A 115,343-nucleotide genomic window follows, 5' to 3' on the forward strand; every position below is an offset into this window, starting at 1 on the left:
ACGCGGTTTTTGCGTTGTGCCGATGGCGTAGCTAACCGCAGGACCATGCTAGCCCGAGCACGTTTCGACTATATTGCAGATAAGCGCCTGGGTTTGGCGATGGCGCCTTAGCCAAGCAAGCGCAGGCACCCCCCTAGTTTAGCGTGCATTTCCACCATTCATCAAAGCCACCAAAAAGGACCCGCTTCCAAACCGGAGCAGGTCCTTTTTGATGGCTCGCCTGAATCAGACCAGTAAATATCCGTTAGGTCAGCCACTGATAGCATGACTCACACCACGGAACCGTGGTCTTCTCAGGTTCACCGCTTAGCACTTAGTTTTCCCGCAACGTCTTCACCACCCACCGCTGCGAATAGCCGTACTGGCGGGCTAATTGACGGGTGTTTTGCCCGTCATAGCGCTCGCGGACGCGTTTGGCTGCCCGGGTGCGTTCGTACAAGTGGGTCGGAATCGTCAGTTGCATCCCCCGATAGTTTTCAAATAATGTCAGCATCGCATCCGTCCCAATCAGCTCACTGAGATCCGCATAAAATGGATTGAGCGCTGCTTCGTCGACCGTTGGTTTTATCATGATTAAAGTCCCCATTTCTGCAGGGGGCGGTTGTGACCCCTTGCTTTATTGTTGGCTTTAGCTTACCCTCGAAGGTAGACGTATCTTGTCTAGTTAGTTCTTTTACTTGTAAAAAGTTCGCCCGAACCGCAACCGGTTTAACCGGCACTTGTGCTAGACAAGTGTCATCCTTGGAGGGATTCCCATGAACGCCGCTTACCGACAACTTTACCTTTTTCAACAACTCTTATCCGATCACCTACTCGTCAAGCAACAGCTGGCTGACCAGTTTGGTGTCGATCCGCGCGCCATCCAGCGCGATTTTCATCAATTAAAAACGTTCATTGCCGATCAACACCTGCCCTACCAGTTACGCTACCGGCGTAAACTTGGCGGCTACCAACTGGTGGCGCACGCCGACAGCATTTCTAAGCCGCTAATCTTAACGATCGTCAAGATTTTACTGGCGAGTCGGGCACTCACGCAAGCGGAGATGGCGACCACGATTAACGGGCTGTTGCGGTTGGTGCCACAACGCGACCAGCGCGACATTCAGCCGATTATTAGTAACGAGCGCCTCTACTACCAACCAGTTCACCACGGTCAGCCGCTACTCCAACGAATTTGGGAACTGAGCCAGCTCATTCCGCGGCAAATGGCGATTACCATCAACTACCATAATCGCCACCACGTCGTTGAGGACCGCACGATTCTCCCCCAAGCGGTTATTTTTTCAGAGTATTACTTCTACTTAGTGGCCTACACGCCGCGCTATCAGGCGGTGCGCTACTATCGCATCGACCGCATCAGCGACTACCACCGTTCCCCGGAAAAAATTACCCGGAACCGCGCCCAACGCGTCGAAGAAGGCCACCTGCGCCACTATTTGCAATACATGCAACCGGGCGACCAGGTGGCCTTACAGTTTGAATTCTTTGGGATTATTGAAGCGGCCTTGGACCGCTTTCCAACGGCCAAGGTGTTAAAACGCTACCCCGACGGTCACGTGCTGATTGAAGCTGAAACCATCGATACCGGCGCTCAAATGTGGCTTTTAAGTCAAGGACCGCTCGTGAAAGTCGTTGCGCCCGCCAGCTTAGTGGCTAAAATCCAAGCGAGCCTGCGGGCTAGTCTCGACCGCTATCACTAACGGCACTTGCGGTTGCGGGCACTTTTACCCGTTGATGTCGGAGATACCATCCCTGGCCCCCAGCATACAACAGGGCCGTCAGCCCCATCGTTAGCGGGGTCGCGCCAACCGTGTCGGCCACTAGCGGCCACTGTTTGAGGGCCAGGTAACTGGCCACCCCGAGCCCCCACGTACCGACGGCGATCCAGTTGATGCCGTGCTGGTACCAATACCGGCCCCCGACCTGATTGAACGCGGCGAGTTGGTAGTGGCGCCGATTTAGCCAGAAATAATCAACGAGAAAAATAGCAATTTCCGGGCCCAGTAGCATGCCAATCATGTCGAGGAAGCCTTCAAAAACGGTCAAAAAGCTGGCAAAGTACAATGGTAAGAACGTGACGACCGTGGCCACCAACGTTACGAGCCAGAGGCTGACCCGTAATGAACAGCGGTGCCACAAGTTAGTGAGCGCCGCACCGGCCGACATCAAGTTCACGGCGTTGGCGGTGGTACTCGTCAAAACAATCACGAGTAACGCCAGCACCCCGAGGCCGAGCTTCGCCGCAATCGTGCTGGGATCCGAGTTATTCGGATCAAACTGATTCAGCGTCACCGCCGTTCCAATCGTGGCTACCAGTCCAATGAGCGCAAACCAGAATAGGCCGACGTTGGCCCCTAAAAAGGAGGCGGTGGTAGCCGCCGATTTTTTGGCCGTAAAGCGGCTAAAGTCCGCCGCGGCCGTCACCCAGGCCAGGTTAAATGCCGCTAACGTATCGGCCGCCATCCCGGATGACATTTTAAGTTGAGTCGGCGGTTGCCAGGCCAGCAGCGCCTGCCACGATACTAACCGGAAAACGGCAATACTTTCCCAAATCACGAAAATAATCACCAAGCCAATCCCCAGCCGCTCAATCCAGCGAATCGAGCGTTCACCGAGGGAAATGCTGACGAGGTGCAGCACGCTCATAATTAAGATTCCCAATACCAAACCACGCTGGCCGCCGGGTTGCCCGTAACGTGGCCAACCTAACAGGCCACTTAACAGGTAACTGATCGACGTTGCCGCAATGAAGGTGTTAACGGCCGCCCAACCGATAAATTGAATCAAGTTGATCAGCGATGGTAGCCGGCTGCCCCGAACGCCGAACGACGCCCGCGTCAACACCATCGCTGGTAACCCGGTCCGGTAACCCATGTAACTGGCTAACGCCAAAAGCACGTAGGCGCAAACCCCAACAATTAGGAGCGTCTTAGAGGCGGTCAACAGCCCACAGGCCGCGATGACGCCGCCGATGTACCAAGTCCCGTTATTCGCGTTAGCCCCCACCCAGGTCGCAAATAAATCCCAGTTCGTCATGTGTCGCCGCTCCCGCGGAATTGGTCGCAAGTGCGCGGGTAGCTGGGCCGTACCGGTCGATTCTGCGTCCCCACTCGTTTTGACGGCTCGCGTTTGTGCCGTTTTATCCATCATCCGTACCACCCTTTCAAGCCCACCACCGCATGAAAAAAGCGGCGGATTTCAACAAAGAGACCGCCGCATTAATCAGTGCGTAAGTGCGCATTAATTTAATTATTAAAAGGTATTCTACGGAGATTTTGAGTAGTCGTCAACTACGCGGTGAACTTGTAATCGGTTCACTTAGTGTTCCAATCGGCTTTATAATATTTTCGTTAACCAACCGGACGCTGACGGTAACTCATGCGGGCCACTACCCGCTTCGCAACGCGCTTAAATAACATCACGCTGAAATAGGCCACGATCACCAGCCACGGGAAAATCCGGGCCGTCGCCACCCAAAACATCAACTGAACCTGTCCCGATAACAATTGCGCCGCCGTTGCCATAATCGCGGTTAAAATAATGGTAAATAAAATATCCTGAAACAAGGCCGACGAACGAACGGTGAATAAGTGATTCACCCAGCGACAAAAACGCGGAATTGGTAAGCAGGTTGTGGAAAACAACGCCACTAACCCGGTGGTCACAATCAAAAAGACCGTACTGTGGAAAACTAATGGTGCCCCCAATAGTACGGGTGTGACGATACTCATGACGGTCGCCATTCCGAACGCCACGATGGTCTTCGCCACCCAAAATGAAACTGATTTAAATTCAGCCATCATCATTTCCTCCAAAGTCATCATAATTAAGTGCTGGCGCGCGCCGCTAGCACTTGCTCATTAATAAACGATAAGTTGGTCACTAAAAAGCCGGCCCCCACCAGCTTTTTAGACGCCAATTACCCGTGTTAGCATGCTAACTAACTTTGTCTTCGACACTTTAACTTTATAATAACTAGGTTAATTGTCAACCTAGTTTGAAGGTTAATTCACAATCCTTAGTTAATTCTAATTAATCAAAACTTGCCGGCCGTAAAAAAAAACGCCGTTCATTCCGAACGACGTTTTTCATTAATTCATCCTTTATAAATGTTTACCGGGCCGTGACCGTCGCCACTTCTTGGTCATGACTAACTTGTCCACTGGTGGATAAGTCAATCTTTTTAGCGTGGGTTGCCGCGTTATCCACAGCCACCTTTACCCGGGTCTTTTCAATTTCGGGTTGGTCCACAAAGGCCAGTGGCGTTTCGGGCGTCACTTCATCGCCTTCGTGTACGTAGAATGCGGGTTCCGCATCCGTTTCGCCTAAATGTAACGTAATCTGCAGTTTACCACTCGTCAAGTGAATGGCACGTTGCTCCGGTGCCAACGCACTAATCTTGCCGCTCACCGGACTGTAAACGTGGTGGCGTTCCGGTACAATCGTGAAACCCGTGTCGTGTTCAGCCAATTGCCCATCTACTGGTGCGTATAACTTAACCTTTTTACCAAATGAAAATAGTCCCATGATCAAAACCTCCTATAATTGTCCGTTAGCGCTAGCAGTAACGACCTTTCAACGTTGTTCACGTTGAACTTCCTTAACTGACTTCATGGTAACGGCTCGAACGGGTTTCAGGTCAAGGGGAAAGTTCAAAAAAGTTTAAATAATTTAAAACGGTCATCAATGGCGTTGGTTTGTATGAATTAAGACGCCGCACTAATTAATGCGGGTCTATGATATTTGGCGTTGATTTGCTATGAAGGCTGCCAATTGAATTTTCAATCAATTCGTTGTGACTAGCAAAATAGCAAGCAAGATTAAGTTAAGTTTAGTAACCATTTTGCGGAATCAGCTTCATTAATTTAGCCTTATTAAAGCATCCCGTGAATCTCAGTATAAAAGTCAGTCTAGCCAGTAGCGGGTGTAACCATGGCTCAACTGCGAAATTATTCTTAGTCGGAAGTGGGTTGCTTCCGACTTAGAATAAGGCTCGAATTTGAGATTGCTCAGTGATTTGCTGAGTGAGCTCAAATCGATGCCCGCAGTGTTCCAGCCACCCGGTTACACCCGCTGCTGGCGGCAACCTCAACACCAATTGGTATAGAGCCATTAATATTGCTATACCGTCATCCTCCAGGTATCCAAACTAAAAAAACACCCCGTCTGCAGACGGAGTGTTAAAACCAACTATCTAGGGTTAGTCAGTGTTTAGTTTGGTCATCCAGATGATCGTATTAACGATGCTAAAGTTAACCGCGCGTCGCGTCCGAGCGATTCATCGTCTAATCACCTGCCCTGACCAAATATGATCAGTTATTTAAAGCTTGTAATGAATTTATTTATCGTTAAGCAACGCTCTGGCTGCTTGTAAAACCTTTTCGCCGTTCATCATGCCGTAATCCGACATGTTAATGATGTCCATCGGAATCCCAACTTTGTCGGTCTTCTTTTTAACGTCATTGGCCATGTAACGCACCTGGGGTCCGAGCATCAAAACGTCCGGATGCGGGTCCGCCGCGAGTTGATGGTCGATATCCGCTGAAGACGTGGCAAAGATTTTATAATCTAAACCGTCCGCTTCAGCAGCCTTTTGCATTTTTGACACGAGTAATGACGTGGACATCCCTGCTGAACAAGCCAGCATAATAATTTTTTCAGCCATAATCAATTAACCTCCTGCTTACATCTTGTCAGTTGCAGCGTTGCCAGCAGCGGCTTCAGCAGCAGCCTTTTCGTCTTCTTGCTTCGTTAAGATGGCATCGTACTTCTTAGCGAATGGGAAGTAGATCGCCGTTGACATAACCAAGGTAATGGTTTGCCAAATGGCCATCTTCCAACCACCAATCAGGAAGCCGGAAATAATCGCTGGTGTCGTCCACGGCGCGGCAAACCCGTTCAGTGGTGGCACAATCCCGAAGCGAATAACCAAGTAAGTTGATAAGGCAACGATAACTGGCGTCAAGAAGAATGGAATTGCTAAGAATGGGTTCATAACAATTGGTAACCCGAACAGGAATGGTTCGTTAATGTTGAACAATGCTGGGATAAATTCAACTTTCCCAATCGTCTTAAATTGAACCGACTTCGCAGCAAATAAGGTAAAGATAACCAACCCAATGGTAATCCCAGAACCAGTCAAGTTAATGAAGTTGTTGTAAAATTCGTTCGTAACAATGTGCGCGCCTTGTTCAACCGTCAATTTGCCGGCTTTATAAAGGTTGGCGTTGTCGAACGTGTTTGGAATTAATAACCCACTGGTGATGGCACCCATGATTAAACCACCATGGACCCCAAAGAACCAGAAGAATGGTACTAAGAACGCGATTACGAGCGCCCCACCAAGTGAATCGGATAACCCTTGCAGTGGCGTTTGAAGAACTTTGTAAATAAATTGCAACATGTCAGTGCTACCAAATGAAGCAAAGGCCGCGTAAATTAACATTGCGACGATTAAGATCACACCGGCTGGAATCATCGCCGTAAATTGGTTCGCAACACTAGCTGGAACTTGTTCTGGTAACGTAATCTTCCAACCTTTGCGAATCATTGCGGAGTATGACCAACCAACTAAAATCCCAACGATGATGGCGGCGATCATCCCTTGACCACCTAACCAGGTAATGTTAATAACCCCAGTTACTGGCGCCTGAACAAAACTTTGAAGGGCGGACGGTAACTTATCAATGTTCGCTGAAACTTGAGAACCAGACATGACCACTTGACCAGCGGCGTTGGTGATCCCAGAACCAGCTTTGCCCATTGCGGCAACCAATGGATTGGCAATGTTCAAAGTTTGAAGTAAGAGGAAGACGGCCATTGACGTTAACCCGGCTGGGAGCGCCTCATAACCTTCATTCCGAACGTAAACGTACGCAATCCCAACGGCTGCCCAGAGTGATAGGACCCCGAACGTCACCGTGTAAGCTTGGTTGAAGAATGCCGACCAACCGGATGCTTTCATGGCATCGGCAACCGACGCAATCGGAATGTTCGATAAGATTAAGAATACCGACCCAATAATGATAAATGGTAACGCGTAAACCATCCCATCTTGTAGGGCTTTAACCGGCTTCGTGTTAACGAACTTCATAATTGGTGGCAAAATTTTGTTGTTAATGAAATTACTAAAAGCATTTCCGCTATTGCTATTTTCCATTACAATTCATCTCCATTTTTTGCTAATACCCCTTGCAGCCAATAATAAGACTTCTTGGGAACCCGTTTTAGATCCTTCAGATCATGGTTGCTACGGTTAACGTAAACGACACCGTAACGTTTTTCCATATCCGCGTGTGAACTTGGAATATCAATCAGTCCCCAACCAAGGTAACCTAAGACCTTAGCGCCATCGATAAACATTGCATCCTTCATTGCTTGGATGTGTTCACGGTGGTAACTGATGCGGGCGTCATCTTGAATTGGATGTTCGCCATCCCAGTGTTCCTTTAAACCAATCCCATTTTCAATCGGGAAAACGGGAACTTGGTACTGATCATAAAGTTTCGTGATCAAATTACGGAAGCCGAGTGGATCAATTGTCCAATCCCAGGCGCTGGCAGGCAGGAAGCGGTTAGTCTCAAACGAATAATTGAGATAGCGGTTCGGAACGGCATCCGCAGGAACCTTGTCCCCGTTGATCACCGTCGAACGATAATAACTAAAGGCTAAAAAATCCGCTTTCATTTTGGCGATTGTTTCTAAATCACCGGCCTGTAAATCAAAGTCAATTCCGTTCTGTTCAACGTAGTGCATGACTTCTGGTGAATAATGACCGTGGACGTAGGCTTCGTTCAAGTTATTGTTTAAGAACTCATCACTCTTGCGCGCCAACATCACGTCAATTGGTTTCGCCGTTTCTGGATAAACTGGTGTGTAAGCCAACATTCCACCGATTTGAACGTCGGTATAGTGACTGTGCACATAATTATCCAAGCGGGCGTGCGCCAACATCGTGTGGTGAAAAATCCGGTACAAGTCATTAATACTCTTGTCACCATGCGTGTAACCAGAAATGTTGAAGACCTCATCGGTAAAGTACAGGTTGTGCTCGTTAAACACGATCCAATACTTCACACGATCAGCGAAGTGGTCAATCATCTTTTCCCCAAAACGGACAAACGCATCTACCGTGTGTCGCGACATGAACCCGTTTTCATTTTCAGCTAACGCTAACGGCATGTCGAAATGGTACAGGCAGATCATCGGGGTAATGCCCCGGGCTAACATCGCGTCGACCAAGCGGTCATAAAACGCGATTCCCTTCGGATTAAAATCACCATCGCCATCGGGAACGACCCGCGACCACGAAATTTGAATGCGGTACATATTCATATGCAACGCCTGCATAATGTCGAGATCTTCTTCGTAGCGGTGGTACTCGTCGATGGCATCGTGCCAATCCGAAGTATTAGCGGTCGCCGGACGAACGTCGTAAACCGAACGTCCCTTGCCGTCTTCGTTCCAAGCACCTTCAGTTTGCATGCTGGAGACTGAGTTTCCCCAGAAAAAATCTTTAGGCATTTGTCGCGCCATTTTCATCATCAACCTCCTTACTTTTTCGGAAAGCGTTTTCCTCACCAAAAATATTAGCCCATCCCAGCCCCAAAATCAATACTTTTTTTGTAAAAATATATACATTTGTTAATTTCAAGGCTGACATTTCATAGTGTGTTACATCAAAAATGCGATAACGACGGCGTTTTCTGCAGTTAAACACCTTTACAAAAGCTTTACTTTTACTGATGACGTTCGTTTAAGTGCCGCAATAATTGACCAACTAAGCTTAATTGGAATTAGAATTTTAGCGAAGTTTGCGCCGGTTGACAATTTTAATGCTCATTTAAATTAACCTACGCAAAACGCCCCCGGCAATTCACCAGAATGAGGTGAGTAACCAGGGACGTTGCGGCACTTACTTGGCCGCCGTTGACGCAAGCAATTGATTTAATTGTTTGTATTGCTGTAACATCCAACTTTGGTAACTAGTTTTAGCCGGCATGGTTTCGGTCACATCCAAAACTGGGACGTTCGCTTGCTGCGCCCGCTTAACCATCGTTTTAACGATTGGATCGCTGACCTGCTTATTTTGAACGAACAACGCGACTTTATGATTCGCTATGCCAGTTTGCATTTGTTGAATTACCTTAGGCGCCGGGTCAGTCCCCTTTTCAACCGCCCGCTCAAAGTTCGCGTTGGCAACGGTCAGCCCAACTGCCGTCAGCGAATAGTCAAAGACGGGCTCACTCACGTACACTTGCTTCGTTGGCAGCTTGGCAACTCGTTGCTTAATGGCGGTTAATTCTTGCGTGACCGGCTTCAATTTCGCTACGTAGCGTTTTGCGTTCGCTTTAAACGTAGCTGCGTTTTCCGGTTGTTGCTTAGCGAAGGTCTTCGCTAAGTAGGTCGCCGTCTGCTGCATCGTCTTGGGCCGGTACCAAAGGTGGGCGTTAGCACCGGTCTTTTTGCCGAGAACGTCTTCTCCAACCCGTACAAAGGTCGCTTGATTCGTTGACTTAACTAACTTATTCATCCAATGATCATAACCGAGGCCGTTCGCCACCACAACGTCAGCTTGACCAACTTGCTTAGCAATCGCCGTGGTTGGCTCGTAGTCGTGCGGATCCACGCTGGGTTGCGTAATGACGGACTTAACTTGAACGTGCTCTCCACCAACGGCCTTGGCAACCTCCCCATAAAAGTTAGTTGTCGAAACCACTTGTAGTTTGTCATTTCCCGCTGATTGCTGTTTCTGACACCCCATCAGGAAACTGATGCTGACGATTGCCACCAAGCTGGCGATTGATCGAACCCATTTTTTTGACACGGTAAACCCTCCAAAAGAATTAAATAGTAATTATTACGTTTTAAAGCATACCAATTCAAAGTGTAAATGTAAATAGTAATTTTTACTATTTACTAAAAAGTGCTAAAAAAGCGCCAGCCACTACGGGCTAGCGCTTCGGGTGTTACTGGTGACAGCTTGCAACGTTCAAGCTTGGCACTCAAACGGCAGGGTTGTTTAAACATCTTGGCTAATTCTTATTATAGTAACTAGCCGCCGGAATTGTCGCCCGCTGACGTCTAAAATCCGCTTCCGGGAGCGGTTGACGGCCATTTTTTTGATAAGTGACTTAATTAATCAACGGTTACTCTGCTAATAGTTGACAAAGCTAACGATTATGTCAAACTAAACTAGTATTATCAATTGGAGGCTTGTAACCATGACAAATCCACGCATCACCCGGTCCTTAATTGTAATGGTGTTCGGAACGTTCTTCGGGATTCTCTGTTCCACCCTGATGAACACCGCCCTCCCACAATTAATGACCGTTTTTAACGTTACCGAAGCACAGGTCCAGTGGGTCACCAACGGTTACATGCTGGTCAACGCACTGATGATTCCGGTCAGTGCCTTCCTGATCAAACGCTTTTCGTTTCGCCACCTATTTCTGATCGCAACGACCATTTTCTTACTTGGGACGACCCTCGGCGCGACTGGAACCTACTTTATCGTGGTCATCATCGCCCGGATGATTCAAGCCATCGGCGCTGGGATGATGATGCCGCTCGTTAACGTTCTCGCCATCCGCTACGCCCAACCGGAAAAGAAGGGCGCCATTATGGGAATTATCGGCTTAGCCTTTAACTTTTCTCCCATTATTGGGCCAACGATTTCAGGAATTATTTTGGACTACCTTTCGTGGCGCTACCTTTTCATTATCATTATTCCATTGATTGCGCTCACGCTACTGGCTGCCTGGTTCATATTACCAAACATCGCCCATAACGAACTCCCCAGCTTTGACTTGCGGGGCCTGATCATCATCAGCATCGGCTTATGGTCGCTACTAATGGGATTATCTAGCATTTCCGCCGCCCACTTCTGGTCGTGGCGGGTCGCCGGGCTGATTGCGGTTGGCCTAATTTTTACCATTATTTTTATTGGTTCCCAACGCAACCACACCGATCCGTTGATCAACCTACACGTCTTCCGCCACAAACAGTTCGTCGTAGCGACCACCATTAACACGCTGATCACGGCCACCATGTACGGCAATACCATTTTACTGCCATTATTAATTCAAACGATTCAGCACCGCAGCGCGCTCGTTTCCGGGCTAGTCGTTTTGCCCGGCGCACTCCTAACGGGGACCCTTTCACGGCTAAGTGGCCGCTTATACGACCGCCTCGACGTTCGCTGGCTCGTGTATACCGGTCTGACGATTGACTGCCTGGGCACGCTCCTGCAAGCGCTGATTGGGACCAACAGCACACCGGTGGTCCTCGCAATTTTCCAAACCGTCCGCCAGTTCGGCTTAGTCACCATGTTAATCCCCCTGCAAACGCACGCCTTGGGGCTCTTACCATACGACATTGTGCCCGACGGCGTGGCAACCTTCAACACGATTCGGCAAGTGGCGGCCTCGTTCGGGACGGCGCTGATCGTGGCGGTCGTCGCCAACGTCAACCAGCACTGGACGCAACAAGCCGGCTTTTACGGCATCACCGCTGGCTTTTTAGTCTGCCTCAGTTTACTGCTAGTCGCCCTAGTCGTGGCGAAGGCGTTAACCAAGCAGAAGCCAACGACATCACAGTCATGAGTAAGCGTTTCTGTACCAATCGATGTTGATATATATGCCGCCAGCAGCGGGTGAAACTGATTCTGCTGAACGTCTATTAAATTAAGTACAACTTTCTTACCCACATATTCTGGTTAACATGCTGAATTTTTAACAAATCAACTGATCTCTTTGTTAGCAGATTAAACCCGCATATCACAGAACCGAATAAGCGCCCCCAGCGACCATTGTGGTTGCTGGGGGCGCTCGTTTTCTGCTGTGTGGCCGAAACGTGTTCCAGGCCAACTGACGCCTGCGCCTACTACGCTAAAGCCACAGTGCCCCAAACCGGCACCATGTCCTTAGCTAGGTAGTGCTCAGCATCAACCCGTTGGTCCTCCACACTCTGCCTTACAGTCGAAACGTGTTCGGCTAGGCTGGTCCTGCGGTTAGCTACGTCACCGGCACCATGCACAAACTCGCCCCCTGCTATATAGCCGAAACGTGCTCAACCCAGCTGACCTCTGCGCTTGCTACGCTAAGGCGCCATCGCCAAGCCCAGGCGATAAACACTTCTCTGCCTTATGGCCGAAACGTGTTCGGCCAGGCTGGTCCTGCGGTTAGCTACGTCACCGGCACTATGCAAAGTTCGCATACCACCGGTGGCTAGGCTAATCCTCAGACCAACCCGCCTGGCCTCGCACTCTTCAAAAATTTCTTCATCTCCCTACGACTCCCAAACATCCGCGCCACCTTTGCCTGCTCCAACTGACGCGCATCCATTCCCTGGTACTGCATCTCTCGCTGCAACTTGCGATAACTCGCCAAACGCTCCGGCGATAGCTCGCCCGCTTCCACGGCCTTCCGCACCGCACAGCCCGGTTCCGTCTCATGCTGACAATCCCGGAAATGGCACTTCGCCGCCAACGTCGCAATATCCACAAAACTGCGGTCCAAATCACCCGCAACCAGTTGCAATTCACGCATCCCCGGGGTATCGATCACGACCGCCCCCGCCGGTAACCGCAACAACTGTCGGTGCGTCGTCGCGTGGCGTCCATGGGCATCCGCACTGCGAATCGTCTTCGTCGTCATCACTTCGGCACCCATTAACCGGTTAATTAAGGTCGATTTACCGACTCCCGACGACCCAATAAACGCGACCGACTGGCCCGCCTTTAAGTACGGCGTTAATTCCGATAAGCCGGTACCCATTTCAGCTGAACAGCTGATGACTGGCACCCCAATCGTAACGGGTTCCAATTCAGCTAACTGTTCAGCTAAATTGTTCGTGACGTCCGCCTTGGTTAGCACCACGACCGGCTGCGCACCACTTTCCCAGACCATCGTGAGGTAGCGTTCAATTCGCCTTACATTAAAGTTGGCGTTCAGCGACATACAAATAAACACGGTGTTCAAGTTGGCCGCAATCAATTGGCCCTGACCATCACCGACAGCCGCACCGCGGACAAGCACGCTCTGACGCGGTAAAATCGTCTGAATTTGGGCCTGATCACTATCCGTCGCCGTCAGTAGGACCCAGTCACCAACCGTTGGAAAATCCACGTTACCGCTGGCCTGATGGCGTTGGTGCCCACTAACCATTGCCGTCAATTCACCAGTGGCCGTGATGACTTGGTAAAATTCGCGGTGCTGGGCCGTGACCCGGGCAAGCGTCATCGTGGGTTGTTGGTCGGCAGTGGCCTTTAAAGTTGGGGTTAAACCATAATTATTTAAATTAATTGTCATTATTTTATAAATTCCTCTCAGGCGCACCCCCCACCTAGTGATTGACCAAAAAAGCGCAAAAAAAGACGCCGTCAAATGACCGCGTCGCCGAGTTGGCGGGTCGCGGATGTCAATCATATTCAACTAGGTATTGGGGTACACAAAACTAGCGCGAGCCGTAGCTCACTTCAGTAATTGTCAATAACCTAGCCGATGACCGACATCCAGCAACCCTCCTTCACATAAGTTACAGTTACAATAGCATGGTTCAAAAATTTAGTCAATTAAAAAAATCAACGCACCGCGTTCCCGTAGTTATTAGTAACCCCCTAAGAAAGGACGTGTTATCTTGATTACTACCTGGTTTCCTGATGATCCGCTGTACAACCGCTACTACCCAGACAATCCCGCCTACCGGCACTACTTTGAATTTGAATGGGGCGTTCCTTCCCATGACGACGCCCAACTCTTCGAAATGCTCAGTTTAAGTGGCTTTGCGGCCGGGCTCAACTGGCGTAGTGTCCTGAATAAGCGCGCCGCGTTTCGGCGCGCATTCGCTAACTGGCAACTTGAACGGATCATTGACTTAGACGTTACTTCACTCCAAAACGACCCCACCATCATCCGCAACCACCGTAAAATCCAAGCCGTCCGCCACAACGCCCAACTCGTGCTTGCGATTCAACGGCACCAAACTTTCGACCAGTACCTCTGGCAGCAAATCGGTTACCAGCAACACCGCCTGATTGTTAGCCGTTACGCGGACCTGCCACGAACCAGTACGGTCGGTGATCAACTCGCAGCCACCCTTAAGCAAGCCGGCTTTCAATTTGTTGGCCCGGTCACGGTCCACGCCTGGCTCGTAACCGTTGGCCTGATTCACGCCCGCCCCGACCAACGGGGACTAGTCCGGCCGCGACCCGGAAAAACTAATTTGCCTACCTAAATTGAACAATTAAGGTCATTATTTAGTGAATTTAAGCTAAAACTAATGAATTACCTATCGCTATTCGAAATTTAATCGACTATACTGGAAATAACGTTTACCGGCCTGATCAGTTGATCAGTGGTAAACGTTATTTCATCGCGAAAGGTGGTTCAACCATGACCTGGTCCGAGTGGAAAATTCCACCATTTATTACCAGTGTATTTTTTGTCCTTGGCGTTTTAACGCTTTTTTGGGTCTCAATCAACTGGATTTTGACCGCGATTCGAACGCACCACCTTAAAATTAAAGATACGACCGTTAATACTTGGTACGGCTTCATTTATATGATTGTCTTTGCCTTCAGTATGCAGGCGTTAATTGCCGGCTCTCCCGAATCTTGGATTTTCATGAACTTTCAGTTAATTGCCGTTACGTTCTGCGGCTACTTCCTAAACATTCACGTGAAGTACTATTACTTAATTCTAATCGACGTTGCTTTCATGCTTTTCAACGGGTCGTACGGGTCCTGGCAATCATGGCTCCACGGCCTGACCCTGTTAGGATTCTTCCTGACACTTGGCTGGCTTCGCGAAAATTTAGCGGACCATCCGTGGCAGTTTCGGGCACTCGTCTACCACGTTACTTGCGTTGGCTTTGGGAGTGTTTTATGGCTACTAATGAAGCTCAAGTTCACCCTCGACTGGCCCACTTACTGGCAAGAACTGGGCTATCTCGCCATTTTTGAGGTTCTGCTTTACATTTACGCTAGCATGCTCGCAAATAACACCCAGTTGGAAAATCAGTTAGTTGCCTTTGCGAACCGTGACGCCCTCACGAGTACGGGAAACTATGCCGCGTATACGACTGAAATCAATTATCGTTTTCAAACGAGCAGCAAAAACAGCTTGAAGCTTTCAATGATGATGTTTGATATCGACCATTTTAAACGTTTCAACGATACTTACGGCCACTTAGCGGGCGACGAAATTTTAAAACACGTCGTCAGTATTGCCCAAGCGGTGTTGGACGTCAACGACCCCGGTGCTAAATTATTTCGGACCGGTGGTGAGGAATTCAACATTGTTTTCCCTAACTACGATTTGCACGATACGATGCCAATCGTGACCCAAATCTTTAGTGCCGTTAACCACCTTGAGGTTCCGTTTAACGAGCAGCGTTTGCAGATTTCAATTTCAGTGGGGGTCTCGTCCCTTTCGAGTGCGGATAAGACCGCGACGGATTTTTACAAGCGGGTCGACCAAAACCTATACTATTCTAAGGAACACGGTCGAATGCAGATAACGGCGAAATAGAATGCAAAGAGTGTGAGGACTAGCGCTTTGGTCTGAGGATTAGCCTAGCCACCGGTAGTATGCGAACTGTGCATGGTGCCGGTGGCGTAGCTAACCGCAGGACCATGCTAGTCCGAGCACGTTTCGACTGTATCGCAGAAAAGCGCCCGGTTTTGGCATTGTGTCCTTAGCGTAGCAAGCGCAGATACCAGTCGGCCCGAACACGTTTCGACTACCTCGCAGGTATTGAGCACTGCCTAGCTAAGGCGTTATCGCCTGGGTTTGGCGATGGTGTCTTAGCGTAGCAGGCGCAGATACCAGTCGGTCCAAAACGTTTCATTTAAATGTAAAAATAAGGCTGTGACACGCGTCACAGCCTTGTTTTGTGATACTTATCATTCTAACTCTAACTGCACAGTCAGCGGAATCGGCTCCTGATTCATCAGTGCTTGTAACCGCGAAAACAGCATTAAGATCCAACCAAACGAAATCGCAAAGGCCTGAATTTCAAAGGCCGTCAGCGACGGAAAGTTAAACCAGCGAAAGCCGAAGTTCAACACCAGTAAAACCGCGCCAACGCCGTAGGATAGCCAGACAAAGTCCTTCGTCACACCGGGAAGTAGCCAGCGAATTCCAATAATTAACACGATTAAAATTGTCACCAAAGCGCCAGCGACCAAATCGTGGAGTAAATGAAATTGATTATTATTCGGGAACGCCCCAACGGCTCCCAGGTCAATCGCGAGCAGCGTTAACAGCCCTCTCAAACTAGAAGTCCGCCACGTCCGCGTATAGATTTGACTCAGGGAAACGAAGATGTAATCAATCAGCACGACCATTAGCAACGCCGAAAAGATTAGGGTCAGGTTAAACTGCCAAGCGTTGCGGGCACTTTCCGTCCCAAGAAAGCTCAGGTTATGTTGCCACCAGCGACGTTGGCCGTTAGCAGCCATTGAGATGACGCAGCCACTCACGATGACGACCGTTAACACCGTCGAAAGCATCCGGCCACTAATCGTGAGTGCCGCTCCAATCATGAAGGCGTCGGCAAAGTAGGTAAACAACGCAACTAGCAAAAACGACGTGACCCGGTCAAAAACCACCTTCGGAAAGAGTAGTTCTAGGACCCAGAAAGCCCCCACGAGCGCGAACGCTAAAATTAAAACGAACGCGATCGTAATCACCGGAAAGTTCCGCCAATAAATATGCTTTGAAAAGCGCTTATCGGGGTCCTGGCGCGTCTTCAAGAAAAAACCGATAAATAAAATTGCCCCGGTCAACAAACCGGTCACAATTGACAGACTGGCAATCGATTGGCTACCGGTCAAGCCCACCGGCGCCACGCCCTGCCGCCACCAATATCCGTAGCTGGCAAGCCCAGCTAGTAACGCAATGATCAATGGCCAAATAACGAGGTAGAGTTGGCGTTGAGCCGGTGGCGTTTGCCCCGGCTTAGCCAATACCAACTCACCATTCCGAACTCGAACCTGGACCTGTTCATCTGGTTGAATCCCTGCGCGTACAAACGCCGACGCGGGAATCGTTACCCGTACTCGTTTTTCCTGCCCTGCCATGCTCTTCTTTCCCCACTTCGTTATTAGTCAAATACCATTTGGTTGCGGTATAGTTCCGCATAAAAGCCATTTTCGTTCAATAATTGGGCGTGATTACCCTGTTCAATAATCGCGCCATCTTTCAATACCACAATCTTATCCGCATTCAGGATGGTCTTCAAGCGATGTGCAATCACAAAGCTAGTCCGCCCCTGAATAACGTTGTCCATCGCCGCTTGAATATTCGCTTCCGTAACCGTATCAACGTTGGACGTCGCTTCGTCTAAAATCAACAGGCGCGGATTCGTTAAAATTGTCCGGGCAATCGACATCAATTGCTTTTGTCCCGCTGAGAAGATGCTCTGTTCGTCGGAAACTTCGGTCTCGTAACCCGCTGGCAGACTGACGATAAAGTCGTGAATGTTAGCCTGCTTGGCGGCCGCAATCACCCGTTCCATTCTGGCGGTTGGGTCACCATAACGAATATTGTCAGCGATTGTCCCCGTAAAGAGTTGCGGCTCCTGGAGCACAATGCCGACGTTTTTGCGGAGCGCCTGCAAATCAAAGCGCCGAATGTCAGTCCCGTCAAACGTAATCCGACCGCTATCGACATCGTAAAAGCGGTTGAGTAAGTTCATTACGGTGGTTTTCCCCGAACCGGTAGGACCAACGAGGGCGACCATTTCGCCGGGGTGCACGTCGATGGTGATGCCGTGCAAAATTTCCTTGTCCGGGACGTAACTAAAGCGGACGTTATCAATTTTCAGGCCGGAATCAATCCCCTGAAGCGCAAGCCCATCGGTGGGGTTGACCTCGTCGGGTTGCCGGCGGACCTCATCGACCCGGCGCGCACCGGTGATGGCTAGCTGAATCATGCTGTACAAACTCGTCAAGGACATGATTGGTTGGTAATACTGTTGCGCGTAGTTGACGAACACGACCACGAGCGCTAACGCCGCGCCAGTACTCATTTGGCCATTTAACGCGAGCCACGAGCCAAAGAAGATCACGATGGCGGTGTTGAGCAGCGACATTCCCTGCATCAGGGGGTTCAAAATCCCAGACCAAATTTGACCGCTCAAAGCCGATTGCCGGACCTTCGCGTTATAGGCGTGGAACCCTTTCAGCGAATCCTGTTGCAAGCCGTTAGTAATCAAAATCTTTTGCCCGGTAATCTGTTCGTTGATGTACCCGTTCAGGCGGCCAATGTCGTCTTGTTGGCGGTTGACGGCTACGCCAGCTTTACGCATGACGAGCGCCGCGACAATCAGCGCAACCGGGGTTGATGCCATTGTGACCCAGGCCATCGTAACGTTTTGATTAAACATCACGATCAGTAGGCCCACAAACTGGGCGACGGCGAGTAAAATTTCAAGCAAGGCCTGATTCATCGCGTTAAAAATATTGTCTAAATCTGACGTGAAGCGCGCCAAAATATCCCCGTCACTGTGGGTATCAAAGTATTGTACCCGCATCCGTTGCATTTTCCGGAACAGGCCGACCCGCATCGTCCCCGTTGAATAGGCGGTCACCCGCGCTAAAATCAAACTAGAGATAAAAATCGAAGCCGCGTCCCCGGCGTACAACAGGACGTAAATGACCAACGTATGGTTAAAACTGCCCAGGCTGGCCTGCCCGCGGGTCGCGGGATTGGTCCATTGTTGTAAATACTGGGTCAATTCTTCAACCGCCCGCCCCAAGTAGGTCGGGGCAATGACGATGCACCACGTTGAAAAGGCAATTAAGATAACGCTAATGGCAAATCCCCGCCAGTAACGCTTCAAGTAGTGCCAGTAGTACTTACCGGCAATTTTTAAATCGCTCATTTGAGCCCCTCCTCACGTGCTTTTTGTGTTTGGTAAATGGCCTGATAAATAGCACTGGATTGCAGAAGGGTTTGGTGCGTCCCCTGACCAGCGATGCGACCGTTATCCAGCACTAGAATTTGGTCGGCACGAATGATCGATGCAATTTTTTCAGCAATCACGATGGTCGTCGTCCGTTTGAGCTCGCGATCCAGCGCTTCTTGAACTAGTTTTTCGGAACGGGCATCCAATGCCGAAGTCGCGTCATCCAAAATCAAAATTTCTGGATTCGCAATCACCCCACGGGTAATCGCCAACCGTTGCTTTTGACCACCCGAAAAGTTTTGTGAGCGTTCTTCAACCGGCGCATCGTAAGTTTGTGGTAAGCGCTCGATAAACTCAGCCGACTGCGCCACGTTGGCCGCCCACTGCATTTGGCGCACCTGGGCATCCGGCTTAACTTGCCGCAAGTTACCGGCAATCGTCCCCGAAAACAACGTCGAGCGTTGTAGGACGTAGGCCACGGTCGCCCGTAACGTCTTTTCGGGCAAGTCGCGAACGTCGACCCCGCCAATTTTAATTTGGCCGGCGTCGGGATCATACAAGCGGGCGATCAACTGGGCAAGGGTCGTCTTACCAGACCCCGTCGCCCCAACGATGCCGAGCATTGAACCGGCGGGCACCGTAAAGCTCACGTCGCGTAAGGTGGGGCGGTCGTCACCCGGATACGTGAAGGTCACGTGTTCAAAGCTAATCTCGCCGCTCACGTGGTCGGTACCGTCCGGAACGTACTGCATACTTGGTTCGGTGGCGAGCACTTCGTCAATCCGGCCAATCGAAATAAAGGCCCGCGCGGCAAAGGTCATCAAAAAGCCCCCGTTAATCACGGCGTATAAAATTTGCATTAAGTACGAAATAAAACTCGTAATCGCAGCCAAGTAGCCCGGATGGGTCGTAATACTTTGCCCAACTAAATAAACCGCGACCCCCACGGCTAAGTTAGCCGTCAGGAAGAAAATTGGCATTAAGATCGCAAACCAGTAACCAATTTTAGCGGTCACCGCCGTCAATTCGTCCGATTTTTCGGAGAATTTACGAATTTCGTTTGGCTCTTGAACGAACGATTTAACGACCCGAATCCCCATTAGGTTTTCACGGGCCACCGTGTTGACGTTTTCAATATCTTGCTGGGTCTGACCGAAGTAAACCGTCATTCGGCGCATCGCAAAGACTGCCGCCGCCACGATCAAGAGCATCATTACGATGATGACCCACCACTGTTCGGGCATGGTCACGACCGCTAAAATAAACGCCCCGATGAACAGGAGCGGAATCCGCGTAATTTGTTGAAAACTGGCCATCACAATTTGTTGAACTTGGTTAATGTCGTTAGTCATTCGGACGACCAGGTTGGACGCCGAAAATTTCTCAACGTCGGCAAACGCCAGCGTTTGAACCTTCGCGTACAGGTCGGCCCGCAAGTCGGTAGCGACTCCCAGCGCGACCTTGGCAGAATAAATCGTATTCACGACCCCGCCAATAATACCTAGCACGGCTAACCCGAGCAGCAGCATCCCCTGATAGAGTACCGTCGTTTGGTCATTTTTAATGATTGCGTTCATAATCACTTGTAGCAAGCGGGGTTGCCACAACGTTGCAAAAACGAGCACAATCACGGATAGCAAAGCTAACCAGACGTCGCGCCGATACCGTTTAAAATATGGGATCAATCGTTTCATTGAATATCCCCTCCTTAGTCGTCTGATATCCAGATTACCTGATATTAATTATTTGAACAATCTAAATATTAAAAATTTTTAATTTATTTTAAAATGAGTAATATTCACGCATTATCAGGAATTTTACTGAACCAGGTTAAGTTTAGCACGTTCCCGCCATTTGCGACCGGACAAACCACCCGTTTCCGGGAAAATAACCGCGGAGACGCAAAAAACCATGGGTGCGGTTAACGCGATTTTTTCGCAACCACACTCATGGTTTTCTCACTTTATTTTATTGAACGTGCCGCTCACGTACTTGGTACCAGATGATTCCGGCAACCCCAAAGAGTAACGGACCCACTAGCATCCAAATCGTGCTGGACACTTTGCCAGTTTCCAAAATTGGTTGAATCAAGGTGAAGACGTTGGCGCCTAACACGACGATGAACACAACCCAGCTGATCAACTTCGTCCAGCCAAGTGACTTGTAAACCTCAAACGGTTTGGCAATCTGCGTATTTTCCTTAAACTTCGGAAAGGCGTACAGCAAGAACAAGTACGGTAAGGTCATCGAAACGTTGGCCATCAACGTCAAAATGTTATAAAACGCTGACGGGTCGGTGGTTGCAAACGACGCCACCAAAATAATCACGATAACGATTGCACACTGAACGCCCATCGCGTAACTCGGCATGCCGTTTTTGTTTAATTTCGTAAACTTCTTCGGCCAGAGTTCCTTAGGCGTCCCCAGAATCAAAGTCTTCAATGGTGAATACGTCAGCGTAAAGAACGCCCCGGTATAGGCTAAGAACATGCCCAGCCCGGTGTAGCGCGCAAACCACAGTCCAAGCGTATTGCTAGCCGCGGCACCCAGGCCGAGTGCTTGCCCTAAAACAAGCCCCAGGTTGCGCATCATGACATAACTAATGTTCCCCATGTTAGTGGCGGGGTTCGATAAAACGGCTTGCCAGTTCGTACTGATCCCCCAGCAAAAGATTCCCAAGCCGTAGCCAATCGTAATCACAATTGCGGAAATAATAATCCCGCGGGGAAAGTTCTTTTCCGGGTTCTTGGTCTTATCGACCATCCCGCCAAGGACTTCCAAGCCCCCGTAAGCAAAAATGGCAAAAACCGCAAACCCCAGTAAGCCGACGGGGTGTTGATAACTTGGGTTCGGTGACGTCATTAAGTGGGTTAGCGGTTGGGCAAACTCCCCGTGATTTAACGCCAAGATCACTCCAGAAACAACTAACAAAATGGCGGTTAAACTCGTGACCGCTAAGCCCCCTAAACTGGTGACCCGGACAATCCCCTTCATCCCTTTAATGGAAACAAAGGTGACTAAGACCATCCATAAACAGGATAAAATCCCAATGACCTGCGTCGCGTTCAGCCCCATCATCGCAAACTTTTGCGTTTGATCACTCCCAAAGAAAGTGGTCGTAAACGGAATCCAAACCTTCGCGGACGTCGAAACCAACCAAATAATATAGGACGCAAACCACATAAAGGTCCCAACAAACGCAAACTTCGCGTTCACACTGACCTCTAACCACTTGTACATCCCACTACTATCCGACTTAATGGCCGCCCCATACTCCGCCATCATTAGCGCAAACGGAATAAAGAATAGAATTGCTGCAATTAAATAGAATAAAATGGATGAATAGCCCATTAAATAAAATGCAATTGTTCCGTTCGCAAAACCAAAGACGGTGGTAAAGATCATCATGACAAGCGCCATTAATGTAATTTTATCATTATTTTTTGCCATCGCGGTTCCCCTCATTCCTTTACTTACCGTTTTACCGGTAGTCTAATATCCAATTTTAAGATTAGAGGAATCGGCCAATAACTTCCTTTAGTTTCGGTAACAATCTTATAATTTTTCCATGTGATATTTTTTTAATTAATTAAATTAAGCGCATTCATGTTGACAAATCAACATTTCATTACGTTAATTGCCGCTTTGATGATAATTGTTCTCATAAAACTTCCGCCAGCAGGGGGCAGCGACCGGCCGGCTGGAACGTGGTGGGCATCGATTTGAGCTCACGGGAAAACCACCCGCAATCTCAAATTCGAGCCTTATTCTAAGTCGGAAGCAGCCCACTTCCGACCAAGAATAATTTCACCACTGAGCCATAGTCGCAGCCCCCTGCTGGCTAGATACGACGATCCTATTTTTAATTGGTACTAACCTAATTAATTACGCGACTATGTTACAGACGCTAATATTTAGCCATTGCGGATTCTGATGCTTCCTAACCCCCTAATGAATAGCTCATCACGAACAGCGCCCTATCAAGTCAACATACCGTTGAGCACTACGCTTACAGCATAATTTCCAATCCAATCTCTTCGATTCCTACGGCTAGCACGTTCCCGTATTAATTTCAGGCTCCTAAATCATAATCATGCCAGCTCACAATCCACAAAAAGTCCCCAAAGCCTGATCCAGCACGCCGGACCCGCCTTGGGGACTTACCTCATTCAAATTAGTTATTTGGTTGGTAATCTTCATCAATGATCAAAACTGGCTTGATGGTCTTCCCACTAACCGAGTCCGCATTCGCTTGATTAATTTCATCAAACTTGTAGAACTTTTCGGTCTTTTCAAATGGGAACATCCCGTGTTGATAAAAGTCGATTAACCGCGGAACGTCCACTTGTGGAATTGAATCCCCCATGTTGACCCCGATGACCTTCTTGTCATCCACACACAGGTCGTTCCACGAACTGATCGTAATATTTTTAGCCGTAACCGCAATCAACGCAGCCGTCCCACCTTGAGCCAACGCGTGGATCGCAGAAACCATGACTGGTTCGACCCCGGTCGTATCAACGGTAAAGTCGACACCATAGCCGTTCGTCAATTTCTTGATGGCTGCGACCGGATCTTCGGTCTTACTGTTAATGGTGTGGGTCGCGCCTAATTCCTTCGCTAATTCCAGCCGGGAATCCACGATATCCACGGCAATGACTTCAGTACAGCCAGAAATCTTCCCAGCCATCATCGCAGCTAAACCAACCGCACCAGTCCCAAAGACGGCAATCGTTTGGCCTGGGCGCGGTTGAAGCGTATTTAACACCGTCCCACTCCCCGTAACGTAGCCACAACCAAGCGGTCCTAAGCGCCGCAAATCCAAATCCTTCGGCACTTTAACGGCGTTCCGTTGGTCAACGACCGTGTGGGTTGTGAAGGAAGATTGGTCGAACATGTCACTGACGTGGTTGCCATTTTCAGTGAAGTGGTCCGAACCATCTGGCCGGGTGCCACTCAAGTTGTAATCCGCGTAGTTCCGGCACTTAGTTGGCATTCCCTTCAAACAGTTGTCACAAGTGCCGTCCGCATAAAAGGACATGACGATGTGGTCGCCCACCTTAAAATTAGTTACTTCCGCACCGACTTTTTCAACGATTCCGGAGCCTTCGTGACCCAGAATAACGGGGTAACCGAGTGAGGCATCCCCTTTGCGAATCGCTTCGTCGGAGTGGCAAATCCCAGTCGCAACCATTTTAACTTGCAAATCGGTTGGGCCCATATCAGCTAATTCAATATCATCTTTAATCACAAACGGATCGTTAACTTTATCAACGACAGCAGCTTTAATTTTCATCATAAATCCCTCATTTCAACGTTTATTTAGTATGTAAACCGCTTACAGTTCACATTGTGACACAGCACACAAAGTGATTCAAGGGGTGCGCCGGGTAACCGGTTTCCGGTTAAATCCTTACGCTAACAAGGGATGCCGGTTTTTGTCCTGTAAATTTGTTACTAATTGTCTGTAAAATTGACCGTACTTTTTTCATTGCATGGCAAGAATTGAACATTACAGAACAGTAAAAAGCTGGGTTTGCGCGTAATGCGTAACCCAGCTTCAATTTATAATTACTACCAGTCCGCTTTATGCCAACTTCGGCCGGCTCGTAATTTTAGCCTTATTCAACAAGACGGAACTCGTCACAACCGACAAGGAACTGAACGCCATGGCTAGCCCGGCTAATTCTGGGCTGAGGCTCAACCCAATTGAGAAGAAGACCCCGGCCGCTACCGGAATTCCCAGGACGTTATAGATGAAGGCCCAGAACAAGTTCAACTTAATCCGGTTAAACGTCTTGCGACTCAACGCTAAGGCACGATCCACGTCGCGGAGGTCGTTCTTAACGAGCACGATTCCCCCAGCATCAATCGCAACGTCGGTCCCAGAACCCATCGCGATTCCCACGTCTGCAACCGTCAAGGCCGGTGCGTCGTTGATCCCATCACCAACAAACGCAACCTTACCATCAGCCTGCAACGCTTGAACGTGATCGGCCTTATCGCCAGGTAGCACGTCGGCAATGACTTCGTCGATGCCAACTTGATTCGCAATCGCTTGGGCGACCCGCTCGTTATCACCGGTTAACATGACGGTCTTTAAACCGCGGGCCTTTAAGTCGGCAATCGCTTGCTTGGAAGTCGCTTTCGGTTCGTCTTGAATGGCAATTAATCCGATAACTTCTTGATCAACCCCCACGTAAACCACCGTTTTAGCGGCCGCTTGGAGGTCGGCGGCTTGTTGTTGTAACGCTGGACTAACCGTTAAGTCGGCGGCCAATTTTTGGTTCCCAACGAGGGCGTGTTGCCCAGCCACCGTTGCTTCGACTCCCTTACCTTCAATGGCGTGGAAATCCGTTACGGGGCCCGCTTCAATTTGGTCCGCCTGCGCCCGCTTTAAAATGGCGGTCGCCAAGGGGTGTTCGGAAGATTCTTCTAGGCCAGCGGCAACCGCTAAGACCCGGGATTGGTTCCCAACCACGTCCGTTACCCGCGGTTGACCGACCGTGATCGTCCCGGTTTTATCAAAGACGACCGTTTTAACGTCATTAACGGCTTCTAGGACTTCACCGTTCTTAATTAAAATACCCATCTTGGCACCCCGGCCCGTTCCAACCATTAAAGCGGTAGGAGTCGCTAACCCAAGGGCACACGGACAAGCAATCACAACGACCGCTACCGCGAAAATCAGGGCTTGTGCTAAACTGGCACTCAGGAAAACGTACCAAACTAAGAAGGTGGCAATCGCCAACATCATCACGACCGGCACAAAGATGTCGGAGACCTTATCCGTCAGTTTTTGGATTGGAGCGTGACTGTTTTGCGCCTTCTTCACTAGTTCCACAATTTGGGCCAACATGGTGTCGCCACCGACTTTGCTGGCCTTGAATACGAAGGTGCCGTCACTGTTAATGGTTGCGCCAATCACCGCGTCACTGGTCTTTTTTGCCACCGGCATACTTTCCCCGGTCACCATGGATTCATCGACCGTGGAATGTCCTTCCACGATCACCCCGTCGACCGGGATTTTTTGACCAGGCTTTACCCGGACTAAATCGCCCGCGACCACTTCGTCGATCGGCAACTGGACGTACTGCCCGTCACGATAAACTTCTGCGTGCTTGGCTTGCAAGTTGACTAATTTTTCAACCGCGTTGGAGGCGTTGTTACGCATCCGTTCTTCGAAAACCTGGCCTAACAAAACGAAGGTCGTTACGAAAGCCGCACTTTCGAAGAAGACCGCTTGGTTGGTCACCATCGCGTAAATACTATACAGGTAGGCCGTGGCCGTCCCAACGGCGACCAGCGTATCCATATTAGAATGGTGCTTTTTAAAGGAAGCCCAGGCACTTTGAACGAACGGTCCCGCGGAGATCACCATAATAATCGTGGTTAAAACTAACTGCGTCCAGGCGCCCCCTGGCAACATCCAGCCGAATGGCATTAGCAGCATGTTTGCCAACATCGGCAAGGATAGGATTAATGAAATCCAAAACCGCTTGCTAATACTCATTTGATCACGACCTTTCCGTGGAACATGTCCATGCCACAACTATAGGTAAACGTCCCCGCTTGATCAGTTGGAATTGAGATCGTTTGGGGCTGGTTCAGTGGTAAAGCGCGCTTAAACGCTAATTCATCGGATTGCACCACGTCCAAGCAACCGGCCGCGTTCGTCCGGTTAAAGGTTAATTCGGCCGGAACCCCCCGTTTCAAAGTTACTTCAGCTGGTGAATAGCCACCGTTTACGTCAATGTTTACTTGCTGGTTTGTCATAATTAAAGTTCCTCCTACTTAATCGTTAATTTGCCGTGAAACATATCCATGCCGCAAGCCCATTGGTATTCGCCAGCCTTGCTGGTATCAATGCGAATCGCTTGCTTTTGATCCTTCGGTAACGCCTGATTAATCCCAAAATCGCTAAACACAACGCGATCCAAACAGCTCGATGCGTCCTTACGGGTAAAGTTTAAAACCGCCGGGACGCCCTTTTTCAAGACGACGTTTTCTGGTGAGTAGCCCCCATTAACTTCGATGTTGATTTGTTGTTCGGCACCAACGCTGTCCGCGCTGACCGCTTCAACGTTATGTTTACCAAAGAACCACCACGCAATTAACCCAATGATTGCTAACCCAATAATTAACACAATAATTTTAACCATCTCAAATTCCTCCAGCCTTATTCGTTTCGTTTACATCTGTAATCAACAAATACATCTTACCGCCATCGTTTACACTTGTCAACGATAAGTGCAAAAAAAATAATCGGTCCAACCCGATTACGTGCGGTGCAACTTATTCAACTGGGACGGCCTTTAAACTAATAGCCGCCCCGTTATTACTGAGGTACAGCGCGTTATGATCAAAGTCGCGCCCTAATTTACGTTCCGCGATTAATTGTTCGTAGTCCGCGCCGAATAACGTTTGCGCGCATTGCTGAAAAACGGCTTCGGCGTGCGCCTTTTCGCGAACAGCGTGCGTTTCGATTTCACCATTAATTCGAATAAGATTAATGATCCAAATATTTACCATCGTTTTCAATGTCTTCCTCCATCATTCCGTTACCATGAGCTACGCCGGTTGCCATCAAGGGCGTTAACTAGTCACCCTGTAAAAAAGTGAGTGAACTAAGCATACTGCATTTCCCCCTAAATAAAAACGGTTATGTTTAAATATTTTGTCATAATTTGCGAAATTTGCAACTCATTTTACTCAAATTTCGTCATTTTTTGTCATCAGCCAATTAAAAAAAGGAATTTGAACCGCAACCGATTCAAATTCCTAATTAAGGCTATTGTTGTTTCTGTTCTTCTAGTTCACGTTCTAGCGCTTTGATTTTCCGTTGCTTGCGGTAAATGTACCACGCTAAGAGTAATAGGAGGAGTAAGATTAGCAAGCCAATCCCGATCCAGAGCCACCAGTTGACCTGATGATCAATGACCGCGTTTTGATTCAACTTTTGCGCTTGCTTACCCGTAATGACGAAGTTTTTCGTGAATTCCCAGTGCTGCTTCTTGGAGTCTACGGTTAGTTTCGCCGTGTACTTACCCGGCTTTAAGGCTTCGTTACCCACTTTAAGTGGGAGCTGGTAAACCGAATTCGGCGCCATCTGCCCGTTTTGCTTTTTCTCTTGATACAGGACCTTGTGACCACCCCGGTGATAAATCTTCACGTTTGTTTGTACCTTATTAAGAAAGGCCGCGGTGCGGTTTTGAAGCGCTAACGTGATTTCATTATAGCCGTTTTGCTGGCTGCCCTTAACGGTTCCCAGCGTGAGGTGGTTCTTCTTTAAGTCGTGACTACCGTGGAGGACGGTTGCCACCGTGTACGAGTACTGGTTTTTAACGGCCGCTTCCTGTTTGGTTTGCGTCTGATCGGTTTTTTTCAAAAAGGTCAGGCCCCCGACAACGACCCCCGGGTACTGCTTAGCGGGCATCTTAATCTTAAAATTGACCAGGCGGTTTTCGCCCTTTTTAAGCTTAAGCGTCGGTTGCTTCGTCGTTACCAAATCGGCAAAGTCCGCCGGTAAGTTAATACTCTTATTTTCTTCAAGGGGCTTGTATTCAACGGCGCCATTAATGTTGGTAGTGGCCCGCACCTGCGAAACGTGAACGGTGATGGCGTGCCCACTCGTGTTTTTTACCACGACGCCCACGGTTTGTTCCTGCTTCGGGTCGAGCTTTAAATCAAAGTAGGGCACCGACTGATCAACTTGATTCTTAGGTAGCTGCGGTGCGACCGTGAAGCCGACCGTGTTGGCCGACGCCTGCGTCGTGACCAGCAACCCCAAAAGGCTAATTAATAGAACCAATCCCGTTCGAATCCATTGTTTGATCATGCCGATGTCCTCCTCAAAATTTATTCGTTAGCTGGCGTTGCTGCTAATTCCCAAGTTAAAGTTGTTGAATAGTCCGTGGCAACCCGGGCTGATTTAGTTGGAACGTTTAGGCGACTACCGATGATGCTAGCCGTCGAAGTCCCGTTCCCCTTACCGTTGTCTGCACTCATTAAGACTTGGGACGGTCCGTTTTGCACGGTACCATCGCTCCCCTTCGTCCCCGGTGTTAATGCCAACTCGTCGGTAACCGTTGGTGCTAAATCACCAATTGAAGATGATTCATCACCAAGAAAATCACTTTGTAACGTAATGACTGCATTTTCAAGTTCCTGGCCGTCGCCCGTGTGGAACTGTTGTCCCTGAGCCACACTCAAACTCCAGCCAGTTGGGTTTCCCCGTAAGTCTTGAACCGCAACCTTGGCTTTGCCATTCGTATTGTTGTAAACACCAGCATCGCTCTTACTGATTTGGTGACTATCAAACTCCAGGTCTGCACTTTCAATCGCGGTATTACCATTATCAATGTTGATATCCCCACCCGTAAAAGCGACGTGGCCGTTAGAAGTTTGTGGGTCGTCGGCAGCGCTTGCATTAATCGCCGCACCTGCAAGCAATGATACCGAAAGCATTAATCCTAAAAGTGTTTTTTTCATGGTGAGTTCCCCTTTTCTTTTTATGTCGTTCACATTGTTGTCAAGCCGTTCGCTAACCGTCTTAACCAACCGTGCTCAGCTGAAATTCACGATCAATTATCACCTATCCCATTATTCTGATGGGATAAGTTTATCTGGTCAGCAGTAACCTGAAATCATTTCCTACTGGGAAGTGATTAATCAGGTTAGTTAACCTCTTGCACTATAAACATACACAATCATATCTTATGATGCAATTACCTGCACTCGCTTTTTTATAAAATAAATTATTATTCGATTCGTTTTCTCGTAAAAAACGCGCGGAGACGCCTTTTCTAGTTAAGCTGAACTGGTCAGTTTAATTGGTTGGCGTCAGTTCGACCGTCCAAGTCAACGTCGCTTGATAGTTATCGGCCATGGCGCTTCCACCAGGTACTTCTAGGTACAGTCCTTCCCCGGTGCCATCGCCCCAGTTTGCCGCCACGTCGACAGTGGCTTTCGGATCAGTTGTTTTCGTAATAATTGGCGTTGAAGCCTGCGTAATCACAGTCTGAGTCCCGGTCGCCGACTGATACTGTAAATTTGACCGGAGCGGTTGCCCGGACTTTTCCCCCGTGAACGGGGTCGACAGTTGGGCGGATAGTTGCCAGCTTCCACTGCCATAATTGGTTACTTCCAACTTACCAGTCTTGGTTTGTAATGGATAAGTCTGGTTAAAGGCCGAAATTGGGTTGGAGCCAAAATCGAGTCCCTGTAAAGTGGCATCTAATTCCAGGGCCCCCGCATACACGTAGGTAACCGTAATAACCTGATTAGCTACGTAGGTCCCCTTGGCGTTATCCGGCGTCTTAATCAGCGTGAAATGCGGTACCGTGGCTGCACTGGTGGTGTAGCTGGTTCCATCCGTTCCCGTCATGACTTGCTGATCCGCAATCTCATTATTGGCCTGATCAACGTACTTGACGAGCACCTGCGCGCCCTTCGACCAGTAGTAATCGCCGGCCATGGTAGCGCCGTCGTACTTAGCCATCAGGTCAGTGGAGCTGTATTGGTCCGCCTTGCCGGGAGTATACCAATAGCCGTTGTAGGTGCCGTCGTTCGGAACTGAAGGAATCCCGGTACTGGCAATTCTGGAATTAGCACCCAACTTAAGGTGGCTGAGATCGGTCGTACCAGCAAGCATCGACTTAATATTAGCATCAACTGGCACCTGCCAATTTGATAGATCTAGATATGTTAAATCATTACAATTCATAAACATGAAAAACAAAACAGTCGCACTACTCATATCCCAGTTACTAACGTCCAAATTGCCCAAATGATTACAATTATTGAACATCCCACTAGAATCTCGAACAGAGCTCATATCTGCCTGAGCAAAGTCTAATGAAGTCAAAGCTGCATCCATCCAAAACATATTTTGAACACTAACAATACCTGAAAAATTAATATAATTAGAATTGGTAATTGTTGATACCGACCGTAAATCTGCAAACAAAAAGGCGTAGCTAGATCCCGCTGGAGCAGTAATTTGTCCATTAATGACAATTTTTTGAATCGTTGGTAAAGCAAGCCATGGTGACTGTCCACCTTTATCATTCTGATAATAATTTAATGAGTTTTCAAAAGAACCGCCACTCAACGTTAACGTCCGGTTTTCATATGTCCAATGAACTGTCCCTAAAGTACCAGAAGTATCCGTCGCTTTAATTTCTGTATCTGCAGTGGTGACACTGCTCTCAGTCGCCGCCAACGCCCGACTCATCCGTGTCCGCGCCGGCTTAGTACTCGAACTAGTCTCCGTAGCCTTACTACTCTCCTGACTGCTACTTGAGCTTGTCTCTGCCGATGGCTCCGCCGAAGAATGACTTGCCGCCGAACTAGTGCTCGTTGCTAAGTCCGTTGCTTCAGAAACCTGGTTAAGGTCACTGCTGGCCTTCACCGCCGATGATGACGTGACCGTTGCTGGCTCGGTTGCGGCCATCACGGCTGGCACCGTTCCGCCCATCAAATATCCGCCTAATACGATGCTCAGTCCCACGCTGACTACCTTCAACCATTGCCGCATCATTGTCACCTCCACTATTATTCGACCTGTACGTTATTAATTAATCATCTTAACCTTATGTATAAGTGCTATTATTTTAACAATAATGCTTAACACCGTCAACCATTAGACCCTAGTTAGCAATGAATTCCGTACAAAAGCAAACAAGCGGCTATGACTTATGTCACAACCGCTTGTGCGTTTCCGAATGTTAATAGGCTCTGTATCAACCAGTGTTGATTTATATTTTATAGTTCTGTGATATATGGTGTTGATCTGCTAAGAAGGCTACCAATTCAATTTTCAATCAGTTTGTCGTAACTATCAAAATAAGCAAGATTACGTTAAATTTAATTTAGTAATCGTTCCGCGGAATCGTCTTCATTAATTGATATTTATTAAAATGTTGATTTAACAAGATTCCTATTGACAAGATGCAGAAAAGTAACCCGTGGAACTTAGTATAAAAACCAGTCTAGCCAGTAGCGGGTGTAACCATGGCTCAACTGCGAAATTATTCTTGGCCGGAAGTGGGGTTCTTGCGGCTTAGAATAAGGCTCGAATTTGAGATTGCGGGGCGGACTTTCCCCGTGAGCTCAAATCGATGCCCGCAGTGTTCCAGCCAACCGGTTACACCCGCTGCTGGCGGCAATTTCAACACCAATTGGTACAGCGCCTGTTAATAGTCGAAACGTGCACCAAAAGTCGGTTAGCTGGCTCCGATTACCAGCTAACCGACTTTTGGCACACTCTCCACATCTGCTTAATTATCTTTACTTTGATGGCACCAGCACCAACCGCTGGCCGTGATCTTGGCCCTGTTCAAGTTGGGCGTGACAGGCCGCAGCCGCCTCAAACGGCTGGACACTGACCTGGTCGTCAAGTAATAAACCAGCCGCAAAGGCGTGGTTCAACCACTGCGCCGCCGTTGCGAGTTGGTCTTGCGTTGCGTGGCTAATCACAAAACCACTGATTCGCTGTTGCCGGGTGTAAAACTGGCGTACCGGGAACGTAAACTGGTTCGTCTTCGGCGCCGTAATCAGCGTCACCTGACCCCCTTGCTTTAATAAGCCCAGGTTGGTCGCTAAAGCAACCTTCCCTGACGTATCAATAATGTGGTCAAAGCGCTGGTCAGCCAACTGAAAGTGACTTTCAAAACCAGCCGCGTAATTGACCGTCTGCGTACTTCCCAATGCTTGGCAGCGCTCAAAATCTCGCGGTGCCGACGTGGTGACCACAGTCAAGCCGCGTTGGTGTCCCAATTGAATCAGTTTGCGGCCGACGTTGCCGGCCGCCCCTTCGATTAACAGCCGTTGGCCCGCTTGCGCTTGCATTACTGATTGTAAAACGATGGTAGCGGTCGCCGCAGAATGCACCGAAGCCACTAATTGAATTGGGTCAATTCCCGCTGGTAGCGGGTAAGCCCGCTCAGCGGGAACCACGACGTATTCCGCGGTCGCGCCCATCCGGCCGTCATAGCCTAATGAGTTGGCCCACACGGCGTCCCCAACTTGCCAGCTTTGAACGTGCTCACCAACCGCAACCACCGTTCCAACCAAATCACGGCCAGCAACGTGCGGCGTGGCGAGGTTCGTTCGAAAGCCCCCGCTACGAATGAAGGTGTCCACGTGGTTGACTGCGACCGCTTTCACTTTGACCAGGACTTCGTCAGCCGCCGGTTCGGGGCGGTCAATGGTTGCGACGTGCAAAACGTCCGGTGCACCGAACTGGTCAAAAACCACCGCTCGCATTGGCGCTAGCACGTGGCACCGTCCGCAGTCGTCCCGCGCTTAAAGGCTGCCAAAACTTCCGCCCCGTCCGCAATTTGGACGGCATTATCAAGCATGTGGGCGTTATCTTTAATCGCGATGCGCCCCTGCCGATAATCCATCTGAATTCCATCATTAAAGAACATCAGATCATACGCCGAAGTCCACAGGTGCAAGCCCTGATTATTTTCAACTTGAACGGGGTAATCAGCATCCGGATGCGCCAAAAAGATTAACGTAAACTTCGTCCCAATTGAGCAGGCGCCCCCGTGTAAGGAGTACTTGCCGCCACCATCATCCGTTACCAGCACAAACTCCTTACCCAGTAACTGCTTTTGCCGTAGCTGTTGCATTAACGCGTCACTAATTGTCATTTTTGCCATGTTAATTCCTCCCATTTCAATTGACTTACCGTCATTCTAGCATAGTCGTCAAGTCCACTGGTCGCATGGGCTTGCGGTTAACGTATCCGCTTCTCCATTCAGAACTGCCACGGCCGGCGACCCACTACTATTATTTTAGTTAAATTTCCCAACGCACCCGCGCTTATGAAAGCCTTTTCCCATTGCGTGTATAAGCAGGAAAGTTGGTGGTCAGTTGTCGAATGCGCTATACCCAAGACGTAGTAGAAGGACGGTTCCTTTGCGCTATGAGAGGAAGCGGATTTAGATGCGTTTAGAGAAACTACAACAAATTCAGACCATTTCACAACATTATTTAAAAAAGCCCGGCATTCGGAGCTGGGCCGCAACGTTAATTATTCTGGCGGGCAGCGCTGGCCTCGGAACAACTTTGTACAGCCAGCCGGCCCACGCAAGCACGACCAGTACCGTCACGCAGACGGTGACTGCGCCGACCAGCGGTACTAGTACGACGATGACGAGTGCGGCGCTCTCAGGTGCGACCAGTGCCGCCACGACGGCAACGACGAGTTCGACCGCGGTACCAGCAACCACGAGTACTAGCACCACCTCGACGGGAAGTACGGCTCCAACGAGTACAACTACTTCAACTGCCAGCATGGCACCAACCAGTAGTGCCACAACGGCGACGACTTCAACTGCCAGCACCGCACCAACGAGTTCCGCAGCGGCTACTTCGACAACGAGTAGCGTGACCACGTCAAGCACCATTACGATTACGAACCCAACTTCAACTGGAAGTACTGCTACGAGTAGTAGTGCCGCTACGACAACGAGCAGCACGGGTTCAACTTCAACGGCTAGCTCCGCTGCCGGTAGTGCCACTAGTGCCGGCTCCACGGCGACCAGCGGTGCAACGACCGGGACAACCACGACACCAATTAGTGCGCTACCTAACAGTACGGTCGTCACCTTTGGCGATAGTGGCATTGAAAGTGCGGTTCAAACCGGATTAGGAATCACCACGCCAGTTACGCTGGGCGATATCCGCAATTACTCAGGCAGTCTACCACTCGCCATTGGGACGGATAACACGCCGTTACAATTAACCGGGACGTTGGATGGGATGCAGTACCTGCAATGCTTACCAACGACCAAGACCATTAGTTTGGTCATTCAATCTGCGGCTAAATCAATTGATTTTACGCCCCTAATTCCCGACCGTTTCAGTAATTTGTCGATTATGGATCGTTACCTTGGTAGTCTTGATTTAAGTCCGTTGACCCAAATTAGTCCAACGACCATTACGGAACTACAATTAGTTGGTTCCAGCAGTGTCGGTGGTGATACAGAATACCAAACCAATCCTTACGGGATGACGAATACGCAACTCGCCCAATTAGGGCCGTGGTTAACGGCAATCGATGCTACCGGGCACGCGAATAGTTATAACTTTGACGACAACTCGTTAACTAACTTCGGCCCGCTGAAAAACTTCACCAAGCCAACTTACATTGTCGCAATTGGGCAACGAGTCAACTTAAACGTGGCACCAACGAACTTTATCATTGGACAACCGGGCCAATTCTTCGCAACGCCAATCGTTGATGTTCAGGGTAATACCATTTCAAATAAATACGCTACGACCCTCAACGGGGCAACCGCTAACGCAACCGCGCCCACTGATTCACCATTGACAATGATCTATCCTGGCGTCTATGAAATTCCAACCGCTTACCCATCATCAACCGACCCCGACTGGTTCGAGTACGGCTTTCACGGTATGTACCCGTATACGGGCAATCCCGCGGACTTTCTGAACATCAACTACGTCAACGGGACCACGTTCCGCTACGACGTGCGGGTTTACCAACCCGCAACTTGGGCAAAAGCGCCGGTCGTTTACTTAAATTACGTTGACGCAGCAAGCGGGTTAGCAATCGCACCTAAAACGGCCATGACGGGCACAAGTGTTAATGAAGCCTTCGATTTTACGAACGACATTAAGTCGCCTTCGGATGCGTACGTCTTCAACCCATCCGAGAGTAGTGCGTTAACTGGGACTTATTTACAAGATCCCCAGAATCTAACGCTGAGTTTTGATCGGCGGGCGACCAACACCGTGACCATCAACTATCTTGATGAATCCGGTAACCAGATTGCGCCTTCAAAGACGTTAACCGGCTACGTTGGCGACGCTTATTCCGCTTATCCGCTGACAATCACTGGCTACACTTACGACCAATCAACGGTCGGCAGTGCACCAGCCATTGGGACTTATGGGAGTACGCCATTAACAATTACCGACGTGTATAATCCAATTAGTTTGGAACGGAACGTTGTCTATTACGATGATATTACCCAAACAACTTTACGGACGGATCACCTCTCTGGAACGTATGCTGGAACGACGACTTACTCGCCAACGTCAATTATTGCGGGCTACGTGGCTAAGGGTTACTTGCTCGTTTCAAACGATTTTCCAACGGCCGACCAAGTCTTTACGGACTTGACGACCCCCGAAACGTACACCATTCATTTGATGCACCAGCTTGAAACGCTCACGCCAACGTCTACCGATTTACCGAGCGGCGTCCAACTTACCCGCAACGTTACGGCCACCATTCAATACGAAACAACTAATGGTACCACGGTGGCGCCTTCGCAAGTTGAAACTGTCGCGTTCACCCGCGATGCCGAACGCGACCTCGTCACAGGCGCTATCACTTATGGCGCTTGGGTTCCGGTCAACGGTACTAGCTTTGCAAGCTTAACGGCGCCAACCATCAGCGGTTATTCGGCCTCATTAACGAGTACCGAACCCGTAACGGGCGTGACGGCCAATACACCCGACAGTACGGTTACGGTTCGCTACGCACCGCTTCCAACTACTGGCAAGGTCACCGTTAACTACGTGCTCGCCGGAACAACGATTGCGGTGCATCCCGCAACGGAGCTAAGTGGCACGACCGCAACGGATTATCAGGCGGTCGCACCAACGATTGCGGGTTATACGCTGGTTCCCGAAACAACCCCCGTTTTAACGGGTCAATATACGGCGCAACCGCAAACCGTAACGTTTAGCTACCTACCGATACCAACGAGCACCGGCGCGACGCAGGCGGATACGCCAAGTGACGCCGCAGGCAGTTCGATTCCGACCGGCTCGGCCGCGACCGAACCCGTGGTAACGCCAACTGCTTCCAGTACGTTACCAGCTCCCTTAGCCGGGACACATACACTGACTGGTTCAACGGCTACGCCCGCACCAGCATCAACTTCCGTAACACTTAGTAGGACCAGCACGTCCGGCGCAGCTAGCGTTACTGGTCACGCGACGGTCAGCGCTGGCGGTCAGCAAATCAGTGCTAGTGCAACGGCCAGCACAACGGGTGCAACTAGTGCAACTAGCTCATCGAGCCTAACTGGTTCGACTGAGGCACCGGCAACACCGATCAGTGCCACCGTAACGGGTACACCGACCCCACTACGCGCACCAAAGTCCAGTTCAACACCAGCGACGACTAGTCACCAGTTGCCACAGACCAACACCAATCAGTCCGCCGAACACGCAACGACCCTCCTCGGGCTATTAATGCTCGCGTTCACGACCCTGCTTGGTTGGGGTAAGCGCTGGTTACCTGGCCGGCATTCATAACTTAAACAACACGCCGTCCGAGTTATCCACAGGGGATAACTTAGACGGCGTGCTTTTTTATCCACAGGAAGGCGGTTGAACCCCTTTTTCCCTGAGGATTAACTTATGACCATGGTAATTCTAAACTTAAATGAGCGTTCAAGTCGGCCTGCTGCGCTCGTTGGGCCTTGCGCTCCGCTTGGCGCTGTGGATAACCAGCCGCTAGATACTGATACTCCGGCGTGTCCGCCACCAATGCGGGCAGGGCGTGTTCGTGATCAGTCACCACAAAGGTCGCAAAACAAGTCAGTCCTAAGAACCGCTCCCCAGTTTTTAAATGCTCCCCGATAATTTTAGTGAACACCTCGATTGACCGCCGCCCGACACCGGTTACGACCGATTCCGTACACATTGAATCTTGCAATCGAAACGGCGCGATAAAGGTCACGCGGTCCAGCGATGCAGTGACCGTCTCAATCCGCGCAATCCGGGACGCCGCAATTGACGCGTTATTATCAATCGTGGCAAGAATTTCACCACCAAATACCGTTTCGTGCTCGTTTAAATCGGTTGCCAGTACGCGGTGATTACTAATTGACAGCGTCTTTGATATTGAATAGTTGGACATGAGTCCACCTCCGTACAATTAACTTTAGGCTAATTATACGCGCTACCACTTATTACACGCAATCGCGGGTTGACTGGTAGCGGTTGCGGCGACTTTTAACGACGCTTATACTTAAGTCATAAGGGGGACTTTTGACATGCAATTATCAGAACAAGCAAACCAGTTACTGACCGCCCTCAAGACGGCCTATCAAGATCCACAAATTCAAGCCGACGTAGAACTAAATGGCCTGCTCGTCAAAAACTCACAGGAATTACTAAAAACGGGTAACTATCACCAGGTTGCAGCTGACCTTAACCGCAATCTCCAATTCTATGGAATGAAGCACATTAACGACGCGCCGCAAGCGCTCAACCCGCTTTATCAAGCGACAATTAACGCTACCCACGGCCGGGCTTACCAAAAGGTTCCGACGGGGTTTCATTAGTAGTCAGTTCGTTATGTGACATAATTTACAATTACTTTTATAAACAATTTTTATATTCGGTTGTTATGATAAGTAATGTAAGATATTTATATTATTTGTTGTCACGTCATTAATTAACAATCTTACATTGGGCTGCCGGGACTCATCACCGGTGGCTTTTTTGATTTCTATACTTATTCTCAAACTAAGTCTGTATGCATGTTTTCTTTAGCGTATAATAATAGCTGTTTGTTTTCATTGTTATATATAGCGAATCCAAGACTTCAGGAGGAATTTTTTCATGCACTCGAAGCAACAGTCACAACAGCTAGTACATAAGGGATTAATTGTTATTTTAATGATTATCTTAGCCATTTTATCAACTTATCCAGCTTTTACTAATCAATTTTTTAATATCAATCACGATGGTGACATCCATTTAGCACGGATGGAATCCATTTATCAAGCTCTAAAGGTTGGCCACTACCCGAGCCTTATCAATCTTATTGGATTTCACAATCACGGAATCGCAATGAATGCGATGTACCCTTGGTTAACACTCCTCATTTATGTACTTCCAAGACTCGTTCTGGGTAATCCAATGCTCAGTTTAGCTGTAGGTTTCGTCATTATGAATTTATTAACTATTTTTAATACCTATTTATTAGCCAAACAACTTACTCGTCAGAAATGGATTATTTGGTTTAGTGTTATTATGTATCAGTTCAACACCTACCACTTTACCTTGATGTATAGCCGTATTGCGCTAGGTGAAGCATTTGGCTATACATTTTTACCATTAGTCATGCTTGGACTAATTAAAATCTGGCAACATTCCAATCAAGGTTTTTTATACCTAGCTCTCGGTATGAGCCTTGTAGCTAATTCTCACGTGTTATCTTTAGTCATGTATACCATTCTTATTATAGTATTTGAACTTATTAGATTAATCCAGCATCACTTTACATGGTTCGAATTTCGACAAATTATTTACAGTGGGTTAGTAGCAGTTTTACTGAGTGCCTACTCTCTTTATAATATTATTATTTGGACAGCTCACAATAAAATGCTTTCCCCAACTCCCATGCTCGCAAGCCTAGATCCGCTTTACGGATTTCAAAAGATGCTTTCAAATGACATCTCCGAATCCGCAACAGGAGCTCATATGGGAATTGCAATTACTGTAATCATGATGTTTTTAGTATTTCGTCTTGTTAATAATGCAGACGGCACTTGGAAAAAATGGATTATAGGAGCGTTGTCGATTCTTATCATCAGTCAAAATTGGTTTCCCTGGTTACTAGTAGCCAACACTCCAATCAATTTAATACAGTTTACAATGCGCTTATTAACAATTGTCTCCTTGCTAATCGTAATAGGTACCTGCTTATTTCTCAACCAAAGTCCCAAGATTTCAAAAACAGCTATTAATGCACTTATTATTTTCATCATTTTCATTGGTGTAACTAGTATTACTAAACTTCACCAAAAAATTGATCACGATGTTTCAATAGCTCAAGAACAGCTTACAAAAGGTGAAAAGACAAAGTCTCAGGCTCATAAAATGGATTTGCGCCAACTCCATACTTCTAATTATAATGAAAATGTAAATGCAATTCCTGCACTAGACTATCATCTTGTAAAGAATAGTATGCAAAAACATTATAAATTAAACGCCCAAAATTTTGATAGTTTTAGAACTGCAACCGCAATAAATCGTTCAAATGTGACTTACGATGGTACAGCGGAACAAAATATTAAAACCCTAAAAGTAGATGACCAGCATGTAATCTTCAAAACGACAGTAAAACATAATACCAAAACATTACTACCTTTAGTAGGATATCATCATATTAATTATAATATTTCGCTTAACAATCACCCTGTTAATTATCAACTCATAAACGGACAACTACAAATTAAAGCCTCAGATAAAAATAGTCAGATTAAAGTTTCGATAGCATCAATCCCACGTAACGGTGTTTTATTAACAGTTACACTATTTCTAAACTTATTGATTTTAATTATAATCGTCGAAAAGTGGATACAGGCACACTTCTTAATCTAATATTGTTAATTATAAAAAAACTATGAATTTAATCTATTCATAGTTTTTTAATACCGGTAGACACCCGAAAATTATGCCGCAACCCCGTCCAAATATGCCGATCAGCAAAACCAATCAACGGTCCATTAAACAGAACACAAACGACAGTGCCAACGTTAAACGAGTACAGTTGCTGGGTTAATAAAAACGTCACCGCAATAATTGCGATGGGAACTAAAAAGTTAATAATTTGTGCGCGCACTACCCGGCCATCAAAGTATAAGAAACGCAAAATGTTGGTCGTATCATCATTGGGATGCATCACGAGGTTTGCCCGCTGATACAATGAAATAGCACAACAAAACGTGACCACTCCAAGGAGACAGACCATCACCTTAGGAATTAACGGTAATTGGGGTACCCCTAACCAAGTAAAAAAGGCCAGAAACGCGTTCACACAGTAACTGAAACTCGAAATGAAGACAAGCTCGCCAACGAAGCGCCACAGGTCCCAATGCCGAATTAACAGTTGATTGACAACGGCAGTGATTGTTCCCACGATAAACATCGGCCAACCAACGCTGGTGTGAAAAAGCTGGGCAAGGTTAACTTCCGAGGCGGTCCAGGGGCTGGTCCCCATATTCGTTGCGACCGTCAACCCATTCCCGAGGGCGTTAATCACGAGTCCCAGCAAAAGTGCTAGCACCCGGGTCAACATTGAATTGTTTGTTGCTGTTGTAACTGGTGATTGCTGCAAAATTAGTCTCCTTTCGTATTAGCATCCATTTGAAGCCGAAGAATCGCAATAAATTGGCCCTCCTGAAGCTCATAATCCACCCGCATATTGGACGTTACTAATTGTTCAATGCTGCTTAATCCGTAGCCCAGATGGCCCCGTTTCGTCGTAAAGCGTCCCTTCTTAATCACGTTTAAATCAACGGTATCCTTCGGCGGAATTTGGTTTTGGACTTTAAAGATAATGGCTTGCGGCGCCTGCTTTTCAATTGTTAAAGCAACTTGCTTGTCCGCACGTTCCGCGGCGTCAATGGCATTGTCCAGTAAATTACCAAGAATCCGGACCAACCGAACTTGCGAAACATCCGGTAAATTAATCGTTTCAATAATTGAGACGGATAGCTGCACGCCCCGCCCCGCTGCTAAGTGGTGCTTCGCGTAAATCATCCCACTAACGACTGGGGATTCAAGGTGGCGCAAAACGTCTAATTCCGTGTTAGCGCCTAACGCTTGGCCGCCCGGTAAGACCTCTTCGTTAAAGTAGCGCTCTAACTCCGCATAGTCCTTTTCTTTTAGGAGGGCGGCTAAGCTGAGCAACACGTTTTGATAGTCGTGTTTGAACAGGTGTAATTCTTGATTTCGTTGCCGTAGTAATTCGTTATAAACTGACATTTGCTTGAGTAATTGATCATCATTTAAATGGCTATTTTTGTTATTGATTAAATAAATACCGACAATTCCGAAGGTGACGCTGGAAATAATGGCCATGAAACTTTGATAGACAACCGATTGCTCCATGATAAAGGCGTAAACAATCGTGTAAATTGCAAATAATAACAGCACTAATAAATAGTCGCTCGGTTCAACCCGCGCTCGTTGCAAAAAATCAGCAGCTGAAACCCGTACTAACCAGTGGTGCGCCCACATACTCAGTAAAATCACCGCTGGTAAAGTTAGCAATACTGCTAAAAATAGATTAATATCGGCGTTACTTTGGAGGCCCACCGCTTGCCGTAACAGCATCGGCGCATCCGATTGCATTAAGTACCGGGTTAACACCCCCATAATACCGCCTAACAACCGTTTAAACGCGTTTAAAAAAATTGCAATCGGCATCATTAAAATCCACTTCGTATATAGCATTCGGCTACTCATCACGGTCGTGACCACCACCATGGGAATGATGGTGAAGATGGCGAGTGGTAAGTGCGGCAGATAGGCAATTGACCATTCGTCCAGTATTGCGCATAAAATGAAGAGCAGGGTCCAAATCACCCCGATCCGCCACGTTAAATATTCGCGAAACGCAATCATGAAGAAAAGCATCTCATAGGCGCCAGACATTAAAGCTAGCGCCAATAATACGGTTGCCATACTAGTTCCTCCCCGCTTGATTAAGTTAGTTACGTTTGTTGCTAATCCAATTAATTAGCCATGACCGCAACTATTCATTGGTTAATACTCACAATTATTATCATAGCACCCTCATGCAATTCTTAATAAGTAAAATTAAGTAACTAACATTCAAAACGCTCCAATAAATGCAACGAAGTCGCTGAGCGCAGTGCTCAACGACTTCTATTTCACTTCTGTTTAGTTGGCGTCTTCGCTGCCGCCTTAACGGCATCGTTAATCACCTGTGCATATAATTCGTCACCCGCTTTACGGCCACTAAAATGCACCCCGTCAGTCCCAGCAAAGATTGCCGGGTGCTTAGCCGCCGCCCGTTCCCAATCCGCAATGGTTATAAATGGATATTTAGCAGGGAGCTTCCGTTCAAGCACTGCTAATTTTGATGAGTTCCAGTCCGGTGCCGCCTTAGCATTATACGGCGTCATCAAAATCAACCGGTGCCCTGGTTCGAGGTCGTTCACGATTTTCATGAGTTGCTTTTCATAATCCGCTAACGCGTTGGTCCCAACACTGATGACCACCGTTTCTCGTAGAATTCCCTGGTCTTGTTGCGTCTTCATAACGTCGTAGGCAAGGTTCATGGTCCGATTACCTTCCGCATCAACGCTACTATTTGCCACATGGTCCCCCAAGTATTCTCGGGTCCCTAACGTCACACTATCACCAATCACCGAAACTCCCTTAGGTCGTTGATTTTTAGCCGCTTGCGCCTTTTGTTCCTTTTTCCTAGTGGCAGCCAAGACAACGTCACGCGTTGTCGCAACTTTATCCACATCTTGATAAATGCCACTAATCCACAGGTTTTGTTCCAAGCTCGACAACTTCGGCGCCGTGATTGCCGAATAACCAGTCAAACTAGCTAGGACAACTCCAACCGTTACCACTGGCAATCGCAACTGCTGCCAACGCCACTCGTAATTGAAAACATGGGCCGCTTTCCCCGCAATTACGGGCTCCAACACGTAGTACGACAAAGCCGAGAGCGCAATCGATAAGATGGTGGTCAGTAACGCGGCCGCCCAGTTAGCCATTAACCGCGAGAAAATCACGTACAGTGGCCAGTGGAATAGGTAAACACTGTAACTGACATCAGCTAAAAACCCCATCCAGAAGGGCTCGGGAGTGTTGGGCGTGCGTTCGTGTAGCCAACGCGCCCCGTAGATCATAGCGCCGGCTAAACTGGTCGCCAATAACAACCCACCACGATAAGTTAGTAGGTGGTCAAATTTCATAAAATACCCTAAACTAACTAAACCAATCAACGCCACGCTCATCAAACTGATGGCCAGAATCGGCTTCCCGTGTTTAGTCAGCCAGGCAAATTTCGGTAGCTGATGGCGAATGCCGCTGCAAACGCCCAGGATACTCCCCACAAAGAACGGAAAACTATGCGTCAAACTATTAAAGTAAACGGGCGAAAACTCTTGTAAGTCGCCCGCACCAATGAACATCGCGAGAAAACTACCCAGCGCAAACACTGCCGCCAGACCACCGAGCATTAACCGAAAGCGGTTGAACGCTTGGTTGGGCTGAAAGCGCCGGCTAATCTTAGCAAGTAGCCACGCAAGGGCCCCCCACACTAGGTAAAAGTGCATTTCAACCGCAAGCGACCAAGTGTGGACAAACAAATGCGGAATAAACTTGTTCTCATAGCTCCCGCCAGTGGCAATTTCGAAGTAGTTGGTTGTAAACCCCAACGCCGCCGCAATTTGGCGCCCAATGTCCGTCCGCAAGTCGGCACTCACTAAAAAGGTCAGTGGAATAACGAGCAGGACCGCTAAAAAGAGCGGGGGCACAATCCGATAAAACCGCCGGCGGTAAAATGCCCGTAACTTAAATTGATTGGAGCGCGCAAATTCGTCAATCATTAACGCGGTAATTAAAAACCCCGAAAACGTAAAGAAAATGTCCACGCCAATGAAGCCACCCGTAAATTTCTTTTGAAAGAAGTGGTACGTCAACACTAACACTAGCCCAGTAATGCGGACTAAACTAAACCATTTAATTCGCATAGCTACTCCTCATTCGTCAACGTACTCCCAAAGTACGTTTGCTTGCCGTCCCGCAGGGTTACCTTCCCCTGCGGTTCACCGTCAACAAATTTAGCCTTTAACTGCCAACCGGCATGCGAAGTAAACGTCCCCTGGCCATTGAACCGGCCGGCTTCAAAGGCGCCCTGATACTGATCCTGATTATCAAGTTTAAGGGTTCCCTGGCCCGCAAACTTGTGTTTTTCTACCCGACCCGTATAGTTTAGCCGTCCTTTATCTAACTGGACCGTCTGACGCTCATTGACTACTGGTCGTAAGCTAATTACGGCAAATAATATAATTAATAGGATGCTCCCAATTTCAAAGCCGATCCGTCCCCGATTGGTTGTCATTGCTATCCCTCATTTAAAGTTGACTGCGGGAACCACCCGCTGTATCGATAATTATGTAACGCGTACTGTACATTTAACTGTATCAATCTAATGCTTAGCACTCGCTTTTTAAAAATTAAGTTTGCTAACACTCAAATCATCCAGTTTGCACAGTATACCAGTGGGACCGCTGCCTGAGCGGTCCACACTTTATATAAAATTAATTATATCAGAAACAAACTTGTTCCGGTATAACCATTAATAGTACAAAAAAGGAAGGGCGACCAGCGGCAACCACTTCCTAAATTTCATTCTAATTTTTGCTTCCATTTCCGAAAAATAGCGATGAATCACTGACAAAGTTACCTACCCATAGTAAGAACAGCTGTAGCTAGCATTTTAAATTAAGTATAATAATTACAAAAGGACGTTGCTAATCGGAATAGTATTCCCTACTAACAATGCCCTTATATCTATCAAAACTAATTCATACCCAGATCATGCTTAATCTTAGTCGTTGAAATTCCTTCTGTTCGTGGTAAGTATACGACTTCGCAATAATCTTTAAGGAAATCAAATTTACCTTTCCAATCATCACCCATAACAAAAATATCGATATTGTTATCAACAACATCACTAATCTTCTGATCCCAATTTTTTTCTGGAATTACCTCATCAACGTACCGGATTGCTTCTAAAATGTACTTACGATCTTCATAGCAGGTATAAGCCTTCTTACCCTTAATCGCATTAAATTCATCAGTTGATACACAAACCGTTAAATGGTCACCCAAAGCTTTGGCACGCTTTAGTAGACGGATGTGGCCTTTGTGTAATAAATCAAATGTTCCATAGGTAATTACTTTTTTCATAATATCTCCTAGATTACGGTGTTATTCAATACCACTGAATTTTACCACAATTTTAGTTAACGTCAATTCTAAATTTAAGCACTTACAATAACTCAACTAATTATCCTCAAACCATCGAGTTTGACGCACGCAGGTATACCAACAGTTAAAAATATTCATTGTTTTTTATAAATCAGCAAGTATTAATCTAAAAAATCACCCTAATCCTAACGATTTTCAATTTCATGCTATAATTAGTCACGTTTGTATACAACGGTACCATTGTATTACTGGTTTACAACGAGCAGTCTACCAGTAACCATCAGTGGTCTTGTGGGATAACAGTCTCTATTGTGCTATCCACTACCGACTATAAAATGTTATGAGGTTTAATAATGACACTGAAAGAGCTAGTTAGTTTGGGTTATCGCAAACTATTTAACATTATCGCAACGCTGCGTCCCGTAAAAAAGCACTTAGTTCTATTTGAGGCCTTTAGCGGCAAGGTTCCCATGGATAATCCACTTTATATTTATTTAGCACTTAAAAAAGCCCACCCGGAATGGCAGCTAATTTGGGGCGTTAAGCGCCGCTTTCTCAAAGAAGCTAAAGAAAAGTATCCAGAATTCAACTTTATTGCGCGCTTTTCACTTGACTGGTTACGGGTCGCGCCCGTCGCTGAATATTGGGTCCTTAACGCCCGCATGCCCTACTGGTTAAAAAAAAATAAGGGTACTACTTTTATTCAGACCTGGCATGGTACACCACTTAAGCGTTTAGGATTAGATATTCCAAACGTTTCCATGCCGGGAACTAATACTCATAATTATTACAAAAATTTTACTACTGATAGTCATCGATGGGATTATTTAATTGCACCTAATCAATTCTCAAAGACCATCTTTAAACACGCCTTTGACTTTAAGAACCATTTTTTAGACTACGGTTATCCTCGTAATGATCGGCTCGTCCACGACCGTAATAATCTTTCCGAAATTAATCGGTTGAAAAAAAAGATTATTGGCCGAACGACCGGCCGTGTCATTTTATATGCGCCAACTTGGCGTGATGATTTCTTTATCCGCAAAGGAATGTACAAAATGTCACTTCCTTTTAGTCTTCAAAAAATCATTAATCAACTAGGTTCTAATGATACACTGATTATTCGTCCCCACTATCTTGTAGCCGAATCGATTGATATTAGCGGTTTTGAACACAACGTCCACTTATGCGTTGATGAAGATATTAACGATTTATACTTAATTAGTGATCTACTAATTACTGATTACTCATCCGTAATGTTCGATTTTGCTATTTTAAATCGACCCATGCTGTTTTATCCCTATGATCTTAATCATTACCAAGGTGATATTCGTGGATTTTACTTTGACTATAATGAAGTTCCGGGACCAATCGTAACTTCTGAAACTGACTTCATGGAAAAACTTAACCAATTTTTAATAAACGGACATTATCCTGAGTACTCGGCTAAAATGGCCTCTTTCAGAGCTAAATTTACAGATTGGGAGCATGGTACAGCTAGTCAGCAAGTCGTTAAGTTAATTGAAACGCTTAGTACCAAATAGTCATTCAATTACGAGTATATGGCTTTGAGACTAGCCAACATTGCTATTGAGGTTCCAATTACTCAGTGACACTGAATAATTGGAGCTTTCGTATTATTTAAACCGTTCTAACTCTCAAATAGCTTAAATCTTTAAAGCCTTATATTGATTACGACTACTGATATTTTACTAACAATGCTTTATCATATATTTGCGTAGTTCGCTTACTAAATTTAATACAAAAGAATTACTTTAATACTTCTACAGCAAAATAATATTCGTACCTAAACTTAAACTATACTCATTTGCTTTGAACGATTTCATAACCCTAAGTATAATGAAAGTATTCTAAATCCAATTATCAGTATCAATTGTTTATTAAGTGAATTTTTGTAAAGACTTCAATAGCGAAATTTAAAACTACCAGGTAGGTGTTTAAGACAATTATGACTAATAAATTACTGACGATCGTTGTCACTTGCTATAACATTCAAAACGAAATTGCCGAGTGCCTAGACTCAATCGTCGGGACTAACTTTCCTAAAGAACAACTTGACGTACTAATCATTGATGATCATTCTACTGACCATACAGTAACAATTCTAGATGATTACGTTGCTCACTATGACTACATGCGCGTTCTTCACAAACCAGACAACGAAGGGATCAGCGCAGCCCGTAATTCCGGAATTAAGATGGCGCTGGGACGATATTTAGCCTTCGTTGATGGTGATGACTTAGTAACCGTAAATGCATACAGTAAGCTCGTTTACTTAGCACAATCAAACAACTCCGACGTTGTAATGGGCTTTGTTCGTCGTTTTGATTCATTGCGCGATCGAGGATCATATTTACACAAATTTGCCATTACTGGTAACTATACAAACACTACTTTAGATGCACATCCTGAGTTTCTTTATGACACAACGGTGTGGAATAAAGTTTATCGGCTATCCTTTTTACGGGACAATCAATTAAACTTCATTAACAACATCATTTACGAAGATATTCCATTTACTACTGCCGTCCACTTGGCTTCACGTAAAACAACTGTCACTACCAGTGTCGTTTATAAATGGCGTTGGCGTGAATCTGGAAACTCGATTACACAAAGCCGTGATGCACTTAATAATTATCACAGTCGTTTAAACGCTCTCAATACGATTCATCAATATCTACTTGATGCTGGTTACAGTGATAATTCAGCCTTAATGGAGGCACTCCGCGTCAAAATTTTAAAACTTGATATTCCAATTTATATTGAAAATATCGCGGATGCTAATGAAGACTATATCTATAAATTACAGGAATTAACATTCCAGTTCCTAACTGACCCTAAGTGGCATCTTTTAGAAGAAAAATATCTAAAATCGCTTCCTCTAAAAACGCAAGTTCAGTATTGGGCCATCATGCAGGGAAATTTTGAATTGCTGAAAAAGTATTCCTATCAAAAGAATTTTGGCCAGTTTAAGCGCCAACATGGTCACTATACCTTTTCTGCTCCAGGTGTTCCACATTCAGTATTGAAAAAACTATACTTCAAAGATAACGTCTTACCAGTTCGTCAAAAATTGACGGGCCTAAAATTCCATCAGGACACGGAAACGGTCACAGGAAGTGGCATGTTTAGAATCAGTACCGTTCCGTTAAAGAAAAAAATCGGATCAAGCGCTAATAAGGATGAAACTTTAACGGCCACCCTTATTAATCTGGCTAATCAAAAACAGATACCAATTACTTTTCACCGGGTAACCACGCCCACTTATAAGCGGTTACTGAAATCTCGCTCTAGCTGGACCAACGCTCGCTATACGTTTAGCTTTAACGTAGCAGAAGCTCTAGCGCAACTTGGTTCAGGCGATTGGAACATCCAAATTACCGATGATTTAGCTCATACGTATCAAGTAACTAGTTACTTAGGAGCACCCAAAAAGGCTTCCAAACAGAAAATTAGCCATCTTGAAGGTCAAGATTATATTTTAAAAACAAACTACGATCCCTCTTGGAACTTAACTTTTAACGTAAACGACCTGGCCGAAGAAACAGATCAAGCTGAACTTTTCCTAGCTAATCCTAGACTTGAACAAAACAATCTGATTTTCGACACTAATATGTCATCCAGTGAGAAAGCAATCATCCAAATTAACCAATTAGGTAGTATTGCTGGTGTTTTAGATACAGCTAGCCAAAATATCCGCTTCCCAATTCAGACATTAACTAGCAGTGAACTCAACCTATCACCTGAGCCACTGAACCATTTAGATCGCGTTTTGAATGGTTTTCCACAGAACCTATTTGGCCACTTCATGAAAGTTGTCATTTTGGATGCTGCAACCAATAGTTCCATTGATTATCAGCGCGGTGAAACTAATATTGTTAACACATTAACGGCCGGCAATTCACGCCTAGTAGTTAGTTCTACCGGCGTTTCAACTTATTGGATTACTAAGGACTATCCAGCAGTCAAATTAGCTTTACCTGAATCTTCCGTCACCGATGGTAATTTGCGAATTCAGCTTACGTCCGAAAACACTAATTTAATGAACTGGTTATCAACGCCTTTAGATAAGTCAAAATTGGAACTTATCAGTACGAACAAAGAGCATCGTTATTCGTTTACGTTTGCTAAATTAGGACTCACACAACTTGATAATCAATCATTACTTGTCAAGATTCCACTGCTAAACGCACAGCAATTACAAATTCTATCTGGAACTTATCAATTTAAATTTTACGTTTTCCAGCCAGAAAAAAGCGATGCAGAAATTTTTGTTGGTGAAGCCGCAGCGGCGTTTACGCCCGAAAATCAGCTTTCAACCAAACTTTCTTCCTTAGCAATTAGTACTGGAAACGCGAATATCTATTGGAAAGTAAATTCCAATAACTATCCTGAATTACGAATCACGCAGCCTTTTTCAGGTTTCTTTAACCGTTCAAAAGGTCGACGAGCTATTAGTTATTCCGTAATGTATCCGTTAATGCGCTGGTTACCATTACGTAAAACCATGATGTTTGATGCTTATTGGGCATCAAAATTCGATAGTAACGAAAAGTCCATGTATGAGTATCTTGATAAACAACACCCTGAAGTGAAAGCAATTTGGACATTTACTAACGATCAGACGCCAATTACTGGAAACGGTATTGCTGTTCGTAAAAACACTTTAAAATACTGGTATTATTTGGCAACTTCTAAGTATCTTATTCAAAATACAAACTTGCCTAACCAATATTTAAAACGCCGTGGTCAAATCGAAGTTGAAACGCTTCATGGAACATTCTTAAAATACATGGGGTTTGATGAACCTTATTTCAGAACGGCATCTGCTCGAATTCAAAATAATTTTGCCCGGCGAATTCGACGCTGGGATTACATGATTGTGCCTTCAAAGTACATGGCTGAAACCGCAAGTAGCGCTTTTGATTATCATCAAAAATTATTGCCAACAAACTTTCCGCGGAACGACGCTCTTATTAGGTATCGCCAGGACACCAAGTATCAGACCCAATTAAAAAAACGGCTCAACATTCCAATCGATAAGAAAGTCATTCTGTATGCACCTACTTACCGTGGTACTGGTGCCTTTGACTTTCAATTAGATATTGAACGGCTACGAGCAACGCTGTCTGACGAATACGTTCTATTAATCCGACTTCATTATTTAGTTGCTAACACGAATAGTTTTAGCGCTTACGGATCGTTCGTTTACGATATGAGTGATTATCCTGACATCAACGACCTATATTTAGTTAGTGACGTCTTAATTACTGACTATTCTTCTGTCATGTTTGATTACGCCCTATTACAACGACCGATGATTTTCTATGCTTATGATAAAGATTGGTATCTTGATCCAAAAAATCGAGGCGTATATCTAGATTATGAGCGTGAAATGCCTGGTCCGATTTGTACTACGACCGATAACCTAATTAGCTGTTTACAAAATTATGCTGATTTAAACACAAAATATGCAGCTAAAATTGATACGTTTAATGCTAAGTTTAATGATTACGCTACTCAACATGGTGACGCAAGTGCAACAACTATCGAACAGATTTTAAGTACCAAAGCTGCCGACCTGGATCAGATTCCTGATAAAGGGGTTATTTGGAAAAAGTTCTGGCATTTGTTTATGATTCGCGACTTTCAGTCTCGCTTTCTTAATTATCTTGGCCGTAAACTACCTAAACGCAATATTATTATGTTTGAAAGTTTCTTTGGTCATCAATATTCCGATAACCCGAAAGCTATTTACGAGTACATCAAAGCACACTATCCAAAGTACAAGCTTTATTGGAATGTAAATAAAGATAATGTAGCCTTCTTTAAAGAGCATCATATTCCGTATATTACCCGGTTTGGGTATCGGGGTATTTTCAAACAAGCTCAGGCCAAATATTGGATCACAAACGTTCGGCGGCCATTCCGTTGGAAAGTCCCACAGGGCACCACACTACTACAAACTTGGCACGGAACACCGCTAAAAACCATTGGGACGGATGTGAATTTAGTGACCATGCCAGGTAATAACGTCGTTAAATATCATCGCCAAATCGTTAAAGATTCCCGACGCTGGGATTATTTACTGGCACCTAATCAATATTCCGCCGATATCATGGTTCGCGCATTCCGTAAAAATGCTAACCAAATGATGCTAACTGGTTACCCACGGAACGATATTCTTGTAAACTATACGCCTGAATTAGTCCAGCGTATTAAGTCTAACCTTGAAATCGAAAATTATCGTCACGTTGTACTATACGCACCCACTTGGCGTGATAATGAGTATGTTAAGGATAGCGAGTTCACTGCTAAACTTCATTTAGATTTAGATTTACTTCAACAGAAATTTGGTAATGATACTGTCTTTTTAATTCGAACCCATTACATGATTGCTAATTCACTCGATTTATCAGGTTACGATAACGTACTGAACGTCAGTGATTATGGCGATATTAACGAATTATATCTAATCAGTGACGTTCTAATTACCGATTACTCTTCCGTTATGTTTGATTATGCTGTCCTTAAGCGACCGATGATTTTCTTTACCTACGATTTGGACGATTATGCTAACGAAATTCGTGGCTTTTACTTTGACTTCCAGAGTCAAGTTCCAGGAGATATTGTCAAAACCAACGCTGAAGTAGTCACTGCTTTAGCAAACATTTTTAATGGCGACTGGCATCCAAATGAAAAATATCAACGTTTTGTCGATACTTACTGCCAATGGATGGATGGTCAAGCTACTAAACGAGTCGTAGAAGGCTTGTTTAATACAGATTTGACTTACCATTACTTCGCGCCTACTGAATTAAAGTTACCAGAAACCAGTACAATTAAACCTGGTGCTTCAATGTGGAAGCAGAACAAAGATTTTCGTAATCGTCATGACGTTTCGTTTATGGGTAATTATGATCCCACACAAAATCAGCAACAACCAACTGGGATGTTTAAAATTGAACAAATCATGCAATTAGAATCCTTGGGGACCCATGCACTCCTTGGAATGAAATATGCAAAAGTAAGTTCAATCAAAAATACTAATGCCCCAACTATTTGGGTTGCATTAGATGACCTCAATATTATTTCAATTTAATAATTACAGAAAAAGCTGGAAATGTTTTATTTTTCCAGCTTTTTTATCAGATATTTATGAATGACTTTGATAAGTATCAATTAAAACAACGAGCTACTGAAATATAACATGTTGTTGCTATTAATCAGGAATGGTATTCTGGTTACTGGCTATAAGGCTATTACTTAATAAGTTCAAAAGTAAATCACACTATGTTAAGGAAGAAAATAGAAATGAAAAAACATTATAAAAATCTACTCAATATATCATTTATTTCACTACTGATACTCATGCCAATAATCTTGCTGTTTCCTTTAATACATACTGGAACACTTTCATATAAACTCGATACTTGGTTTCATTTAATGCGAATTTACGAAATGCGCCAATCAATTCTTTCCGGAAGTCTATTAGGAACCCTAGGAAACATCTACACATTTGGTGGTGCTGGGCAAATTATAAACGGAATGTACCCGTCATTAGTTTTAAGAGTATTAGTAGCAATTACCTCTTGGCTTAGTCCCATCATGCAAGTTTATGCGATTATTTTACTAATTCTTATCGTAAGTAGCTTATCAAATTATTTTGTTTTTAAAAGTCTTAAATTTAAGGAAATAGACGCTTTTTTAGCTTCAATCGTAATGACTTATTCGTTAGAAGTATTCGTTCTACTTCAGGATGGTAGCTTTGGGTTAGGGATAGCCCTCTCCATTGTACCCTGGCTATTCTGGGGATTATTAAACATTCGCGGTAATAATCTTCGGCAACGTAGAAACGCCTCTGTAACGATTGGTATAATCATTGGTCTCTTTTTTCTATCACATATTATTTCAGCATTCTTCGGCATACTAATGGTTATTTGTACTGCCATTTTAGATTTAATAAATAAAAAATACAATTTTATAGAATATATCATTTCTGGAATTACCAGCATCATTATTGGTTTGCCAACGTTAATTATTACATTAGTGTTTGGTAAAGAATCACTATCAGTTTCTTCTTTTGGTAGATCTCCTAAATCAATATTTGAAACTTTTTTGCCGCTTTTTAAAGCTAATTCTGGAACAGCATACTTTGGCTGGACTGCATTTACATGCTTAGCTGCTTTTTACGTGCTAGTTACATTTCTGAAACACAAAGAATGGTCTTCACTTAAAACAATTGCTCTGATTACTATCCTCTTTGGCACTGATTTAGGCTACGTTAAACTATTTGACTTTATGCAATTTCCAGAAAGATTTTGGATTTTTGGAATGCTATTATGCGTATTTATTCTTATTTTAGAGCAATTTCCGGGTAATAATACATTAAAGTGGATTATCTGTTTACTCGCTTTCATACCTGCTCTAAACACCGCTACAAATTATTACAGAAACTTGTCAGAGCAGCCTTTGTGGCAAGAAACCGATTTAGAATATCATCGATATACTTCCAAATTAAATAATAAGTCTTATGATTATGAAAAGTTTTATTCATTCAGGACATACGTAGACTACCTTCCAAAAGAACAGGAAAAATATAAATTACCCGATCCAAAGGGCATGTGGTCCTCAAAAGAAATGAATGACGCTAATTATGCACATTCAGTTAGGAAAAGTAATTTTAAAATCGATGAAATTAAAACAAATAAAAAGCAAAAAGTAATTCCTTTTAATCCAATAAAGAACCAACAAGCGCATAAAAATACGATGAGTATGACAATTCATATCAACAATAATGGAACGTACGACTTGCCATTTTGGTTTTACAAATCAATTCCATATAACGTCCAAGTTAATAACAGCGAAGTTAAAGCAAAAGCATCCAGCCAAGGTAGGCTTAGTTTATTTTTACGTAAGGGCACTAGTCATGTAAAAATAACACAGTCAATGCCATTTTATCTGGTTATTACTTACGCTATTAGTGGATTAGCAATAATCGGTACCCTACTATATTTATTTTTAAGAAAAAGAAGAAAAGTACACATGTCATATGAGCCGTAATTTGAATAGCGAAAAATCAGTAGAAACTATCCTATAAAGTATTCGTGGCTTCGGCTAAAAAACTTAACGGCAAAAAAGTGTCATCGCAAATACCGCGATGACACTTTTTGCATACAATCTCTTATTCCCCAACCGCCTTAAAATGATAAACGTGAGAACTAAAGTCCTTAGCCACTAAATCTTCGTAGAAGCCGGTGTTAACTAGTTCGTCACCACCGATAACGGCCCCGGTCTCAACGTTTTGATAAACGCGGTCCGGATCCAAGCCCGCCAGCTTCAACAACTTAAATTCCGGCTGCGCTTCTGACAAGATTTTGAATGAGAAGACCACCACATCCGTTTGCGCCTCGTTAACGAATAACCACGCGTACCGGTTAGCCGTCCGTACTAAGCGGATAAAGGTGCCGTACTGGACCGTTTGGCGAATCTGCTTGTAAAACGCAACCTGGTTCTTAACCGCTGCCTTTTCAGCATCCGTCATCTGCGTTAAATCAAGCTCATAGCCCAGGACGCCGCTCATTGCCACGTGACCACGGGTCTCAAACGACGTTTTCCGACCAGTCTGCTGGTTCGGGCTAACCGAAACGTGGGCTTCCATCGATGACATCGGGTAAGCCACCGAAGTCCCGTATTGAATTTGTAAACGAGCAATCGCATCGGTATTATCACTCACCCACGACTGTGGCATGTAGTACAACAACCCAGTATCGAAGCGTCCGCCACCACCGGAACAGCCTTCCCATAAAATGTCTGGGTACTCCGTCGTTAATTCTTCCAACAGCTGGTAAAGACCCAGTACGTAGCGGTGTAAGACTTCCCCCTGACGTTCAGCTGGCAAGGCCGCCGAATAAACGTCGGTAATGTGACGATTCATATCCCACTTAATGTATTCGATCTGACACTTGTCTAAAACGGCCCGTAACTGTTGATGTACGTTCTCGCGAACTTCTGGCCGGCCCAAGTCGAGCACGTACTGTTGCCGCGAAACGCTTGGTTGCCGCCCCGGCACCTTCAACATGTAGTCGGGATGGTTACGATAGAGGTCGGAATCAATTGAAATCATTTCCGGTTCCACCCACAGACCAAACTGCAAACCCTGGTCATGCACGTACTGTGAGAAGTGGTCCAAGCCTGCCGGGAACTTCTTCTGATCAATGTACCAGTCACCCAGCGACGAATCGTCCCGATCACGGTGACCAAACCAACCATCGTCCAGCACAAACATTTCTAAACCGAGGTTCTTCGCTTCATCCACGATTGGCCGCAACTTTTCTTCGTTAAAGTCCCAGAACGTGGCCTCCCAGTTGTTGACCAAAATTGGCCGGGGTTGGTGCTTGAACTTGCCCCGCGCGACCCGATCGCGTAACAAGCTGTGTAACGTCTTACTCATGCCATTTAAACCAGCATCCGAATACGTTAACAAGACTTCTGGTGTCTGGAAATGGTCGCTTGGATCCAGTTCCCAATCAAACTGATCATCGTTAATTCCGGCTAAAACCCGCACGGCTCCGAACTGATCTTTTTCTAATAGTTCTTGATGGTTCCCGGAGTAAACTAAACTAATCCCGTAAACGCGCCCCTGAAATTCCGTGGTCTCTGGATCACAGACGGCGATGAAATTATTCATTTGGTGACTGGTCGTTCCGCGGCGACTGCCAAACGACTTCACGCCAAAGCCGATTGGCTCACGTTCTAAGTGCCGTTCGTTTGCGTGCGCCCCCGGGAAGGACAAAACTTCCTTGGGTTCCGCCGGCAAATCTAATTGCATCGACGCAATTTTTTCAATGTTGACCGCTTGATCACCATGATTAACCAATTCCACCGACCGCGCCACCACGTTGCGGTCCCGGTAAATCGTATACTTCAAAATTAATTCCAATTTGCTAGGCGCATCGGTCAAACTGACCTTCAGGGTTTGCGCCTCCGCGTCTTTTTCCACGTAAGCCGCTGGTAGCCCTGCTAACCGCGGTTTTCCCCATTCAATCGAATGGTGATCATAAGTGAAGAAGGCTGAGCGGGTGCCGTCCGCTTGGCGAATAATCGTTGCGGGCGTCCGGAAATCACCGTCACCAGCACTACTATATTCTTGGAGGAGAAAGTCGAGTGAATAGTCCCGCTCCGTTGCCCCCGGTAAGTTATCGGAAAATCCGCGGTCGCGCCGCGGATTCTTCAACTGGCCGTGGTACTGCCGAATCCGTTTACCGTAGTAGAGGTGCGCTAAGAAGCCACCCTCCTCAATTCCTAAAACGTAGGAAATTTCATCGTTGTGTAAATGGAACGTGCGTTGCGCTTCATCAAACTCAATTAAATTCGTCGTCATTATATCGGCTCCTTTTATTTTGTTAACGTTGCAATCGTGACATCGTTCGCCGTAACGGTCTCGCCCGGCCGTACGTTTAGTTTAAAGTCCTTAAACTTCGCGCTGTTCGTGACGACCACCGCCACCGTATCGTCTAAGCCCGCCTTTTGAATGGCTGGATCCCAGAATTCGATCAACTCAGTTCCCTGCTTGACCGCCTGGCCTTCCGTGACGTAGCTCACGAAACCAGTTCCGTTCATCGAAACGGTATCAAAACCAACGTGGATCAGCAGTGCGACCCCGTCCGCGGTGACCATCCCAATCGCGTGACGCGTTTCAAAAACCCGGCTAATCTGGGCATCAAACGGCGCCAGCACCTTGCCGTCCGTCGGCTTAATCGCAAACCCTTGACCAACTTGCCCGCTCGCAAAGGTTGCGTCTGAAACACTAGCTAAATCAACCACCGTCCCGTTAATTGGTGAGCTGACAGCGACCGTAGTATCCGTAGCGACCGCTTCTTCAGGGGTGAGCGTTTTACCCCACGTTTTTTCAAGGGATTCCACGATTTCAGCGTGCTTAGCCTCCGTCAACGTAGACTTCTTCCAGAAAATGAACATTGCAATGATCAGTAAAACGGCCGGAACCGCGAACATCATGACCTTGAACTTGGCCTGACCAGCGGCGGTAATCGAAGCCGCCGTTGCACCAGACGTCATCCCAGCAATTACGGCAACTTGTCCAACGACCCCGTTCGAAATCGCGCCACCTAACTTATCCAGCAGGGGCCGAATCGAAAGCGTCAAGGATTCGTCCCGGTGTCCCAACTTCCATTGTCCGTATTCCACGGAGTCCGTAATAATCATCAGTACGACCAAGAACACCACCGCTTGCGGAACTTGGAACATTTCAGCCGCCGTTAAGACCAACCAGAAATTCTTGCCGGCAACCGCAAACAAGGCGATCCCAGCAAGCATAATCGCAATACAACTTGCGAAAACGCGCTTGCGGTTAAACTTATCAACCAACTTGGGAAAGATTGAAACGGAAACTAGACTAATAATAATGTTGACCGTTTGGAAAACGGAGAACAGCGTTGACTTGCCTAAAATAAAGGTAAAGTAGTACAAAACTAACGAGTTTAAAATGTTGATCCCGATGGCGTAAATCCCATAGGTCAAAGCAATCCACATCAACTGGTCATTTTGGGCTAGCGTCTTAAAGATTTTTTTAAACCCAACCGTATTTTCTTTGTTCTTCCGTAAATCAGATTGAACTTCATGGGTCCCCAGACCAACGATGATCGCCGTCACAATCCCAACGATTGCTACCATCAGCCCAAAGGCAAACCAACCGCGCTCATCACCAGTCCCACCGGCTTTATTCAGTGAGAAGAATAGGACCAGTGGCATCACAATCACCCCAACGAGGCCCCCACCTAAGGTTGAACCAACCCGGGCAGACGACGCCGTCCGTTCCCGTTCAGCGGAACTAAACGACAAGGCTGGAATCATTGACCAAAACGCAACGTCCTTAAAGGAATAAAAAATATCCATCGTAATGTATAAAATGGCAAAAACAACTAAGTAAAGGGCCGGATGCGTCCGGTTAATACCCCCTAGGTCGGTGAAAAGTAGTAATAACGCAATCGACGTTACTGTCCCACCAACAACGACCCACGGTTTAAACTGACCAAAACGCGTTTTCGTTCGGTCAATCCAATTTCCAATGAACGGATCAATAATTAACTCAACCACCCGCAGGACGGCAATAATCGTTGTGATGTATAAAATCATCCGGTTATTATGGGCCTGATTGCCCCCGTTAAAGAGGTGGGTCGTTACGAACATGATAAAGTACGTTGACAGCGCTCCGTAGAACATGTCGTTCCCAAACGCCCCAAACGCGTATGATACCCGCGAAATTACTTTTTGCGTGGTACTTTGGGTTGCTCCCGGCGTACCCGCTAAAACTTTCTGTGCCATATTGTCCTCTCCCAGCTAATCACGATCCATCCAAGTCGGCCGTTTACTTAAACTCGATGTAATCGTTTACTTGTTTACTTAACGATTGTTATTGTAACCGGTTTCTTTTTAAGATGCAAGCGCTTTTTTGAATTAAGTTCATAAAAGCCGTGCGTTCATCCGCTAGTAGTTTCGGCTATAAAGCTAAGCTTATTATTGATTACGCCAATCCGTTTCATTATGTTTACCAATTAACGTAACGAAAAGAAGGTGCCCGTTTAAGGCACCTTCTTTCTGTTGTCCACTATCATCAATTTAGTAACCGCTATCATTTCAACCCAGGTTACTACTTACAAGCTCTCGCGAACAATTAATTCCGAGTTCACCGTTACGCCGACACTCGCCGTTCGGCCGCCAAAGACCCGTTCGCGCAACAAGTTAACCGCCTGCCGGCCAATTTCCTTGGCAGCCGGCCGGACCGTCGTCAATGCCGGGTACAGAAAACTGACCATGTTGATATCATCAAAGCTCGCGACTGCGATGTCGTTTGGAATCGTCAGTCCCGCCTCCTGGATTGCGCGGTAAACCCCAACCGCCTGCGGATCACTTCCGACCAGGACAGCGGTTGGGCGTTCTTTTTTCAACAGCTCCTGCATCACAACCAGCGCGTCTTCCGACGTCCAACCAGTCGTATGGTCAGAAATCTCGTCCGCCAACCCGTTGCGCTTCATCCAGTCCAAATAGGCCGTCTCCCGTACATCCACTAAACTATCCTCGTTCAACCCATTTTTATCCATCAACGCCATCCGGCCGCCAATAAAGGCAATCTTGCGGTGCCCCTTGGCCTTCATCATGTCCAACACACGTTCCGTCTGCGGGCCAAAGTCGTTTTGAATCACGTCACACTTCGGAAAGTGGCGGGCGTCGTTAACTACGACAATGTTTTGATTGTACGCATAAATCTCGTCGAGCACGTCCGGCGCCACCGTTCCCAGCACAATTACCGCCCCCAGGGCCGCGAAGCGCTGCCAGTTACGATCCTTATCATTGGGCCGCACCTCACTAACGACGTGCATCCCCCAGTCCTTGACTCGTTCCTCAATACCATTTTTAATCATCCGAAAATACGGGTCACCCAGTTCATCTTCCGCCCGCAGGCAGTTCACAATCGCAATGTGCAAATTATTGACGTTGCCCTTCCCGGACGGACTGGTTAACTTATAATTCAATTTTTCCGCTACTTCGAGCACGCGTTTCTTAGTGGTTGCCGATACCGAAAAACTCTGATCATCATTGAGAATTCGGGAAACCGTCGCCTTCGAGACGCCCGCTAATTTAGCGATACTACTAATACTTGCCATAAATATTTACCTCTAAATTCAAAAGTTTATCCCTTAACTCTAGTCTACCCAACACTTACCGAATAAACAATCATTAACTCGCCCACTTTAGTAAAAAAGTAAACGTTTGCATTTCCGTACTGATGGCATTGAAAAAGGAGAACCAACCGCAACCGGCTGATTCTCCTGATTCGCACTTAACGTGCGCTTATTCAATTATTCCCAATCATAGTTGGTTGGATCCTGGAGCCCGCGCCCCGTCGCTTTGTCCAACATAATCCGTTGTTCAAAGTGGGCCACGTTCCGCTTCGTTTCCTTGACCATGTCAGGGTTGACCGAAACGTAATCGATACCGCTTTGAATAAGGAAGTTGGTGAATTCTGGGTATTCAGATGGCGCTTGACCACAGATGGAGACGGTCTTGCCATCCTTGTGCGCCGCCTTAATCAAGTGGCGAATGGCGCGCTTAACTGCTAAGTTCCGCTCGTCAAACAATGGAGCAACCGTATCGTTGTTGCGGTCGCAACCAAGAATCAACATTGCAAGGTCGTTGGAGCCAATTGAGTAGCCATCAACGAACTGGTTAAATTGATCCGCCAAGATAATGTTAGCTGGAATTTCAGCCATCATGTAAATCTTGAAGTCGGCACTCCGAACTAAACCTTCGCCGCGAATAATGTCGGTTACCTTTTGGGCTTCCGCCACCGTCCGAACAAACGGAATCATGATGTTCAGGTTGGTTAACCCAAATTCGTTGCGAACCTTCTTAACGGCGGCTAATTCAAGCTTAAAGGCGTCGATGTACTTCGGATCGTAGTACCGGGAAGCACCCCGCCAGCCGAGTAAGTCGGATGGTTCGTGTGGCTCGTACTTGTCGCCGCCCTTTAACTTACGGTATTCACTGGACTTGAAGTCGGAAAGCCGCAGAACAACTGGCCGTGGTGCCATTGCCCGAGCAACCTTCGAAATCCCATCCGCTAACATGTTGACCACTTTTTCTGGGTGGCCCTGTTCGATTAAGTAGAGTGGGTGTTCGTGAATGTAAGTGGTCCATAAGAACTCTTCGCGCATGAGACCGATCCCGTCAGCTGGCAACGTTGAGTACTTTTGAGCTAATTCAGGATCGCCCAAGTTCATCATGACCCGGGTCGCCGTTGGCGCAAAGGTCTCAGCCGCAACCACTTGACCAGTCGCTTGCGCTGCCGGTTCGTCCTTCTTAAGTAGGCTAGCAACCTTACCGCGGTAGACAACCCCGTTCTTCGCATCAACCGTTACGACATCACCAGTCTTAAACGCATCCGTCGCTGCTAAGTTCTTACTCTTCGTCCCAACAATGCATGGAATCTGCATTTCCCGGGAAACGATAGCCGCGTGGCAAGTCATCCCACCGTTATTCGTTACGATTGCGGCGGCTTTCTTCATTGCCGGTACCCAGTCAGGCGAAGTCATCAAGGTAACTAAGACTTCACCTTGTTTGAACTTATCGATGTCCTTTGGACTATCGATCACGTGAACAACCCCGCTTGCTAAGCCGGGACTAGCTGGTAACCCCCGGACTGCGACTTCCGCATCACTTTCAGTAACAACGTCGTCGTCCGTGCCTGCGTTTTGCTTATCTTTATTCCGTTGTGACCAAACGGTTTCCGGACGGGCTTGAACAATCCATAGCCGGTTGGTATTCGTATCCAAAGCGTATTCCATATCCATGTAGCAACCGTAGTGCTGCTCGATCTTCTTCGCGTAACCGGCCAATTCAATAACTTGTTCGTCGGTCAGCACTTGCTTGCCCTGTTGTTCAGCTGGCACCGGTTGTTCTTCAGTCCCACCGTCAGCAAGCCGCTTCAACTGGATAGGTTGCTTAATAACGTTCTTTTCAACAATCTTCAAGCTGTCCTTGTCGATAACGAAGTGGTCCGGCGTTACCTTTCCTAAAACAATGTATTCACCTAGACCAAAGATTCCATCAATCACGATCTTCGAATCGTCACCATTAGCGACGTTGACGGAGAACATAATCCCGGAAGCCTTCGAGAAGACCATCATTTGAACCGCTGCCGATAGCGCAACCTTTTCATATGGGAAGTGTTGCTTGTGACGGTAGTAGGTGGCCCGGTCCGTAAAGAGCGATGAGTAACACTGTTGAACGCGGTCAACCACGTCGTCGGCACCCTTAATGTTCAAATAGGATTCTTGTTGCCCCGCAAACGAAGCGTTTGGCAAATCTTCGGCAGTTGCTGAAGACCGAATGGCAACGAACGGGTTCTTCTGACCCATTTTATCAGCTAAGTCCGCGTAAGCTTTTTCGATATCTTGCGCTAAATCAGCTGGCATTTTCGCGTCAACGATTAAGTTGCGGATCTTTTCACAGGCCGCGTGTAATTCATCTGAATTTTCGTAGTCCTTAATACCTTCCAGCAAAGCGTTGACTTGATCATTTAATCCCGTTTCCTGCATAAAGTACCGATATGCGCGTGCGGTGGTGGCAAACCCGTACGGAACTGGTACGTCCATCGAAGAGGTCATTTCCCCTAGTGATGACGATTTGCCGCCGACCAGGTTGACGTCTTCTCGGTGTAATTCATCAAACCATAAAACATTTGCATTCTCTCGACTACTCACGATATTACCTCCCTGTAATTTCCAACATGAAACCTATTTGTAAATGAACATAAAATCGTTAATGTAAGCGATTACTTTTTACAACTATATTGTAGTTCATCCGTGCACAAAATGTAAGACTATTTCAGGAAAAACCGGTTTAAAATCAATCCTTTTACAACGGTTAAATACTTTAATTCATTGTAGTACCAACGATAGTAGCTTTAACTCAAAAATAAAATTAATTTTTGCTCAGAATTCTTAGCACTAGTTAATAAGATAAATAATTAACAATCTTGGTAAAAATAGCGCTTTTTACATAAAAAGAAAACTTCATGAAAACCGCGCCCCGCCGGCCCCACTATTCGTCAACAAAAAGACCACGCGGGCCGGCGGTGTTAATCACCAGCGTCCGCGTGGTTTTTAATGTTAGTTTTGATAACCGCATGGTTCACACCGGTTAGCGCCTAATGGGCAACGGGCGAATTAGGCTGCGGGGTTTCAATTTGATACCCGTTTGCCAGTAATTGATTTTCAAACCACGTGTCAAACATGAGGCCGTACCAAACTGCCCCCGCAAGGTTGATCACTACTTGTAACCCGCTACCAACCAGCATCTCTGCAATCATATTAACCCCAATCAGGGCCACAAACGGTACCGCCGCTTTTTGGATAAACCCCGGTGTCCGGTACTTTTGACTAAATAGTGCGTAAAAGAACGTGAAAATTAACGCCAACCAGTTGATCGATCCCCGAACCGTCTTCCGGTCCGCCTGACCATTCGTGACCTTGACCAGAACGTGATCCTGTTTGACCCGCTGACTAAAATTGAACCAATCTGAAAAATCCATTATAAAGCCCTCCTTTTTTAATCCTGATCCGCGCGTTCTGCTCGAATCACTTGGTTAATCCACCGCTGTGAATAACCGTAATAATTGGCCAGTTGATAACTATTGTGACCGTTATACCGGTGGATAACTTGCTGGGCTGCCAATTCCCGGTCATACATGTGAATCGGTAACGTCAGTTGCATCCCGCGGTACTGATCATAAATTTTTAACATCCCATCGACACCGATTAGATCACTCACACCCCGATAAAAGGTTTGTAACGCCGCCACGTCAACTTCTTTTGCCATCCAGACACCTCCCCAAATTAGTCGTGTTCCTTAACAACGGCTTAATTATAGCGGCTTCATCAGGATTGCCACAGTCCCGTTTAACGCGTCATTCGGGGTGCGGTTATGCGCGTTCTTTAACCGGCTGTTTTCCACTGTGGATAACTCAATACAACGCAAAAAAGCTGCGACCGAAGTCACAGCCTCATGTTAATAGCCGAAACGTGCTCAAAAGTTAGCTAGCTTTTGACACACTCGCCCTTTCAAATTTAACCTTCTAAACCTAATAGCTGACGATACAACGCTAATTCTGCCGGCGTTTTACGGCTACTCATTAATTGAATCTGCTGGACGTGCGGGGTCACGTTCAAAAGCTGACGGCGCTGGAGATGCCGTTGTAAATTGGCCGCCACCCCCGCATCACCCGTATAAACTGTCGGCAATTGCGCCAATTCGGCCTGAATTTCATCTGCCACGAACGGGTAGTGGGTGCACCCCAGCACAACGGCATCAATCGTCTGATTGGCATAGGGTTGTAGCAACTGATGAAGTAGCGCCTGGACTTGCTCCGCATCGGCCTGGTGCTCAATTAATTCGGCAAGTCCCGGGCATGCCTGGGGATAAATCGTTGCTTGCCCCTGAAAACGGGCCACCTGCGCCTTCAACTTGGGGAGGCTTAGCGTTAAGGCTGTCCCCAGTACCAAAATTCGTTTATGGCCCGCATCCACCGCCGCTTTCAAAGCCGGTTCGATTCCGAGCAAGTCTAGCTCGGGATGAGCTGCCATCAGCTGGGGCTTAGCCGCACTGGTGGCAGTGTTACAGGCAATGACGATGGTCTTCACGTGAACGGCTTGCAATTGTTGCACGACCCGCTCCGATAACCGCTGCACCTCAACCTGGCTCTTATTGCCGTACGGCGCGTTGGCCGAATCACCAAAGAAGACGAAATCTTCATTCGGTAATTGCTGGGCAAGCACCCGTAAAGTACTAAGGCCACCAACGCCCGAATCGAAGACGCCAATTGGGTCTGAACGTTGACTCACAGTACCACCCCCCTGGATAAAATCCGCTCAACCGCACCCAGTCACAACCTACTTATCGGCTGCCTGGCGGTGTTGTTCAATGTTGCAACCTTCCGGGCCGCAAACCGCGCTTGCGTCATCGTTTCCAAACGTTTCAAAATTAGGTTGAGTCTGCTGCTGCTTTTCATCTTGCTTAGTCATTAAGCTTCAACCTCCTTTGCTTGAATTTGTTTCAACGCGTCCACCATCGTGTCATATGGTTGGGCACCTGAAATCCCGTAATGATTATTAATGACGAAGAACGGCGCACCGTGAATTCCCAATTGTTGCGCTTCGGCTTCATCCGTACGCACCGCCTGCTCAAACTGGTTACTTGCAAGTACCGCCTGAACTTCAGTTGCGTCCAAACCACTCTTGACCGCTGCGGCTGTCAAAACGGCGTGATCCGCAATGGATTCACCCTGACTAAAGTAAACTTGGTACAACGCGTTAATGACCCGCTCCGTTAAGTCGGCATCGTGCTTAGTCGCCGCAAACTTAATGACCCGGTGAGCATCCAGCGTATTTGTCGGGACGGCGTTAATCAAGTCCACCTTCAAACCGTCTTCAGCTCCCATGGCCGCGATTTGGTTCATTTGGGCCCGCGCTTGGTCGCGCGACATGCCGTGACCAGTTGAAAAATTAGTCACCATGTCCGCTTTAGTGGTCGTCGGTAACGTTGGGTCCAGTTGGAAAGCCTTGAATTCTAACGGCGTCGTTGCCGCCAACCCTAATTCTTTAAGGGCGCGTTTCATGCGGGTTGATCCAATGTAACAAAACGGGCACGCAATGTCTGACCAGTATTTAATTTCCATTAGTTAGTTTCCTCCAATGTTGTGTACTTTGCTAAAACGGCCTTCAGTTGGTGCTTCGTCCGGAGACCGACAAGTTTTTCAACCACCCGGCCGTCCTTCTTAATGAGCAGCGTTGGGATCGACATAATGTCAAATTTTGCTGCGGTGGCTGCGTTGTGATCAACGTCCACCTTGCTAATCGCGACCTTACCAGCTAGGTCGCGGTCCAAATCCTCGATGACCGGACTTTGCATCCGGCAGGGACCACACCATTCCGCCCAAAAATCCGTTAGTGTAACGCCGTGCGCCGTCGCGCGTTCAAACGTTTGATCTGTTAATGCTTTAACCATTGATTACTACCCCCGCGTGTTTAAGTTGTGCAACGTAATTGAAAACCGCCTGACCCGCAATACCGCCATCACCGACCGCCGTTGTGATTTGGCGAAGTTGCTTTTGGCGGACGTCCCCAATCGCGTAAATACCAGGAATCGTCGTTTGCATTTGCTCGTCCGTTAAAATCCAGCCCGCATCATCCGTAATGTTCAAGTTCTTGAACATCGCCGTCATCGGCTCCGCGCCGACATAAATAAAGACGCCGTCAGTGGGAACGGTCCGTGTTTGGTCGGTTTGGCGATCGTAAACTTGTACGCCCGTCACCTTGCGCTCATCACCAACGATCGCCGTAACCTGACTGTGCCAAGTAAAACGCATCCGCTCGTTATCAAAAGCGCGTTCTTGAAGTAACTGTTCGGCGCGAAGTTGGTCGCGGCGATGCACCACTTGGACGCCATCCGTCACGTTCGCCAAGTAAAGGCCTTCTTCGATAGCAGAATTGCCACCCCCAACGACGGTTACCTGCTTTTGGCGGTAAAACGCGCCGTCGCAAACGGCACAGTACGAAACGCCCCGACCACTATAGGCTTCCTCGCCAGGAATACCGAGTTTACGCGGTTGGGAACCAGTGGCGATAATCACGGCGGCCGTGACGAATTCGTCATTATCAGTCACGATGTGCTTTAAGCCCTGCGCATCCACTTCAACGCCGACGACGTTTCCGTATTGATATTCCGCGCCGAATTGGGTTGCGCTTCGATACATTTTTTCTGCGAGGTCTGGCCCCATAATTCCCTCAAACCCCGGGTAATTTTCAATTTCGGCCGTGTTGTTCATCTGACCACCATAAATTCCCCGGTCTAAAATCGCGACCTTTAAGTTGGCCCGTGAAGCGTACAGGGCGGCGGTCAACCCACCGGGACCCGCACCAATCACGACAACGTCATACTGTTTTGTCATTTTCTAACCTCCGTTTTCAGTCCTATTCAACTGATTGATTGAATAGTTAAATATTAGCAGATAATTACTAGAAGTCAATTCTAAAGTTTCGTGGGACTTTCTGATTGGGGGCCATCCGACGACGACTAAGACTGAAGGCATGCGCGCTGACCGGTGTCAGACCCGCCTTAACACTACAAAAAGGACGACTAGCTGACAATTCGCTCTGTCAGTTAGTCGTCCTGATCATTTGTTTAGTTCGTTTTAACGAGTAGTTTCAGTTTGCTTAGCTGCAAACTGGCGCCAGTCATAATAACTCTCATTCAAGCTATAAGCGTGGCGCCCGTGCTCATTTAGTAACCGGGTGGCCTGATTGGTCAACGCACAGAGGTGTCCCCGGCAGTAAACAATGATGTCTTGGCTTGGTTGCAGTTCAGCCAACCGATCTTGTAAATGTTCAATTGGAATGTTGACCGCCCCGGCAATGTGCCCCGCTTGGTATTCCTCCACGGGACGGACGTCCAATAACTGAACGTCATCCCGGGTAACCAGCTTCATAGCAGCTGCCAAATCAAGCGTTTGAACATTTTCAGTTGCATCAAAATCGCGTTGAATTTGACGCATGGTCGCCAGCTGGCTCTCACCGACGTCCCTTAAAAGGTAAAATAGTTGCGCAACTTGGTCGGAGGCCAACTCATAAATAACGAAGTTACCACGTTTGGCCCGGCTCACTAAGTTCGCCTCGCGTAACGTTTGTAAGTGCCGCGACGTATTGGCAATGCTCATTCCGGATTGACGGGCTAGCGTTTCAACCGTCTTGGGGCTTTGCACGAGTAAGTCCATTAATTCTAACCGGCGGTCACTGGAAAGACTCTTCCCCACCTTCGCAAGTTCCGCATACAGGCTCGCCTTGTACGCATCCGCAGTTTGATTCATGTCGCTGCCTCCCGTTCTTTAATCGTTCTCAATTCAATTAATTGATTGAATAGTTACATCTTACCCTTTTGCGCTGGATTGTCAATGATTCTGCCGTTGGCGGTGCTCGCAAGCCTGAAGCAACCGAAACAGTTATCAATGTGCTAAGCTAAACCTAATTTTTTAAGGAGGCTTCGCCCATGCAAATTCGTCCCATCACCGCGGCCGACGACGCGGCCATGCAAACCATCATTCAACAGGCCCTCAAAGCCGCTAAACTTGATATTCCGGGCACCGCCTACTTCGACGCAAATCTAGCCCACCTGTCAGCCTTTTACGCTGCGCGCCCCGACCGCGCCTACTGGGTCGTCGTTGACTCTCAGGGAACCGTCGTTGGTGGTGCCGGCTGTGGCGAATACGGTACCGGCCAGCACGTCGCCGAATTGCAAAAACTTTACTTACGGCCGGATGCTCGCGGTCACGGATTGAGCTACCAATTAATTGACCAGGTTACGGCTTTTGCCCGTCAGACCGGGTATCAGCAGCTTTACTTGGAGTCCAGTCACCGGCTAGCCGCCGCCCTGCACGTTTACGATCGGAGCGGTTTTACCCGCCTCGACCAACCATTGGCGGTGGCCGTTCATTCGGCAATGGATCGCTTCTACATTAAATCACTACAATAAAAAAATCAGGCTAAGGGTGCGGTTAAACCCCCTTAGCCTGATTTTTAGTTGGCGCTGACGGCCCGAACCGAGTGCCGCGCCACGATTTGGTGCGGCACGATCACCGCCGTCGGTAACTCGTCCGTCGGGTGCGTTGCCAGCGCAATTTTCGCCGCTTCTTCGCCCAACCGTTGTGGAAAAACGGCGACCGACGTTAACATTGGGTGTGCTAAGTCGGAGAAAATCGAATTATTAAACGCAATCAGCGAGCACTGACGCTGCTTCCAAACTGGATTATTATGCAACACTTGCTGCAACTTCATGGCCAACATGTCGTCAACCGCAACAAAGCCGGTCACCGTGGGATGGGCCGCAAAAAACGCCGTCAACGCCTGCACACTGCTGGCGTGATCCTCAAAGCGTTCCTGCAATAAGATATCCGGTAACTGGTCCTGCATCATCGCCCGCTGGTACCCGAGCATCCGGTCACTTTGCACCATCTTTGATAAGTCAGAATATAGGAAACAAATCTGCCGGTGACCGCGATCCAATAAGTACTGGGTCGCGTCGGTTCCGGCCTGCACGTTGTCGTTGTTAACGTAAGAAATCTGGTTACTATCCTGCGCTGGTTTCCCAATCACCACGTACTGCACATGCGCCGCGGCTAAGCGCTTCACGACCGGGTCATCTTTTTCCGAATAAAGTAAAATAAACGTGCGGATGTGGCCCTGCGTAATCATCACGTCAATGTTATGGACTAATTCTTCACTGGAAATGCCGGTTGCCAGAGTCGTCATCGAGCCGTGGCTAATGCAAATCTCGTTGATACCGCGAATCATCTCCAAGAAAAACGGGTTGGAAAAAATTTCGTGGTGGTCGACCGGCAATACGACCCCGATAGTGCTACTAGCATTCTTAGCTAAATTCTGAGCGTTAAAGTCCGGTGCATAGTTCAACGCCTGCGCGGCTTTGGCGACCCGTTCACGCGTTGGCTTACTGATCACCGTACTTCCCCGTAACGCCCGCGAAGCAGTCGACGGTGACACACCGGCCCGCGCCGCTACGTCTTTAATTGTTGCCATACTATCCCCTCATAAATTCATTTATATATCTTTAATATAGAGCGTTCACCAGCCTTTGACAAGCGCTTGCAAAAAATCATGCACTTTTTTGCATATTTTAGCTCTTGGGCTACCGGATTCTGTAGTACTTTAACTACTAAGGATCAAGGCTCGGTGCGTCCAATGCCGCCCTTCAGGACCCCCGGCTTAATGCTGGAACGCGGTGGACACGGGTTTGAGCCGACAGCCCGCGTCTCAAACACCGGTCTTACACTAACCAAGCAAACGACGCTTGCTAAGTGTAACGACACCGCTGAGCATTTACCGGGGGAACCTGAAGGGCTGGACTGGCAGGCAGACCGTGATCGTGGGACCCAACAGTAAATTAAACTTAATAAGATGGGGTTCTTTCGGCTTAGAATAAAGCTCAAATTTAAAACTGCGGAATGGTCTCCAAATCAATGCCCGAGTGTTGGCGTCAATCGGTTACGCCCATTACTAACGGCAATCTCAACGCAATTTGGTATAGAACTAAAATAACGCGGGCAGTCCGCACATTACGAACGTAATGTTAGCGGATTGCCACACGTTATTTTTTCTGGTTAGGTTTTCCCTCACTTGTTAGCAGGTTTGGTGACGTAAATATTGGTAGTGATTCGTGAACGTCCGCGGCTGATTTGCGGGCAAGACAATGTCGCCAAAACCGCTATGATGAATCGCATCCGGTAAGGTCTGCAATTCAACGGCTAGCGCGTGGTATTCGCCTAGCTGATGCGGCAACTCGGGTTGCGGATTGGCGGTAAAGATTATTAGCCCGTTACGATCGGTGGAAAACGCCAGCGTATGCTGGCTCGACGCCAACCGCCCCGCCGGCATGCCCGGCGTATCTAAAACGTAACAGTCATCGTATTCCGTTTTGCCCACTTCATGCAGTAACGTCGTCAACTTCGTTTGTAACGCCACCGGTTGCTGAAAATCGTAAGCCGGCGACGGTACGTAGAAAACGCCGGTCGGAAGCTTTTCACGGTCCGTCCGCACAAGTTTGTGCGAGTTGATTTGCAACCGTTGCTGATTGACCAACGCCTGCGGACCAGCCAAATTAAAGTACACGTGACAGGTCGGGTTAAACAGCGTCGTCGCCGTTGACAACCCGGTGTAACTAATTTGAACTTCATCCGTGGCGGTTAAAGTGTACGTCACCGTAACGCGCAAATCACCAGGGAACCCATCTTCGGCAGCCAACAGCGTGGTCGTCAATGTCAGGGAATCACCGTTCGGCTCGTACTGGCCCTTAAAGTTGTGCGTTTGGAGACCGTGTTCACCCCCGTGCAACAGGTGGGACCCGTTGTTGGGCGTCAACTGATAATGCTGCCCGTTCAAGTCGAAGGCGGCGTTACGGATCCGCCCGGCGACCCGGCCAACGGTCTTGCCGACCATGTACGGCGTGGCAACGTACTCGGCTAGCGTGTCAAAGTGCGTCACCAGCGACTGGTACGCCCCGTTGACCAGCACTTGCAAATCGACCCAGGTCGCCGCGTAACTAAGCACTTTCAGCCGCGTGCCCCGCGCATTTTCAAGCGTATAGCACGTGACCGGCTCGCCTTGATAATCACCAAATTTCGTTGTCGTAATCACGACGCCACCCCCTTAATTTAGGGCTTGTTCAATGTTTGCTAACGTCAATTCACTCGTATCGTTAAAGTTAATCGCAGCCGCCCCCAAAATAGTCGGATCACCGATGCCAATTGAGAGCTCACCGGCTGCATTGATGGCTTCCACGCCAGCCTTAGCATCTTCGACGCCGATGCAGGCCGCTGGCGGCAAGTTGAGCAGTTCGGCACCGCGGGTAAAGATTTCTGGATCGGGCTTCCCGCGTTTTAACTTGGTTGGGTCGACCCGCTCCGAAAAGTAACCGGCTAGCCCAAGCTGTTCGAGCACGAGCGGCGAGTTCTTTGAGGCGGAGGCCAACGCCAACTGGTAATTGTGGGCGACGAGGTCGTCTAAAAACGCCTGGATACCTGGTAAGATTGCGCTTGCGTCCATGTTTTTCAACAGGGCCAAGTAGTTGGTGTTCTTCTTGGTCGCGTAGGCTTCCTTTTCAGCTGGCGTATAAGCGTCAGTCAGGTTGCCGGCCTTCAAGATCAATTCCAACGAATCCATCCGGCTGACCCCCTTCAAGTTATCGGCTAACTCAGCCGTCCAAGTCACGCCCAGTTCGTCGGCTAACTGGTGCCAAGCCTGCGCATGGTACACCGACGTATCGGCGATTACCCCGTCTAAATCAAAAATGAAACCCTTAATTGCATTAAAGTTCGTCATAACTGCACTCCCCGTTTATTTAGTCCGTGCTAACGTTTGCGTTTGACCGTTAACCACAACGTCGAGTGGCGCACCGTCGATCAATTCCAGATGCGTACCCTGAGCGTCAACCGTAACTTCAATCACCCGTCCACGGAATACTTGGCGGAAGGAATACTTCGTCCACTGCTTGGGTAAGAACGGCTTGTAGCTTAACGTGTCGTCCTTGACCCGCATACCGGCAAAGCCTTGAACCATGGCAATCCAGCCCCCGGTCATCGAGGTAATGTGTAAGCCGTCATCCGTATCGTTGTTGTAGTTATCCAAGTCTAAGCGGGCCGTCCGGTTGTAAAATTCAACCGCTTTGTCCTCGTACTTCAAGTCGGCGGCTAGGACCGCGTGAATCGCAGCCGACAGACTGGATTCGTGCACCGTCATTGGTTCATAGAAATCAAAGTTGTGCTTCAACTGTTCCGGCGTAAAGCGGTCGATGAAGTCGTACATGATTTGAAGAACGTCGCCCTGCTTGATGTATGGTGACCGCAGAATGTGATCCCATGACCAGTGTTGATTGATTGGTAATTGGTCCGCGGGAATGGCCGCAACCGGTTCCAAATCCTTATCCAAGTAACCGTCGTGTTGAACAAAAATATCCAAGTCCTTGTCATAAGGTAGGTACATCCGGCCGATAATATCTTGCCAGTGAGCCTTTTCAGCGTCACTAACGCCAAGTTGTTGCGCTTGTTCTGGCGAGACTTCCTTGAGCACTTCCAAGGTGTAGGCCAATGACCAGCGGGCTAAATAGTTGGTATTAAAGTTGTTATCAACGTTGTTTTCGTATTCGTCCGGCCCAGTGACCCCGTGAATCATGTACTGCCCGTTGCGCTTACTGAAGTGGACCCGGTCCGCCCAGAAACGTGAAATTTCAGTTAGCACCTTGCTACCTTCGTGTAAAACATAAGACTTATCGCCAGTATACCGGGTGTAATTGTAGATGGCAAAGGCAATATCGCCATTACGGTGAATTTCTTCAAAGGTAATTTCCCATTCGTTATGGCATTCGATCCCGTTGAAGGTCACCATCGGGAAGAGCGCACCCTTCAAGCCTTGTTGCTGGGCGTTAACGTAGGCGCCGTCCAGTTGCTTGTAACGGTACATCAATAGGTTACGCGTGACTTCCGGCTTGGTGATTCCGAGGTAGACCGGCACCGCGAAGGCTTCGGTATCCCAGTAGGTCGCACCACCGTATTTTTCACCGGTAAAGCCCTTCGGCCCAATGTTCAAGCGCGGATCATCACCGTAGTAGGTACTGAATAATTCAAATAAATTGAACCGCATTCCTTGTTGCGCAGCGGTATCGCCCTCGATCCGGATGTCCGACTGCCGCCAACGGTCCGCCCAAACTTGCGTGTGAGCCGCTAACAAATCAGCGTAGCTCTGACTGGCAGTTTGGTTGGTTAACCGCGCCATCGCCGTAATTAAGGCGGCGTCACCGTCATAGTCGCGTGACGTCACCACAACGACCCGTTTTTCGAAGGTCGCCGTTGCGCCGGCTGCCAAATCCCGTTCGAAATGGGCGGTGGTGGCCGCCGCTTGCTGGTCAACCGTGCCCGCGGTTAAGTCGGTCACGTAGCTGACCTGCATACCGGAAGTGAAGCGCGGCGTACCAAAATTATTGGGCATCGTTTCCGCAATCAGACTGTCCGCACTGACTTGGTGGACTTCCCAGAACTTCTCGTCATAGTTGGCGTCTTCATTCTTGACGTTGGCATCTAAGGCCGACGCTAACGCAATTTTGACGGGGGCGTCTGCGAGGTTTTTAAACGTAACCTTTTGTACGGATAATTCCTTTTGCGCCGCACTCAAGAACCGTTCAAACGTGACGGCGACCCGCAAATCATCTTCAGTCACTACGAACGAGCGGGTCAGCACCCCGCGTTGCATGTCTAAGTCCAACTTAAAGTCCGTGAAGCGCGTCTTCGCAAGGTCCAGCGATTTGCCGTTGAGTTGCACGTTAATCTTAATGAAATTAACGGCGTTGATCACCTTACCAAAATATTCTGGGTAGCCGTTTTTCCACCAGCCAACCCGGGTCTTGTCGGGATACCAAACTCCACCCAGATAAATCCCTGGCAAACTATCACCGGAGTAATCTTCTTCGAAGAAGCCCCGCATACCCATGTAGCCGTTCCCGAGACTCGTCATGGATTCCTGTAACCGCTTGTTTTCCGGCTTAAATTCAGTCGTGACAACGTGCCACGGTGTAATGTCAAAAATACGTTTCATGAATTCAACACACTCCTATGCTTTGTAAGTTTCTTTGATTGCGCCAACGGAGAAGGCCCCAATTGCCATCACGATTCCGGCAAATAATAACATGGTTGCTTGAGAACCGCCAAGTAATGGGAACAATGCGAAACTGAGTAAGGACGCTACGATTTGTGGTAAGCAGATTGAACCGTTAAACAGCCCTAAGTAAGTCCCCATGTGTTCACCAGATAAGGCGTTAGTCACCATCGTTAATGGGTAAGTGTTCATTGCGGCCCAGGCCATCCCAACGAGGACGAAGGAAACGACTAAGGCAGCTTGTGAATGGATAAAGAAGATTGATAAGAAGCCCGCGGCTCCGAGTAATAAACTAATTGAGTAACCCATTTTGTGGAATTTGTTAGGAACCTTAGCTAACACGTATGACCAAACAACGGCCGCAACGGATTGCACCGCGGATAAGATCCCGTACCAGTTCCCAGCGGCTTGGTAGCCAGTCGAACTAGCATCGGTTGTGTTCCAAACGTTGTCCGCAATCGCCCCCGTCGAGTAAGTCCACAAGTATTGGAAGGCCATCCAGCAGAAGAATTGGACTAACGTAACCATCCAAAATACTTTAGGCGCTTTCTTTAATAAGGCGAACCAGTTCCCACCAGTTTTGTTATCGCTTTCATCGATGCCATGATATTTGGCATAGGTCACGGGATCATACTCCCGAACCCGGCTAATCGTAATAATGGTTGAAACCACTAGAATGGCGGCACCAATGTAAAATGACCAGATCACGGAGTTTGGTACGACACCCTTCTTAGCGGTGTTAGCCACCCCAAGAAGCGTTAATAAGAATGGAAAAATAGCTGCAATCACGGCACCGGTATTCAGTAAGAAACTTTGAATCCCGTATGCATAACTCTTTTGATCATCATTAACCATGTCACCGACCATCATCTTGAACGGTTGCATGGCAACGTTCGACGATAAATCCAGAAACGCGACCGTCACGGCCCCAAAAATCAATGCGGCCATTGACGCGTACCCAAAGCCAAACGACCCGGAGTTCGGTAACAGAATCATCACGATAACCGCGACAATCGTCCCTAAAATCAGGTACGGTAACCGCCGCCCACCTAATTTCGGTGCCCAGGTCCGGTCGGATAAGCTACCCACGATTGGTTGCACGATCAAGCCGGCCAATGGTGGTAAGATGAAGAACCACCCGAGGTTGTTCGGGTCGGCCCCCAACGTTTGGAAAATCCGACTCATTTGGGAACTTTGCAACGTAAATGCCATTTGCACACCCAGGAAGCCGAGGCTCATCATCCAAATTTTATTGGACGAAAGGATTGGCAATCCTGATTTCTTTTTAGACTGATTATTTTTCACAATAAAGCCTCCCAGCAACGAACTAATTTTGTTTACAGGAACCATTGTAAAACCGTTTTCATTTTAATGCAAGCGGTTGCGTAAATTTGTGCAATAATTTTAATTAAGTTGCAGGCTCTGTGCATCACCGTTGCATATCAGGCCCTGTAAGGGGTTTCGGGCGCGGTTGGCGCGAATTTGTTCATAATTAATTCATTTTTAGTTCATAAAAAAATCAATTTTAGCAATGATCAATCAGCCCTGTAGCTAGCCACGCCGGTAACGCTCTCAACCCGCCAATTACTTTGTGCAGTGCACAACAAAAGCGCTGATGCAATTTCACACCAACGCTTTTGAACTTTCCCCTGCGTCCGCGGGGCCCCCGGTTCTTACAAAAATAGCAAGCTAAAAATAAACATAATGCCGATTACTGCAATCGTGCCGGCCACGAGCAATATGACAAGGCTCGACAAAATTTCAAGCAATTGCATTAGAAACTCAATAAATTCCAAATCCCTTACTCCCCCTACCATTAGTGTGTACCGGTAAAATTTAATTTGGCCGGTACACCACCCCCGCATGGGCGGGGAACACGCCTTAAGCTGTTGAACAATTCTAATGTAATCGGGATCACCCCCGCATACGCGGGGAATACTACCGGTGTGCTAATCGCGTTTAATTCTTTCGCCACAACTTCCAGATTTACAATAAGCATGAACAAAAAATAGAAGCACCACGTTTAATACCGGTAAATTCATCGCTGTCTGAGCATGGGTCAGCCCTGAAGCCAATTTATGAGTATTTGGAAATAGACTTCAGATCTGAATCAATTTCAAGAACTCCCACCTAAACAATTCGTTGGCTGAATCAAGGTGTGGCTTCTAGGCATGTGGCAACTGTCCCATATCACGACTATGAAAGTGACGTGAAGCGGTATGCTCACGAACTTTCTAATTACTTCAGTTCTTTCCGCCGGGCATCAATCAGTGCCGTTAGTTCATCTAAATCCGGTAGCGTTGCCCGCTTGCGGATAAAACCACGCGCAGCTGATCGCGCTTGAATATGCGCGCGCTTTTCTGGATTTTTAGCATCCCATTTAGCTCGGGCCCGAGCCATCTGTTCTGTGTGCGTTCCTTTATCAACCATAGTATCTCCCCCTTAATTAAATATACTTAATAATCTATAAATCAACTTGAACAGATGAATAAGCTCATAGCCAAGCCAAATCAACATCAAACCTATTAGTGTGCGTAAACCTATGATTTTGATTTTTTCTTTAAACATAATTCTCCTTCAGGATTACTCCCGCATATATGGAAAGCATCATAATCCGAATCCGATTAACTCTATATACACAATAAAAATATTAACTGTATCGTGAGCATTACATCCGGATCTACGCCTTATTGAATCAACATTGGTACTAATTAAAATTGTCCTTACGTATATTGAAGAAAGCATCTGCTTTATGCTTCTCCCAATATTCAACCAATTTTTCCGCTGTTTCTAACTTTATTCCACCAACTTTTCTACTGCCAGTTCGAAGCCTTGTAATTAACGGCTGCGAAACACCAGATTTCTTACCAATACTATAGGCTGTGAGTGTACTATCAAGTAAATCTTGAACCTTCTCACTGGTTTTCTTTACCATTTTTTCTCCTTACGATTAACTAGAATAAATAAATCGTCCCTGCATATACGGGGAATACTTTTGAAGAAGGGTGAAGCGTAGACGCCATTTTTGGACGAACCCCGCATATGTGGGGAATACTCCATGACTGACAGCCTCGACATCACGGTTGAAGGCTCATCCCCCGCATGCGCGGGGAATACTGTTTTGTGTCCTAGAAGATACTGAATTTTTTGAGGATCACTCCCGCACACGCGGGGAATACCTTTGCGCAATTTTTTTCAACTTTTTCCATCAGGATCACCCCCGCATACGCGGGGAATACTTCCAAGCGGGGACAGCGATGGCATGATTAACGGGATCACCCCCGCATACGCGGGGAATACAAGACGCGAACAACTACAAGGACTTGCAAGCGAGGATCACCCCCGCATACGCGGGGAATACGCGCCTTTCTTAGTCGCTTGCTCACGACAGTTGGGATCACCCCCGCATACGCGGGGAATACAAGACTTTACGGCCCTTATTGTCCTTTTACCCAGGATCACCCCCGCATACGCGGGGAATACCCAGTGCAGGCTGGCCGTACAAAATGACCCCGGGGATCACCCCCGCATACGCGGGGAATACTTTACAACGCCCGAAATTACTCCCTTAATTCCGGGATCACCCCCGCATACGCGGGGAATACTGCCACCATTCAGCAGTTGCCCAGCGGCGTTTAGGATCACCCCCGCATACGCGGGGAATACCAACCATCACACTATACAACGCAATATAACACGGGATCACCCCCGCATACGCGGGGAATACTTGCAGACCAGTGGCTAGGCCGGTCGATGACAAGGATCACCCCCGCATACGCGGGGAATACGGCAATGCTGAAAGACCTAGACGGTCAGTTCGAGGATCACCCCCGCATACGCGGGGAATACGAAAGTGTGAGTGTTGTAGTCGAGTTCGAGACAGGATCACCCCCGCATACGCGGGGAATACACTAAAGAAATCCCGGTAAATCAACGTTCTTAAATTCGGAAATCACCGTTTTTTATAAGGTGGTCCGCCAACTGCCACGTTGCCTGCGCATCCGCCAACGCATTATGTGGCCGTTGATTCTTAATTCCATACTTTTTCAAAACTGTTGCTAACCGGTAATTATCCAGAAAAAGTTCGACGCGTTGAACAATTGGCTGTAAATCCACCATCTTATTTGTTAAGCTGGCTAACCCATTTTGCTGGCACGCCTGTCTCAAGAAATTCTCATCAAACCCGAAATGATATCCTACAATTGGGTAGTCACCAACAAAGGTCTGGAGCTGTTCTAACGCTACTTTCAAGTCCAGGCCCCGTTCTCTTAACTGTTCAGTTGTAATCCCAGTTAAATCGGTTATGGACTGTGGTACCACCCGCGCCGGTTTGATGAACCGTTCGAACGTTGCTATCTCACCCGTTAGCGTGCGTTTGACCGCCCCAATCGCAATAATTTGGTCCTTAAGAAGGTTTAATCCCGTCGTCTCCAAATCTAACGTGACGACCGGACTTTCAGTCGGTGGCACTTGCTTATTTAGATTGCGGTTAGCCATAATTTTTGCCCGCCGGAACTTAGCTGCGTTACTAAAGCCGGGTTGGGGCGTCCCCGGTGCTACCTTAAGGTGAGTCATCAGTGGGATGCCATCGTAATCCGTGACCTGATAATCGCGGCGCGTCGTTCGAAATTCATAGCCCAACTCCCCTTTGGCACTGTATACCATGGTGGCTTCGCCGCGGCCAATGCTAGTGATAATTCGCTCCCACAAGTAATCGCGAATCCGGGCGTTCAGGTGACCAACGTAGACGCCCGTTTGAATTTCTTGACACCATTTCGTTAAATCACCCCGAAGCGCGGGCGGCACTTTAGTTAGTGTAATGACGATCATTGTGGTTGTTCCTCGCGTTCGCGGTACTGAACACCAAATTTCTGTAAGCCCATTTGATCATCCCACAACTGCATAACGGTCGCTTCAGGGACGTCTTCAGGCGCTCCCAAAAGTGTTTTTAAATCGGCAACCATTTTGGCAAGTAGCTTTGTTTCCACAAATTTATCACGCATCGCCAACCGTGTTTGACTGGTAATATCAGGATCATTCGGAGCATTCTTAGTAACCTCAAACGCGACTGGAATCGAGACACTGGCTTTATATAAATCTGCAAAATCGTAAACAAACGATAAATCGTGTCCAGTGTGAACAAAACCCAGCCCAGGTGAAACACCTAGTGCGCAAATCACCGCGTGACTCAGACCATATAAGGCTTGATGCGCTGCCGTTAAAGCCCGATTGATTTGATCACTAGCTTCAAAATCATCCGGATTATACATCCGCCGACTCCAGGGCACCCCGGTCTCACGCGCTAACTGCTGATAAACGCGGCGGACCCGGGCGCCCTCTTTACCACGCAACTCTTGCATGGAATATCGCGAAACATCTTCGCCAGGAAAGCGCATCTGGTACATTTGGCGGGCCACGCTAATTCGTTTCTTCTGGTTAGAAACTAGTGCGGCTTGGGCTTCCAACAGTCTGGACGAATGACTAAGCGGCCGGCCATAAGCATACTGCCGGACACCTTGTTCGCCCACCCAAATCACGCCTAGGCCCGATTGCCCAATCAATTCCATCGCCCGGTGGGTCACATCAACACCAGGGCCAAGCATTAAAACCGCTAGCATGGCCGATGGTACGTAAACAATTCCCCGTTGATCAACCACTTGAATCGCACTGTCCTGCCGATTAATCTTGGCATGTTCTATATAAATAAACGTAATCCGGTCCCGCATCCGTCCCAGCTCAGCCCACTTCGGTTTCTGAGCGCCAATCTGCTTTTGAACCATAATTTTAGTTTTCTGGTAAAACGGTCATTAAACCCATACCGTAGGCTTTTTCCCGACCAATCCCATTGGTTAAAATGGTCTTAAACACGTCCAAATCAGTAATACGTAATTGACCTTCAAACGTCACTCGACTTAATCGCAACGCCCGACTCTTTTTCTTACGTAAAATTGGCCATTCGCGTTCAATTACGCTAAACGCCTTTCTTAACTCATTTTTCTCAAAAACGCTAGCCGGTTGCTCCAGCAATTCAAAGCCGGCCCTTTCCGCGCGATCAACTAACCACTTGCTCTGTTGCGCAACCGTGATGTGCGGTACAATGCGCCCCTGCCGCTGATCTGGGTGATCATAAATCGTATGCGTCGGGTTAGCGGTTAACCGAAATCGCAATATTTGCCCCTGCTGTAACTGGTCAATAAACTCATCATATGATTTCGTTGCGGCCGTTCCCGGTACACCATAAGTTTCTAACGCTTTTAAATCAGGTTTTTCGGGACTTAAAACGAGTAAGTAGCGTTTAGCGCCTAACTGATCAATTCGCCATAAGTGCCGTTGGCGTTCCCCCGTCGCAACTTCCTTCGGAAAACTCTGCTCTACCCAATTATGATAAGCACCAAGGTGGGTAAGAGTTTGCGTTTTATGGCGATTTTGAGTGTCAACTTCAACTCTTGATAAATACATTTCCGTCCCCCCTCCTATTAAATTCCACTAAAGTAATCGACCGTGTGGGCCGGATTGGACAGCTCAACCGTAGTGGTACTCATCGCCCGAAAACCATATTGGCGATGACGCTGGTCAAATGAAACCATCCGGTCCTTAACCATCGTGCTGGCTTGGCCTGCTAATAGATCCGCATCAGCCATAATGGTGAGCGCAATCGTTGTACGTTGACGTCGTTGATACCAAGCCGCCGCCTGCCATTTTAAATGGGTCAAAACATCAACCGGCTGACCATCATGGATCAAAGCTTGTAACGGCCCGGCTGGCGTATTTGCCCGCCGACCTAAAAATAATTGGAACCGCGGGTGCGTTAACGCGTTCTGGAGCCGCTCAAGCAGCTGCTCGTCCTCGCTACCAAGTGCCACAACAAAGCGCGCATCTTGTAAATAATCGCGGTAAGTCACTTTTCGCGTAGCGGTTTTCCACTCCACGACGTGATAGTCAGTTAACGACACCCCGGCTTGGTCAATTCGCACCGCAAATTGAAGGGCGTTTAATGTCTGAATGCGTTCATCTCGGCGCCGATAGCCTAGGGCCGCGGCTAGTAGGCCGATAATGGCACTTTTCGACGGATAAGTAGTCGTCGTCCGCCGTTCAAAGGTGGCCTCGTTCCCATACGATTGTAAGGGCGCGGTTAAGTTAAACGTTAGTGTTTTCATCCTGCACCGCCTTTGTTAACGCTTCGGTGATTGTCGCTAATAGTTCTGGGAGCGTCTTTGCTTGTTGACCGATTGTCGTTTCGCGTTGACTCAGTACAACGTTTAACAGTGGTTGCTCAACTAATTCTTGATCAGCAATCGCTTGATAAGCCGCTTCCAAACGCTGTTCAGACGGCTTAACGAACCCTTGCCGGGACGTAACCGGCTCTTCAAATGCGGACACCAGGTTAACCGGGGTATCTGGACGAAGGGTGACCATGATATAACTCGGCAACGTTTTATTCGCAAACGTGTTTTGCTTCCCACTCGGCATCGATAATAAGAAGGCCTTGATGAACTCAACCGTTCCCTTAACCGCATCCTCAGCATCTAAATTGTGGGCAAGTTCGCGTAAGTTAACGTTAGCGTAGCGGTACAACGTTGACGAGTTATATTCAATCGTCCCTAACATCGCGGCGCCATTTTGGTCCTTTTCCTTTTCATCGTCCATTGCCGTGTAATAGTCAAATTCTGGCACCACTTCGTGAGTCGAGAGTGCGTGGGCCACTTGCGTAGACGCGTCCACGTTTAGTTCGGGATTGTCCGCCACCATTCGACCAAATAATGCTAAGTCAATTGAGTTAGCCCCCTTCATGATGGCCTTAATGTCCTTTACGGCCTCTTTATCCGCTAAAGTATCGTGATCAACGGCGTATTGAGCTAGTTTTTCAATTTGGCCCGGACTAACCATCAGGAGGGCTCCGGTTTCATACCGTACGGGGGCATCCGGATTTTCTTTATCCTTGACTTCACTCATCTTAATTTTGGTCGCCTTGAACAACGCTTGAACTTTGGTCAACACTTCATCTGCAGATAAAGTTGGTGCCAGCTCGCTGATTTTTGCTACTAGTAATTGAGGAACTTTCTTAGTTCGTTTCCCAATCAGCGTATGCTGTTCATCAAAAACTTTCCGAACGGCCCGCTTCCAACTTTGTGAAGAAACCCGGGCCCGGCTAACGCCGCCGTAAAGTGCCGTCTTAGGCGCCCCCGCATCATCGCGGTTTAAATTTGAAGATGGCACGGTTTGTAAAACGTTGATATCTACATATAAATTAGTCATTAGTTGTTCTCCCCTTTTGATTGTTTATTCTTATTAACGTAAAAATACTGTTGACCCCAGCGCAACCGCACCCGGTTAGCTTGGGTATAGCCAAGTTGAATTTGATAAAAGTCCTGGGCTAACTGGGCATAATCCACCCGTGCATCCCCCACCCGTGACTTCAACATACCAATGAGATGACTAACGGCATCAATGATGGCCGCAATATTCGTCAAGGTTAAAATTGACTGGACTCGCCGGTCTAAAGCGACTTGATAAGCAGGATCCAGCCGCATTCCAGCTAACACATCAAACAACGGCTTACCCGCGGGTAACGCCTGGTCAGCGTCCGCTAACTGGCCCTTGTAGCGTGGGCTTGGTCCATAAACGCAACGTTCGGTACTCTGCTGGTGCAACGCGTACAGCCGGACCGCAGCATAAATCGCCGTTTCTTCCTTGGTCGGTTGCCCGGAATGGCTTAGCATCCTGGATGGCATACTAGCCATCATCACTGGCCAAACGACTTGGGCTCGTGGACTGGTCATGGCACTGGCAGTTCGAACGCCCGCTAAAACGCCCTTATTAATATGGCCACCATTGTACAATTTCAAAATAATTTGCTTCGTACTACTTGCAATTTCAGCTTTCATCTTGCTTGATCCCCTCCTCTTGTAACTTTAAATCCCGCTTAACTTTCCCTTGGAACATGCTCATTAATGTAAAAATATTTTCTAGTCCATATTCGCCCACAACGCCACTAATATCTCGTGGCGAGCTGTGATTCATGACATCCTTAGCGGCTGCCAAAGCAATCTGTCGGGCTGTTAATTTCCAATCAAGCACACTTTGATCCCGATCCGCGGTTGCTGTCAGGCTGACTAACCAATCTTTAAAGGGCTCGTTTAACCGACCATAAAACTGATCACTAAGTTTGGCCGCAAACGGCTTTGGATCCATTCTACGCAGAGTTCCAACGGACATTGCAAAACTATAAAAATCGGTTCCAATCTTCTGGGTCATCGTTATGACTTTGTCAATATAGACTGGCCAATAATCGTCCGTATGCGCATCGAAAATTACACCGGCCATAATTTGAATATCATCATGATACTCAATCATTGGTAAATTGGCGGGCGCTCCACCGCCTACAAAAGTGACGGATGCTAGTGATAATCGCCGGGAAGCTGCTAAGATTTTGCGACTTTTCAGCAAATTGAGCCACCAAACTAGGCCCGGTTGCCGCAAATCGTCGCCCGCGGTTGGCGTAATTCCAACATAGCTTCCAAAGTTTCGCCACATCGCTCGTGACATTGTAAATGAACTGCGGGTCGCCGGTATGTCATCTTCGGTTTTCTTGTCACGGCGCCAAATGGTCATTGGCTCAATAAACACGTTATCGGACTCAAATCCAGGTAACGCAGCGCTAAAAATCGTTGGCTGCTGTTGCTCATCCCATTCAATGTGTAGTAGCCGTGCCCAATTAGTATATAAATCAGCCACGTTATCCGGGCGCCGTTGCATCTCGCGGCGATCAACGTACGCTTGCATATCATCACATTCCCAAACGGGATGTTGTGGCGCATACTTATGCTTTTCATTAATCAGTACTAAATTCAGCATCAACGTTTCAAACACCGTTTGCCCGTCAGCGTAAACCGAATTCAACTTATATAGCCAGCCCATTGAAGACGAAAATTTATCCGCCGTTTCAACTTTCGTTTTATCCGTCGTACCAGCAAAGTTTTGGTAAGTAATAAGCCAACGTGCTAATTCAGCCAAAGTTAGTTGATTCTTTTCCATGTCGGCTCGAGAAGCAAAAATTGCGGGGGTGTTATTACTTTCCGAAACCCGCCGATTCAGTTGCTTAATCGCGACGGTCCCCTTACCGAGCGCGACGCGTTTGTTTTCGGCAACGACGGCATCATAATCTTCAGTGGTGACTTGATAAAACGGATGGGCACCAAAAAGGTCAAACCGATCAGCAAACTGGTGCAAGTACTGCACCACGTTAGCTGAAAAGTGGCCCATCTTAAAAACTTGTTCCCAGGTCTTCAACAACGCGTCTTCATAAGCCTCCGGATCAACGTCAAGTTTTCGCTGGTGGACCGGGTCTTTGTCAATTCCCCGGTACGGCTGACCATTGCCGTCATAGCGCGAATAGACCGTGGTTAGAATAGCTAGTAAAACACGCATGACCGCAAGATCCTGAGTTCGCATATCGCCGGCTAACTGGCGATAATCTTGAGCGTGTTCAAATAATTCAATTAACGAAACCGTTCTAGGCGCGTTCGTATGACACTCAGTAACCTTAATCCACGGATCGGTCGTTAAGTTAAACGTTGGTTTCTCCATGCAATCACTCCTCCTTTTGATAACTAAGTCCACGGGTCGTTGAATAGCTTAATTGCCAGCCAAGTAACGTTACCGTATTTGATTCGTCCAGCACTAACGCCAAACTCCCCCGAAGCCACGGTTTACCAGCCCAATCTGGGAAAGTTTGCGCGGTTTGGCGTTCGAGTGCTTTGATTGCGCGATCAATCGCATTTTTAGGATACCGCGTAATCGCCGCTGGAATGCGGATTACTTGTTGCGCAACCTCCATTGCACGCACCGCGGCTACTGGGCGTCCATCAAGTAATTGAATAACACCCGTATTTGATTGACGTAACAGGACCACTTCCAGGCTTTCTTGAATATCGCGGACAGCCGCATTAGCGCGAATACTATCAGCTTCGGCACTTTGATGGGCGCGTTTTAGCCAGCCGTGCAAGGTTGCGTAACGGCCAGTTTGCGGCGCTTGAATTTGAAACGCCTCCGCTCGATCTTCCTGCTCATTTTGCCGGCGTTTAAACTCGCGATACGGCGCTTTAATCCCCGGCACCTGTTGATCGGTGCGTTGATCGTAAACTTTCTGAACTAATGGTGAAATCGCCGTTGGCAACGTGAGCGTGTCTGGTAAGAAATAATCCGTTTTACGTAGCAGGTAGTTACCATAGACCGCCTCATTCGCATCACCATAATCTCCCGCCCCGTTAACGCCTAACAAGACAAGTTGTGGTTGTTCAAGTCCTACCGGTCGCTTAAGCACATGGCGGTGTAAACGGCCAACCCGTTGTAGCACTAAGTCGATTGGTGCAATATCGGTATACATAATGTCAAAGTCAACATCTAGTGACTGTTCCAGTACCTGCGTACCAATAACGATGAGTCGTTCTGGGCGTTGACCGTGTTTTCCAATCAGTCGTTGCAGTTCAGCTTCCTGAACAACCCGATCAGGCGCCAAAAAGGCAGAATGTAATACCATTAATTGAATATCACTGACTTGCGCGACAAGCTCTGCGAGGCCCTGAGCCCGTTTCACGGTATTGACGATAATTCCGGCAACGCCACCCAATTTTATCCTGTCTAGTACATTTTGAACTAGGGCCTGATCATCACCACTAAAACGTTGAACTGCCACCGTTTGTGTAAGTTGACCACCGTTTCCCGTATTATCAGTCACCTGCTTAAGTTCACATCCGTCCACTAAACTCAAAAGCGGATAGGCCGTAACTTCCTGCCAGTTTGCTGGCGCAACTAACTGATCCCGATAATCATAGCCGTACTTTCCCCTTAAGTACTTCTTAATCAGTTCATTACGTTTTTCCTTGGGGAGCGTTGCCGATAAAATGACGACGGGAACGTGGTAAGCTCCCAACCAAATTAACGCTTCTTCCAGATAAGAAGTCATATAGGTATCATAAGCATGGACCTCATCAATAATGACGACCTTACCGCTAAACCCGAAGTGTCGCAGAAAGAGATGTTTTTGCTTCAGCCCCATCAGCAGTAAATTATCAATTGTCCCGACCGAAAAAGGGGTTAAAACGGATTTTTTACCGGTAAACCAGCTGTTTAAAGCAACTGAACCGCCATCCACCCAGTCATGATCACGCGGATTATCTTCCTCGTCAAACGCATTTACGTTACTGGACTGGACCAATTCCTGATATAATGGGTTATAAACTTTTTTGCCGTGCAATTCATCTTCTTGAAGCCGTAACCGCTCATCAACGGCAATTTTTGAAAGCCACTGATTAAAGCGGGTAAACATTGCATCCGTGGTTGCTTGTGTCGGCAAACCCATGAAGACGCCATTTCGACCAGTGGCGTGAGCCAGTTGTTCAGCAGCAACTAAGGCAACTTCCGTTTTACCGCTACCCATCCCGGCTTCAATGATAATCAGGCCGGGATCAGTAGCTTGGCCAATACTAGTCGTCATGCTTTGCTGAAATTCACGCGCGTGGAATCCCCAACGCGCATGGTATGGGTCTTCATCTAGCGCGACTTGTGCGGGATGCCAGCTATCCGTCGTTTTCCAGTTCAAGATGGCACTTTGTAAGCGGGCATCCGTATCAAGTTCAGCCGGTTCACCTAACCGGACAAGTGGAAATAACGGTTTGCGCTTAGCACTGTCTAAATATTCTGTGGACGCCAACCAATCAGCCATGATGAGCAGCCCTTCCAGAATAACGGCTTGGGGTTGCGTTATGGTCGGAATTTCGGCAACGCTTTGATAACCAGCCACCTCGAGCGCTTGGTTAAAAAGTGCTTCTTGCACAATTTTCCAAGGGCGCTGGACTTCGGCGCATTTGGTAGACTGATAATAATTCTCCTGAAACGGCGCCTGGCTGGTTTCTGGCGACGCATCAATCGTACGCCCGTGATGGGCGCCGATAATTGACGCCACTGAATCTGGGACCTCATGCCAATCTAGAATAGTTTCACCAGCAATCGGATGCGGTGACTCGCTCATAAAAACCGGAGCTTTTAGCTCTTTGAAGCCGGCCACTGTTAATTGCGCCATTAGTGTACTATCCAGGTCATCATCGTGGTTCCGCGACCGCTTCGCCTGAAAAGCGGGGGTTGCCTTTCCAATATCATGTACAAAGCCGATAAACTTGATAAGCTTCTGAGCCCCTGCTGGTGATAGTGACTCTTCAAGTCGTAATTTAACACCCTCACCGACCCAACCGGTGTATAACCAATTAATGACGTTAGCCGTATCTGTCAAATGAACAATTAACGGTAGCCAAAATTTCCCTTCTTCCCCCGAAGTTTTTTTAGCCCACAACGCGTTTACTAGTGCTGTGGTTTGCATTGTCGACGTCAAATCGATATCCCTCCTTTTGACAATTTTGATAACATTCTAATTCAATTAACTTCCTTCTTAACTTGAAATAAGCATAGCATCTTAAATCCTTTAAAGCAACTATAACATTATTAATTTTTAAAGACTACTAAATTAGTAGTCTAATCACCCCTACATCCATAGGGAACACAAGCATTGCTTCGCAATCAAAGCAACTATAACTGGATCACCCTCACGTCCATGAGGAACAAATTGTTACTGTAGTATTATAGCGCGAGTTGGGGAGTTCGGCATCTATCTTGTTAAACTTAATTATTCTAGACACTTAGTAAAAAAACATCATGTATCCCTTGCCTCAACCGATTGCATGTATAGGTTAGAGAAAGGAAAACTATGATGTCCTATTTTAAAAATAAAGATTTCAACCTGACTATTTAAAAGTGAACATTGCATTTCACCATTATCTACTGTTATTTCTTATTTACCAACCGTTTTATTTAACAATTTAGCAAAAGACAGCACGTCATTTACAGCTGCCCCTAACTTAAATTGCTGATCAGAACTTAACTGATTATAATCCGTATCATAATCACTAATATTGTTGTTCATTTCTACTAATTCATTACTTGCTGTACTAGTATTTTTTTCTAACATTTTTATTTCATTAATTGTTCCTTGCAGGATTTTTATTTGGGCTTGTATCTTTTCTGTAGCTTCATTAGCCTGATGTGCAATTTTTTTATTTTTACCATTAGCTATTAATCCGCCAGCACCAAGGCCAATTCCCGCCAGCGTCCAACCAACAGGACCCGCTAAGGCCAAGAAACCGCTTCCGGCGGCCATACCACCGCCACCTGCAGCTGCCGCACCACCGCCTAGCCACGCCAAGGCAGCATTAGTGGCTGCAGCACCACTTAGTGCAGAAATAGCTGTTCCAGTAGAAGCAGTCCCAAACGTCGTTGCAATAGCCATAGCAGCGCTAGGTCCCAAAGCAGCCACCCCCGCACCTGCAACAACGGTAGCTCCAGCTGTTGTACCTGCTTTAACATTTTTTTGCTCGTTAGCCACTCGCGCCTCCTGCACCAGTCCGTCATATCGCTCATATGTAACTTTCACTTGCTTTAGAGTTAATTTCAACTTTTCAGGTTTATTTCTAAACGCATTTATTCGAACCCACATTTCTTCAATACGTTCTTTCAAAATCTCACGTGTCTTAAAAAGGCTGGTAGATGCATGTACTGCCTGCGTTGAAGTTTTCTTAAACTGCTCATTTTTTCTATTCATTCTGGCAATTGCTTCTTTTTTTGCACCACTATTAAACATATTTACATTACCTCACTTTTAATTGTTAAAAAAGTTGTCTATATCTTTTTTATTTTTTAAGCTATTATGAACATTATTTAATTGAGCAAATTGAATGCTGTAAGAAAATAGCTCATCTCCGACTTGATCAAAATTTGTTGCTAATGCTTCTAATTCTCCGTAACGCCGATATTCCTTTTGCATCGATAAAAGAATCTGTTCATACTTATTGTTAATACTTTTAATTTTATTTTGAAACATCTGTTCAACATCTTCGGTGCTGTACTTAAAATTAAATTGTATAGCGTCCCACGATTCGCTAATACCTTTCACTTCTAACATAAACTCATCAGAAGCAAACATACGCTTAATTGCTGCAACTAAGCCACCCCAATCTAGTTCTCTAAGTGCCGAAACAACATGACCTGTACTTGCCTTAATAGCTGCAACAATTAAATCTTCTGAAGCAGAGACAGCATTTGCAATCGCAATAACCTTTTTACATTTTGCATCAATAAATTCAATATCTTTATCAGTATCACGATAAATTAAAAATTTATACAAAATACTTGAAATCACATTAATCAACTCTGCCAAACCATATTGGGCAAATAAATCTGCAAACCAAACAAAATCAAAATGATTAGATATCAGCCACTTATCAATATCCCGGCTGTTCACCGATCCAATACTAGGCAACATCGACATTCCAGGAATCGTAAGCCCTTGCTTTGTATTTATATCCGATGCTAGATGCAGCAAATGTTTAATAATTGCTGCAGCTAATATTGTCTTATCTTTCTTAATTACTGCAATAGAATTATAAACAGCCTGCGAAAAACTACTTGGCCGACTAATTTCGTAACCAGTAGCGGGGTTATGAGTATTGAATGGCGAAGTATACGACGTCCCCATCTTCAACGATGTATTGTAGGTGATTGTATTACTAAGAAGGTTGATTGGCCCAACAACAAGCCCTATTAATGGATCATGTGCCAATGTCGTATATCGATGGTTCATTCCACTAACCCCTGTTTTCTCCCAATATGCTGACGATCGTCTGATAGCGTCATATGAAGTCGGACCTAGTACCCATAAAGGAAGTTGCTTATTGACAGATATATTTTCTAAAAAAGAATTATTTCCCCACATCGTTACACTTTTATGAGTTAATGGGTCGCCTCCATTAATCGTTTTTTCTATCTTTTCATTATGTTTAATTTTTTTTGCAGCTTCTTGATCCGTATCTCGTGCTCGATTAAGGATTTTAGATTTATTAATATATTGTCGGGCCACCTGAAGACCAGCAATTAATAAAATAAAAATATAATCATTTTTATTTAACTCCATGGATTGAGATTCATTGATTCCCTTTACCATATGCTGCACCTGATTTTCATATGGTACTGTAATTTTACGTTCCATTTATCCCCACCCCAAACACTCATTTCATGTGCTTTGTATACTGCACTAATTAATTAAAATAACTATGCCTAATTTCCAGTTTAATCATTATACGAACTCAACAAACTATTTATATCAGAAGCTACGAAAGCGCTATCTAATAATTAAATTATATCCCAAATATAATACAGTGTCTCAAAATTCATTACCCTTAACCCACATTTTTCATTTTCAAACATACATGACGCTTATTTCCGGTGTAATCAATGAAATTTATGGCGATTGACACTAAATCTCAAACAAAAAATATAGCATTCATATCTTATAAGGATATAAAGCAGTATGTATATCCTTGTATGTATCTAACTGATAAACATCAAGGTGTAAATCCTATCCAATCACTACATCTTCTATTCCTATCCAATTCAAAAAGGCATCAAGAATTCAAATCAAATTCCTGACACCCTCTCGTTCACTATTATTTATAATTTTCTTCCAACCACGTCGCAACCATCCGCGGCATCCGCTTCATCTCCGCGTCCGTCACCGCCAAGCCCTTACCAATCTTAGCGTTACGCGCATTTTGGCGAATTACTGGTATGCTCAATCCTAAACCGCTACTGCCACTAGTCGTGAACGGATAAATCGTTTTCCCTTTAAAGTCCGGGTAATGTTCCAAAAAGGTATTAATCGCCATCGGGTTCTTATCCCACCAAATGGGATATCCCAGAAAAATCGTCTGGTAGCGTGCTAATTTTGGCAACTGGCCCTTTAACCGGGGACGTGCGTCGGCATCTTGCTCCGACTGCGCTACGTCCAGCATTTTTTGATAGCTTTGGGGATACGTTTTCTGTGTTTTAAGCTGGTATAAGTCCCCGCCGACGTGGCGGTGCAGTTCTTCAGCCACTTGCTTGGTGTGGCCCGTCCGCGACATGTACACGACTAAAATGCGCCCAGACGCTTTTCGCTTACGGCTAATTGACGTGACCGTTCGCGAATTGGCCGGTTCCTTGGGTTCAGGTTGCCGCATCGTCAGTAAGGCCACCACAAACGCAACCAGTAGGAAGCCTAACCCAACTAAAAGTATGCCCAACTTCTTCATTGCCCCACTCCAATCCTAATTATCAGTAAATTACCATGGCTGGTTCGTTGGTCCCACCGTAAATTCACTTACATTCGTATCTTCTGGTTGATCAATCGCGAACGCGACCACGTTCGCCACCCGACTTGGACTAATTTGATAATGTTCATAAGTCGATTGCATAGCTTGCGCTGCTTCGGGATCCGTAATCGTGCTCAGTAACTCGGTGCGAATTGCCGCTGGATAAATCGTCGCGGTTCGAATATTGCTACCTTCTTGGGCGGATTCCATCCGCAATACTTCCATCAAATCGCGCACCACGTGCTTAGTTGCCCCGTAAGCGCTGGCAAGACCGCTGGGCGCAGTCAGATACCGGACGCCATTGAGCGCAAAAAAAAGGCTGTGACCTAAGTCACAGTCTCTTGTGGGTTGCCTCATGTTAATAGCCAAAAGTCAGCCGGCTTTTGGAACACTCTCTTTTAATCGCACCCTTTAACTAGTTTTGGCCATGCCCCGTTTACCAAACAGCCGTAACCGCACCCCGACCAAAAACGGGACTAACGTTACCAGCACGGCTAAGCTGAATTTCCACAGGATCCCATCCGTCGCCTGATTCGTTAGCCATTGATGAAAGAACTGATAAAAATAATAAGGTGGTAGCAGTTCCTGAATCTTCGTAATACCCACCGTAAACGCCCCCGCTGAAAACAACGAAAATGGCACGATCATTAATCCAAACAAGAACATCAACGGGGTCGAGCCCACGTCCACCGTGGTTGGACTGAAACTAATCCCAAACCAGAAGCCAATTACGCTGAAATATAACCCCAAGGCGGATAGCCATAGTAGCGCACACCAGTAACTCAAATTAATTGGGAGCGTCTGAAGCGCAATTCCCAATACCGTAATTGCCATAATAATTAGTAAATTTAAGCAAGCTTGAATAATCAGCTGGCTCAACATGTAGCGCCAGATTGAATAGTGTGATAACCGCGCCTGTGCAAGGTAAAACTGGCGGCCGGCCGAAATCCGTTTACTAAACGTCACGATTGAATTCCCAATAATCCCCATCAAACTGGCAATCAAAAACGCAATCAGTGGGTCCATCAAGTTCGGATTGACCACACTCGGTAATACGTACCAAGCTGCTGGAAAGATAATCGTGAAAAAGAAGAACCGTTTATTGCGTAAAACTTGTTTTAGTTGAATCCACGTAATCATTTTACTGCCACCCCTTCTAATTGATCCTGTCGGTACCACTGCTCAATCGTTTGATTGTTAGCATGAATCGTCTTCACCAGAGCATCGCGCGCAATTTGCCCGTCCCGCAAAAGGAGCACCCGCGTAAAGAACTTATCAATTTGATTAAAATCGTGGGTAACCACCAGGGTCGCCCCGTGCATTTGCTCGAGCAAGCGCCAAAATAAGTCGATTGATTCCAAGTCCATGCCCACCGTGGGTTCATCTAAAATCAAGAGCTTTGACGGCCGTAAAACGCTCAATAATAGCGCTAAACGCCGTTTTTGTCCGCCCGACAAACTGGCAACGTACGCCTGCCGGCAATCAAATAGCCGAAACCGTTTGAGAAGTGCTTCCCACCTTTTTGAAAGGTCAACCCGCTTCATAGCGGCGGCTAAGCGAACTTGCTCAACGACTTTTAAGGTTGGAATCAAGACGTTTTCTTGAGCCATCACGTCCAAATCATCACGGTGGGAAAAGTTCGCGTGAACCGCCCCCGTATCGGCAATTATTTCCCCGGAAATAATCTTTACTAACGTTGATTTACCGGCGCCGTTACTTCCCAGGAGTGCAATCCGGTCATTACGATGAATAGCTAAATCAATCCCCGTCAGCACGGGCTGGTCGAACCGCTTGCAGACTTGTTGCAACTTTAAAATCACTTCTTGCTGGTCAGCCACCCCCAAAAGTAGCTGATCAAGCGTAATCCCCAGTAATTGAGTCAGCAAAATCACCTTATCTAAGCTAGGTTCCGATAACCCGCCCTCCCATTTGGAGAGTGCCTGGCGTGAAACGTAGAGCTTAGCGGCCAGTTCGGCCTGTGATAACTGATGTTCCGTTCGAAACTTCTGTAACTGCTGTGGCAATGAATTATTCCCCATCAATAACCATACCTTTCTTTGGATGCTTTAAAACTACCAACAACGATGGCAAAACACAAGCCTTCCCGAGATACCGGTGGTTGCGGACCTTGCTACTTTTAGTTGCGCCCAGGTTTACAACCATTCTGTTGCCAGCAATGTCCACTTATCCACCTAACTCGTACCAGTAATAACTTATCCACAGTTAACACGACTTTCCCTAAAATAATTACGCTTAACTTACCGAAAGCCGCTAAACTCCCAAAAGTGACTTGTTTTCTGTGGACAACTAGCAGGCGCAACCTAATTTGCTCCGTTCTATCCACTTATCAACAGTCAACACAAAACCGCCAATCAACTTCTACGCTGATTGGCGGTTTTGTCCCCTATTCGCTTGTTACACCCGTTATTGTATCAAATTCAATTCAATTGGGTCCCCGTCCCCCGACGGCCAAACCCAGTACTCACTATGGGCATCCCCCGAGCGGACGTCCAAATTATACTTACCCGGGAAGAAGCCGCTAGCTAGTTCCTGCTTCGTAAGTCGCTTGTTGTCGGCATCCTCCAGCTTAACCGAAGCCGCCCCGTCGTTACCCGTAAAATCGTTAATTTCAATCGGTGAACGGCGGGTCGTTAAGTAGTAACTGGTGAATACGCCCAACACTTTTTTACTCTCAACGTTGAAGTCGTACTTCGCCTTCGTGCCCGCGACCCGCTGGCCGTCTACAATGATCCGGCCAACTTCACTGAGCGAATCACGTGAGTGGTTGTGGATATCTTTAACCACGCTCTTAGCACCGATGTCACTGTACGCCATGTCCTGTTCCGCGTCGGAAAATTGCTTCAAGAACAAGTCGCCGTCTTCTTTTTGAACGGCCTTCGTAACGTTAGCCGCGAGTTGGTCTTGCGACACGATCAAGCGGTTCTTAACGAACCAGCCACCCACTAACACGGCTAAAACCACTAAAATCACGGGCAGCGTAAGCGTATTATGCCCCTTGGAAGCCGGTTGCGCAGGAATGCGCGGGGTCGGTTGGCCCTGCGGCTGCTGCCCCGCAACGTGGGTCGCAGTTGGCTGAACCGCCCCATTAACTGTCGTTTGGTTCGAAGCCGCGGCCTGACTTTGAGCATTCCCCGCCACTGATTGGTTAGTCGTGGTGCCACTACTTGGTATCGCCGGACCATTTGACGTTGAATGATGACTTGGCGCGGTTTGATGATCTGCCGGCACATCCTTATTAGCCGCTGACTCGTCATTGGTCGTCACATCACTATGCAGCGTGGCCCGCGTTACGGCCGTGCTTCCCGCATCCGCGTCGCCCGTCGGCACCTGACTCGTCGGCGTTGCCACCGCTTGTCCACAGTTGGGGCAAAACTTCGCGCCCGCCTTCAATACTTGTCCACAATTAGTACAATGCTTCATATCCTGCGTCCCCCTTTAATTTAATCTGGATTAGTTGAGGATTGCGTCTACGCGCAACTTATCCCCAAATTATTCAAAATCCTGTGAATTCAACGTCACTTGGTTATCCACGTGGTAACCGTTGGCGATAAGCTGGTGCTCGAACCAGGTATCAAACATCAAGCCGTACCAAATCGGGGCCACAATAGCGAAAAGGACCCCCACGGTTCCCCCAAGAATAATCGCGACCACGATTTCAGCAATCCACATCACCAAAGCAATTATCAACGTCTTTTTCATAAACCCCCGCGTCTTATATCGCTGTGTTGCCAGCACGTAAATCCAGTTGAACAGAAAGGCCATCCAATTAAACGATCCCTTGACCTGCTTGGCCACTAGCTGGCCATTAACTTCCTTAACCAACGTTTCATCCTGCTTAACGCGGTTATTAAAATCGAACCAATCCGAAGTATCCATGTGCACATTCCTCCAAAAATTATTGCTGATTCTTAATCACTTTGATAACCCAGCGCTGTGAGTAACCATATTTATTCGCTAAGTTATAGCTATTGTGCCCGTCGTACTGCTTGAGCACGTGCTGTGCGGCTAAGTTGCGGTCGTACAGGTGAATTGGGATGGTTAGTTGCATGCCCTTATACTGATCAAAAATTTTCAGCATACTTTCCACCCCAATTAACTCACTAATACCGCGATAAAACGGATGCAACGCCGCAACATCAATCTGTTCTTTCATCTTCATTTACCCCTTTCATCACACCCCTAATTAAAAATTAATTGAAACGCAACCCCGTCATATCGTTACTAATTATAATTAATTCGTTTATATTGCCACAGTCACATTCAACAGCACACTTTACAGGTTATTGCGCCTGCTATTTAGCACGCAAAAATTCTCATACGGGTATTTAAAGGCGCAAAAAAGGCTGTGACTTTCGCCACAGCCTGACCTATCTAATTCACATTTATTAGTACTGACTCAACGCGTAAACGACCTTTAAAATTCGGAGCGCGTTAGCCTGCAGTTGCCCGCGTGAAACGCGGCCAGCCTTGCAAGCAGCCAAAATCGCCTTCGTATCGGCCGGCGTCCCCGGCATCGTTAGGTCGTTACCGGCAACAATTTCTCCGGCCGCGGAAGTTGGCGCGTACTTAGCCTGACCGCCACTCATATCCACGCCACCGGTCGTAAACCAGTCGGTCATAGCGAAGCCCTTGAAGCCCCATTCATCACGCAAAACGTTCGTCATGATGTCAAACCGGTTTGGCACGTGCACGCCGTTTAACAAGTTATAAGAACTCATAATCGTGTGCGGTTGCGCCGTTTTAACGGCAATTTCAAAACCTTTCAGGTAAATTTCACGCAACGGCCGCTCATTAATGACACTGTTCGACGCTTGACGGTTCGTTTCCTGATTATTTGCCACGAAGTGTTTGATGGTCGTAGCCTTGCCCGGATGGCTTTGAACACCACGCGTAATCGCGGCCGCGTTCAAGCCCGCCACGAGCGGATCTTCTGAATAGTACTCAAAGTCCCGGCCATCTAATGGCGAACGCTGAATATTTAGCGCTGGCGCTAACCAAATATCGACGTTAAAGAGTGCCATTTCTTCTCCGACCAAGTCACCATAGGCTTGCGCTAAATCAACGTTCCAGCTTTGCGCAATCGCGGTACCAATCGGAATCGCCGTGCAATATTGATAGAACGTTGGTTGGTCGGCTTTGACCGTCGCTTCCGTAGCATCCGCCCCCGCCATGCCGGCAAAGGAAGACGTTAACGACTGCACTTGCCCGTCCGCGGTTTCCGTGTATTTTGGACTCAGCCGTAACCCGGCTGGTCCGTCCGCCATAATCAACGTTGGCAAGCCTAGCGAATCTAAAACGTGGGTCGTTTCGCCAGCCGAGCCCGCGACCGTTGTACCGGCACTCCCGATAACGTTCGGGTCATCGGCATCCTGCGTATCAACGTAATGGCCGACCGCAATCCGGGCCAGTTCAGCGTTTGACAAACCGGCAACGAAGTCGGTCAGCGAGTGCTTGCCATCGGTAAAGGTTGGCCAGTCCACCCGTTCGCCCGCTGGTAGTTCCGGCTGATCCTGTTTAGAATACTGAACGCTGACCGTTTCAATCGCTGCTGGGTCAATTTCAATGACTGGAGCTTGTTCAAGCTCCGTCGCTTCCGCCGCATAGCTGTATGCCTGAGTTGCCGGAACAAAGTCCGTAAAATGCGTTTCACCACCGACGTGTTGGTATTGCGCCGTCACCGTTGCTTGGTCCAAGTGTAGTTTGGCAACCACGTGGGTGTTGCGTGAACTATTTCCGACCCGGATAACGTAATCACCGGCCGGTAACATCATTTGGGCCTTTGACGTGAAGTAGACCGCCAAGTCTTTTAATGCAAATTGTAATTTAACTTGGGCGTGTTCTCCAGCCGCTAATTCTGGCGTTTTAGCGTATGCCACTAGTTCTTGGTACGGCACGTCCACAGTACCGTGGGGCTTAGAAACGTACACTTGAACGACTTCCTTACCGGCCAGTTTTCCCACGTTATCCACGTCAACGGCTAGTTGAACTTGGTCGTGGTTCAATTCAACTGGTTGAGCCGCCAACTTAAAATTGGTATAACCGAGTCCGAAGCCAAACGGGTAGGCGGGCGTAATGTTCATACTATCAAAGTAGCGGTACCCAACGTAGACGCCTTCCTTGTATTCGGTGCTGTCCATGTTGCCAAAGTTAGCCGTCGACGAGTAGCGATCGATGGGCGCCCAAGTTGCAGTTAACTTACCAGATGGATAACTTTCTCCTAATAAAACATCCGCTAAGGCGCTCCCCGTTTCCATTCCCAGTTGACTGAGTAATAGTACGGCCGGGACGGCATCAGCAACCGGTGCGATATCGACCATCCCACCAACGTTTAAAACGAGCACAAACTGTTGATACTGTGCCGCCAACGCCAAAATATCACGTTTTTCGGTCGTCGTCAGTTGTAAGTCGCCCGCTCCGGGGTGGCGGTCACTTCCCTCACCAGAATTACGGGCGAGTACGTAAACGGCCACGTCAGCCGGTTGATCCGACGTTAGTTTCAAATCGTAATCGGGTTCTAGCGGCATCTTGCCCATCATGGCAAGCATGGGGTTTAAGCCGTCTTTTTCGGCCTGCGCCTGTAACTTACCATAGTAGTCATCGGTATCCTGCTTTTTCAATTTGCCGTAGTCGCTGAGCCATTGCTTCGTCGTAATCGTGAGGCCTGCGTTTTCAAGCCCTTCTTCGACCGTAACGAAGTGCCGCACGTTGACGTCGCCGGACCCCGTGCCACCCTTGATGGTTTCACGGGCCCCGCTTCCATACAACGCAACTTTCTGAACGGACTGTAGCGGTAAGATGCCGTCATTTTTCAACAGCACCATACTTTCTGGTGAACCTTGCCGCAGAATTCGCTGATGTTCACGTTCAAAATCCGCTACCGCGTTCGTTGTAAATCTCATCATTTCAATTCCTCCCCAAAATGCACGTGTTATGAATATTTTAATCAATCATGATAGGTTTTCGTAATATATTTTCTAATTAAATAGACTGGTGTGCAACTCCAAGCGTGGCAGAAGCTATTGATGGCAAGGCTGCCATACGGTGATGCCTGGGGATCATTTGGATCAAAGGCTTCCCAAAACGTGTCGGCACCATAGTCGACCATCTTACCCCAGTAATCCTTCATCAACCGAACGGCCGCATCGTAGTGGTTCGTTTCAAACAGGGCCGCCACAATGTGATGGTACATGTACGGGGTTGCCACGTTATGAACCGGGAAGCGTTTCGTTAGTGTCCGGTCAAGTCGCATCAAGTTCGCGCTTGGCAACGGTGTATAAATTAGCTAGAACGGTTTGATTATGATATTGCTGTTCATAATCAAATAACGTAGAAAAATAAGCTGGCACCACAGTTCTCACGTGGTCCAGCTTTCTTACTAGGTTGACTAGCGAACTAAATCAATTTTTTATAACCTAAATTTTCCAAACCCGAGCGGCTTATCCTAATTATTATCACAAGCTTAGTCTAAGCCAATGTCCGCCGATTCATCCAATACACCACCACAATCAGCGGCAACGTGATCACCATCATAACCGGATAGAACCACGCCATGGGCAACGCACTACTAATTAAGCCACCAATCATCGGGCCTAAAGACATCCCAAGGTCTACGCCAATGTAAAAAGTACTATTGGCTAAACCGTGGTCGGCTTCCGACACTAGCATCATGGCCTTCGCCTGACAAATCGAAAACATCAAGCCATACCCGGCCGCCAAGCCCAGCGCCGCCACTAACATCATCAACCAGTTAGTCATGTCGGCGAGGCCAACGAGTCCCGCTAAATTAAATAGCAAGCAAATCCAAATGAACTTACTGAATGGTACCCGGTCAAACAAATCGCGCAAGGTTAGCCGAAGTACCAATAAAATAATGGCGTACACTGGAAAAAATAATCCCGCAGCAACGTGAAAATGCCGGGACGCCACGTAAGTGACAATGTAGGTCTGAGTTGCGAAGTACGGTAATGAGAATAAAAGTAAAATAACCGCAACCGGCAAGACTTTCGGGTGGACGAGGCGGAGGTGGCGGGCCGCCCCCGTCGGTGTGGCAGCGCGCTTAACCGGGACACCGCGGTCAGTTACAAACTGAATCATCACGACTAACAGGCCACTGCAAACCGCCGCGAGCCAAAAAACGCTTTGGTAACTATAATGCTGATACAAATAAACACTAATGGCGGGTCCGCACGCCATCCCTAAGGCATTCGCCAAGCCATAGATTCCCATGCCGGAACCAATCCGATCGGGTGGCAGAAGGCTGGCCATCCACGTTGCCATGCAAACGGAACAGAGCGTGTAACCGACCCCGTTTAAAATTCGAAAGGCCGTAATTAACGTTAGGTTAGTTGTTAAACTATAACCGAGACTAGCAGCCAATAATAAGCAACCCCCAACGAGCGTTAAATGGTACTTAGAAACGCGATCCGTTAGGTTCCCTGCCAATGGTCTCAGCACCAGCGATGTCAAATTAGTTAAGCCAGCCACGATGCCAGCAAAAACGCTGCTAGCCCCAATATTGCGCGCAAAACCGGCAATCACCGGATTAATCAACATCGGACTCATTAAAAAGAAGAAACTGGCAACCAACACCAGTTTCACGTTGGGCGTATATAAACGCGTTTTCATCAATCTTCACTACTCTCTAAACTCTGATTTGCCAATTTTAGTAATGCTAAAAAGGTTTGCTGTTGTACGGGGGTAAACTGCTTGAAGAGGGCCGCACTTGTTTGCCAACCATGCTGTCGTAACTGCTCGCGCTTGCTTTGACCAGCGGCAGTCAACGCAACCCGCTTTGAACGTCCATCGTTCGGATCAGCCGTTAAAACTAACAGTTTCCGCTTAACCAAGCGTTGAATAATTAGCCGGGCCGTCTGGTGGGTAATCTGCTGGACGGTTTTGAAGGCCGCCATCGATTGCTGGGGGTGGTCCCCAAAATAAATTAACGCGTCCGCTTGCTCAATCGTTAAATCAAGTTGGCGTAAATGCCGGTTCCGGCGGCAGGTAATTTTTCTGGCTAAGACTAAAACTTCCCGTGCAACCATTGCTTCGTGGTCCATTCGCGTCACCTCCATCAGCAATTGTACAGCTAGCTGTATATTATTCAAGTGCGACCCGTTAATCATCCCTTCAATTTGGCCTTTAATGGCGCTACCGCCTCCCGTTACAATCCTAGTTACAAAAATACCAAGCAACCTAACCGTCGCTTGGTATTCTTCAATAATTCAGCTGCTAACGCCACGTATTCATGCCCAAATCCTGACCATCATCCGACTGCGCCGAAATAATGCCCTTATTTTCAACGAGAATGGTCCCCGTCATATCGCCCTTCGTAAAACTAAATTCCCACGCATCATTTTTTTCAGTTTGACCCGTAATTTGAATTTCATTTTGATTTTCATGATAAAAATCCAACGCACCCAATTCCTGCTTCGCCTCATCTGCGTTCAAATACGCCTTAGCGCCGGGCGCATTGGGATCATCCGAGGGCGCGCCCGTATAAGCCTTAATATTCGGATACTGCTCAGCGATGACGTGCGCCGTATTCCCAATATCACCGCCGTTGGCTGACGTCTTTTTTTCAGCTTGCAATACTACCCGATCGGGCACTTTTTCTAACTCACTCCAAACGTACTTACCCTGCTCCGCTTGCGATATATTACGGCGGAGCTGCTCCGCGCGTTGGTGGTCCGCCGCACTAACTTTAGTCGAATCAGACTGACTCGAACTAGTCGTCGAAGCACTCGCCTGGTTAGTACTGCTGGAATGCGACTTACTTTGACCGGCCCGCTTTAATAATTGATTGACGTTCGCCTTAAGACGCTTTAAATACGGCTTTTTCTTCCAATCAATCCGCCGACACTGTGCCAGCACCTTGTCATCATACTGCTGATCATTAACCTTTAACTGCGCCGTAACGGCTTTATCCAGCTGCCGATACTCTGCTAAATCGGCCTTAGCCGTCTTTTTCAAAGTAGTCAATTTATTCGTTAAACTGGTTGCGCCACCCGTAATCTGACTGCCCTTCGTGACGGTCGTAACGGCTTTTTGAACCGCCCCCGCCTTAAGTTGGTGCTGGGTATCCACGTAGGCTTGCGTTTGCTTTCGGTAAGCCTGGGCCTTTTTATCCTTCGGTTTTTGCGTTAAAGCGTTATCAAAATACGTTAACGCCCGCTCAAATTTATCTTCCGCAACCGCGTTCAGCCCCCGACTGATTGAACTATCGTACCCGGCGTTACTCGAGTTAGCCGACTTCGGCTTTTGGCTGCACGCACTCAGCACCGCAACCACTAAGATTAAGCTCCCAATTAAGTTAACTATTCGCCAATGCTTTTTCATTTCCCCGTAACTCCTCTACTTTTTAATTTTCATTAATTAGTATAGATAGTTTAGCGGTCCTTTGATAGCCACACTTAGCCCGGCTAACGTCCGGTTATTGTTCCTTGAACTTAGCACTCGGCGCACAGTTGCCCCTAAAATCATTAACTGCTATATTGACGGTAACACACCAATTAACTAAATCTAATCAAGGTGGTCATAATTAATGAATGTCAAAACAATAACGGCCACGCGTACCGACGTTGGTGATTACATGAAAGTTTTCGCCTGCACCGCCGTCATCATGCAGACGGTACTGGCCCTCGTCCTACAAACCGGACCCAGCCAGTCCGTCCAGACCGGCATCGGGATCACTTATAATCTCGTCAAGTACACCGCGCCCGCCTTCATTTTTGGAATCCTCTTCACGACGATTCGCACGCACCCGCGGGCCCATTCGCTTACATGCGAACGCAATTGTCCGCATTATTCGTCCCCGCTTTTTGGTGGACCTTGGTGTACCTGCTGCTGATGCCCGACGTTCAGCAAGGTCAACCTTACACGAATTTCAGCCAATTTACTTGGCAGTTCATCAACGGCAACGCCGCGCCCCACCTGTGGTATAACACGATGATGTTACAATTTATCATCTGCATGCCATTTTTCTGGTGGCTGGCGCGCTGGGCGGTCAAAACGCCGCGGCGCTTTTACGGCACCTTACTCGTAACCACCGCTGGCTATTTGGGTTGGCTAGTGCTTTACAACGACTTAGTGGTAAAAGGCCCCCAACCGCAAGCCTGGTATTTACTGGATCGCGTTTTAATTAGCTTCGTGATTTATGGCATTTTCGGGGCCCTGGCGTGGAAAAAATACCACTCATTGACGCAACTGCTACGACGTTACTGGGGACTCGTGGCGGTCGGCTTCGTTGGCGCGTTTATTTGGACCAACCTTGAATTACGGGCCTGCGGTTACCCGGTCAATTTAGCTAACGCCAGCTACTACCAACCGTCAATGACGCTCTATTCCTTGGCGGTGATTGGTTTAATCGCCGCGCTAGCGGGATTAAACCTTCGTCAACACACCCGCGTTTTAGGGCCAATTCACTTCTTGGCGACTTACGCCTATCGCGCCTACCTCGCAAACGTTTTCTGGCTCCAAATCCTTTGGCGCGGCTTCGGTCACCAGTTAAGTGTTAATCACCCGGTTTGGACAATTATTAGTTGCTACGGGCTAACTTGGATTTTAGCGTTCGCTTCCGCTTACGGCCTACACTGGGGATGGTCGATCGTTTTAAAATTAATAAACAATTAGAGAATTATTAAAACAAATTGACAAAACAGCGATTAATTATTACCATATTATCATAATACAGACGTTGCAAAGCTACTCTCAATTTAGATAACGTGGTGAAAATTATGGTTCAACGATATAATAGTAAGAAAATTCAAGAACTGGTTTATCAGATTTATAAGGGATACGGATTTACCGAACAAGAAAGCCGCGAAGTCGCCCACATGTTAATTTACACCGACCTCATCGGGATCGAATCCCACGGAGTGCAACGAATGAGCATGTACGATAGCTTCATTCAAAACGGTAAAATCCGCGTCCATAATAAGCCGGAAATTGTCAAAGAAACCGACGTTAGCGCGGTAGTTGACGCCCACTTTGGTCTCGGTCAGCTAAACGGAATTTACAGTATGCGCTTGGCCATTCAAAAAGCGAAGCAACACGGCATCGGGATGGTAACAACCCGTCATTCTGGGCACTACGGCATTGCTGGTTACTACGCCAACATGGCGGCCGAGGAAGGCTTGATTGGCTTATCTTCCTGCAATTCACGGTCGGCAATGCTACCGACTCACGCCACGAAGGCCTTAGTGGGAACCAATCCAATTGCCTTCGCCATGCCGGCTAAACCCAACACGTTCATTTTTGACGCCGCCACGACAACGGTGCCCCAGGGTAAAATTGAAGTTTACCGTAAACTAGGCAAGGACTTGCCAGCGCTATGGGTTGCCAAGGACGGGGAAACGCCCGTTAACGATCACCGCGACACGCAGGATTTGGACGCCCTGCGCGACCTGGATTCAAACGTTGGCTTAGCGCCACTCGGAGGCGTGACCGAAGCAACTGGAAGCCACAAGGGCTTTGGCCTCGGCGTGATCGTTGAAGTCTTTACCGCGATTTTATCGCTGGGAGATACCTCGAACGAAATTACCCCCGACGACCTCTCCGTGGGGCCGTGTCAGAGCTTTACGGCCATCGATCCTGCCATTTTCGGCGATTCGGACGCCATCATTAACAAATTCTCCAATTACTTACAGGCGATTCGGGATTTACCATCCGTGCCCGGCAAGCCCGTCATCGTGGCCGGTGATAAGGAAGCCGCCGCGTACCAGGACCGTGCAGCAAACGGGATTGAGATTGATGATCAGACGCTCGCCGAAGTGATTGACATCGCGAAGCGCTTAGGCATTGCGTACGATTCCTACATAGTCCATTGAAATAACGGTTATTGAAAAAGTTGTCCAGAAACGCCCGCTTTAATAACCCCTAACCTAAATAGCTAGCGCCAACGGATGTGAGTTATCAGTCCGTTGGTGCTAGCTATTTTTTGTTAATATAAATCATTTTTTAATCGTTCTGGTAGTGTTCAATAACCCGTACAATCACTATTTCCAGTTGGTTTCCGTGACTGAGCGGTTACTGAGTCCAAGCCGTGTAAACGCCCCGCCATTCGGACGCAGATCGAGCGTGACCCACCGCTCACCATCGTCCTCGTTAAAACGGATCTCATAACCCCCATCGCCATCTTCGGTGGGCGCTTCGGCTGTTACCGATGCGCCCAAGTTTTTCTCGATTCGGGCTTGGTAGTTAACTGCAATCCGGGCCGCTTGCGCCGCGTCAAGTTCACTGGTCGTTTGCTTTGTCAGGTCTGGGTACTGCGTCGCAACGATTTTAGCAATCAGTGACGGATCACCGCCCCGAGCGGCCGACTCCCTTTCGGCCGCTAACAGGGCGGCGTCCGGAACCTTGGCCGCCGAAGTTTGATCCCAACTATCCGGATCCCCCTGAACAATCGCCGCCCGAATTTGAGCCGCCTTTTTGTGGTCACTTGCACTTAGCGCTGGTTTTGACGCGTGGCTGGTGCTGGTCGTGCGCTGGTCGGTCTGACGATTATCCGCACTACTTTGATTATCCACCCGCTTTAACAACTTTTTAACGTTAGGTTTGAGCCGCTTCAGGTAGGGCTTCGTCTGCCAATCAATTGTCCGGCACCGTTTTACGATCGCATCATCGTAGGGCCCATTCGTTACCGCTAACTGGGCCGTCACCTGTTTATCCAGTTGCTGATATTCCGTTAGGTCAGCCCGCGCGGTTTTCTTCAACGCTTTGAGTTTACTAGTTAGGCTTTTCGCCCCACCAGTCAGCGCGCTCCCCTTCGTGACGGTCGTGACTGCTTGATTAACCGCACCATTTTTCAATTGCGTCTGCGTATCAACGTAGGCTTGCGTTTGCTTCCGGTAAATCCGGGCCTTTTTATCCCCTGGATTTTGTGTTAAAGCGTTATCAAAATAAGTTAACGCCCGCTCAAATTTATTTTCTGCAACCGCATCTAAACCGTGATTAATCGAATTGTCGTACCCCGAACGCGCCTGCCGCCCACAAGCAGCCATTAGCAAAACGAGGCCCATGATTCCAATCAGTTGCCAATACTTTTTCATCCCCGCACACTCCTTTAATAATTATCACCATTATAAATAATTTATAACGACGGTTATAGAGACGTTTAGAATGACGAATGACCTGTAACTAAGCTCATCAAGTGACGAACAGAATCATTTATGGCAGTAAAGTGGCGTGGTATGATAATTGACTACACCCAGTACGGGCCTGAGCAACTATCTTTTGAAAGGAGCACTCGCCGTGTCTTTTAAAACCCCACTCGCCGATCAAATGCGGCCCCAAACTTTAGACCAAATGGTTGGTCAACATGAGCTCTTGCAGCCCGGTCAACCACTCAGACAAATTATTGACCAACACGTCAACATCCCGTTAATATTTTGGGGGCCACCCGGCACTGGTAAAACCACTCTGGCCCGCATTATTGCCAAGGAAAACGCTTATCCATTTGAAGCGTTCAACGCTTCGATTGACAATAAGGCCAAGTTAACGGCGCGGATTAACCAGTATCCTGACCAGTCGTTCATCTTACTGATTGATGAAATTCATCGCATGACTAAAACCTTGCAGGATTTCCTACTCCCGCACTTAGAAAACGGTCACTTGATGCTAATCGGGTCAACAACGGAAAATCCAATCATGTCGATTGTGCCCGCGATTCGCTCCCGCAGTCAGATTTTTGAGTTCAAATCACTGAACGAACAAGCCATTACGGCCACGTTGAAACGAGCCGTAACGGCTATTTATCAACTCACCGCCGCGCAGGTTGACGACCAGGCGCTGCAATTGATTGCGGTTGCCGCTGATGGCGATCTCCGAATCGCCCTTAATACCTTGGAAACCATTCACGCCCTCAATCCTAATCAGATTAGCGTTGCTAACGTAAAAAAATTCGCCCAGCAGCAACACTTTAATTTTGATAAGAAGGCAACCAAGCACTACGACTATCTAGCCGCCTACTCCGATTCGCTAGCGGGCTCCGATACTGATGCCGCCCTTTACTACCTAGCCGTATTACTGAAAAATAACGACTTACCGTCCGTGGTTCGGCGGTTACGCGAAATTCCTTACACGTACATTGGTTTGGCTAATCCTCAGCAGGTGACGCAAATCGTGGTCGCCGCCAATCAAGCTGAAAAAGTTGGCATGCCGAAAGCCAAATACCCCCTGATGTTTGCCACGATGCTGATGTGCCTGTCGCCTAAGTCGGGCGCTTTCGATGAAATTTGGGAAAAACTTGATCAGGATACGGCGCATCCGAATGCGCACCCGATGCCCAGTTATTTGCGCGACATGCACTACAAGCATTCTGAAGAAATTACCGGCGGCGGTCTGATGGAATCGCCATTTACCGCTCCTTATCAGATTGCCCAGCAAAATTACATGCCCAAGGGCTTGGAAGGCCGGCGCTATTATTATCCCAAGGACAATCGTAATGAGCAGAAGTTAGGCGCCCAGTACTTGAAGTTGCACCGCTATATTTATCAAGCTGATTACCCAGATTAATCCCATGCAAAAAGACACTGGAAACGCACGCCTAAAAAAGCGGGTTGCCAGTGTCTTTTTGTTAATATTCATTTAATTTAGGCAAGCACGTGACTCGCTTAAGCAACCAGTAATTTGACTAACCGGTCACCTTTAAAACCACTACCACACTTAGAGTTTGCTTGCGACCGCATTCTCACTGATAGTCAAATAGTCTGCCATCGAATGCCAAAGCGCATTATATAAGGCATCCTCATTTTTAACATACCCCATGTCACCTAAGAATTCTACATAAATTTCTAAAAATCTTAGGATGGTTGGATGGGTTGCAGCCCACTGATCTTCTCGGAAAACATCACACAAGCACTCCAATAAACTCTCCTCTGTCCAGCGGTTTAAACGTCGGTGATAGTGCTGAACCATTCGCTTATGCAGTTTTAGCGTAAAGGCCTTATAATTTTCAATATCTGGGAACAGGTCTCGGGGGACATCAGTCATCATCAACGTTAAACTCTTAATTGCACGTTGCATCTCCAAGTCCAGTTGATGCTGATCAAGCGGCTTAGACAAGACTAGTGGGTACGTTGGCTGATGAAGAATTTCATCAACTGGTTGGTACCGAATTTTTTTGAAGAGCGCCCGGGCAGCTTTGAGATTTAATGTATAGTTCGGGTTAGTGAAAATTCCATCCACCATCCGCTGACTTTCCTTATCGAGTGAATTCCAGTCACCCAAACTGTCCGGCGCACTCAGCAAGATTGCGAGCGCTTCTTGATTACCATATTTTAATAATTTAGCGTACCGGCGAGCAGTTAGCCCTCCGTTATCTAGACAGAAGCGTAAGAATTGATGATAAACCTTAATCTCTGCCAAAACCGCTTCGGTTCGAAGCCGCCTTAAGCGTAGCCAGAACAACTTCAACTGAAAGCGTATTTCGTGCTCACTGGGTTCGCGACCATTCACAAGTTGATCCGCCGTTAAAATCCGTGAAAATTGGTAATTTTCACCCTGAAACAACCGGTAAGCGGCGAGCAATTGAAGCGGACTGTGCTTTTTGGCAATTGTTTCAATAAAATCATTCAGATCAATCCCCTGGATATCTGGTTGTGCAAAGAACAACGTCTCATCTTCATCCAAGAGTACAACCGGGTCACAATCAAAGAAACCTTGGGCTGCCATTGCCGCAAGCGGGTTCTTGGGTTCGTCCATTTCCGTTTCCATGGGGATATCGGCCGTTAAGTCCGGACGCGTTTTTTCAAGGGCCGTTAAGTAGCGCTCATCAACATTGGGCGTTTGAATAACCTGGGCATCATCTAAAAGGTGCAAAATAAAGCCGGCCAGGCCAGTCATCATTTTGAGTTCCTCGTCATCCATATGTCCCGCCGGAAAAGCGACCGTCATTAAATCAGCCATTGATTCGGGCGTGATTTGGTTTAGCCCGCGGTTAAAGCAAAGTCGCTGCATAGCAACGATGTAGTCAACCATGGCTTCAATATCCGCCGAGTAGTCCGGATCCATCTTCTTGAAAAGTTGGGTTAGTTGTTGTTGGTCGCGTCTTAAACCCAATTCATCGATCGTTGCTGGTAGCGGATAGCGGACCGTTTGGCAATTTTGCGTTGCATCAAGCATCGCCATCATTTCTTTTTGCTCGTTCATTGTAACACCCTTTTCACTTTGTTTTTACCATTAGCTTAGCATACCCGCGCAAGAAGCAACATGGTTTTTGATTGATAGCCAGCACTAAAACTATTTAATGAATTGATAACGCTGTTTTGGTGACGTTGGGGTCGAGGTAATCCGTTTAAAAGTTCTAATTTTACACAAGATATTTTATACTCCCAAAAAAAGAGTGACTCTTAAAAATAGATGTCACTCTTCTTTACTAGTTAGCTATTATTTACTTACAACGTGATCTTCATCCAACATATACTGGAACTCAATCGTTTCCGTCAACAAGTTAGCTTTGAACAACCCTTGCGTTCCGTTACTTTCGTCGCCCATCACCACGAAGTACGCGGCACCTTCGTCAGCGACGTGCTGGAAACTCAGGTATTCACCCTTAAAGCCGTTCTTGCGGAACAGGCCGATGATTCGGATCATTTCACGTTGGGTGACTTCATTAGCTGCTACTTTTTCACTCATATTAAATTTGAACTCCAATTCTTTTAATTCATTCTGCCTTATTTATCGGGGGGCTTGGGGGCTAAGGGGGCTTAGTTTAAACTCACCCTCCTAGCACCTACCTCTTGGTCGCCGCTTTAACTGGTAGTGACCAATTAGCGACCACCACCATTAATTCATTAATTTAATTTATAATCACCTAGCTAGTGATACCAACCAAAGCTTTCAAGTCGGGAACCACCACTAGTGATACTAATCTATTTCATTTTATATGGGCCTTCAACTAACAGTTACTTTCGTGCTAGTTGGTCATCAATTAACTGCGTGGCAATCCCAAACGCCTTCAAGCGGCGCTTTGCCAAAGTCAGCTGGGACTTATAACGCTCAGGCTGCTCCTTAGCTTCAAAGGTCTTAACAACTTCCTGAATCTTATGCACGGTGGAATCAATTTGGCGTTTAGCTTCCAGTAATTCAGCTTCATCATACATTGTAAAAGTCCTCCTCTAAAAACGGTCATGCAACCTAAAGTTTAGCTTTCATGATCACAAGTAGCGTCCGTTTAGCGTCCATTTGTCACCAAATGCCAACTTCATCAGATACGATCCGACCTTAGCGCCCAAAAAAGCACTCCCCTCATTAAAAGCGGAGTGCTCCAAAATCAGTAAATAACTATTTAATTATTTGCCTAACTTTTCTTTGCCTAAAACTTTTAACTTGTCGTCAAAGTCGTAAACAACTGGTTCACCAGTAGCCATTTCGAGGTTCATAATATCATCGTCAGAAATTTGTTCGATGTATTTTGAAAGGGCCCGGAGTGAGTTACCGTGGGCTGCGATGATGACGTTCTTGCCATCAAGCAACTTAGGAGCGATTTGGTCTTCCCAGAAAGGCATAACCCGTTCCAAAGTAACCTTCAAGTTTTCGCCACCAGGGACGATGTTCGGGTCTAAGTCAGCGTAACGACGATCGTTAACAGCTGAACCTTCATCATCAGCGCTCAATAATGGTGGTAAAACGTCATATGAACGACGCCAGATGTGCACTTGGTCGTCACCGTACTTTTCAGCGGTTTCCTTCTTGTTTAAACCTTGTAAAGCACCGTAATGACGTTCGTTTAAGCGCCATGATTTGGTTTCAGGAATCCAAAGTTGGTCGGATTCTTCCAATACATAGTGCAAAGTCTTGATGGCACGAGTCAAAACTGAAGTAAAGGCATAGTCGAATTGTAAGCCGGCTTCTTTAACTTTCTTACCAGCCGCCTTAGCTTCTTCAACACCCTTTTCACTTAAATCAACGTCTACCCAACCAGTAAATTGGTTAGATAAGTTCCATTCACTTTGACCGTGACGAATCAATACTAATTTTGCCATAGCAGTTAATGACCTCTTTCTTATAGTTATTTACTTCCCTTATTCTACACTGAAACCCCGAAAAATCAAAACAATATCAGTCCTTATTTTCAGAATCCGGATGAAAAGTGATCGTTTTTTTCAAATTTATTTTCGGGTGCAAGCCATGAACCGGTTTCACCCCGATAATATCTAAAATGAAGTTGAAAATCGGTACCCCGACAATTAGCCCCCAGACGCCAAAGAGCCGTTCGCTGACCAATAACACGACGAAGGTGTAAAAAATGGGCAGTTCCGTGCGACTTGACATGAACTTGGGGTTGAGGACGTACGCTTCCAGTGCGTGGACAATTACAATCATGATCAACATATAAACCACGTAGCGAACGCCCCCGACCGAATAGGCGATCAGGCTTAGCGGGATCGTCGAGACAATTACGCCCGCGACTGGAATGAGGCTTAACAAGAAGATCATTAACCCCAAACTGATTAATTGCGGCATTTGTAAAACGGCCATAAACGCAACCGTAATGGCGGTGTTTACGATGGCAATCAAAAATTGCGCTTCTAAAACAACTCCAAAACTATTGACGAATTTTTGGGCAAAAAAGTAGACGTCCTGAAAAAACCAGCCGAAAGTACTCGTTAAAAAGCGCTTGGAAAACGCGCCCATCTGGCGGCCCTCAATCGTAAAGAAGAAGCTCAGAATAAACGATAGGAAGAACGTTAAGCCCATATTACCAATGTTAGTAATGTACGCAAAGAGCACTGAAATACCGCCCTTAAGCTGCTTAATGATGTCGGACTCCTGAAAGTACGACGTCACCCAGGTTAATAACTGGTTCGTATCGTTGCTGGGATCCTGATAAAATTTATACACCGACTCAAACGTTAAGAAACTTTGCTTCATTAGCTTTGGTAAATAAATCGAAACCGCAAAGTACATGCCGAGAATAACCAACGCATAAATGGCCAATACAATTAGAGTCGGTGGGATTTTAACCCACCGCCGAATTGTCCGGACTAGCTGTGTGACTAAAAAAGTGAAGATAAACGTCAGTAAAATAATGCTCATCATACTAGCTGCAAAGTATAAGCAAACGACGATTAACAATAACACGACCGCCCGGCGCAAGCGAACATTGCGAATAAAGCGCGCCCAAAATTCCAAAGAATCCACCCCTCTATATATCATCCATAGCCCTATTTTAACGAAAAATACCGCGAATAAAAGTTAAGAATCTATTTTAATTGTGCAAATATAACGTAAAGTACCCGCCAGTGATTCCTACGAAACCACCAGCGGGTACCTGTGTAAACTTCTTACATTCGTTTACTATTACAGTTCGGTTTTATGAAAAGTGCATCTTGAGGCTTTCAAGTCCAAGGGCTTGGTGAATAATGATTGAAGCACCACCGAGTAAGGCTGCCGATTGGACGTTCTTAGTCGCAATAATTGGCACTTGCCGACTTGGTGAAGACATCTTAGCCGTCGTTTCCCGAATATCTGCCAATAATTGTGGTAAAATTTCAAGAACAGTTGTGTTTAAAACCACCACGTCAGGCGCAAACGCCGTTGAAACGTTCGAAACAACCTTCGATAGGTAGTAAACGAAATCATTGAAGACCTTCGTCACGGCTTCGTCGTGGTTAATGTAGTCGTGCTTAACGGTCGTCAGGTCCAAGCGATCAACGTGCTTGATTGCTTTTAACCGCGCCCATAAGGCTTTTTCAGAAGCATAGTCGTTGACTGATTCCATGTGATTTTCCAGGTGCAGATCTTCAAGCAAGGCCGTCCCAACTTCGCCGGCTTCTCCTTCATGACCAGAATAAAGCCGGGAATCAGCAACGATGCCGGCATGAATCTCATCACGCACGACAATCGAAACCACGTTATTGAAGATTTCGTTATCGTGGAAGTCCCGTTCAAATACGGCCGTTAAGTTGGCTTTCTTTTCCAGCATCACTGGAATCCGTAACTTATCACGCAAGTACTTGGCCAAGTCAAAGTTTGCCAGGCACTTAATTGGTGTCTTTAAAATCTTGTTTTCATAAATGATACCGTCCAAGGCAATTGCGACCCCCATCAAGCCGTGAACCGTACCATAATCGTCAACGTTACGTAACTGATCTTCAATTAAGTCAATCACGTCAGTTAACGTCATTTCATTCGTCTTAAAGCTTTGGAAATGGAGAATCTTACCATTGAGCCGTGAATACATTAACTTAACCGCAGTTTCGGATAAGTCAATGCTGGCAACAAAACCATAGTTGACGTTTAATTCGGCCATCACTGGTTTGCGGCCACCATTTTTGGTGCTAACGCCACAACCAATTTCTTTGATGAACTGCGTCCGCAATAATTGGTTATAAATATCTGAAACCGTCACCTTGTTTAAGCTGAGGTTCCGTGAAATTTGACTCCGACTAATTGGTCCTTCATTAATAACCTGTTGCAGAACTTGCTTTTCGTTGGTACTGCGCATTACATGTTTATTAATAATCATACTGAATTTCGATGCCCACACTCGTTTACCAAATCGTCTACTTAGATTGTCAAAGCAATTTCTTCGACCTGCCATGAATTTGATAACCGATTGGCACCTTAACCCCCTAATCTGTTAATATTCTATAGCATCAAACCAAAATAGTACACAAAATAGTCATATTTATACTCATTTTGACATAACAGCGCTAAAAAATCGCCCCAAACTTGTATAAATTGACCGCCCCCACGGCGCAAACAACTGTAGAACGAAAGTCATCCGTCCTTACAGATACATTCTATAATAGTTTTTATAAAAAAATCACCGATAAGCACCTCAAAGTAGGAGTTTTATCGATGATTGTAAAGTATATTTCCATACTGATATTAATATATTTATATTTATTGGCTGTCGCGAACGACCTGATCCAGGGTTAAATTCTCGGCACTGGCCCGCTGTAACAGGGTCACAATCTGATTATCACTATACTGTTGATTGTCGATTCCCGCACTCGTTAACGCTTGCCGGGCCGCCTTAATTTGATCCGCGCTAAATTGCCGTTGTTCGGCCGCTTGGACTAACGACAAGTGATTATCATTCGCCCGCTGTAAAAGCGCCTCAATTTGTTCGTCCGTATACGTATAGCCGTTCAGCCCAGCCGCCGTTAACGTCGCCCGCGCGGTCTGAATTCGTGCTTGCCGTTCGGTCTCAGTTGGTTGCGCCGTAGCCGGCTGCTTCGTCTCCTTAGTGGCCGCTGCGGCTGACTGCGCCGTTTGCTTAGCCGCCGATTGGCTCGTCGCCGCAGCCTGACTCGTGCTCGTGGCGGCTTTATTCGTTGAAGATGCCGCTGATGACGTATCGGCCTGCGTCCCAGTTTGGCCCGCCAAGGTCGCCCGCTGGCTCGCACTATCCAAAACCGGCGTTGAACCGGTCAAGGCTTCCAGTGACGCGTTGTTTTGCTCCCGCAAGGCCCGTACGTGCCGATAAATATCCTGATACTGGTGTTGCTTTAACTTTTCATCCTGTAACATCACTGTCAGGACCCAGTTCGAATCCGTAAATTCGTTTGCCTGGTTTAACTGCCGTGCCCGTTGATACTGGCGTTGAAAGGCCTGCCGCTGTTGCTCAACCTGTTTAATGGTCATTAACTGCGTCCGAGCCCGGCTCACCAGTAATTGCGACGCCCGCTTAGTTTGTTGGACCGTCGTAAAATCTTGTTTAGCTGTGGTGTAGTGCCGCTTGTTAAAGGCGGCCTGCGCATCCACGTAGGTTTGCGTTTGAGTTAGGTAGCGTTGGGCCGCCGTTGCACGGGCCTTTGTCCGGGTCGCCCGGGTAAATTCCGTAACGGCCTGCGTGTAATCCCGGTCAGACAGCGCTTGGCGCCCATCTCGCATTTCACTCGCATAAGCTTGTTCCTGCAGGCGGTAGCGCGTGTATGAATAGCCACCCACACCGATTGCCACAATGATCGTGACCACAATCCACATCCATTTTTTCACGTCTGCCACCCCCCGGAATACTTAATAGTTAGTTTATTATAGCATGCTTTTGAATGAAAACGAGGGGCTTGCGCTTACAAAAAGATTTTCATAGGCGTATAATGAGGGCTGTATTTTCATGAAGAAAGGATCCTTATCGTAATATGCTAGAAAAGACTTTTTACCGCACCCTCTTAAGTCACTCCTTCAACATCCCAGTTACCGTCAATTACTGGGACGGCAGTAGCGAGACTTATGGTGAAGGCACACCAGAAGTAACGGTGACGTTCAAAGAAGCCGTTCCAATGAAAGAAATCACCAAAAACGCATCGATTGCTCTCGGTGAAGCCTACATGGACGGCCGCATTGAAATTGAAGGCAGCATCCAAAAATTGATTGAATCGGCTTACGAATCCGCCGAAAGCTTCTTTAATAATAGTAAGTTTAAGCGGTTCATGCCGAAACAGTCCCACTCTGAAAAGAAGAGTCAAGAAGACATCCAGAGTCACTACGATGTTGGGAACGACTTTTACGAAATGTGGTTGGATCCCACTTTAACGTACTCCTGTGCGTACTTCAAAAATGAAGATGATAGTTTGGAAGACGCCCAAATTAATAAAGTCCACCATATCATCCAAAAACTAAACCCACAACCCGGCAAGACTCTGCTCGACAT

Annotated in this window: 90 protein-coding genes, 3 pseudogenes and 1 CRISPR repeat array (1 of these 94 running past the window's edge); of the genes and pseudogenes, 15 read left to right on the forward strand and 78 right to left on the reverse strand. The window is 47.1% G+C overall.

Annotation, left to right across the window (positions count from 1 at the left end; translation table 11 throughout):
• Positions 1-313 precede the first annotated feature (313 nt).
• Positions 314-571 (reverse strand): Mor transcription activator family protein, encoded by a 258-nt coding sequence (locus FFM79_RS04135; RefSeq protein ID WP_137642211.1) that lies wholly within the window; start codon positions 569-571, stop codon positions 314-316.
• 184 nt (positions 572-755) lie between these two features.
• Here FFM79_RS04135 and FFM79_RS04140 point away from each other — a divergent pair, with 184 nt between their 5' ends.
• A complete protein-coding gene (locus FFM79_RS04140; RefSeq protein WP_137642212.1) occupies positions 756-1,700 on the forward strand; it encodes a helix-turn-helix transcriptional regulator in 945 nt (314 codons plus the stop codon).
• Here the strand turns inward: FFM79_RS04140 and FFM79_RS04145 are convergent.
• The 7 genes from FFM79_RS04145 to FFM79_RS04180 all read right to left on the reverse strand — a co-directional run bounded on the left by FFM79_RS04145 (position 1,678) and on the right by FFM79_RS04180 (position 9,763).
• Positions 1,678-3,150 carry a cytosine permease gene (locus tag FFM79_RS04145; RefSeq protein ID WP_225424377.1) on the reverse strand — a complete coding sequence of 491 codons (1,473 nt, stop codon included), beginning with the start codon at positions 3,148-3,150 and terminating at the stop codon, positions 1,678-1,680. The two genes, FFM79_RS04140 and FFM79_RS04145, sit on opposite strands and share 23 nt — an antisense overlap.
• A gap of 200 nt (positions 3,151-3,350) precedes the next feature.
• Positions 3,351-3,800, reverse strand: coding sequence for a hypothetical protein (locus FFM79_RS04150; RefSeq protein WP_137642213.1), 450 nt, complete (start codon positions 3,798-3,800; stop codon positions 3,351-3,353).
• A gap of 313 nt (positions 3,801-4,113) precedes the next feature.
• Complete coding sequence (locus tag FFM79_RS04155) at positions 4,114-4,527, reverse strand: PTS glucose transporter subunit IIA (RefSeq protein WP_137642214.1); 414 nt, start codon at positions 4,525-4,527, stop codon at positions 4,114-4,116.
• A gap of 811 nt (positions 4,528-5,338) precedes the next feature.
• Complete coding sequence (locus FFM79_RS04165; RefSeq protein ID WP_137642215.1) at positions 5,339-5,665, reverse strand: PTS sugar transporter subunit IIB; 327 nt, start codon at positions 5,663-5,665, stop codon at positions 5,339-5,341.
• An 18-nt stretch (positions 5,666-5,683) separates the two neighbouring features.
• Positions 5,684-7,159 (reverse strand): PTS sugar transporter subunit IIC, encoded by a 1,476-nt coding sequence (locus tag FFM79_RS04170; RefSeq protein WP_137642216.1) that lies wholly within the window; start codon positions 7,157-7,159, stop codon positions 5,684-5,686.
• Complete coding sequence (locus FFM79_RS04175) at positions 7,159-8,541, reverse strand: glycoside hydrolase family 1 protein (protein WP_137642217.1); 1,383 nt, start codon at positions 8,539-8,541, stop codon at positions 7,159-7,161. Before FFM79_RS04175 ends, FFM79_RS04170 begins: the two co-directional genes overlap by 1 nt.
• A 373-nt stretch (positions 8,542-8,914) precedes the next feature.
• Positions 8,915-9,763, reverse strand: coding sequence for a metal ABC transporter solute-binding protein, Zn/Mn family (locus FFM79_RS04180; RefSeq protein ID WP_137642326.1), 849 nt, complete (start codon positions 9,761-9,763; stop codon positions 8,915-8,917).
• A gap of 460 nt (positions 9,764-10,223) precedes the next feature.
• On the opposite strand from FFM79_RS04180, the gene FFM79_RS04185 reads away from it, so the two are divergent.
• The gene (locus FFM79_RS04185) at positions 10,224-11,603 is read left to right on the forward strand and encodes a DHA2 family efflux MFS transporter permease subunit (protein ID WP_137642218.1); all 1,380 of its coding nucleotides are present in this window, start codon (positions 10,224-10,226) and stop codon (positions 11,601-11,603) included.
• Positions 11,604-12,239: 636 nt separating this feature from the next.
• On the opposite strand, the gene rsgA is transcribed toward FFM79_RS04185, so the two are convergent.
• A complete protein-coding gene (gene rsgA, locus FFM79_RS04190; RefSeq protein WP_137642219.1) occupies positions 12,240-13,310 on the reverse strand; it encodes a ribosome small subunit-dependent GTPase A in 1,071 nt (356 codons plus the stop codon).
• A 328-nt stretch (positions 13,311-13,638) separates the two neighbouring features.
• Here rsgA and FFM79_RS04195 point away from each other — a divergent pair, with 328 nt between their 5' ends.
• Positions 13,639-14,235: a DNA-3-methyladenine glycosylase I gene (locus tag FFM79_RS04195; RefSeq protein WP_137642220.1), complete on the forward strand. Its 597-nt coding sequence runs from the start codon at positions 13,639-13,641 to the stop codon at positions 14,233-14,235.
• Positions 14,236-14,393: 158 nt separating this feature from the next.
• The gene (locus FFM79_RS04200) at positions 14,394-15,530 is read left to right on the forward strand and encodes a GGDEF domain-containing protein (protein ID WP_137642221.1); all 1,137 of its coding nucleotides are present in this window, start codon (positions 14,394-14,396) and stop codon (positions 15,528-15,530) included.
• Between the two features lie 374 nt (positions 15,531-15,904).
• On the opposite strand, the gene FFM79_RS04205 is transcribed toward FFM79_RS04200, so the two are convergent.
• The 14 genes from FFM79_RS04205 to FFM79_RS04270 form a co-directional block, all read right to left on the reverse strand.
• Positions 15,905-17,083: a DUF998 domain-containing protein gene (locus FFM79_RS04205; protein WP_137642222.1), complete on the reverse strand. Its 1,179-nt coding sequence runs from the start codon at positions 17,081-17,083 to the stop codon at positions 15,905-15,907.
• A 23-nt stretch (positions 17,084-17,106) separates the two neighbouring features.
• Positions 17,107-18,888, reverse strand: a complete 1,782-nt coding sequence (locus FFM79_RS04210; RefSeq protein ID WP_137642223.1) for an ABC transporter ATP-binding protein — start codon at positions 18,886-18,888, stop codon at positions 17,107-17,109.
• A complete protein-coding gene (locus FFM79_RS04215) occupies positions 18,885-20,606 on the reverse strand; it encodes an ABC transporter ATP-binding protein (RefSeq protein ID WP_137642224.1) in 1,722 nt (573 codons plus the stop codon). The genes FFM79_RS04210 and FFM79_RS04215 overlap by 4 nt, the downstream gene beginning before the upstream one ends.
• A gap of 274 nt (positions 20,607-20,880) precedes the next feature.
• Positions 20,881-22,362: a glutamate/gamma-aminobutyrate family transporter YjeM gene (yjeM, locus tag FFM79_RS04220; RefSeq protein ID WP_137642225.1), complete on the reverse strand. Its 1,482-nt coding sequence runs from the start codon at positions 22,360-22,362 to the stop codon at positions 20,881-20,883.
• 724 nt (positions 22,363-23,086) lie between these two features.
• Positions 23,087-24,208 carry an NAD(P)-dependent alcohol dehydrogenase gene (locus tag FFM79_RS04225; protein WP_137642327.1) on the reverse strand — a complete coding sequence of 374 codons (1,122 nt, stop codon included), beginning with the start codon at positions 24,206-24,208 and terminating at the stop codon, positions 23,087-23,089.
• A gap of 291 nt (positions 24,209-24,499) precedes the next feature.
• Positions 24,500-26,425 carry a copper-translocating P-type ATPase gene (locus tag FFM79_RS04230; protein WP_137642226.1) on the reverse strand — a complete coding sequence of 642 codons (1,926 nt, stop codon included), beginning with the start codon at positions 26,423-26,425 and terminating at the stop codon, positions 24,500-24,502.
• The gene (locus FFM79_RS04235; RefSeq protein ID WP_137642227.1) at positions 26,422-26,688 is read right to left on the reverse strand and encodes a cupredoxin domain-containing protein; all 267 of its coding nucleotides are present in this window, start codon (positions 26,686-26,688) and stop codon (positions 26,422-26,424) included. The genes FFM79_RS04230 and FFM79_RS04235 overlap by 4 nt, the downstream gene beginning before the upstream one ends.
• Positions 26,689-26,702: 14 nt before the next feature.
• On the reverse strand, positions 26,703-27,074 hold the full coding sequence (locus tag FFM79_RS04240; RefSeq protein ID WP_137642228.1) for a cupredoxin domain-containing protein: 372 nt from the start codon (positions 27,072-27,074) through the stop codon (positions 26,703-26,705).
• 133 nt (positions 27,075-27,207) lie between these two features.
• The gene (locus tag FFM79_RS04245) at positions 27,208-27,453 is read right to left on the reverse strand and encodes a hypothetical protein (protein ID WP_137642229.1); all 246 of its coding nucleotides are present in this window, start codon (positions 27,451-27,453) and stop codon (positions 27,208-27,210) included.
• A 250-nt stretch (positions 27,454-27,703) separates the two neighbouring features.
• Positions 27,704-28,756, reverse strand: a complete 1,053-nt coding sequence (locus FFM79_RS04250) for a WxLIP family cell surface protein (protein ID WP_225424382.1) — start codon at positions 28,754-28,756, stop codon at positions 27,704-27,706.
• Positions 28,757-28,770: 14 nt separating this feature from the next.
• A complete protein-coding gene (locus FFM79_RS04255; RefSeq protein ID WP_137642231.1) occupies positions 28,771-29,403 on the reverse strand; it encodes a WxL domain-containing protein in 633 nt (210 codons plus the stop codon).
• Positions 29,404-29,740: 337 nt separating this feature from the next.
• Entirely contained in the window at positions 29,741-31,453 is a 1,713-nt protein-coding gene (locus FFM79_RS04260) for a MucBP domain-containing protein (RefSeq protein WP_137642232.1), read from the reverse strand.
• A gap of 749 nt (positions 31,454-32,202) precedes the next feature.
• Positions 32,203-33,180, reverse strand: coding sequence for an alcohol dehydrogenase catalytic domain-containing protein (locus FFM79_RS04265; RefSeq protein WP_137642328.1), 978 nt, complete (start codon positions 33,178-33,180; stop codon positions 32,203-32,205).
• A 5-nt stretch (positions 33,181-33,185) separates the two neighbouring features.
• Positions 33,186-33,581, reverse strand: coding sequence for an iron-sulfur cluster biosynthesis family protein (locus FFM79_RS04270; RefSeq protein ID WP_137642233.1), 396 nt, complete (start codon positions 33,579-33,581; stop codon positions 33,186-33,188).
• A 286-nt stretch (positions 33,582-33,867) separates the two neighbouring features.
• Here FFM79_RS04270 and FFM79_RS04275 point away from each other — a divergent pair, with 286 nt between their 5' ends.
• Positions 33,868-37,218: a mucin-binding protein gene (locus tag FFM79_RS04275; RefSeq protein ID WP_137642234.1), complete on the forward strand. Its 3,351-nt coding sequence runs from the start codon at positions 33,868-33,870 to the stop codon at positions 37,216-37,218.
• Positions 37,219-37,321: 103 nt separating this feature from the next.
• Here FFM79_RS04275 and FFM79_RS04280 read toward each other — a convergent pair whose 3' ends face one another.
• Positions 37,322-37,825, reverse strand: a complete 504-nt coding sequence (locus FFM79_RS04280) for an acyl-CoA thioesterase (RefSeq protein ID WP_137642235.1) — start codon at positions 37,823-37,825, stop codon at positions 37,322-37,324.
• 136 nt (positions 37,826-37,961) lie between these two features.
• On the opposite strand from FFM79_RS04280, the gene FFM79_RS04285 reads away from it, so the two are divergent.
• Both FFM79_RS04285 and FFM79_RS04290 read left to right on the forward strand, forming a co-directional pair.
• Entirely contained in the window at positions 37,962-38,252 is a 291-nt protein-coding gene (locus tag FFM79_RS04285; protein WP_137642236.1) for a bacteriocin immunity protein, read from the forward strand.
• A 280-nt stretch (positions 38,253-38,532) separates the two neighbouring features.
• Complete coding sequence (locus tag FFM79_RS04290; RefSeq protein WP_137642237.1) at positions 38,533-40,299, forward strand: putative glycosyltransferase family protein; 1,767 nt, start codon at positions 38,533-38,535, stop codon at positions 40,297-40,299.
• A 37-nt stretch (positions 40,300-40,336) separates the two neighbouring features.
• Here the strand turns inward: FFM79_RS04290 and FFM79_RS04295 are convergent, their stop codons facing one another.
• The 5 genes from FFM79_RS04295 to tagD form a co-directional block, all read right to left on the reverse strand.
• Entirely contained in the window at positions 40,337-41,035 is a 699-nt protein-coding gene (locus tag FFM79_RS04295) for a YczE/YyaS/YitT family protein (RefSeq protein WP_225424379.1), read from the reverse strand.
• Positions 41,036-41,037: 2 nt separating this feature from the next.
• Complete coding sequence (locus FFM79_RS04300; protein WP_170177372.1) at positions 41,038-42,387, reverse strand: sensor histidine kinase; 1,350 nt, start codon at positions 42,385-42,387, stop codon at positions 41,038-41,040.
• Between the two features lie 209 nt (positions 42,388-42,596).
• Positions 42,597-44,438, reverse strand: coding sequence for an acyltransferase family protein (locus FFM79_RS04305; protein ID WP_137642238.1), 1,842 nt, complete (start codon positions 44,436-44,438; stop codon positions 42,597-42,599).
• Between the two features lie 2 nt (positions 44,439-44,440).
• On the reverse strand, positions 44,441-44,809 hold the full coding sequence (locus tag FFM79_RS04310) for an MORN repeat-containing protein (RefSeq protein ID WP_137642239.1): 369 nt from the start codon (positions 44,807-44,809) through the stop codon (positions 44,441-44,443).
• A gap of 461 nt (positions 44,810-45,270) precedes the next feature.
• Positions 45,271-45,660, reverse strand: coding sequence for a glycerol-3-phosphate cytidylyltransferase (gene tagD, locus FFM79_RS04315; RefSeq protein ID WP_137642240.1), 390 nt, complete (start codon positions 45,658-45,660; stop codon positions 45,271-45,273).
• A 374-nt stretch (positions 45,661-46,034) separates the two neighbouring features.
• Between tagD and FFM79_RS04320 the strand changes: the two genes are divergently transcribed.
• The 3 genes from FFM79_RS04320 to FFM79_RS04330 all read left to right on the forward strand — a co-directional run bounded on the left by FFM79_RS04320 (position 46,035) and on the right by FFM79_RS04330 (position 54,765).
• Entirely contained in the window at positions 46,035-47,225 is a 1,191-nt protein-coding gene (locus FFM79_RS04320) for a CDP-glycerol glycerophosphotransferase family protein (RefSeq protein WP_137642241.1), read from the forward strand.
• A 425-nt stretch (positions 47,226-47,650) separates the two neighbouring features.
• Positions 47,651-52,804, forward strand: a complete 5,154-nt coding sequence (locus tag FFM79_RS04325) for a bifunctional glycosyltransferase/CDP-glycerol:glycerophosphate glycerophosphotransferase (protein WP_137642242.1) — start codon at positions 47,651-47,653, stop codon at positions 52,802-52,804.
• Positions 52,805-53,016: 212 nt separating this feature from the next.
• Positions 53,017-54,765 carry a putative glycosyltransferase family protein gene (locus FFM79_RS04330; protein WP_137642243.1) on the forward strand — a complete coding sequence of 583 codons (1,749 nt, stop codon included), beginning with the start codon at positions 53,017-53,019 and terminating at the stop codon, positions 54,763-54,765.
• 121 nt (positions 54,766-54,886) lie between these two features.
• Here the strand turns inward: FFM79_RS04330 and FFM79_RS04335 are convergent, their stop codons facing one another.
• From FFM79_RS04335 to FFM79_RS04385, 12 genes are all read right to left on the reverse strand, one after another.
• A complete protein-coding gene (locus FFM79_RS04335; RefSeq protein ID WP_137642244.1) occupies positions 54,887-57,085 on the reverse strand; it encodes an alpha-galactosidase in 2,199 nt (732 codons plus the stop codon).
• A 14-nt stretch (positions 57,086-57,099) separates the two neighbouring features.
• Positions 57,100-59,046, reverse strand: a complete 1,947-nt coding sequence (locus FFM79_RS04340) for a sugar MFS transporter (RefSeq protein WP_137642245.1) — start codon at positions 59,044-59,046, stop codon at positions 57,100-57,102.
• Positions 59,047-59,375: 329 nt separating this feature from the next.
• A complete protein-coding gene (locus tag FFM79_RS04345; RefSeq protein ID WP_137642246.1) occupies positions 59,376-60,386 on the reverse strand; it encodes a LacI family DNA-binding transcriptional regulator in 1,011 nt (336 codons plus the stop codon).
• Positions 60,387-60,581: 195 nt separating this feature from the next.
• Entirely contained in the window at positions 60,582-62,984 is a 2,403-nt protein-coding gene (gene ppsA / locus FFM79_RS04350) for a phosphoenolpyruvate synthase (protein ID WP_137642247.1), read from the reverse strand.
• A 446-nt stretch (positions 62,985-63,430) separates the two neighbouring features.
• On the reverse strand, positions 63,431-63,814 hold the full coding sequence (locus tag FFM79_RS04355) for a hypothetical protein (RefSeq protein WP_137642248.1): 384 nt from the start codon (positions 63,812-63,814) through the stop codon (positions 63,431-63,433).
• A 17-nt stretch (positions 63,815-63,831) separates the two neighbouring features.
• Complete coding sequence (locus FFM79_RS04360; RefSeq protein ID WP_137642249.1) at positions 63,832-64,101, reverse strand: Mor transcription activator family protein; 270 nt, start codon at positions 64,099-64,101, stop codon at positions 63,832-63,834.
• 248 nt (positions 64,102-64,349) lie between these two features.
• On the reverse strand, positions 64,350-65,123 hold the full coding sequence (gene murI, locus FFM79_RS04365; RefSeq protein WP_137642250.1) for a glutamate racemase: 774 nt from the start codon (positions 65,121-65,123) through the stop codon (positions 64,350-64,352).
• Between the two features lie 48 nt (positions 65,124-65,171).
• A complete protein-coding gene (locus FFM79_RS12800) occupies positions 65,172-65,303 on the reverse strand; it encodes a hypothetical protein (protein WP_263854451.1) in 132 nt (43 codons plus the stop codon).
• Complete coding sequence (locus FFM79_RS04370) at positions 65,303-65,956, reverse strand: DsbA family oxidoreductase (protein ID WP_137642251.1); 654 nt, start codon at positions 65,954-65,956, stop codon at positions 65,303-65,305. Before FFM79_RS04370 ends, FFM79_RS12800 begins: the two co-directional genes overlap by 1 nt.
• Positions 65,956-66,285 carry a thioredoxin gene (gene trxA / locus FFM79_RS04375; protein ID WP_137642252.1) on the reverse strand — a complete coding sequence of 110 codons (330 nt, stop codon included), beginning with the start codon at positions 66,283-66,285 and terminating at the stop codon, positions 65,956-65,958. Before trxA ends, FFM79_RS04370 begins: the two co-directional genes overlap by 1 nt.
• Positions 66,278-67,228 carry a thioredoxin-disulfide reductase gene (trxB, locus tag FFM79_RS04380; protein WP_137642253.1) on the reverse strand — a complete coding sequence of 317 codons (951 nt, stop codon included), beginning with the start codon at positions 67,226-67,228 and terminating at the stop codon, positions 66,278-66,280. The genes trxA and trxB overlap by 8 nt, the downstream gene beginning before the upstream one ends.
• A 243-nt stretch (positions 67,229-67,471) precedes the next feature.
• On the reverse strand, positions 67,472-68,143 hold the full coding sequence (locus tag FFM79_RS04385) for an ArsR/SmtB family transcription factor (RefSeq protein WP_137642254.1): 672 nt from the start codon (positions 68,141-68,143) through the stop codon (positions 67,472-67,474).
• 179 nt (positions 68,144-68,322) lie between these two features.
• On the opposite strand from FFM79_RS04385, the gene FFM79_RS04390 reads away from it, so the two are divergent.
• Positions 68,323-68,805: a GNAT family N-acetyltransferase gene (locus tag FFM79_RS04390; protein WP_137642255.1), complete on the forward strand. Its 483-nt coding sequence runs from the start codon at positions 68,323-68,325 to the stop codon at positions 68,803-68,805.
• 44 nt (positions 68,806-68,849) lie between these two features.
• Here the strand turns inward: FFM79_RS04390 and FFM79_RS04395 are convergent, their stop codons facing one another.
• From FFM79_RS04395 to FFM79_RS04535, 29 genes and pseudogenes are all read right to left on the reverse strand, one after another.
• On the reverse strand, positions 68,850-69,866 hold the full coding sequence (locus FFM79_RS04395; protein WP_137642256.1) for a LacI family DNA-binding transcriptional regulator: 1,017 nt from the start codon (positions 69,864-69,866) through the stop codon (positions 68,850-68,852).
• A 600-nt stretch (positions 69,867-70,466) separates the two neighbouring features.
• The gene (locus tag FFM79_RS04400; RefSeq protein WP_137642257.1) at positions 70,467-71,480 is read right to left on the reverse strand and encodes an aldose epimerase family protein; all 1,014 of its coding nucleotides are present in this window, start codon (positions 71,478-71,480) and stop codon (positions 70,467-70,469) included.
• A 12-nt stretch (positions 71,481-71,492) separates the two neighbouring features.
• Entirely contained in the window at positions 71,493-72,164 is a 672-nt protein-coding gene (gene pgmB, locus FFM79_RS04405) for a beta-phosphoglucomutase (protein WP_137642258.1), read from the reverse strand.
• A gap of 15 nt (positions 72,165-72,179) precedes the next feature.
• Positions 72,180-74,429, reverse strand: coding sequence for a glycoside hydrolase family 65 protein (locus FFM79_RS04410; RefSeq protein WP_137642259.1), 2,250 nt, complete (start codon positions 74,427-74,429; stop codon positions 72,180-72,182).
• Between the two features lie 15 nt (positions 74,430-74,444).
• A complete protein-coding gene (locus FFM79_RS04415) occupies positions 74,445-75,731 on the reverse strand; it encodes an SLC45 family MFS transporter (protein WP_137642331.1) in 1,287 nt (428 codons plus the stop codon).
• A 996-nt stretch (positions 75,732-76,727) separates the two neighbouring features.
• Positions 76,728-76,919 (reverse strand): hypothetical protein, encoded by a 192-nt coding sequence (locus FFM79_RS04420; protein WP_137642260.1) that lies wholly within the window; start codon positions 76,917-76,919, stop codon positions 76,728-76,730.
• Between the two features lie 277 nt (positions 76,920-77,196).
• On the reverse strand, positions 77,197-77,424 hold the full coding sequence (locus FFM79_RS04425; protein ID WP_137642261.1) for an XRE family transcriptional regulator: 228 nt from the start codon (positions 77,422-77,424) through the stop codon (positions 77,197-77,199).
• Positions 77,425-77,640: 216 nt separating this feature from the next.
• A CRISPR array of direct repeats spans positions 77,641-78,399; the repeat unit is 28 nt; unit sequence GGATCACCCCCGCATACGCGGGGAATAC.
• Positions 78,400-78,428: 29 nt separating this feature from the next.
• Complete coding sequence (gene cas2e / locus FFM79_RS04430; protein ID WP_137642262.1) at positions 78,429-79,319, reverse strand: type I-E CRISPR-associated endoribonuclease Cas2e; 891 nt, start codon at positions 79,317-79,319, stop codon at positions 78,429-78,431.
• Positions 79,316-80,269, reverse strand: coding sequence for a type I-E CRISPR-associated endonuclease Cas1e (gene cas1e / locus FFM79_RS04435; protein WP_137642263.1), 954 nt, complete (start codon positions 80,267-80,269; stop codon positions 79,316-79,318). Before cas1e ends, cas2e begins: the two co-directional genes overlap by 4 nt.
• Positions 80,270-80,273: 4 nt before the next feature.
• Positions 80,274-80,948, reverse strand: a complete 675-nt coding sequence (gene cas6e, locus FFM79_RS04440; RefSeq protein WP_137642264.1) for a type I-E CRISPR-associated protein Cas6/Cse3/CasE — start codon at positions 80,946-80,948, stop codon at positions 80,274-80,276.
• Positions 80,949-80,965: 17 nt separating this feature from the next.
• Positions 80,966-81,646: a type I-E CRISPR-associated protein Cas5/CasD gene (gene cas5e, locus FFM79_RS04445; RefSeq protein ID WP_137642265.1), complete on the reverse strand. Its 681-nt coding sequence runs from the start codon at positions 81,644-81,646 to the stop codon at positions 80,966-80,968.
• Positions 81,627-82,745: a type I-E CRISPR-associated protein Cas7/Cse4/CasC gene (gene cas7e, locus FFM79_RS04450; RefSeq protein ID WP_137642266.1), complete on the reverse strand. Its 1,119-nt coding sequence runs from the start codon at positions 82,743-82,745 to the stop codon at positions 81,627-81,629. Before cas7e ends, cas5e begins: the two co-directional genes overlap by 20 nt.
• Positions 82,745-83,374, reverse strand: a complete 630-nt coding sequence (gene casB / locus FFM79_RS04455; RefSeq protein WP_137642267.1) for a type I-E CRISPR-associated protein Cse2/CasB — start codon at positions 83,372-83,374, stop codon at positions 82,745-82,747. The genes cas7e and casB overlap by 1 nt, the downstream gene beginning before the upstream one ends.
• Positions 83,364-85,076, reverse strand: coding sequence for a type I-E CRISPR-associated protein Cse1/CasA (locus FFM79_RS04460; RefSeq protein WP_137642268.1), 1,713 nt, complete (start codon positions 85,074-85,076; stop codon positions 83,364-83,366). Before FFM79_RS04460 ends, casB begins: the two co-directional genes overlap by 11 nt.
• Positions 85,077-85,080: 4 nt before the next feature.
• Positions 85,081-87,876, reverse strand: coding sequence for a CRISPR-associated helicase Cas3' (gene cas3 / locus FFM79_RS04465; protein WP_371852202.1), 2,796 nt, complete (start codon positions 87,874-87,876; stop codon positions 85,081-85,083).
• A 456-nt stretch (positions 87,877-88,332) separates the two neighbouring features.
• Positions 88,333-89,178: a DNA polymerase III subunit gamma/tau gene (locus tag FFM79_RS04470; RefSeq protein ID WP_137642269.1), complete on the reverse strand. Its 846-nt coding sequence runs from the start codon at positions 89,176-89,178 to the stop codon at positions 88,333-88,335.
• A gap of 18 nt (positions 89,179-89,196) precedes the next feature.
• Positions 89,197-90,582, reverse strand: a complete 1,386-nt coding sequence (locus FFM79_RS04475; protein ID WP_137642270.1) for a hypothetical protein — start codon at positions 90,580-90,582, stop codon at positions 89,197-89,199.
• A gap of 457 nt (positions 90,583-91,039) precedes the next feature.
• Entirely contained in the window at positions 91,040-91,663 is a 624-nt protein-coding gene (locus FFM79_RS04480) for a flavodoxin (RefSeq protein WP_137642271.1), read from the reverse strand.
• A gap of 30 nt (positions 91,664-91,693) precedes the next feature.
• Positions 91,694-91,990, reverse strand: a pseudogene (locus FFM79_RS04485) (SDR family oxidoreductase); the annotation flags it as partial.
• A gap of 144 nt (positions 91,991-92,134) precedes the next feature.
• A complete protein-coding gene (locus tag FFM79_RS04490) occupies positions 92,135-92,863 on the reverse strand; it encodes an ABC transporter permease (RefSeq protein WP_137642272.1) in 729 nt (242 codons plus the stop codon).
• The gene (locus FFM79_RS04495; RefSeq protein WP_137642273.1) at positions 92,860-93,762 is read right to left on the reverse strand and encodes an XRE family transcriptional regulator; all 903 of its coding nucleotides are present in this window, start codon (positions 93,760-93,762) and stop codon (positions 92,860-92,862) included. Before FFM79_RS04495 ends, FFM79_RS04490 begins: the two co-directional genes overlap by 4 nt.
• Before the next feature lie 385 nt (positions 93,763-94,147).
• The gene (locus FFM79_RS04500) at positions 94,148-95,164 is read right to left on the reverse strand and encodes a zinc-ribbon domain-containing protein (protein WP_137642274.1); all 1,017 of its coding nucleotides are present in this window, start codon (positions 95,162-95,164) and stop codon (positions 94,148-94,150) included.
• A 69-nt stretch (positions 95,165-95,233) separates the two neighbouring features.
• Entirely contained in the window at positions 95,234-95,620 is a 387-nt protein-coding gene (locus tag FFM79_RS04505) for a hypothetical protein (protein WP_137642275.1), read from the reverse strand.
• Positions 95,621-95,639: 19 nt separating this feature from the next.
• A complete protein-coding gene (locus FFM79_RS04510) occupies positions 95,640-95,897 on the reverse strand; it encodes a Mor transcription activator family protein (RefSeq protein WP_137642276.1) in 258 nt (85 codons plus the stop codon).
• A gap of 232 nt (positions 95,898-96,129) precedes the next feature.
• Positions 96,130-98,646: a glycoside hydrolase family 3 protein gene (locus FFM79_RS04515; protein WP_225424380.1), complete on the reverse strand. Its 2,517-nt coding sequence runs from the start codon at positions 98,644-98,646 to the stop codon at positions 96,130-96,132.
• Positions 98,647-98,687: 41 nt separating this feature from the next.
• Positions 98,688-98,978, reverse strand: a pseudogene (locus tag FFM79_RS04520) (alpha-L-rhamnosidase-related protein); the annotation flags it as partial.
• A gap of 230 nt (positions 98,979-99,208) precedes the next feature.
• Positions 99,209-100,369, reverse strand: a complete 1,161-nt coding sequence (locus FFM79_RS04525; RefSeq protein WP_170177375.1) for an MFS transporter — start codon at positions 100,367-100,369, stop codon at positions 99,209-99,211.
• The gene (locus FFM79_RS04530) at positions 100,369-100,800 is read right to left on the reverse strand and encodes a MarR family winged helix-turn-helix transcriptional regulator (RefSeq protein ID WP_137642278.1); all 432 of its coding nucleotides are present in this window, start codon (positions 100,798-100,800) and stop codon (positions 100,369-100,371) included. The genes FFM79_RS04525 and FFM79_RS04530 overlap by 1 nt, the downstream gene beginning before the upstream one ends.
• A 172-nt stretch (positions 100,801-100,972) precedes the next feature.
• Complete coding sequence (locus FFM79_RS04535; protein ID WP_137642279.1) at positions 100,973-102,079, reverse strand: outer membrane protein assembly factor BamD; 1,107 nt, start codon at positions 102,077-102,079, stop codon at positions 100,973-100,975.
• 205 nt (positions 102,080-102,284) lie between these two features.
• On the opposite strand from FFM79_RS04535, the pseudogene FFM79_RS04540 reads away from it, so the two are divergent.
• Both FFM79_RS04540 and FFM79_RS04545 read left to right on the forward strand, forming a co-directional pair.
• Positions 102,285-103,372 (forward strand): annotated as a pseudogene (locus FFM79_RS04540) (acyltransferase family protein).
• Between the two features lie 104 nt (positions 103,373-103,476).
• Positions 103,477-104,568 carry an Ldh family oxidoreductase gene (locus tag FFM79_RS04545; RefSeq protein ID WP_137642280.1) on the forward strand — a complete coding sequence of 364 codons (1,092 nt, stop codon included), beginning with the start codon at positions 103,477-103,479 and terminating at the stop codon, positions 104,566-104,568.
• Between the two features lie 168 nt (positions 104,569-104,736).
• Here the strand turns inward: FFM79_RS04545 and FFM79_RS04550 are convergent, their stop codons facing one another.
• Positions 104,737-105,789, reverse strand: a complete 1,053-nt coding sequence (locus tag FFM79_RS04550) for an outer membrane protein assembly factor BamD (RefSeq protein WP_137642281.1) — start codon at positions 105,787-105,789, stop codon at positions 104,737-104,739.
• A gap of 202 nt (positions 105,790-105,991) precedes the next feature.
• Between FFM79_RS04550 and FFM79_RS04555 the strand changes: the two genes are divergently transcribed.
• Positions 105,992-107,254 carry a replication-associated recombination protein A gene (locus FFM79_RS04555; RefSeq protein WP_137642282.1) on the forward strand — a complete coding sequence of 421 codons (1,263 nt, stop codon included), beginning with the start codon at positions 105,992-105,994 and terminating at the stop codon, positions 107,252-107,254.
• Positions 107,255-107,404: 150 nt separating this feature from the next.
• Here FFM79_RS04555 and FFM79_RS04560 read toward each other — a convergent pair whose 3' ends face one another.
• From FFM79_RS04560 to FFM79_RS04590, 7 genes are all read right to left on the reverse strand, one after another.
• Complete coding sequence (locus FFM79_RS04560; RefSeq protein WP_137642283.1) at positions 107,405-108,889, reverse strand: hypothetical protein; 1,485 nt, start codon at positions 108,887-108,889, stop codon at positions 107,405-107,407.
• Positions 108,890-109,126: 237 nt separating this feature from the next.
• Positions 109,127-109,375, reverse strand: a complete 249-nt coding sequence (locus FFM79_RS04565; protein ID WP_170177376.1) for a hypothetical protein — start codon at positions 109,373-109,375, stop codon at positions 109,127-109,129.
• Positions 109,376-109,644: 269 nt separating this feature from the next.
• Positions 109,645-109,842, reverse strand: coding sequence for a hypothetical protein (locus tag FFM79_RS04570; protein WP_137642285.1), 198 nt, complete (start codon positions 109,840-109,842; stop codon positions 109,645-109,647).
• A gap of 189 nt (positions 109,843-110,031) precedes the next feature.
• On the reverse strand, positions 110,032-110,724 hold the full coding sequence (locus FFM79_RS04575; protein WP_137642286.1) for a 2,3-diphosphoglycerate-dependent phosphoglycerate mutase: 693 nt from the start codon (positions 110,722-110,724) through the stop codon (positions 110,032-110,034).
• Between the two features lie 76 nt (positions 110,725-110,800).
• A complete protein-coding gene (locus FFM79_RS04580; RefSeq protein ID WP_170177377.1) occupies positions 110,801-111,874 on the reverse strand; it encodes an AI-2E family transporter in 1,074 nt (357 codons plus the stop codon).
• Positions 111,875-112,055: 181 nt separating this feature from the next.
• The gene (locus FFM79_RS04585; protein WP_137642288.1) at positions 112,056-113,210 is read right to left on the reverse strand and encodes an ROK family protein; all 1,155 of its coding nucleotides are present in this window, start codon (positions 113,208-113,210) and stop codon (positions 112,056-112,058) included.
• Positions 113,211-113,590: 380 nt separating this feature from the next.
• Positions 113,591-114,688, reverse strand: coding sequence for a cell surface protein (locus FFM79_RS04590; RefSeq protein WP_225424381.1), 1,098 nt, complete (start codon positions 114,686-114,688; stop codon positions 113,591-113,593).
• Positions 114,689-114,831: 143 nt separating this feature from the next.
• Here FFM79_RS04590 and FFM79_RS04595 point away from each other — a divergent pair, with 143 nt between their 5' ends.
• Positions 114,832-115,343: the beginning of an SAM-dependent methyltransferase gene (locus FFM79_RS04595; RefSeq protein WP_137642289.1), read on the forward strand. 685 nt of this gene lie beyond the right edge of the window; only the first 512 of its 1,197 coding nucleotides appear in the window; the start codon lies at positions 114,832-114,834; the stop codon falls past the right edge of the window.

Source organism: Lactiplantibacillus modestisalitolerans (genome assembly GCF_005405425.1).
GTDB lineage: Bacteria > Bacillota > Bacilli > Lactobacillales > Lactobacillaceae > Lactiplantibacillus > Lactiplantibacillus modestisalitolerans.

Excerpts from the sequence above, each read along its gene's own strand:
- FFM79_RS04310 (WP_137642239.1), bottom strand. The coding sequence starts at position 44,809 with ATGACAACCAATCGGGGACGGATCGGCTTTGAAATTGGGAGCATCCTA.
- FFM79_RS04460 (WP_137642268.1), bottom strand. The coding sequence starts at position 85,076 with ATGGAGAAACCAACGTTTAACTTAACGACCGATCCGTGGATTAAGGTT.
- FFM79_RS04480 (WP_137642271.1), bottom strand. The coding sequence starts at position 91,663 with ATGAAGAAGTTGGGCATACTTTTAGTTGGGTTAGGCTTCCTACTGGTT.
- FFM79_RS04145 (WP_225424377.1), bottom strand. The coding sequence starts at position 3,150 with ATGATGGATAAAACGGCACAAACGCGAGCCGTCAAAACGAGTGGGGAC.
- FFM79_RS04330 (WP_137642243.1), top strand. The coding sequence starts at position 53,017 with ATGAAAAAACATTATAAAAATCTACTCAATATATCATTTATTTCACTA.
- FFM79_RS04150 (WP_137642213.1), bottom strand. The coding sequence starts at position 3,800 with ATGGCTGAATTTAAATCAGTTTCATTTTGGGTGGCGAAGACCATCGTG.
- yjeM (WP_137642225.1), bottom strand. The coding sequence starts at position 22,362 with ATGGCAAAAAATAATGATAAAATTACATTAATGGCGCTTGTCATGATG.
- FFM79_RS04475 (WP_137642270.1), bottom strand. The coding sequence starts at position 90,582 with ATGGAACGTAAAATTACAGTACCATATGAAAATCAGGTGCAGCATATG.
- FFM79_RS04570 (WP_137642285.1), bottom strand. The coding sequence starts at position 109,842 with ATGTATGATGAAGCTGAATTACTGGAAGCTAAACGCCAAATTGATTCC.
- casB (WP_137642267.1), bottom strand. The coding sequence starts at position 83,374 with ATGAAAGCTGAAATTGCAAGTAGTACGAAGCAAATTATTTTGAAATTG.
- FFM79_RS04260 (WP_137642232.1), bottom strand. The coding sequence starts at position 31,453 with ATGATGCGGCAATGGTTGAAGGTAGTCAGCGTGGGACTGAGCATCGTA.
- FFM79_RS04385 (WP_137642254.1), bottom strand. The coding sequence starts at position 68,143 with ATGAATCAAACTGCGGATGCGTACAAGGCGAGCCTGTATGCGGAACTT.
- trxB (WP_137642253.1), bottom strand. The coding sequence starts at position 67,228 with ATGACAAAACAGTATGACGTTGTCGTGATTGGTGCGGGTCCCGGTGGG.
- FFM79_RS04200 (WP_137642221.1), top strand. The coding sequence starts at position 14,394 with ATGACCTGGTCCGAGTGGAAAATTCCACCATTTATTACCAGTGTATTT.
- cas2e (WP_137642262.1), bottom strand. The coding sequence starts at position 79,319 with ATGATCGTCATTACACTAACTAAAGTGCCGCCCGCGCTTCGGGGTGAT.
- FFM79_RS04370 (WP_137642251.1), bottom strand. The coding sequence starts at position 65,956 with ATGGAAATTAAATACTGGTCAGACATTGCGTGCCCGTTTTGTTACATT.
- FFM79_RS04575 (WP_137642286.1), bottom strand. The coding sequence starts at position 110,724 with ATGGCAAAATTAGTATTGATTCGTCACGGTCAAAGTGAATGGAACTTA.
- FFM79_RS04415 (WP_137642331.1), bottom strand. The coding sequence starts at position 75,731 with ATGATGAGCCTCGGCTTCCTGGGTGTGCAAATGGCATTTACGTTGCAA.
- FFM79_RS04205 (WP_137642222.1), bottom strand. The coding sequence starts at position 17,083 with ATGGCAGGGCAGGAAAAACGAGTACGGGTAACGATTCCCGCGTCGGCG.
- FFM79_RS04560 (WP_137642283.1), bottom strand. The coding sequence starts at position 108,889 with ATGAACGAGCAAAAAGAAATGATGGCGATGCTTGATGCAACGCAAAAT.
- FFM79_RS04225 (WP_137642327.1), bottom strand. The coding sequence starts at position 24,208 with ATGAAAATTAAAGCTGCTGTCGTTGATAAAGTTAACGATCCGTTTGTG.
- FFM79_RS04355 (WP_137642248.1), bottom strand. The coding sequence starts at position 63,814 with ATGGATTTTTCAGATTGGTTCAATTTTAGTCAGCGGGTCAAACAGGAT.
- FFM79_RS04270 (WP_137642233.1), bottom strand. The coding sequence starts at position 33,581 with ATGGCAAAAATGACAATTAGTGACGCGTTAATGCAACAGCTACGGCAA.
- FFM79_RS04340 (WP_137642245.1), bottom strand. The coding sequence starts at position 59,046 with ATGGCACAGAAAGTTTTAGCGGGTACGCCGGGAGCAACCCAAAGTACC.
- pgmB (WP_137642258.1), bottom strand. The coding sequence starts at position 72,164 with ATGACGAACTTTAATGCAATTAAGGGTTTCATTTTTGATTTAGACGGG.
- FFM79_RS04155 (WP_137642214.1), bottom strand. The coding sequence starts at position 4,527 with ATGGGACTATTTTCATTTGGTAAAAAGGTTAAGTTATACGCACCAGTA.
- FFM79_RS12800 (WP_263854451.1), bottom strand. The coding sequence starts at position 65,303 with ATGACTAAGCAAGATGAAAAGCAGCAGCAGACTCAACCTAATTTTGAA.
- FFM79_RS04265 (WP_137642328.1), bottom strand. The coding sequence starts at position 33,180 with ATGCGAGCGGTGGTTTTTGACCAGTTCGGTGCACCGGACGTTTTGCAC.
- FFM79_RS04410 (WP_137642259.1), bottom strand. The coding sequence starts at position 74,429 with ATGAAACGTATTTTTGACATTACACCGTGGCACGTTGTCACGACTGAA.
- FFM79_RS04530 (WP_137642278.1), bottom strand. The coding sequence starts at position 100,800 with ATGGACCACGAAGCAATGGTTGCACGGGAAGTTTTAGTCTTAGCCAGA.
- FFM79_RS04505 (WP_137642275.1), bottom strand. The coding sequence starts at position 95,620 with ATGGATACTTCGGATTGGTTCGATTTTAATAACCGCGTTAAGCAGGAT.
- FFM79_RS04210 (WP_137642223.1), bottom strand. The coding sequence starts at position 18,888 with ATGAGCGATTTAAAAATTGCCGGTAAGTACTACTGGCACTACTTGAAG.
- FFM79_RS04565 (WP_170177376.1), bottom strand. The coding sequence starts at position 109,375 with ATGAGTGAAAAAGTAGCAGCTAATGAAGTCACCCAACGTGAAATGATC.
- FFM79_RS04420 (WP_137642260.1), bottom strand. The coding sequence starts at position 76,919 with ATGGTTGATAAAGGAACGCACACAGAACAGATGGCTCGGGCCCGAGCT.
- FFM79_RS04185 (WP_137642218.1), top strand. The coding sequence starts at position 10,224 with ATGACAAATCCACGCATCACCCGGTCCTTAATTGTAATGGTGTTCGGA.
- cas7e (WP_137642266.1), bottom strand. The coding sequence starts at position 82,745 with ATGACTAATTTATATGTAGATATCAACGTTTTACAAACCGTGCCATCT.
- FFM79_RS04290 (WP_137642237.1), top strand. The coding sequence starts at position 38,533 with ATGCACTCGAAGCAACAGTCACAACAGCTAGTACATAAGGGATTAATT.
- FFM79_RS04585 (WP_137642288.1), bottom strand. The coding sequence starts at position 113,210 with ATGATTATTAATAAACATGTAATGCGCAGTACCAACGAAAAGCAAGTT.
- FFM79_RS04335 (WP_137642244.1), bottom strand. The coding sequence starts at position 57,085 with ATGACGACGAATTTAATTGAGTTTGATGAAGCGCAACGCACGTTCCAT.
- FFM79_RS04500 (WP_137642274.1), bottom strand. The coding sequence starts at position 95,164 with ATGAAGCATTGTACTAATTGTGGACAAGTATTGAAGGCGGGCGCGAAG.
- FFM79_RS04135 (WP_137642211.1), bottom strand. The coding sequence starts at position 571 with ATGATAAAACCAACGGTCGACGAAGCAGCGCTCAATCCATTTTATGCG.
- FFM79_RS04175 (WP_137642217.1), bottom strand. The coding sequence starts at position 8,541 with ATGAAAATGGCGCGACAAATGCCTAAAGATTTTTTCTGGGGAAACTCA.
- FFM79_RS04515 (WP_225424380.1), bottom strand. The coding sequence starts at position 98,646 with ATGATGAGATTTACAACGAACGCGGTAGCGGATTTTGAACGTGAACAT.
- FFM79_RS04345 (WP_137642246.1), bottom strand. The coding sequence starts at position 60,386 with ATGGCAAGTATTAGTAGTATCGCTAAATTAGCGGGCGTCTCGAAGGCG.
- FFM79_RS04550 (WP_137642281.1), bottom strand. The coding sequence starts at position 105,789 with ATGAAAAAGTATTGGCAACTGATTGGAATCATGGGCCTCGTTTTGCTA.
- FFM79_RS04325 (WP_137642242.1), top strand. The coding sequence starts at position 47,651 with ATGACTAATAAATTACTGACGATCGTTGTCACTTGCTATAACATTCAA.
- FFM79_RS04215 (WP_137642224.1), bottom strand. The coding sequence starts at position 20,606 with ATGAAACGATTGATCCCATATTTTAAACGGTATCGGCGCGACGTCTGG.
- FFM79_RS04320 (WP_137642241.1), top strand. The coding sequence starts at position 46,035 with ATGACACTGAAAGAGCTAGTTAGTTTGGGTTATCGCAAACTATTTAAC.
- cas6e (WP_137642264.1), bottom strand. The coding sequence starts at position 80,948 with ATGTATTTATCAAGAGTTGAAGTTGACACTCAAAATCGCCATAAAACG.
- FFM79_RS04230 (WP_137642226.1), bottom strand. The coding sequence starts at position 26,425 with ATGAGTATTAGCAAGCGGTTTTGGATTTCATTAATCCTATCCTTGCCG.
- FFM79_RS04495 (WP_137642273.1), bottom strand. The coding sequence starts at position 93,762 with ATGGGGAATAATTCATTGCCACAGCAGTTACAGAAGTTTCGAACGGAA.
- FFM79_RS04390 (WP_137642255.1), top strand. The coding sequence starts at position 68,323 with ATGCAAATTCGTCCCATCACCGCGGCCGACGACGCGGCCATGCAAACC.
- FFM79_RS04470 (WP_137642269.1), bottom strand. The coding sequence starts at position 89,178 with ATGTTTAATAGTGGTGCAAAAAAAGAAGCAATTGCCAGAATGAATAGA.
- FFM79_RS04180 (WP_137642326.1), bottom strand. The coding sequence starts at position 9,763 with ATGGGGTGTCAGAAACAGCAATCAGCGGGAAATGACAAACTACAAGTG.
- FFM79_RS04140 (WP_137642212.1), top strand. The coding sequence starts at position 756 with ATGAACGCCGCTTACCGACAACTTTACCTTTTTCAACAACTCTTATCC.
- FFM79_RS04510 (WP_137642276.1), bottom strand. The coding sequence starts at position 95,897 with ATGAAAGAACAGATTGATGTTGCGGCGTTGCATCCGTTTTATCGCGGT.
- FFM79_RS04360 (WP_137642249.1), bottom strand. The coding sequence starts at position 64,101 with ATGGCAAAAGAAGTTGACGTGGCGGCGTTACAAACCTTTTATCGGGGT.
- FFM79_RS04525 (WP_170177375.1), bottom strand. The coding sequence starts at position 100,369 with ATGAAAACGCGTTTATATACGCCCAACGTGAAACTGGTGTTGGTTGCC.
- FFM79_RS04285 (WP_137642236.1), top strand. The coding sequence starts at position 37,962 with ATGCAATTATCAGAACAAGCAAACCAGTTACTGACCGCCCTCAAGACG.
- trxA (WP_137642252.1), bottom strand. The coding sequence starts at position 66,285 with ATGGTTAAAGCATTAACAGATCAAACGTTTGAACGCGCGACGGCGCAC.
- FFM79_RS04240 (WP_137642228.1), bottom strand. The coding sequence starts at position 27,074 with ATGGTTAAAATTATTGTGTTAATTATTGGGTTAGCAATCATTGGGTTA.
- FFM79_RS04545 (WP_137642280.1), top strand. The coding sequence starts at position 103,477 with ATGGTTCAACGATATAATAGTAAGAAAATTCAAGAACTGGTTTATCAG.
- FFM79_RS04235 (WP_137642227.1), bottom strand. The coding sequence starts at position 26,688 with ATGACAAACCAGCAAGTAAACATTGACGTAAACGGTGGCTATTCACCA.
- FFM79_RS04255 (WP_137642231.1), bottom strand. The coding sequence starts at position 29,403 with ATGAAAAAAACACTTTTAGGATTAATGCTTTCGGTATCATTGCTTGCA.
- FFM79_RS04425 (WP_137642261.1), bottom strand. The coding sequence starts at position 77,424 with ATGGTAAAGAAAACCAGTGAGAAGGTTCAAGATTTACTTGATAGTACA.
- FFM79_RS04275 (WP_137642234.1), top strand. The coding sequence starts at position 33,868 with ATGCGTTTAGAGAAACTACAACAAATTCAGACCATTTCACAACATTAT.
- rsgA (WP_137642219.1), bottom strand. The coding sequence starts at position 13,310 with ATGACAATTAATTTAAATAATTATGGTTTAACCCCAACTTTAAAGGCC.
- FFM79_RS04395 (WP_137642256.1), bottom strand. The coding sequence starts at position 69,866 with ATGGCAACAATTAAAGACGTAGCGGCGCGGGCCGGTGTGTCACCGTCG.
- tagD (WP_137642240.1), bottom strand. The coding sequence starts at position 45,660 with ATGAAAAAAGTAATTACCTATGGAACATTTGATTTATTACACAAAGGC.
- cas1e (WP_137642263.1), bottom strand. The coding sequence starts at position 80,269 with ATGGTTCAAAAGCAGATTGGCGCTCAGAAACCGAAGTGGGCTGAGCTG.
- FFM79_RS04535 (WP_137642279.1), bottom strand. The coding sequence starts at position 102,079 with ATGAAAAAGCATTGGCGAATAGTTAACTTAATTGGGAGCTTAATCTTA.
- FFM79_RS04170 (WP_137642216.1), bottom strand. The coding sequence starts at position 7,159 with ATGGAAAATAGCAATAGCGGAAATGCTTTTAGTAATTTCATTAACAAC.
- FFM79_RS04490 (WP_137642272.1), bottom strand. The coding sequence starts at position 92,863 with ATGATTACGTGGATTCAACTAAAACAAGTTTTACGCAATAAACGGTTC.
- FFM79_RS04280 (WP_137642235.1), bottom strand. The coding sequence starts at position 37,825 with ATGTCCAACTATTCAATATCAAAGACGCTGTCAATTAGTAATCACCGC.
- cas5e (WP_137642265.1), bottom strand. The coding sequence starts at position 81,646 with ATGAAAACACTAACGTTTAACTTAACCGCGCCCTTACAATCGTATGGG.
- FFM79_RS04165 (WP_137642215.1), bottom strand. The coding sequence starts at position 5,665 with ATGGCTGAAAAAATTATTATGCTGGCTTGTTCAGCAGGGATGTCCACG.
- FFM79_RS04305 (WP_137642238.1), bottom strand. The coding sequence starts at position 44,438 with ATGCGAATTAAATGGTTTAGTTTAGTCCGCATTACTGGGCTAGTGTTA.
- FFM79_RS04300 (WP_170177372.1), bottom strand. The coding sequence starts at position 42,387 with ATGGCAACCGTATTATTGGCGCTAGCTTTAATGTCTGGCGCCTATGAG.